This is a genomic window from Flavobacterium pokkalii (assembly GCF_014596575.1).
In the GTDB taxonomy this organism is placed as follows: domain Bacteria; phylum Bacteroidota; class Bacteroidia; order Flavobacteriales; family Flavobacteriaceae; genus Flavobacterium; species Flavobacterium pokkalii.
The window spans coordinates 1-115343 of record NZ_NASZ01000001.1 but is presented as its reverse complement, the minus strand read 5'-3'; the positions used below and the strand labels follow the sequence as shown (position 1 = coordinate 115343).

General features: G+C 34.8%; 100 protein-coding genes, 1 tRNA gene and 1 pseudogene. 49 read left to right on the top strand and 53 right to left on the bottom strand.

The features are described from left to right. Positions 1-96 precede the first annotated feature (96 nt). The 4 genes from B6A10_RS00510 (at position 97) to B6A10_RS00495 (ending at position 2199) form a co-directional block, all read left to right on the top strand. On the top strand, positions 97-1146 hold the full coding sequence (locus B6A10_RS00510) for a ferredoxin--NADP reductase (RefSeq protein WP_188219289.1): 1050 nt from the start codon (positions 97-99) through the stop codon (positions 1144-1146). Between the two features lie 176 nt (positions 1147-1322). Next, the gene (locus tag B6A10_RS00505) at positions 1323-1544 is read left to right on the top strand and encodes a hypothetical protein (RefSeq protein WP_188219288.1); all 222 of its coding nucleotides are present in this window, start codon (positions 1323-1325) and stop codon (positions 1542-1544) included. Between the two features lie 50 nt (positions 1545-1594). Then, positions 1595-1861, top strand: coding sequence for a type II toxin-antitoxin system RelE/ParE family toxin (locus B6A10_RS16330; RefSeq protein ID WP_317171989.1), 267 nt, complete (start codon positions 1595-1597; stop codon positions 1859-1861). A 29-nt stretch (positions 1862-1890) separates the two neighbouring features. Then, a complete protein-coding gene (locus tag B6A10_RS00495) occupies positions 1891-2199 on the top strand; it encodes a hypothetical protein (protein ID WP_188219287.1) in 309 nt (102 codons plus the stop codon). A gap of 4 nt (positions 2200-2203) precedes the next feature. Here the strand turns inward: B6A10_RS00495 and B6A10_RS00490 are convergent, their stop codons facing one another. After that, on the bottom strand, positions 2204-3217 hold the full coding sequence (locus B6A10_RS00490) for a glycosyltransferase family 9 protein (protein WP_188219286.1): 1014 nt from the start codon (positions 3215-3217) through the stop codon (positions 2204-2206). Positions 3218-3337: 120 nt separating this feature from the next. Continuing rightward, the gene (locus tag B6A10_RS00485; protein ID WP_188219285.1) at positions 3338-3943 is read right to left on the bottom strand and encodes a DUF4254 domain-containing protein; all 606 of its coding nucleotides are present in this window, start codon (positions 3941-3943) and stop codon (positions 3338-3340) included. A 97-nt stretch (positions 3944-4040) separates the two neighbouring features. Between B6A10_RS00485 and upp the strand changes: the two genes are divergently transcribed. Further along, entirely contained in the window at positions 4041-4694 is a 654-nt protein-coding gene (gene upp, locus B6A10_RS00480; protein ID WP_188219284.1) for a uracil phosphoribosyltransferase, read from the top strand. Here the strand turns inward: upp and B6A10_RS00475 are convergent. Next, complete coding sequence (locus B6A10_RS00475; RefSeq protein WP_188219283.1) at positions 4689-5618, bottom strand: DUF6427 family protein; 930 nt, start codon at positions 5616-5618, stop codon at positions 4689-4691. The two genes, upp and B6A10_RS00475, sit on opposite strands and share 6 nt — an antisense overlap. Positions 5619-5754: 136 nt before the next feature. Between B6A10_RS00475 and B6A10_RS00470 the strand changes: the two genes are divergently transcribed. Beyond that, positions 5755-5985: a DUF6341 family protein gene (locus B6A10_RS00470; RefSeq protein ID WP_188219282.1), complete on the top strand. Its 231-nt coding sequence runs from the start codon at positions 5755-5757 to the stop codon at positions 5983-5985. A gap of 72 nt (positions 5986-6057) precedes the next feature. On the opposite strand, the gene purD is transcribed toward B6A10_RS00470, so the two are convergent. Then, positions 6058-7332 carry a phosphoribosylamine--glycine ligase gene (purD, locus tag B6A10_RS00465; RefSeq protein WP_188219281.1) on the bottom strand — a complete coding sequence of 425 codons (1275 nt, stop codon included), beginning with the start codon at positions 7330-7332 and terminating at the stop codon, positions 6058-6060. Between the two features lie 150 nt (positions 7333-7482). Between purD and B6A10_RS00460 the strand changes: the two genes are divergently transcribed. From B6A10_RS00460 to B6A10_RS00440, 5 genes are all read left to right on the top strand, one after another. After that, positions 7483-8793, top strand: coding sequence for a phenylacetate--CoA ligase family protein (locus B6A10_RS00460; protein WP_188219280.1), 1311 nt, complete (start codon positions 7483-7485; stop codon positions 8791-8793). Positions 8794-9028: 235 nt separating this feature from the next. Further along, complete coding sequence (locus B6A10_RS00455; RefSeq protein WP_188219279.1) at positions 9029-9262, top strand: hypothetical protein; 234 nt, start codon at positions 9029-9031, stop codon at positions 9260-9262. 11 nt (positions 9263-9273) lie between these two features. Then, complete coding sequence (locus tag B6A10_RS00450) at positions 9274-9561, top strand: hypothetical protein (RefSeq protein WP_188219278.1); 288 nt, start codon at positions 9274-9276, stop codon at positions 9559-9561. An 85-nt stretch (positions 9562-9646) separates the two neighbouring features. Then, positions 9647-10189: a Panacea domain-containing protein gene (locus B6A10_RS00445; protein ID WP_188219277.1), complete on the top strand. Its 543-nt coding sequence runs from the start codon at positions 9647-9649 to the stop codon at positions 10187-10189. Further along, on the top strand, positions 10190-12139 hold the full coding sequence (locus B6A10_RS00440; RefSeq protein ID WP_188219276.1) for a hypothetical protein: 1950 nt from the start codon (positions 10190-10192) through the stop codon (positions 12137-12139). A 244-nt stretch (positions 12140-12383) separates the two neighbouring features. On the opposite strand, the gene B6A10_RS00435 is transcribed toward B6A10_RS00440, so the two are convergent. From B6A10_RS00435 to B6A10_RS00415, 5 genes are read right to left on the bottom strand one after another with little or no spacing between them, the layout of a single operon-like run. Then, positions 12384-13151, bottom strand: a complete 768-nt coding sequence (locus B6A10_RS00435; protein WP_188219275.1) for a glycosyltransferase family 2 protein — start codon at positions 13149-13151, stop codon at positions 12384-12386. Next, on the bottom strand, positions 13152-14135 hold the full coding sequence (locus tag B6A10_RS00430; protein ID WP_188219274.1) for a UDP-glucuronic acid decarboxylase family protein: 984 nt from the start codon (positions 14133-14135) through the stop codon (positions 13152-13154). 57 nt (positions 14136-14192) lie between these two features. Further along, positions 14193-15872 (bottom strand): DUF6909 family protein, encoded by a 1680-nt coding sequence (locus B6A10_RS00425; protein ID WP_055091729.1) that lies wholly within the window; start codon positions 15870-15872, stop codon positions 14193-14195. After that, a complete protein-coding gene (locus tag B6A10_RS00420; protein ID WP_188219273.1) occupies positions 15859-17361 on the bottom strand; it encodes a GH3 auxin-responsive promoter family protein in 1503 nt (500 codons plus the stop codon). Before B6A10_RS00420 ends, B6A10_RS00425 begins: the two co-directional genes overlap by 14 nt. Before the next feature lie 42 nt (positions 17362-17403). After that, positions 17404-17904, bottom strand: coding sequence for a hypothetical protein (locus tag B6A10_RS00415; protein ID WP_055091737.1), 501 nt, complete (start codon positions 17902-17904; stop codon positions 17404-17406). Positions 17905-18115: 211 nt separating this feature from the next. On the opposite strand from B6A10_RS00415, the gene B6A10_RS00410 reads away from it, so the two are divergent. Beyond that, the gene (locus B6A10_RS00410) at positions 18116-18292 is read left to right on the top strand and encodes a Sec-independent protein translocase subunit TatA/TatB (RefSeq protein WP_055091739.1); all 177 of its coding nucleotides are present in this window, start codon (positions 18116-18118) and stop codon (positions 18290-18292) included. Positions 18293-18366: 74 nt separating this feature from the next. Here B6A10_RS00410 and B6A10_RS00405 read toward each other — a convergent pair whose 3' ends face one another. Beyond that, entirely contained in the window at positions 18367-20490 is a 2124-nt protein-coding gene (locus B6A10_RS00405) for a Tex family protein (RefSeq protein WP_188219272.1), read from the bottom strand. A gap of 54 nt (positions 20491-20544) precedes the next feature. On the opposite strand from B6A10_RS00405, the gene B6A10_RS00400 reads away from it, so the two are divergent. Beyond that, positions 20545-20808 carry a DUF1294 domain-containing protein gene (locus B6A10_RS00400; protein ID WP_188219271.1) on the top strand — a complete coding sequence of 88 codons (264 nt, stop codon included), beginning with the start codon at positions 20545-20547 and terminating at the stop codon, positions 20806-20808. 69 nt (positions 20809-20877) lie between these two features. Here B6A10_RS00400 and rpiB read toward each other — a convergent pair whose 3' ends face one another. Continuing rightward, a complete protein-coding gene (gene rpiB, locus B6A10_RS00395) occupies positions 20878-21309 on the bottom strand; it encodes a ribose 5-phosphate isomerase B (protein ID WP_188219270.1) in 432 nt (143 codons plus the stop codon). Positions 21310-21978: 669 nt separating this feature from the next. Further along, the gene (locus B6A10_RS00390) at positions 21979-22218 is read right to left on the bottom strand and encodes a DUF2007 domain-containing protein (RefSeq protein ID WP_188219269.1); all 240 of its coding nucleotides are present in this window, start codon (positions 22216-22218) and stop codon (positions 21979-21981) included. 117 nt (positions 22219-22335) lie between these two features. Here B6A10_RS00390 and rnr point away from each other — a divergent pair, with 117 nt between their 5' ends. From rnr to B6A10_RS00375, 3 genes are read left to right on the top strand one after another with little or no spacing between them, the layout of a single operon-like run. Beyond that, the gene (gene rnr, locus B6A10_RS00385) at positions 22336-24528 is read left to right on the top strand and encodes a ribonuclease R (protein ID WP_188219268.1); all 2193 of its coding nucleotides are present in this window, start codon (positions 22336-22338) and stop codon (positions 24526-24528) included. Positions 24529-24539: 11 nt separating this feature from the next. Beyond that, the gene (locus B6A10_RS00380) at positions 24540-25214 is read left to right on the top strand and encodes a head GIN domain-containing protein (RefSeq protein ID WP_188219267.1); all 675 of its coding nucleotides are present in this window, start codon (positions 24540-24542) and stop codon (positions 25212-25214) included. A 39-nt stretch (positions 25215-25253) separates the two neighbouring features. Further along, positions 25254-25931, top strand: a complete 678-nt coding sequence (locus B6A10_RS00375; protein ID WP_188219266.1) for a LysE family translocator — start codon at positions 25254-25256, stop codon at positions 25929-25931. A 281-nt stretch (positions 25932-26212) separates the two neighbouring features. Here the strand turns inward: B6A10_RS00375 and B6A10_RS00370 are convergent. Both B6A10_RS00370 and folB read right to left on the bottom strand, forming a co-directional pair. Further along, positions 26213-26283, bottom strand: a tRNA-Cys gene (locus B6A10_RS00370). 117 nt (positions 26284-26400) lie between these two features. Continuing rightward, complete coding sequence (gene folB, locus B6A10_RS00365; RefSeq protein WP_188219265.1) at positions 26401-26760, bottom strand: dihydroneopterin aldolase; 360 nt, start codon at positions 26758-26760, stop codon at positions 26401-26403. A 143-nt stretch (positions 26761-26903) separates the two neighbouring features. Between folB and B6A10_RS00360 the strand changes: the two genes are divergently transcribed. The 4 genes from B6A10_RS00360 to B6A10_RS00345 all read left to right on the top strand — a co-directional run bounded on the left by B6A10_RS00360 (position 26904) and on the right by B6A10_RS00345 (position 30394). After that, on the top strand, positions 26904-29021 hold the full coding sequence (locus B6A10_RS00360; protein WP_188219264.1) for a glutamine--tRNA ligase/YqeY domain fusion protein: 2118 nt from the start codon (positions 26904-26906) through the stop codon (positions 29019-29021). Positions 29022-29460: 439 nt separating this feature from the next. After that, the gene (locus B6A10_RS00355; RefSeq protein ID WP_026714703.1) at positions 29461-29760 is read left to right on the top strand and encodes a YtxH domain-containing protein; all 300 of its coding nucleotides are present in this window, start codon (positions 29461-29463) and stop codon (positions 29758-29760) included. 25 nt (positions 29761-29785) lie between these two features. Then, positions 29786-30136, top strand: a complete 351-nt coding sequence (locus tag B6A10_RS00350) for a hypothetical protein (RefSeq protein ID WP_055094715.1) — start codon at positions 29786-29788, stop codon at positions 30134-30136. Between the two features lie 3 nt (positions 30137-30139). Next, the gene (locus B6A10_RS00345; protein ID WP_055094717.1) at positions 30140-30394 is read left to right on the top strand and encodes a DUF6327 family protein; all 255 of its coding nucleotides are present in this window, start codon (positions 30140-30142) and stop codon (positions 30392-30394) included. A 21-nt stretch (positions 30395-30415) separates the two neighbouring features. On the opposite strand, the gene B6A10_RS00340 is transcribed toward B6A10_RS00345, so the two are convergent. Further along, complete coding sequence (locus B6A10_RS00340) at positions 30416-31393, bottom strand: SPFH domain-containing protein (protein WP_055094719.1); 978 nt, start codon at positions 31391-31393, stop codon at positions 30416-30418. A 76-nt stretch (positions 31394-31469) separates the two neighbouring features. Between B6A10_RS00340 and B6A10_RS00335 the strand changes: the two genes are divergently transcribed. Further along, a complete protein-coding gene (locus tag B6A10_RS00335; RefSeq protein ID WP_188219263.1) occupies positions 31470-32111 on the top strand; it encodes a PorT family protein in 642 nt (213 codons plus the stop codon). 35 nt (positions 32112-32146) lie between these two features. Here B6A10_RS00335 and gltX read toward each other — a convergent pair whose 3' ends face one another. Next, entirely contained in the window at positions 32147-33652 is a 1506-nt protein-coding gene (gltX, locus tag B6A10_RS00330; RefSeq protein WP_188219262.1) for a glutamate--tRNA ligase, read from the bottom strand. A 161-nt stretch (positions 33653-33813) separates the two neighbouring features. On the opposite strand from gltX, the gene B6A10_RS00325 reads away from it, so the two are divergent. The 7 genes from B6A10_RS00325 to trhO all read left to right on the top strand — a co-directional run bounded on the left by B6A10_RS00325 (position 33814) and on the right by trhO (position 45352). Continuing rightward, complete coding sequence (locus tag B6A10_RS00325; protein ID WP_238929342.1) at positions 33814-37098, top strand: coiled-coil domain-containing protein; 3285 nt, start codon at positions 33814-33816, stop codon at positions 37096-37098. Next, positions 37095-37514 carry an rRNA maturation RNase YbeY gene (gene ybeY, locus B6A10_RS00320; RefSeq protein WP_188219260.1) on the top strand — a complete coding sequence of 140 codons (420 nt, stop codon included), beginning with the start codon at positions 37095-37097 and terminating at the stop codon, positions 37512-37514. The genes B6A10_RS00325 and ybeY overlap by 4 nt, the downstream gene beginning before the upstream one ends. 151 nt (positions 37515-37665) lie before the next feature. Further along, positions 37666-39537 (top strand): tRNA uridine-5-carboxymethylaminomethyl(34) synthesis enzyme MnmG, encoded by a 1872-nt coding sequence (gene mnmG, locus B6A10_RS00315; RefSeq protein WP_188219259.1) that lies wholly within the window; start codon positions 37666-37668, stop codon positions 39535-39537. A gap of 253 nt (positions 39538-39790) precedes the next feature. Beyond that, complete coding sequence (locus B6A10_RS00310; RefSeq protein WP_188219258.1) at positions 39791-40639, top strand: class I SAM-dependent methyltransferase; 849 nt, start codon at positions 39791-39793, stop codon at positions 40637-40639. A gap of 246 nt (positions 40640-40885) precedes the next feature. Then, entirely contained in the window at positions 40886-41461 is a 576-nt protein-coding gene (locus tag B6A10_RS00305; protein WP_055094730.1) for an OmpH family outer membrane protein, read from the top strand. Between the two features lie 108 nt (positions 41462-41569). Then, positions 41570-43840, top strand: a complete 2271-nt coding sequence (locus tag B6A10_RS00300; RefSeq protein ID WP_188219257.1) for a helix-turn-helix domain-containing protein — start codon at positions 41570-41572, stop codon at positions 43838-43840. A 153-nt stretch (positions 43841-43993) separates the two neighbouring features. Beyond that, positions 43994-45352: an oxygen-dependent tRNA uridine(34) hydroxylase TrhO gene (gene trhO, locus B6A10_RS00295; RefSeq protein ID WP_188219256.1), complete on the top strand. Its 1359-nt coding sequence runs from the start codon at positions 43994-43996 to the stop codon at positions 45350-45352. A 79-nt stretch (positions 45353-45431) separates the two neighbouring features. Here the strand turns inward: trhO and B6A10_RS00290 are convergent, their stop codons facing one another. Next, complete coding sequence (locus B6A10_RS00290) at positions 45432-45812, bottom strand: hypothetical protein (protein WP_188219255.1); 381 nt, start codon at positions 45810-45812, stop codon at positions 45432-45434. Between the two features lie 52 nt (positions 45813-45864). Between B6A10_RS00290 and B6A10_RS00285 the strand changes: the two genes are divergently transcribed. The 8 genes from B6A10_RS00285 (at position 45865) to B6A10_RS00250 (ending at position 54183) form a co-directional block, all read left to right on the top strand. After that, on the top strand, positions 45865-47355 hold the full coding sequence (locus B6A10_RS00285; protein ID WP_188219254.1) for a S41 family peptidase: 1491 nt from the start codon (positions 45865-45867) through the stop codon (positions 47353-47355). Positions 47356-47619: 264 nt separating this feature from the next. Continuing rightward, positions 47620-48933, top strand: coding sequence for a PSP1 domain-containing protein (locus B6A10_RS00280; RefSeq protein WP_188219253.1), 1314 nt, complete (start codon positions 47620-47622; stop codon positions 48931-48933). Continuing rightward, positions 48917-49396 (top strand): gliding motility lipoprotein GldH, encoded by a 480-nt coding sequence (locus B6A10_RS00275; RefSeq protein ID WP_055094742.1) that lies wholly within the window; start codon positions 48917-48919, stop codon positions 49394-49396. Before B6A10_RS00280 ends, B6A10_RS00275 begins: the two co-directional genes overlap by 17 nt. Positions 49397-49403: 7 nt before the next feature. Beyond that, positions 49404-51710 (top strand): penicillin-binding protein 1A, encoded by a 2307-nt coding sequence (locus B6A10_RS00270; protein WP_188219252.1) that lies wholly within the window; start codon positions 49404-49406, stop codon positions 51708-51710. A gap of 28 nt (positions 51711-51738) precedes the next feature. After that, complete coding sequence (locus tag B6A10_RS00265) at positions 51739-52167, top strand: GNAT family N-acetyltransferase (protein WP_188219251.1); 429 nt, start codon at positions 51739-51741, stop codon at positions 52165-52167. A gap of 86 nt (positions 52168-52253) precedes the next feature. Beyond that, complete coding sequence (locus B6A10_RS00260) at positions 52254-52955, top strand: CoA transferase subunit A (protein ID WP_188219250.1); 702 nt, start codon at positions 52254-52256, stop codon at positions 52953-52955. 25 nt (positions 52956-52980) lie between these two features. After that, a complete protein-coding gene (locus B6A10_RS00255) occupies positions 52981-53424 on the top strand; it encodes a hypothetical protein (protein WP_188219249.1) in 444 nt (147 codons plus the stop codon). Positions 53425-53523: 99 nt separating this feature from the next. After that, positions 53524-54183, top strand: a complete 660-nt coding sequence (locus B6A10_RS00250; protein ID WP_188219248.1) for a CoA transferase subunit B — start codon at positions 53524-53526, stop codon at positions 54181-54183. 66 nt (positions 54184-54249) lie between these two features. Here B6A10_RS00250 and B6A10_RS00245 read toward each other — a convergent pair whose 3' ends face one another. The 9 genes from B6A10_RS00245 to B6A10_RS00205 form a co-directional block, all read right to left on the bottom strand. Next, entirely contained in the window at positions 54250-55851 is a 1602-nt protein-coding gene (locus B6A10_RS00245) for a fumarate hydratase (protein WP_188219247.1), read from the bottom strand. Between the two features lie 264 nt (positions 55852-56115). Continuing rightward, a complete protein-coding gene (locus tag B6A10_RS00240) occupies positions 56116-56286 on the bottom strand; it encodes a hypothetical protein (protein ID WP_188219246.1) in 171 nt (56 codons plus the stop codon). Between the two features lie 329 nt (positions 56287-56615). Beyond that, entirely contained in the window at positions 56616-57077 is a 462-nt protein-coding gene (gene tnpA, locus B6A10_RS00235) for an IS200/IS605 family transposase (protein WP_188219245.1), read from the bottom strand. Between the two features lie 146 nt (positions 57078-57223). Continuing rightward, positions 57224-58663, bottom strand: a complete 1440-nt coding sequence (locus tag B6A10_RS00230) for a nucleoside recognition domain-containing protein (protein WP_188219244.1) — start codon at positions 58661-58663, stop codon at positions 57224-57226. Between the two features lie 194 nt (positions 58664-58857). Next, positions 58858-59223 (bottom strand): hypothetical protein, encoded by a 366-nt coding sequence (locus tag B6A10_RS00225; RefSeq protein WP_188219243.1) that lies wholly within the window; start codon positions 59221-59223, stop codon positions 58858-58860. Positions 59224-59257: 34 nt separating this feature from the next. Further along, complete coding sequence (locus B6A10_RS00220) at positions 59258-59971, bottom strand: 3'-5' exonuclease (protein WP_188219242.1); 714 nt, start codon at positions 59969-59971, stop codon at positions 59258-59260. Beyond that, complete coding sequence (locus B6A10_RS00215; protein WP_188219241.1) at positions 59968-61146, bottom strand: serine hydrolase domain-containing protein; 1179 nt, start codon at positions 61144-61146, stop codon at positions 59968-59970. The genes B6A10_RS00220 and B6A10_RS00215 overlap by 4 nt, the downstream gene beginning before the upstream one ends. Before the next feature lie 131 nt (positions 61147-61277). Beyond that, a complete protein-coding gene (locus B6A10_RS00210; RefSeq protein WP_188219240.1) occupies positions 61278-61763 on the bottom strand; it encodes a methylated-DNA--[protein]-cysteine S-methyltransferase in 486 nt (161 codons plus the stop codon). 10 nt (positions 61764-61773) lie between these two features. Continuing rightward, complete coding sequence (locus B6A10_RS00205) at positions 61774-62646, bottom strand: LysR family transcriptional regulator (RefSeq protein ID WP_188219239.1); 873 nt, start codon at positions 62644-62646, stop codon at positions 61774-61776. Positions 62647-62888: 242 nt separating this feature from the next. Here B6A10_RS00205 and B6A10_RS00200 point away from each other — a divergent pair, with 242 nt between their 5' ends. Then, positions 62889-63596 (top strand): class I SAM-dependent methyltransferase, encoded by a 708-nt coding sequence (locus B6A10_RS00200; RefSeq protein ID WP_188219238.1) that lies wholly within the window; start codon positions 62889-62891, stop codon positions 63594-63596. 90 nt (positions 63597-63686) lie between these two features. On the opposite strand, the gene B6A10_RS00195 is transcribed toward B6A10_RS00200, so the two are convergent. The 14 genes from B6A10_RS00195 to B6A10_RS00130 form a co-directional block, all read right to left on the bottom strand. Further along, entirely contained in the window at positions 63687-64094 is a 408-nt protein-coding gene (locus B6A10_RS00195) for a c-type cytochrome (RefSeq protein ID WP_055094769.1), read from the bottom strand. Positions 64095-64158: 64 nt separating this feature from the next. Beyond that, positions 64159-65154 (bottom strand): porphobilinogen synthase, encoded by a 996-nt coding sequence (hemB, locus tag B6A10_RS00190; RefSeq protein ID WP_188219237.1) that lies wholly within the window; start codon positions 65152-65154, stop codon positions 64159-64161. Between the two features lie 85 nt (positions 65155-65239). Continuing rightward, complete coding sequence (gene tnpA, locus B6A10_RS00185; protein WP_188219236.1) at positions 65240-65698, bottom strand: IS200/IS605 family transposase; 459 nt, start codon at positions 65696-65698, stop codon at positions 65240-65242. 66 nt (positions 65699-65764) lie between these two features. Continuing rightward, on the bottom strand, positions 65765-66673 hold the full coding sequence (gene hemF / locus B6A10_RS00180; protein WP_188219235.1) for an oxygen-dependent coproporphyrinogen oxidase: 909 nt from the start codon (positions 66671-66673) through the stop codon (positions 65765-65767). Further along, positions 66663-67046 carry a hypothetical protein gene (locus tag B6A10_RS00175; protein ID WP_188219234.1) on the bottom strand — a complete coding sequence of 128 codons (384 nt, stop codon included), beginning with the start codon at positions 67044-67046 and terminating at the stop codon, positions 66663-66665. Before B6A10_RS00175 ends, hemF begins: the two co-directional genes overlap by 11 nt. 120 nt (positions 67047-67166) lie before the next feature. Next, positions 67167-67718 carry a transposase gene (locus B6A10_RS00170; RefSeq protein ID WP_188219233.1) on the bottom strand — a complete coding sequence of 184 codons (552 nt, stop codon included), beginning with the start codon at positions 67716-67718 and terminating at the stop codon, positions 67167-67169. 49 nt (positions 67719-67767) lie between these two features. Beyond that, complete coding sequence (gene hemE / locus B6A10_RS00165) at positions 67768-68793, bottom strand: uroporphyrinogen decarboxylase (RefSeq protein WP_188219232.1); 1026 nt, start codon at positions 68791-68793, stop codon at positions 67768-67770. 90 nt (positions 68794-68883) lie between these two features. Then, a complete protein-coding gene (locus tag B6A10_RS00160) occupies positions 68884-69552 on the bottom strand; it encodes a uroporphyrinogen-III synthase (RefSeq protein WP_188219231.1) in 669 nt (222 codons plus the stop codon). After that, on the bottom strand, positions 69552-70478 hold the full coding sequence (gene hemC, locus B6A10_RS00155; RefSeq protein ID WP_188219230.1) for a hydroxymethylbilane synthase: 927 nt from the start codon (positions 70476-70478) through the stop codon (positions 69552-69554). The genes B6A10_RS00160 and hemC overlap by 1 nt, the downstream gene beginning before the upstream one ends. Positions 70479-70550: 72 nt before the next feature. Beyond that, complete coding sequence (gene hemA, locus B6A10_RS00150) at positions 70551-71807, bottom strand: glutamyl-tRNA reductase (protein ID WP_055094786.1); 1257 nt, start codon at positions 71805-71807, stop codon at positions 70551-70553. Between the two features lie 372 nt (positions 71808-72179). Further along, on the bottom strand, positions 72180-72761 hold the full coding sequence (locus tag B6A10_RS00145; RefSeq protein ID WP_055094788.1) for a globin family protein: 582 nt from the start codon (positions 72759-72761) through the stop codon (positions 72180-72182). Between the two features lie 18 nt (positions 72762-72779). Further along, complete coding sequence (locus B6A10_RS00140) at positions 72780-73208, bottom strand: hypothetical protein (protein WP_188219229.1); 429 nt, start codon at positions 73206-73208, stop codon at positions 72780-72782. A 127-nt stretch (positions 73209-73335) separates the two neighbouring features. Further along, complete coding sequence (locus tag B6A10_RS00135; RefSeq protein ID WP_188219228.1) at positions 73336-74175, bottom strand: DUF5777 family beta-barrel protein; 840 nt, start codon at positions 74173-74175, stop codon at positions 73336-73338. A gap of 17 nt (positions 74176-74192) precedes the next feature. Continuing rightward, a complete protein-coding gene (locus tag B6A10_RS00130) occupies positions 74193-74585 on the bottom strand; it encodes an OB-fold protein (RefSeq protein ID WP_188219227.1) in 393 nt (130 codons plus the stop codon). A 155-nt stretch (positions 74586-74740) separates the two neighbouring features. On the opposite strand from B6A10_RS00130, the gene B6A10_RS00125 reads away from it, so the two are divergent. The 9 genes from B6A10_RS00125 to B6A10_RS00085 all read left to right on the top strand — a co-directional run bounded on the left by B6A10_RS00125 (position 74741) and on the right by B6A10_RS00085 (position 81997). Further along, complete coding sequence (locus tag B6A10_RS00125; protein ID WP_238929341.1) at positions 74741-75109, top strand: hypothetical protein; 369 nt, start codon at positions 74741-74743, stop codon at positions 75107-75109. A 16-nt stretch (positions 75110-75125) separates the two neighbouring features. Further along, positions 75126-75665 (top strand): YceI family protein, encoded by a 540-nt coding sequence (locus tag B6A10_RS00120; protein ID WP_188219226.1) that lies wholly within the window; start codon positions 75126-75128, stop codon positions 75663-75665. A gap of 103 nt (positions 75666-75768) precedes the next feature. Next, complete coding sequence (locus B6A10_RS00115; RefSeq protein WP_026714744.1) at positions 75769-76635, top strand: helix-turn-helix domain-containing protein; 867 nt, start codon at positions 75769-75771, stop codon at positions 76633-76635. 102 nt (positions 76636-76737) lie between these two features. After that, on the top strand, positions 76738-77751 hold the full coding sequence (gene hemH, locus B6A10_RS00110; RefSeq protein WP_188219225.1) for a ferrochelatase: 1014 nt from the start codon (positions 76738-76740) through the stop codon (positions 77749-77751). A 104-nt stretch (positions 77752-77855) separates the two neighbouring features. Next, positions 77856-78413 carry a CopD family protein gene (locus B6A10_RS00105; RefSeq protein ID WP_055094802.1) on the top strand — a complete coding sequence of 186 codons (558 nt, stop codon included), beginning with the start codon at positions 77856-77858 and terminating at the stop codon, positions 78411-78413. Positions 78414-78522: 109 nt separating this feature from the next. Next, positions 78523-79938 carry an ATP-binding protein gene (locus B6A10_RS00100; protein ID WP_188219224.1) on the top strand — a complete coding sequence of 472 codons (1416 nt, stop codon included), beginning with the start codon at positions 78523-78525 and terminating at the stop codon, positions 79936-79938. Between the two features lie 9 nt (positions 79939-79947). Next, entirely contained in the window at positions 79948-80730 is a 783-nt protein-coding gene (locus tag B6A10_RS00095) for an enoyl-CoA hydratase/isomerase family protein (protein ID WP_188219223.1), read from the top strand. A 62-nt stretch (positions 80731-80792) separates the two neighbouring features. Beyond that, a complete protein-coding gene (locus B6A10_RS00090) occupies positions 80793-81191 on the top strand; it encodes a hypothetical protein (protein WP_188219222.1) in 399 nt (132 codons plus the stop codon). A gap of 65 nt (positions 81192-81256) precedes the next feature. Further along, on the top strand, positions 81257-81997 hold the full coding sequence (locus tag B6A10_RS00085; protein ID WP_188219221.1) for a PA3715 family protein: 741 nt from the start codon (positions 81257-81259) through the stop codon (positions 81995-81997). A gap of 86 nt (positions 81998-82083) precedes the next feature. Here B6A10_RS00085 and B6A10_RS00080 read toward each other — a convergent pair whose 3' ends face one another. From B6A10_RS00080 to B6A10_RS00050, 7 genes are all read right to left on the bottom strand, one after another. Next, positions 82084-83535: a TolC family protein gene (locus tag B6A10_RS00080; protein ID WP_188219220.1), complete on the bottom strand. Its 1452-nt coding sequence runs from the start codon at positions 83533-83535 to the stop codon at positions 82084-82086. After that, positions 83528-86776, bottom strand: a complete 3249-nt coding sequence (locus tag B6A10_RS00075) for an efflux RND transporter permease subunit (protein WP_188219219.1) — start codon at positions 86774-86776, stop codon at positions 83528-83530. The genes B6A10_RS00080 and B6A10_RS00075 overlap by 8 nt, the downstream gene beginning before the upstream one ends. 22 nt (positions 86777-86798) lie before the next feature. Continuing rightward, on the bottom strand, positions 86799-87881 hold the full coding sequence (locus B6A10_RS00070; protein ID WP_188219218.1) for an efflux RND transporter periplasmic adaptor subunit: 1083 nt from the start codon (positions 87879-87881) through the stop codon (positions 86799-86801). Positions 87882-88036: 155 nt separating this feature from the next. Then, positions 88037-88432 (bottom strand): hypothetical protein, encoded by a 396-nt coding sequence (locus tag B6A10_RS00065; RefSeq protein WP_188219217.1) that lies wholly within the window; start codon positions 88430-88432, stop codon positions 88037-88039. Between the two features lie 194 nt (positions 88433-88626). Then, positions 88627-89280: an HD domain-containing protein gene (locus B6A10_RS00060; protein ID WP_188219216.1), complete on the bottom strand. Its 654-nt coding sequence runs from the start codon at positions 89278-89280 to the stop codon at positions 88627-88629. A 123-nt stretch (positions 89281-89403) separates the two neighbouring features. After that, entirely contained in the window at positions 89404-90390 is a 987-nt protein-coding gene (locus B6A10_RS00055) for an acyl-ACP desaturase (protein ID WP_055094823.1), read from the bottom strand. A gap of 10 nt (positions 90391-90400) precedes the next feature. After that, positions 90401-91135, bottom strand: a complete 735-nt coding sequence (locus B6A10_RS00050) for a lysophospholipid acyltransferase family protein (protein ID WP_188219215.1) — start codon at positions 91133-91135, stop codon at positions 90401-90403. 126 nt (positions 91136-91261) lie between these two features. Between B6A10_RS00050 and rnpA the strand changes: the two genes are divergently transcribed. The 3 genes from rnpA to B6A10_RS00035 all read left to right on the top strand — a co-directional run bounded on the left by rnpA (position 91262) and on the right by B6A10_RS00035 (position 94182). Continuing rightward, on the top strand, positions 91262-91642 hold the full coding sequence (gene rnpA / locus B6A10_RS00045; RefSeq protein WP_188219214.1) for a ribonuclease P protein component: 381 nt from the start codon (positions 91262-91264) through the stop codon (positions 91640-91642). A gap of 61 nt (positions 91643-91703) precedes the next feature. Then, positions 91704-92543, top strand: a complete 840-nt coding sequence (locus tag B6A10_RS00040; RefSeq protein WP_188219213.1) for a DUF4349 domain-containing protein — start codon at positions 91704-91706, stop codon at positions 92541-92543. A gap of 1 nt (position 92544) precedes the next feature. Then, a complete protein-coding gene (locus B6A10_RS00035) occupies positions 92545-94182 on the top strand; it encodes a S41 family peptidase (RefSeq protein ID WP_188219212.1) in 1638 nt (545 codons plus the stop codon). 23 nt (positions 94183-94205) lie between these two features. Here B6A10_RS00035 and B6A10_RS00030 read toward each other — a convergent pair whose 3' ends face one another. The 6 genes and pseudogenes from B6A10_RS00030 to B6A10_RS00005 all read right to left on the bottom strand — a co-directional run. Further along, a complete protein-coding gene (locus B6A10_RS00030; RefSeq protein WP_188219211.1) occupies positions 94206-95225 on the bottom strand; it encodes a DUF4837 family protein in 1020 nt (339 codons plus the stop codon). Between the two features lie 193 nt (positions 95226-95418). Next, a complete protein-coding gene (locus tag B6A10_RS00025; RefSeq protein ID WP_188219210.1) occupies positions 95419-97398 on the bottom strand; it encodes a LysM peptidoglycan-binding domain-containing protein in 1980 nt (659 codons plus the stop codon). A 107-nt stretch (positions 97399-97505) separates the two neighbouring features. After that, positions 97506-98693 carry a phosphoglycerate kinase gene (locus B6A10_RS00020; RefSeq protein ID WP_188219209.1) on the bottom strand — a complete coding sequence of 396 codons (1188 nt, stop codon included), beginning with the start codon at positions 98691-98693 and terminating at the stop codon, positions 97506-97508. A gap of 324 nt (positions 98694-99017) precedes the next feature. Further along, positions 99018-99992: a PorP/SprF family type IX secretion system membrane protein gene (locus tag B6A10_RS00015; protein ID WP_188219208.1), complete on the bottom strand. Its 975-nt coding sequence runs from the start codon at positions 99990-99992 to the stop codon at positions 99018-99020. A 43-nt stretch (positions 99993-100035) separates the two neighbouring features. Continuing rightward, a complete protein-coding gene (locus tag B6A10_RS00010; RefSeq protein WP_188219207.1) occupies positions 100036-114024 on the bottom strand; it encodes a T9SS type B sorting domain-containing protein in 13989 nt (4662 codons plus the stop codon). Positions 114025-114142: 118 nt separating this feature from the next. After that, positions 114143-115343: pseudogene (locus B6A10_RS00005) on the bottom strand (PorP/SprF family type IX secretion system membrane protein); the annotation flags it as partial.

The following is a 115343-nucleotide window of genomic DNA, read 5'->3' as shown; positions in this document are numbered from 1 at the left end:
GTTTCTTATACATAACAAATTTAGGTATGTAAATTTCAATCTTTTTGATTTTTAGAACTTATTCCGTTTGTTATCTTTGCTAAAAATTAAAAACACATGCCCAATTTTTTGAAACTCCTTATAAAAGAGGTAAAAAGAGAAACAGCTAATGCGGTTTCCATCCTTTTTAATGTGCCTGACGAATTAAAAGAAAATTATAAATTCATTGCAGGACAATATGTGAATCTTAAATTAACCCTTAATGGTAATGAGATTCGTCGTGCCTATTCTATTTGTTCCTCTCCTGAAAGTGGCGAATTACGCATTGCGGTTAAAGCAGTTAAAGACGGATTGTTTTCTCAATTTGCTAACACGCAACTTAAAGCCGGAGATGTTATCGAAGTAGGCAAACCGGAAGGAAAATTTACGCTTGAACCGGATGCACACCGTCAAAAAAATTATATCGCTTTTGCTTCCGGTAGCGGAATCACACCGGTTTTGTCCATCATTAAATCGGTTTTAAAAAGTGAGCCAAAAAGTTCTTTTGTATTGGTTTACGGAAATAAATCACCGGAAGAAACTATTTTTCATCAGGAATTACACGACTTGCATTTACAATACGTAAACCGATTCATGGTGCAATACGTTTACAGTCAGGTACAAGTTGAAGATGCTTTGTTTGGTCGTATTGACAAATCGGTGGTGAATTTTGTGTTAAACAACAAACACAAAGAAATAGAATTTGAAAAATTCTTTTTATGCGGACCAGAGCAAATGATTGACATGGTTTCGAATGTTTTGAAAGAGAAAAACGTAAAAGATTCGGCTATTAAGTTTGAATTGTTTACAGCATCTGCTTTTGAAAACGAAATTCAGGAATTAAGCGGTCATTCGAAAATTACCGTAATGGTAGATGATGAAGAAACTTCTTTTGAAATGTCGCAAAAAGAAACGATTCTGGAAGCAGCTTTAAAACAGGGAATTGACGCTCCTTATTCCTGTCAGGGCGGAATTTGCAGCAGCTGTCTTTGCCGTGTCACTGAAGGAAGCGCCGAAATGAGAAAAAATTCCATCCTGACCGAAAAAGAAATTGCCGAAGGTTTAATTCTAAGCTGTCAGGCACACCCAACATCAGACACTATTTATGTGGATTTTGATGATGTATAGGTAAACAACATCTTTAAAATATTTTTAAACCATTAAGAAATTAAGAAAATTGAGGTTATGCCTTAATGAAACTTAATCTCTTAATGGTTTATTTTTTCTGAATATTTTTAATACTCATTCCAAAATCAATATCACACGGGAAATATTTTGCATTTTTGTTTAAAACAATAATTATCATGGATTTACAAACTAGAAAAATTGAATTTGTACAAGAATTTCTAAAACTTCAAAGCGAAGAGTTAATTACTCAGTTTGAAAATTTATTGAAAAAAGAAACTCAAATGCGCACAAAATCAATGTCTGTAATTGAGTTAAACTCTAGGATTGACCAATCAGAAGATGATTTTAAAAATGGAAAATTCAAAACGAGTGATGAACAATTATCCAAATACAAATAATGGTTTTTAAAATAATTTGGTCTGATTTTGCAGAAACATAATTAGATTAAATTTTTGAATATTATCTTGAAAAAGCAGGAAATAGAGTTGCTAAACAGATAATTGAAAAAATCATTTTAGAACCCAACAAAATACTTTCACATCCTGAAATTACTCAAGTCGAAGAACTATTATTAGACAGAGAAAAAGAATACCGATATTTAGTTTGTGGCAATTATAAAATCATTTATTCAATAGATACCAAACAAAAATTGATAATGATTGCTGATGTTTTTGATACCAGACAAAATCCAGTAAAAATGAAACGAACAAAATAACAACTACAACTTGTATCTTTTATTATACCATGAAATCCATCAGAGAAATTTTTAAAAACAATCCTTCACTTTTGGACGAACCAGAAGTGCAACTTTTGATAGATTATTGCGAAGAATTGCAGAATGAAATAGTAGAGTTCAAATTTCAAAAAACAGACAATAAAGAACTCGCCATGCTTGATATGCTCAAAGAAGTAATTAAAGGCTGCAACGCAATTGAAAACGAACAAATGGAGCATGAACGATATGGCTATCCCGCACCCGATTTTCAAGAAACAATTTCAAATCTAAAAAAATATATTTATAGAAGATGTAGGGATGAAAAAATATATTTATAAAAATTTAATCTGCCAACTGTCTCTGAATACTAAATACTACCTTTTCCGGTAGAATACTTCGCATCGCATCTTCATAACCTTCCACCTTCTTATTTCCATAAACTGAAGTAGGTAATTTTGGAAACAAATTTCTATCAGCAACCAAGGCGTTTTCCAATGGCTGATTAAACGGCGAAAAACCGGCAAAAGGATGCGTCGCTCCCCAGAGTGTCACCACTTTTACGCCAAGCATAGCTGCAATATGAGCGTTTCCGGAATCCATAGAAAGCATCACATCAAGATTACTAATAAGTTGTAATTCTTGTTGAAACTTGATTTTTCCAGCCATATTGATGACGTTAGCATAAGGTTTCGAAATAGCATCTAAGATTTCAATTTCTTTCTTCCCTCCTCCAAAAAGAAGAATTTTATTAGAATGATTTTGAGCCAATTGAGCAATCACTTCCTGCATTAAATCCAAAGGATAAACCTTAGATTCATACTGCGCAAAAGGAGCAATTCCGATTAATTTTTGATGGTTTTCGCCAATAATAGCCCGAATTTCAGCACTTAAAATCGCTTTTTCAGGAAATTGTGGATTAGATAAATCAACAGCAAAACCTAACTGTTCAAAGACACTTACATGTCTTTCAAACATAGTTGGTAATTGTTTGAAAATCTTATTTTCGGTTCGGGTTAGAGCCTTTTTTTCGGCTCTTCCTTTATCAACTGCAGCCACTTTTTTTCCGCTCAGGGCAAAAAGTGTTCGCACAACCTTAGAACGAAGTACATTATGCAAATCGGCAAAAGCATCGATTTTTAATGGTTTCAAATCGGCAAACAATCGAATCAGACCCGGAAAGCCTTTATGACGTTCTTTTTCATCAAAAGCAAAAAAGGAAACATTAGGTATCGTTTCAAAAAAAGGCTTGAAAAACGGTCGCGAAATAACCGTTATTTTAACATTGGGATACTGTTTTACAAAAGCCCGTAAAACAGGCACCGTCATGGCAACATCTCCCATTGCGGAGAGTCTCATGACGGCGATATGTTGAATTTTTTTAGACAATTACTTAATGTATAAAAACCATTAAGAAATTAAGGCTCATTAAGTTTTACTTAATTTTCTTAATCCCTTAATGGTTGAAAATATGGTTTCTTATTTTTTATTCTGATACAAAACCGGATTCAATTCATCATCGTTGTACATTTTCATCTGTTTGTACACTTTCATGAATTTATCTCCATTTTCGATGTCTTTCAATAAATCGTCAATGGCTGTCGATAAGTCAGTTCTTTGTTCTAAAAGTACGTTTAATTTTTCCTGACATTTATCTCTGTGTTCCTGAGAAGCATCGGCACGGGTAGCTTCTTCCTGCATGTGATAGATTTTTAATGCCAAAATAGACAAACGGTCAAACGCCCAAGCCGGACTTTCTGAGTTGATTTTTGCATTCTCTTTTACAACAACCTTACTGTATTTTTGCAAAAAATAACTATCAATATATTCCACCATATCGGTACGCTCCTGATTAGAAGCATCAATTCTTCTTTTCAAAGTTAAAGCAGCTACCGGGTCAATTTGCGGGTCACGAATAATATCCTCAAAATGCCATTGCACCGTGTCAATCCAGTTTTTCAGATATAATAAATGTTCAAACTGATCCTTTGCATACGGATTGTTTATCGGCTGATCAACATTATCAAACTGATGATAATCTTTGATACTTTGTTCAAAAACGGAATAGGCTAATTTGGAAAACATCTTTATCTTTTTATTTAGACAAAGATACTTTTTATACTTTTATAAAAAAATTAGATTCCAACTTTCTCTAAGTCTTTCTAATCAAATTTCACAGGTTATGCAAATTCACTTTTTATCAGAAAAAAACAGTATTCTCAATCATTTTTTAGCAGAAATAAGAGATGTGAATATTCATAATGATGCCATGCGATTCAGACGAAATATGGAACGCATTGGCGAAATCATGGCTTATGAACTCAGCAAAGAATTAGAATATAAAAATGTCGAAATTCAAACGCCGCTTGGAATCAAAAAAACCACTCAAATTTCTGATTCTATTGTCCTTTGTTCGATTTTAAGAGCGGGATTAACTACGCATTTAGGTTTTTTAAATTATTTTGACAAAGCGGAAAACGGATTTATTTCGGCATACCGATACCATCCGAATAACAATGCTAATTTTGAAATTAAAGTCGAATATCAGGCCATTGCCGATATTACTGATAAATGTTTACTATTGGTTGATCCGATGCTGGCTACCGGACAATCTATTGTAGCTGTTTATAAGCGATTGATGGAACGAGGAACGCCAAAATCCATTCATATTGCCATAACCATTGCCGCTCCCGAAGGCATAGCTTATTTGCAAAAACATTTACCTGAAAATTGCCATTTATGGATTGCTGCTTTAGATAATAAACTCAACGAACACAGTTATATTGTTCCGGGAATTGGTGATGCCGGTGATTTGGCTTACGGAATCAAATTATAATTGGGAGAAAAAAGCAAATAAACTGCACAAAATCAAAACGCCTAAAGCCAATTCCTGATTCAGTTTTAACTGAGGCATTTCGATATGAGCCGTAGTCATCATAGCCAATGGCGCGATAGTAAAAATTAATAAATCATTGCTTTTGTTAGCCGAAATCACATAAATCACTATCGCAATTAAAAAAGCAAAAATTATTTTCTTGAACGAAGCATGCAATTGCAGTGGTCTGGATGACAAAGTCATTAGCATAGAAATAAGAAAAAACAAAGCAATCGTTGCATAAATAGAAAGCGCCGCATTTTGATAATTATTAGTAAAATAATCAATGCTGAAACTCATTTCTATTCCGCGGCTGATGTAATCTATTGCATCAGCATTGAACAGCAAGGAATACATTGCAAAAAGTATGGCTACCGCAAAAAAGGCAATGAAAGGCAAAAGCCAGTTTCTATAATCGCCAATAACATGCGAAATAATAGAAATAAACACCAAAACCAAATACAAAATACACCAAAAATGGAACAACGAAGCCACAAAAATCCATAAGGAAGCATCAAATATTTTTTCTTTGGAAGCTTTTTGCGATTGCAAAGAAACCAATCTTCTAAAGGCTAACAGAATAAAAAAATTAGCCAGAACTAAGTTGATATTTTGAAAAAGACCCGGGAAAAAAAGCAGGAAAATTAAATAAAACAAAATGCTGTAAGCACTGTCTTTGCTGAGTTCATTACGTCTTGAAATAAAACTGTTTATTAATGCCGAAAACAAAATTACCAAGCCAATTCCTATGTTTTTAAAAATTGAAACTACCGAATGAGACCAAGCTAAATCCTGAATTTGATAAATAAAATCAAAAAACAATATCAAAAATACTACTAAAGAAAAATTTAATGGTGTAGATTTTTTAAAAACACTTGTAATCATAAGGATATTTTATACTTTTGTGACTGTAAATATACTACTTGTTCAAATAAGGAAACGAGTTAAGACAAAATTATTATTCGCATGATAATTTTTATGATTTACCCCATAACAATTAATAAAATTTTAAATCTATATCATGAAAGCATTTTTCGAAGGAATACAATCACTTTTTGTTGATTTTCTTTTCAAACCACTAGACTGGTTACGTTCATTAGAATTAATTTCTTGGTTTGGAGCAAATACTCTAAACTGGATTTTTATGATTATTTGCTCGGCTGCAATTGTTTACTGGATTAAACAATTACGTATTTTTGACGATGCAGGAACTGAAAATCAAGATACTACTGCACATTCTTTCTTGAAATAAGAATAGAAAAAAATAAAAAAAACCGTCCTGAATAATAATCAGGACGGTTTTTTTATGCTTAATTGGTTTCGATTAAACTAAATCGAAACCAATATCTTTTCTGAAATACACATTTTCCCAGCTAATCTCTGCAACGTTTTTATACGATTGCGCCAAAGCTTCCTGGAAAGAATCGCCATAAGAAGTAATCGCCATTACACGACCTCCGTTAGTCACTACATTTCCATTGTCTAATTTTGTTCCAGCGTGGAAAACAATTGAATTTTGAACATTTTCCAATCCCGAAATTACTTTTCCTTTTTCAAAATCTTCAGGATATCCCCCTGAAACCATCATAACTGTTGTAGCACTTCTTGGATCAATTTTCAATTCAAATTCGTCTAATTTTTCATTGGCTACAGCCTGAAACAATTCTACTAAATCCGATTGTAATCTTGGAATAACAACCTCTGTTTCCGGATCACCCATTCTCACATTGTATTCAATAACCAAAGGTTCGTTTTTCACATTGATTAATCCAATAAAAACAAATCCTTTGTACGGAATTCCATCTTTTTGCAAACCTGCAATAGTTGGTTTTACAATACGTGTTTCAATTTTTTCCATCAAAACCGCATCTACATAAGGAACCGGAGAAACAGCTCCCATTCCACCTGTATTTAAACCTGTATCACCTTCACCAATACGTTTGTAATCTTTGGCTGTTGGTAAAATTTTATAGCTTTTCCCGTCAGTTAAAACGAAACAACTTAATTCAATTCCGTCTAAAAATTCTTCGATAACCACTTTTGAACTCGCAGCACCGAATTTTTGACCAACTAACATATTTCTTAATTCAGCTTTAGCTTCTTCTAAATCCTGAATAATCAATACTCCTTTTCCTGCTGCTAAACCATCCGCTTTTAAAACGTAAGGAGGTTGTAAAGTTGCTAAGAAATCACATCCTTTTTCAACAGTTTCAGCAGTAAAACTATCGTAAGCTGCTGTTGGGATATTGTGTTTTACCAAAAATTCTTTGGCAAATTCTTTACTTCCTTCTAAGGTTGCTCCAATTTTTGATGGACCAATCACAGGAATATTTTTCAAACTTTCATCGTTTAAGAAAAAGTCATAAATACCTTTTACTAAAGGATCTTCAGGACCTACCACAACCATTTCGATATTTTCTTTGATAACCAAAGCTTTGATTGCATCAAAATCGGTTACAGCAATCGCAACATTAGTAGCAATTTCGGCTGTTCCGGCATTTCCAGGCGCCATAAAAAGAGTGTCACAAAGCGGACTTTGAACCATTTTCCAAGCAAATGCATGCTCTCTTCCTCCTGAACCTAATAGTAATATATTCATGTCTTAAAATTTTAATTGAAAAAACTCATTTTTAGAGTGCTGCAAAAATAATTGCTTTTGAACGTAAAAAATAATTATTTAGTAAAAAGTTGTCGATTCTCCACGTTTAGTTGTTCTTATAATATTATTTTTGAAGAAATAACCACTTTCATGTTTTCTATTTTCGACCTTTCGCTGCAACTAAATGCCTTTCCCATAAAGAAAGCAAAATCCGATTTGGAACAAATAATTGCTTTTTCTGCCGAAGAAAAAAAGCAATTTATTGAAAATCAGAAACAAAATATTGTTGAATTCCACTTAGAAAACAATCCTTTTTATCATAAATTAGTTGGTTCAAAAAACTATAAAAACTGGGAAGAATTGCCCATTTTAAACAAAACTAATCTTCAAATTCCTTTAGAATCCAGACTTTCCAAAGGTTTTTCAACAAAAAACTGTTACATCAATAAAACTTCTGGTTCCAGTGGCGAACCTTTTATTTTTGCCAAAGACAAATACACACACGCCTTAACCTGGGCGTCTAATATATATCGTTTTGGTTGGTTTGGAATCGATTTTAATCGTTCGTTTCAGGCTCGCTTTTACGGAATTCCACTGGATTTTTTTGGCTATTATAAAGAAAGAATCAAAGATTTTTTGGCGCATCGGTATCGATTTCCAGTTTTTGATTTATCGGATGCTGTTTTGGAAAAAATACTTAAAAAATTTCAAACTAAAAAATTTGAATACCTCAACGGTTATACCAGTTCCTTTGTTTTGTTTGCTAAATTTTTACGAAAACGAAAGCTTATTCTAAAAGATATTTGTCCTACTTTGAAAGTCTGTATGGTCACTTCAGAAATGCTTTTTGAAGATGATAAAAACCTTTTGGAAACCCAATTCGGAATCCCAATTATCAACGAATACGGTGCCTCGGAACTGGATTTAATTGCCTTCCAGAATACTCAAGGCGATTGGCAAATCAATTCTGAAACTTTGTTTGTGGAAATTTTGGATGAAAATAATAATCCTGTTCCAAATGGAACTGAAGGTAAAATTGTAATTACATCTCTGTTCAACAAAGCGCATCCATTTATTCGCTACGATATTGGCGATATTGGAATTCTGGATGAAAAAAGCACTTTGGACAAACCAATTCTAAAAAAATTAATTGGTAGAACCAACGATTTTGCATTGTTGCCAAGTGGCAGAAAATCACCTGGATTGACTTTTTATTATGTAACCAAATCCATTATTGAAGACGACGGAAACGTCAAAGAATTTGTCATTAAGCAACTTGAAATAGATCAATTTGAAATCGAATACGTCAGCGAAACCGAATTAGATTTGGCACAAATTCAAAAGATTGAACAAGCTATTGCATTGTATTTGGAACCTAATCTTCATTTTAATTTCATTCGAAAAAACAGCTTAAAAAGAACCTCTAGAGGAAAACTGAAACAGTTTACTTCGTTGTTATGACGTAATATTTCTAGATTTCCTCAATATTTTATGTTTGAACTTTCTAAAGAATAATTTCAAAATTGGAGATCACAAATTGTGATGTCAAGTTTCAATAGGACTTGAATTAGTTTTAATAATATGAATGAAAACAGGGCTTTGTGGATGATTGGTTGTTGTTTGGTAGAAAATAAGTAGAGAAACCCTACTTTTAAACTAGGAAAAATGTCAATTTGGAATTATTTAAATTAAAAAAATGAGTTTTAAAGAAATTGAAAAATATAAAACAATGGATGCCGTGTATTATAATTTATTGTATCGGCTTTTATATAGTGCGAAAGATTTTAAGCCTTTGGAAATATTTAAAGAAGCTGAAAGCCAAAACAAAAAAATACACTTAAAAAGGGATCGATGGAAAGAGTTGTTTGCAAATAATCCAACTATCGATTGGGAGGATATTATTTTGAGAGAAGATTTAGAAATAAAGTAAAAAAACAGTTTATGAGACTAGAAACAATATTTGATTATAACCCAACCGAAAGAGAATTAATCGATATTCGTTTTGATTCACTTTCACTATGCTTAAAATTTGGAATTAATATAAAAGAAAGTATTACACTGGAACTTTATAAAAAACTTGTTTCACAGCAAAACGCTTACTATGATTTAGCAGTTTTATTTGAATTTAGAAATGATCCAGTAAAGGCGAATGAATATTGGGATAAATTACCTAAAGAATACAAAATAAACGGTCTTGGTTATGATGATAAAAAATGTTTTTTAATGTAGCTATTTAACTATATTTTATATATATTAATGAAAATAAACATTATATTTACTTATATTTAATACTTTTGCACTAAAATTAAAATCAATGGCGACAGAAATTTCAAAAATAAAAGCTTTTGAATACCTGACAATAAGACTTATAGAATGGTTTAACGAAAGTGTTGATTCGTCCATTGATAACGATATTAGTACTTTGAAAGCGCTAAAACTACTTTTCTTTGTGTCGTCAGTTGGTACTGTAAAAGATTCAATGGGTACTTTGCTTGATAGCCCGTTTAATAATTTTGTTGCAATGCCATACGGTCATGTTGAGAGCGATATTTATAGTGCTATGAAACAAGGCAAAATAAAAAATATAAAAATTGACAACTCTAAAACAGTAATTGTAAATTTAGGTAGTATTTTAGAATTATCGGATGAAATTAAAAAACAGATCGATAATGCGATTGAAACTTTAAAAGTTGCTAATTACAAATTGATAAATCTTTCCTCATTTGAGTTAGTAGAATTAAGTCATAGGTGGTTTTCTTGGAAAAAAAATTATCAAATAGCACTAAAAAACAATGCTTTTATGAGTGCTATTCAGGTTAATGAAATTAAAAGTGAGGATAAATTTTACCAATTATAAATGGTTTTTAAAATATCAACTTTATTAAATGATACTTTTTTAGATAAGCCTGATTGGTATATTTCTTTTATTGATAAATCTAAGATAGATCAAGATCAACTACGCAAATTCTTTCATTCTAAATTAATAGATATTACGGATCTGTTAGTTGAATCAATATTGATTGGGGAGTATGAAAAAAATCTGAATTTTGAGGATACATTAAATTCAGTGTTAAAAGAAGCGTCATCAGTTTACGGTAATTTGGTAAATGAAATGATCGAAGATTCTGGACTTTTAAATTCTACACAGGATTTTATTAGCGGAATAAATGTTTTATTGTCAGGATATAGTAATTTCAATACGGTACTAACTATTCATAAGTCATCTCCAAATTATGATGTGCTATTTGCTTCTTCACCAAATAGTAATGCTCTTATTGATGATTTGAAATTTCCAGACGAAGTTATTGGCGGTTTTTTGAACTTTTTTAGGACTTTGCAACTTAATCGTTTTGATCATTTTTTCGATGAAGGTATTGAGTTTTTTAAAGACTTGATTGAACTAGAAAATTTGATTAATAAAAGCAAATATCCATTTAAGCATAGTAGCGCACTTCAAATTAAAATATCTTTTTTAAAATATAAGTGGGTTATACGGCAAAATACTACATATCAAAATATTGATGGCCAGTTCTCTGTCAAAACTTATTTTATAGATAATGAATTGTTTTCTGTGTTGGATACTCCGGTTTTAGCGATAGAGAATAGTACCTTAAATGAATGGAAAAATTATTTAAATTTTCACTACGAATACAGTGGTAAAGATTATTATATAAAGAAGTACAATGAGTTAAAATTAAAAAATCTTAATGATTTAAATTTTTATCAATTGCATTTTTTGATAAAATACCATAAAGATATTAAAAAGGATTACGAAAATTTATCCAGCGTAGTAAGTGAAATTGAGGCAAGGGAGAATGAATATTCGTCAAATAAGAGTTTGTATTTTAAAAATTTAAATTACGCATTAAATAATCAATTTTCTTTACTTGTTGAGAAAGACTCTGTGGATGAGATCGTTGTAGTGAATTTACTTGGGAAAATTAGAAATTTGCAAAACAAAACAGGTAGTGATAACTTTTTTTTAGAATATAAATATTTAAAATATTGTGTAAAAAAATTAAGGTTGCTTATTGAAAACAGAGAGGCATTTGATACGGAAATACCAGTTAAAAGATATTTAAGAGAAATTAGAGAGTTAATTTCAGATTGTGAGAAAAAAATTGGTTGGTCGCAAAATCACCATAATTTATTGTACCAGTTGCCTTATGAAGAAAGTTTAGTTAAATATAATTCTGATTCTTTGGAGTCGGTTTATTATGCTTCTTCTTTTTTACTGCCTCTTTCTGTTGAACAAGCTTACAATGACATTCAAAAAATAAAAATTGATTTCAATAACGATTTTAATCATACAGAAGTTTATAATTCACTAGACAAGGAGTTTAACCAAATTAAATCACTTAAGTTAAGTGTAGCTGAAAGTGAAAAGAAGTCTATTGAAACAATTTCTATATATACGGCCATAATCTCATTCATTGTGGGTAGTGTTTCGGGATTTTCTTTTATTGATTCGTTTTATAAAGCCATTGTGTTTTTATTGATTTTTTCAACATCTCTTGTTTCTTTTTTACTTCTAGTCTTTATTTCTACAAAAGGATTTGAAAAAATTTATAAGTTCAAAAAAGTCATTTTGATGGTTTACGCAGGTGTTGCTTTGATAACTGCTGTAGTGTTTTATTTTAAAAAACAGAATGATGTATTTGAACAAGAAAAAAGCAAGCAAACTGTACAGAAAGAGATAAAAAAACAAATTGATTCATTTTCGAAGATTCAAGTTATAAAATATAAAGAGCTTCAAAAGGAGTTAGAAGAAATAAAAGTTTCTAATAAACGAAGTGGTAAAAAGTAATAGTTTTGTTTAGAATAAATATAAATTGTCTATTCTTGTGGATTTATACCAGTTTTCTACCAAAATAATCGTTTATCTCGTAATTTACTGTAGTTTAGTTGATTATGTTGTTTTTTAAAAGTTCAGGTGGAACTAGTAAAAAATAACCCTATATTTTATTTAAAATATCATCTTGATGTTATAGAGTGTTTCGAATTACGAAAAAACTTTACAAACCAAGAACCAAAATTGGTTACAAAAAAGATTAAATTTTCTTGCTATACTTAGGTTTTATAAGCAATTGTGTAAACAAAAAACCAATCATACAAAACACAGAAACCAACCAATTGTAACCATGAAACTGCCTGTAAACAGCAAAATTATATTGAATTAATTTGGTTTTTGAAGTAGAAAGTGAATTATCTCTCAGCCGATAATAAGCCAAACTTTCGGGAACTGGTTTTGCCGTTTTGATTTGCTTTAAAATAGTGAGCCAATGCATCCAATCCTGGCGTTTCCGAATGCTGGAAATACATATTTTTCCAAAAAAATCCACATCGTAAATTCCGGTTAAGTTGCCCACATAATTGCAAAAAAACAATTGACGATAGGTCAAATTTCGTGGCGCTTCTACCCTTTTATGTATAGAATTTCCCTGTTCGTCAATACATTCGTAAAAAGAAAAAGTAAAGGGTAAATTATGGGTTTGCAAAAATTCAATCTGCTTTTCCAATTTTTCGGGCTTCCACAAATCATCAGCATCCAAAAAAGCAATGTATTTTCCTTTGGCTTTCGCCAAAGCAGTATTTCGGGCTATACCTGTACCGGAATTCTTTTCCAACGGATGAAACTGAATTCTATCATCGGTTAGAAAAACCTTTATTGTATCGGGAGTTCCATCTGTTGAGGCATCATCAACCAGAATAATTTCCCAGTTTTGATACGTTTGATTTTGAACAGATTGAATAGTATCCGAAATGTATTTTTCAGCATTGAATGTTGGAATAATAACGGATACTAAAGGTTTTTCCATTTATTTAATATAATCGGTAAAATCCTTGTGTTCTTCTTTAGAAAGTTCTTCCGGAGATAAGGATTTGAAATATTCGTAAGTAATTTTCATTCCTTCTGCACGACCTACTTTAGGTTCCCAACCTAATAACTCTTTGGCTTTTGAAATGTCCGGCTGGCGCTGTAAGGGATCATTTATCGGCAACGGATGATAGACAACCTTTTGGTTGGTTCCTGTCAATTTAATGATTTCCTCAGCAAAATCTTTGATGGTAATTTCGTCGGGATTCCCAATGTTTACTGGAAATACATAATCTGAATGTAGTAAACGGAAAATTCCCTCCACCTGATCATCTACATAACAAAACGAACGGGTTTGCATACCATCTCCAAAAATAGTCAAATCTTCGCCACGAATCGCCTGACCAATAAAAGCAGGAATAACACGACCGTCATTGAGACGCATTCTTGGTCCGTAAGTATTAAAAATTCTAACAATTCTGGTTTCAACCCCATGAAAAGTATGATAAGCCATCGTAATGGATTCCTGGAAACGTTTCGCTTCGTCATAAACTCCTCTCGGACCAATGGTATTTACATTTCCATAATAATCTTCCGTTTGCGGATGCACCAATGGATCTCCGTACACCTCAGAAGTTGAAGCTATCAAAATTCGGGCTTTTTTAACTCTGGCCAAACCTAACAAATTATGTGTTCCCAACGAACCTACTTTCAAGGTTTGAATTGGAATTTTTAAATAATCAATCGGGCTTGCCGGAGAAGCAAAATGCAGAATATAATCTAATTCACCCGGAACATGCACAAATTTGGTCACATCGTGGTGGTAAAACTCAAAATTTTCCAATTTGAATAAATGTTCGATGTTTTTTAAATCGCCTGTAATGAGATTATCCATCCCAACAACATGATAGCCTTCTTTTATAAAACGATCGCACAAATGAGATCCTAAAAATCCCGCAGCACCAGTAATTAGTATTCTTTTCATCTTTATATTTTAACCCTCGCAAGGTATAAAAAGCATTCCAATTGCTTTATTATCCTCTTATTTTATATTGAAAATTTGTTCTAATATTTTAATTGTAATCAGGTAAGTTGGCTTTACTCCGGTAGTTCCTAATCCGCCCGAAGCCAGAGTACTTCCGGTTTCCAAAGGATTATCCGAAGCGTAATAGGCATAACGCACTTTGACATCTTTTGGAATGCTTTTTCTAATTTTCGAAGCCGATTGTATCGCTTTTTGATAATGCGAACCTTCCATTTCCAGACCAATCACACCCCAGGTTGACTCGTGGAAAAATTTGAGTAAATCTCTGTTTTGCAACGAAGTTCCCAAAACGGTAACCATCGCTCCTTCGTAAACGGCAATGCCATTTCCTGTAAACATTTCGGCGGTTAATTCGTTTTCGAAATAATAATTATCCGCCGTTCCTTCATTGATATGCGCATTCGGAATCATAATATCACCTTTTCCGCCTTCGAGAATTCCTGCTTTTCCCATAATTGAAACCGACTGAACATTAAGAAAAATGTTCTTTTTATAGGGTTTTAACAACTCATCCACCGTTTCATAAGCCTGTTCACCAAAAGCATAATCCATCACAATCAGTACTGGTTTTTGTTCGCCAAAATTAGCTTTCGGAAAAGAAGTCGTTGCCCAGTCAATTTTGGCCGTATCAAAAATTTGTACGTCAATATTAGCTCCTGAATTTTCCGGCAGGGAAATCATTCCTTGTTGTAAAGCAACTTCTTCCACCAAAATTCGATTTCCATTGGCGTTAGACTTACTCAATTCTTCAAAAATTTCAAAATCCGATTTGCCTTTTAAAGTCGATTTCAAAGCATTTTTAGCAAAAATAGAATTCATCACCGAGTGCATATTGGCACTAATAATATGAATAGGACGCTCTAAAAGATGATTGGTTTTTAAAACCTCCTTGATATGCGTTGCCCAGATTTCGCCGTGAATATGATGTCCTAAACGTTCTCTGAGAATAGGACTAAAGGTAATCGTTCTTTTGTTATTAGTAACCACTTCTTCCATGGCTAATTTTCCTAACCAAAAAATAATGCATAAAAACCGATCCGGATTTTCTTCGGAACCAAAATCATCATAGATTTCCAATACATCTTCAAAACTACGACCCAAAATATTTGCCGCATGTGAAATGGCAATTTCCTTTTCGACCAAAGTCAAAGCATCGGTTTTTAAAACCGCTTCTTCCAGTTTTAACCAATCGCGGGACACTTCGCCGGCATCATCGATTAAAACTCTGTTTTTTATTTTATGCGATTCGATAAAAATAAAAGTCAGATGTGTCAGAATATCATAAATATCCGAACGCCCACGGGTAATTTCGATATTCATTTGTTCGGCATCAATTCGATAACAATTGCGTCTCCTTTTTGGAGGAACTATCGCTTGAAAATGCGATTTAGAATAACCTTCATCCGAAGTTAAATTGATATAACGGCATTCTTCAATTCCTAACGGCAGTCGCTCAATAACATACAAAAGTCCGTTGAGTTCGACTTTTTCATCTGCTATATTTCCATAAATTTCGGGGCGTAAAGTCATCAATGCTTCCCGCAAAGTATCACCAGAAACTCCCATCGGTTTATAAAAACCTCTATTGAACAAATGGCGCATGGTAATGTACATTTTTTCAATTGCCGCTGAGGATTCCTGAGCACGGGTTCTGGATGTATTCTTAGTTTCTTTCATTGTTGTTTTTAGTTAAAAAATCAGCAATTTTTCGATCGTTAGATAATCTCGGAATTTTATTTTGTCCGCCTAGTTTTCCAATCGATTTCATGTATTCCTGAAATCCATTTTTAGGCACTTTGGTAATGACTACTTTTTGCAAAATATTACCCACAATCAAATCATCATAATAAATATTTTGTTTGCGCATGGCATTGTCTATCGCTTCCGCAAAAGCATTCATGTCCTCCGGTTCTTGTTCAAACTCGATAAACCATTCGTGATAAGGCAATCCTTCAAGCGGATTGATTTGAGGCGCCACCGTAAATTCATTCACCCGAATAGTAGTTCCTTCCATGGCTTCCTGCAAAGCACATTCCACCTCTTTACCAATCACATGTTCACCAAATGCCGAAATATAATGTTTGATTCTTCCTGAAACAATCACCCGATATGGTGCTAAAGATGTAAACTGAACCGTATCACCAATGTTATAACGCCAAAGTCCGGCATTGGTAGAAATAATCATCACATAATTCACGCCCAATTCTACCTCACCAATGGTATAAGAACGCGGGTTTTCATTATAAAATTCCTCTGATTTGATAAATTCATAGAATATTCCCGAATTCAACAATAACAGCATTCCCTTTTCTTTTTGAGAATCCTGATAAGCAAAAAATCCTTCCGAAGCCGGAAACAATTCGATACTATCTACTTTTCTTCCAATCAGATTTTCAAACTTCGCGCGATAAGGTTCGTAATTCACACCGCCATAAATGAACAAACTGAAATTCTTGAAAATCTCACCAACTGGCTTTTGACCTTTTTGCTGCAAACGCTCAAAATACATTTGCACCCAGGATGGAATTCCCGAAATCACCGTCATATTTTCGGCAAAAGTTTCCTCCACAATGGCATCTATCTTGGCTTCCCAATCATCCATACAATTGGTTTCCCAAGAAGGCATGCGGTTTTTTTGCAAATATTTCGGTACAAAATGCGCTACAATTCCGGAAAGTCGGCCAAACTGGATTCCATTTTTTTGTTCCAAAATTGGGCTTCCCTGCAGAAAAATCATTTTGCCATCTACAAAATCAGCTTTGCCCGTTTCATGGATATAACTCAAGATGGCATTTCGAGCCGCTTCAATATGATACGGCATTGATTCCTTGGTTAACGGAATGTATTTTGCTCCCGAGGTCGTTCCCGAAGTTTTAGCAAAATATAGGGGTTTACCTTTCCACAAAACATTTTCTTCCCCTTTGACTACTTTTTCCACATAAGGTTTTAAATCTTCATAATCACGAATGGGAACTTTTTTAGTAAAATCTTCAGTAGTTTTTATATGGACAAAATCATGGTCTTTCCCAAACTGTGTTTGTTGCGCTTCCTGTATTAAATTTTCAAAAACCGCTAGTTGAGTTGCAACTGGATTTTTGGCCCAAGTCTGCGTTTTTTTGTGAATATGTTGAGCAAATAATTTTGCCGCTATTGCTTTTATTGACATTTTGTACTTACTGATTTAATTTGAAGAAAAATAGAATAAATACTATTTCTTCTTTTTTACAGGAGTTTGTTGTGCTTTTTTATCTTCTTTTTCTACTTCCGCTCTTAATTCTAATTCGGCTTCAGAGGCGGATAAATCTTTTTTTGGAACCGTATCAGTCGGAGCAGCCAAGATAGAATCTTTATTAAATTTAGCATAGTCTAATTCTCCCGTCAATACTTTTTGAATCGAAGAAATATACGCCTGATTTTTCTTTAAAATAGCGGTTAAGGAATCGGATTTTAAAGCTAATTCGGTGGCATCTTTTTTTAATTGGGTAGAAGAATAACCGGGGATAAATTCGCGTAAGGGTGTAAAAGCAATGATAAAAGTAGTGACTGCAATCAGGAAAATTGCCCCTAATGACGCAACTACAAAGACATTCATCAAAGTTAATCTTAAAGAAAAAGTTTCTTCAAAAGTATCCTCATTCAAAATAACCAAACGGTTTTTGGTGAAGAGTTTTTTGTGCAGTTTTTTTCTTTTTATCCTTTTTTCCGACATGCTTTTGCTTTTTCACAAATATACTAATTAATGTCAATCCTTGTGCTTTGACAGCATTTGCTTATCAATATAAACTCCCTAAAAAAATTAGACAATTTTTAACTTAATAAAAATTAAATAATTGCGTAAAAATGAATCCCCGTTAATATATTCTATATATCTTTGTAGCTAGTTTTAATTACAAATTTGCTTCGGCATAAATTTTACAATCATGGGAAGATTAGGTTTACCGGAAATCCTTGTTATAATAGCAGTTGTTTTATTACTTTTTGGAGGTAAAAAAATTCCGGAATTAATGAAAGGTCTTGGTAGTGGAATTAAAGAATTCAAAAACGCCGCAAAAGACGATCAACAACCGGCTGATAAAAAAGAAGAAGAAACGAAATAAAAAATGCTATTTTTTTATTCAAAAACCTGATTCAAATTGTATTAATTTGAATCAGGTTTTTTTTTTATGCTTGTTTACAAAATCATCGTCAACTGAATGCGTTTTCTGTCCTCATCCACTTCTGTTACTTTTACTTGAACTTGTTGGTGTAATTTCACTACTTCGTTGACATCACTCACAAATCCGGCTTTCAATTGAGAAATATGCACCAAACCGCTTTCCTTAATTCCTAAATCTACAAAACAACCAAAATTGGTAATATTATTAACAATTCCCGGTAAAACCATTCCGGTTTTGAGGTCTTTAATCGTTTTTACATTCGGATCAAATTCAAAGATTTTGGCCGCTTTTCGAGGATCTAATCCCGGTTTTTCCAATTCCTTAATAATGTCCTTAATCCCCAAAATCCCAATGGTTTCATTGGTATAATTTTCAGCTTTAATCAGCGCTGTTTTTTCTTTATTACCAATTAAATCATTAACCGAAATTTTTAAATCCTTTGCCATTTTTTCGACAATTTCATAAGCTTCCGGATGTACCGCCGAGTTGTCCAAAGGATTTTTTCCTTCTTTAATCCGAATAAAAGCGGCACCTTGTTGAAAGGCTTTTTCACCCAAACGAGGTACTTTTTTCAATTGTTTTCTATCTTGAAATGCACCGTTTTCAGAACGGTATTGCACAATATTTTCGGCCAATTTCTCCCCTATTCCACTTACATAACTTAGCAAATGTTTACTCGCCGTATTAATGTTAATTCCCACCGAATTCACGCAACGAATCACCGTATTATCCAATTCTTCTTTTAACTTGCTTTGATCCACATCATGCTGGTATTGGCCTACGCCAATAGCTTTAGGATCAATTTTTACCAATTCGGCCAAAGGATCGCTCAAACGACGTCCGATTGATACTGAACCACGTACCGTTACATCATAATTAGGAAATTCTTCGCGGGCAATTTTAGATGCCGAATACACCGAAGCACCGGCTTCCGAAACTACAAAAACCTGAATTGGTTTATCAAAAGCTATTTTTTTAATAAAAAATTCGGTTTCGCGGGAAGCAGTTCCGTTGCCAATAGAAATCGCTTCGATATTATAAGCATTCACCATCGAACGGATCTTTTTCATCGCCATTGCTGTTTCATTTTGTGGCGCATGCGGATAAATGGTTTCATTGTATAACAGATCGCCTTTTTCGTCCAGACAGACAACTTTACAACCACTTCTAAAACCGGGATCTATAGCCAAAATTCGTTTTTCTCCCAAAGGTGGCGCCAGCAACAACTGACTTAAATTGGAAGCAAAAACCTGAATCGAATTCGCATCTGCCTTAGCTTTGGCTTCCTGCAAAGTTTCATTTGCAATAGCGGGTTGCAACAAACGTTTGTAACTATCTTCAATGGCTAATTGCACATGAGGCGTGGCTGGACTTTGTGCTTTCAAAACTAATTCGTCAATAATATCATAAACCTCGTCCAAATCAGCTTCGATCTTAAACTTGATAAAACCTTCATTTTCGGCACGCAACATGGCCAATAAACGGTGTGAAGGCGCTTTTGAAATGGGTTCCGACCAATCAAAATACTGATTAAATTTTTGAGCTCCCTCCTCCTCTTTTTTAGATTTCACCACTTTGGTAGTGATTGTCGCTTTTCGTTGGTACAATCGTCTTAATTGTTTGCGAACAAAGATGTTTTCGTTAATCCATTCGGCTATAATATCTCTTGCACCCTGTAAAGCAGCGTCTTCATTGATTACATTTTCATTCAAATATTTAGTGGCCAAAAAATCAACATCATCATTGTTTTGCGCCATGATAATATTTGCCAAAGGTTCCAATCCGTTTTCACGAGCTACATCTGCCTTTGTTTTTTTCTTCTTTTTGAAAGGCAAATAAAAATCTTCCAATTCCTGCAAATCAAAACTTTGAACGATTTTTTTCTCTAAATCGGGCGTTAAAGCTTTTTGTTCTTCTATGGATTTAAGAATGGCTTCTTTTCGTTTTACGATAGTTTCGTATTCCTTATTTAATTTGGCTATTTGCTCAATCTGAGTTTCATCCAAATTACCTGTTTTGTCTTTTCGATAACGGGAAATAAACGGAATGGTGCAATCTTCTTCTAATAGTTGAACCGTATTCTGAATGTTTATGGCTGCTGTTGGAACAGTTTTGGCGATGAATTGTATATTGGTCATTGTAATTTTTTTCAGAAAGCTAAAATAATATCTTTGAAGCTTAATTAAAGCTTCATGACTATTTTATTCTACTATTTTTGGATTGTTAACATTTTTGGATTTTTCCAAATTGCTTATGACAAAAGACAGGCTATAAAGGGAAAAAGAAGAATTCCGGAGCGAAGATTATTAGGAATTGTTTTCTTTGGCGGAACTGTTGGAAGTGGATTGGCTATGTTGATTTTCAGACATAAAACAACTAAAACTTCTTATTTATTACAATTTTTTGGAATTGTAGTACTCCAAATGTTAATCACATATTACTTCTACAACCAATAAAAAAAGCCCGGTGAATAACCGAGCTTTGTGCTATATTTTAGTGCGTAGCACCACTAATTTTTTTTTGACTTATTGACAAGCAATTTTATTTACTCTGTTTTGATGTCTTCCACCTTCAAAAGCAGTTTCTAAGAAAGTCTCAACAATTTCAACTGCCTGTTGAATAGAAGTATAACGCGCCGGAATACTCAATACATTAGCATCATTGTGTAAACGTGTTAAATAAGCAATTTCTTTAGTCCAACACAATCCTGCTCTTACTCCTGCATGTTTATTAACAGTCATGGCAATTCCATTTCCGCTTCCGCAAATTACAATTCCAAAATCGGCTTTCCCTTCTTCAACATCTGTTGCAACCGGATGACCAAAATCAGGATAATCCACAGATGCTTCTGTATCGGTTCCATAATTAGTTACTTCATATCCTTTAGCTTCTAACCATTTAACGATAGCTTTTTTATATTCAGGACCTGCGTGATCGTTTCCAATTGAAATTTTCATTGTATATCTATTTAATTTTGCTGCAAATTTACCAAAACTAATTGTATTTCATTCTTTTTTAAAAAAGGAAAAACTATTGTTTTTTAATTTGATATATAATTATCTTAAAATGAATGGTATAAGTGGTTTATCAACATTTTTAATAATTGATAAAATGCTGTAAATCAATTAGTATCCTATAATTAATTTGTTAAAATTTTACGTTGTTAATAGCAATTCATAATTAGCTGATTTTCAAATAACTTTAATTTAACATAAAATGTTAATAAGTATAGAAAGAAAATTAGAAGTTTTTTTTGCTTGAAAAGAAAAAATTTATAATCAAAAACTGAACTTAATTTTCCAAGTAAAGTTTCGGGAATTTTTAGAATAGTTATTCATATTCGAAATTGAGGTTATCAACAATTATTAATAATGAACTTATTTACATTTTAAAATGATTTTAGTTTATCAACGGTTGTTAATTATATTTCAAAAAGACTTTAAAATTAAATATTTAACCTAAAATAACTATGTTAATAACTCTTGATAACAAGGAAAAACTTCATTTAAAAACAATTTCTAAAAAAATTATTCCAACTATTAACAAACAATAATAACAATAAATATTTTTTAAAATTTTAAAATTTCTTTTTTATTATAATAGTATGTGTTGACAACTTTGAAAGCTTAAACAATTTTTAGATTGTTATTGTATTTCAATTCCTGAAGAATGCTTTTAACGGTTTCAAAATCGTTAGGATGAATTTTCAATTTGATTCCGCCAAGAGCTGTTGAATACATGGGAGCAATGGAAGACATGATTTCGTTTTCAAAATAGTATTGTAATCCTTCCTGATCTAAACGGTGTTTCAGGATTTCTATTTCATGGATGTAATCAAAAGTAGCGATAGTGATAAAAGCTTCCATATTAAATTGTTTTACAAAGTTGGAACTATTGTATTAGGTTATATTTTATTTAAAACTGACTCTTTTCTTTAGAACTGGCTAACTATTTCGTAATTTTCGACTTTTAAGAAAAGACGTATGGGAAAAAGATTAAGAAAGCCTGCCAAGAAAGAGAAAAATTTCTCTGATAAAATTATAAAAATATTGTCTAAAAGTGCTAATAAAGCTTTTAATTATAAGCAGATAGCGGCTATTTTGGACAAAGATGATACCCAAAGCAGAAATCAGATTATAAAAGATTTAAAATTATTGGCTGCTGCCAAAAAAATCACTGAAACCGAACCGGGAAAATATTTAATCAAAGCGATTAGTCAGGATTATTACGAAGGAACTATAGATATGACCAGTCGTAAAACGGCTTATTTTATTTGTGAGGATTTTGAAGAAGATATTTTTATTCCAACGAATAATTTGAATCGTGCTTTAGATAAAGACAGAGTTAAGGTTTATATTTATAACAGAAGGAAAGGAAAACGTCCTGAAGGTGAAGTAGTTGAAATTATTGAAAGAGCTAAAACTGATTTTGTTGGAGTTATTGACATCCAAAAAAACTTTGCTTTTGTTTCGACTGCCAATCCGAAAATGTACACGGATATTTTTATTCCAAAAGATAAAATAGAAGATGCTCAAAACGGAGATGTGGTTTTGGTTCATATCGAAGATTGGCCCAAAAGAGCAGATAGTCCTTTTGGTAAAGTAGTCAAAGTTTTAGGAAGACCAGGCGAACACGATACGGAGATTCACGCCATTTTGGCCGAATATGGTTTACCAGCTGAATTTCCAATTGAAGTGGAAACTTATGCTCAAAAAATTGATACTTCAATTAGTGATGAAGAAATTGCCAAGCGTCGCGATATGCGAGATACTTTGACTTTTACCATCGATCCAAAAGATGCAAAAGATTTTGATGATGCACTTTCGTTTAAAAAATTAGAAAATGGTCATTACGAAATCGGAATTCATATTGCTGATGTTTCGCATTATTTAGAAGAAGGAACGATTCTGGATGATGAAGCGTATCAAAGAGCAACTTCGGTTTATTTAGTGGATAGAGTAGTGCCTATGTTGCCTGAAGTTTTGTCAAATTTTGCCTGTTCGTTAAGACCTCAGGAAGAAAAATATACTTTTTCGGCAGTTTTTGAAATCAATGAAAAAAGTCAGGTTATCAATCAATGGTTTGGACGAACAGTAATTTATTCGGATCAACGATTTGCCTACGAAGAAGCCCAATATATCATTGAGACCAAAAACGATGTAATTCCGGCTGAAATTTCATTAACGGGTAGCGAATATCAAGTTCCTGCAGATATTGTCTCAGCAACGCTAAAATTGGATGAATTAGCTAAAATTTTACGTAGAAAGAGAATGAACGAAGGTGCTATTTCTTTTGATAAAGTAGAAGTGAAATTTAACTTGGATGCCGATGGAGAACCAGAAGGTGTATATTTTAAAATATCTAAAGATGCCAATCATTTAATTGAAGAATTTATGTTATTAGCCAATAGGAGAGTAGCTGAATTTATTGGAAAACAAAAGAAAACTTTTGTGTATCGTATTCACGACGAACCTAATGAAGACAAGCTGATTGCAATGCAAAATGTGATTGCTAAGTTTGGTTATAAAATTGATTTCCGTAATCCGGGTGATATTTCGAAATCATTGAACAAGTTGATGGAAGATGTAGCGGGTAAAAAAGAACAAAATTTGATTGATACCTTGGCTATTCGAAGTATGAGTAAGGCTAAATATTCAACGGAAAATATTGGTCATTACGGTTTAGCATTCGATTATTATTCGCATTTTACTTCGCCTATTCGTCGTTATCCAGACGTTATGGTACATCGTTTGTTACAATATTATCTAGATGGTGGAAAATCGGCTGATGAAGAATTGTTTGAAGAAAAGTGTTTGCATTGCTCTACTATGGAAGGTTTGGCTACCAATGCCGAAAGAGATTCTATCAAATACATGCAGGTAAAATACATGCAAGATCATCAGGATCAGGAGTTTTTGGGTGTGATTTCTGGTGTGACTGAATGGGGAATTTATGTGGAAATTATTGAAAATAAATGCGAAGGAATGGTTAGAATCAGAGATATAAAAGAAGATTATTACACCTTTGATGAAAAACAATATGCCTTGGTAGGAGCGACTTCCAACAGATTATTACAATTAGGAGACGAAATTTACGTTAAGGTAAAAAATGCCGATTTGGTTAAAAAACAATTGGATTTTAATTATTTAAGAAGATCAGAAGAAACAGAAAATTAAGGATGATGAATATGAAATTAAAAAATGTATTATTAGTAGCTATTGCCGTTATTTCGCAAACCACTTTTGCACAGGTTACCAAAGTTTTAGGTGATTTTAGTAGTGTAAAAGTATATGATAAATTGAGTGTAAAATTGATTGCTTCCAATGAAAATAAAGTATTTATAAGCGGAGAAAGAGAAAAAGAAGTTGAAGTGGTTAACAACAACGGAGAACTAAAATTAAGAATGCCTTTCCCAAAATTATTATCCGGAGATGCTATTTCGATAAAATTATATTATAAAAATGTGGATGATGTAATGGCGAGCGAAGGTTCTTCAGTAAGTAGTGAAGCTATTTTTAAACAAACTATTTTTAATTTGAATGCCAAAGAAGGCGCTACTATTAATCTGAAAGTGGATGCTCAAAAAGTAAATGTAAAAGCAGTTACCGGAGGTGTTATAGAATTAAGTGGAGCTGCTGCTAATCAGGATGTAGTAATTATGTCCGGAGGAGTTTTGAAATCTAAAAATTTACATACTTCACAAACAACTGTAACTGTTTCGGCAGGAGGTAATGCCGAGGTGAATGCCAGCACTTTAGTAGATGCTAAAGTAAAAGCCGGAGGTACAATTTCTATCTATGGAAAACCGAAACAAATTAATCAACAAACGATTTTAGGAGGAAAAATAGAAGAAAAAGAATAAAAAAAATGTATTTTTATTCGGTAAAAAATTCTAAAATTGATGATTAACGATATTTTATCGGGTATTCCTTGGGGAGTTTTCCTGAGTTTTATGATTGGTCCCGTTTTTTTTATTCTGCTTGAAACCAGTATTATAAAAGGATTTAGAGCTGCTTTGGCGTTTGATTTAGGAGTAGTTTCAGGCGACATTATTTTTATTGCAATTGCGTATTTAGGGAGTTTCAGACTAATTCAAAGTTTGAAAGACAAGCCGGCACTTTTTATATTTGGAGGTATTGTAATGCTGGCTTACGGAATTATTTCCTACATCAGTTTACACAAAGAAAAGAAGATTAATACTAAGAAAATTGATAATGAAATTATCAGAAAGGATTACTTTGGATTGTTTATAAAAGGTCTTTTTTTAAATGTTATCAACATTGGAGTTTTAGGTTTTTGGTTAGCTGTTATTATTTCTGTAGGTCCTAAACTAGACATGCAAACTTCCAGAATGATGACTTTTTTTAGTACTGTTATCATTACTTATTTATTAGTAGATTGTGTTAAAATTCTTTTAGCCAAACAATTACAATCTAAAATGACTCCCGGAAATATTCTTAGAATTAAAAAAGGAATCAGTGTGGTTTTAATGGTTTTTGGAATAGTTTTAATAACCCAGGGCTGGTTTCCAAAAGAAAAAGAAATGGTAAAACAGGCTTTTGAGAAAATGGAAAAGTAAAATATAAACCGTTCGTTATGAGCGGTTTTTTTTTACTCAGATGTGTCATTGCGAGCGTAGCGAAGCAATCTTATAACGAGAGAAAATAAATGAGATTGCTTCGCTACGCTCGCAATGATAAGACAATATTGTGGTACAATTAGCAAAAAAAACTCTAAATTACTTTAGAGGTTCTTGAGGCATCTCCCGATAGCTATCGGGACGGATTCGAACCTAACTTTACTTAATTTTTCTTAAAAATTAGATATAAAAAAAGAGACACATTTCTGTATCTCTTTTTGAGGCATCGTCCGGATTCGAACCGGAGTAGGAGCTTTTGCAGAGCCCAGCCTAGCCGCTCGGCCACGACGCCATTGTTTTTATGGACTGCAAAGGTAAAATAAATAATCTAAATTCCAAACGTGAAATTCCAAATAAAAAAACTTAATTCTATTATCTTGGAATTTGGAATTTTTTAATAGTTGGTATTTTAACTTCTATTTTCTTCTAAAATAATGGTAACTGATTCAACATCACCACCAATAGGAGGATTAATTTTAGAAACTTCTACTATACTTTTCATTACCATTGGAATTTCATTAAAAATTCTGGTATTGATTCTTTTAGCCACATGTTCTAATAATTGCGAACGAATAGCCATTTCTTCCACCACAATTTTATTTAAATGTACATAATCAACCGTATCCGCCAGATTATCCGATTCGGTTGATTGTTTTAAATCGGCTTTTATAGTCAAATCAACAGCATAATCAGAACCTATTTTTCCTTCTTCGATAAGGCATCCGTGAAATGAAAAAGTTCGGATATTTTTTAATTTAATCGTGTCCATAGTGATGTTGTTAATTTATTGATTTGAATTGGGCGCAAAAGTACAAAATATTTGATTTTTTTAACTTTAATATGAATATGCAATTACTCAAATTCATGGTTTAATGAACTATTTTGATAACTTTGTCTTTTTAATATTACGACATGTCAACTGAAGAAAAATCACTGCATTTTATAGAACAAATTATCGAAGAAAACTTAGCCAAAGGTTTTCCACAAAATAAATTAAGATTTCGTTTTCCCCCAGAACCTAATGGGTATTTGCATATCGGACATGCTAAATCTATTTGTTTAAATTTTGGTTTAGGATTAAAATACAATGCACCAGTAAACTTACGTTTTGATGATACAAATCCGGCCAAAGAAGAGCAGGAGTATGTAGATGCTATTAAGGAAGATTTGCAATGGTTAGGGTTTCAATGGGATAAGGAATTATATGCTTCTGATTATTTCCAGCAGTTGCATGATTGGGCTATTTTGTTGATTAAAAAAGGAAAAGCTTACATAGACAGTCAGTCCTCTGAAGCGATGGCAGAGCAAAAAGGAACGCCTAGTCAGCCTGGAGTTGATAGTCCGTTTAGAAATCGTTCTGTAGAAGAGAATTTAGCTCTTTTTGAAGGAATGAAAAACGGTGATTTTGTAGAGGGAACGCATGTTTTACGTGCTAAAATTGATATGACTTCTTCCAATATGTTGATGCGTGATCCAATTATGTACCGTATTTTACATAAAGAACATCATAGAACGGGAGATGATTGGTGCATTTATCCAATGTATGATTATACGCATGGAGAAAGTGATTATTTAGAGCAAATTTCGCATTCTATTTGTACTTTGGAATTTGTTATGCACCGGGAATTATACGATTGGTTTTTAGATCAGATTTATGATGAAAATTTGGTAAGACCACATCAATATGAATTTGCTCGTTTGAACCTGAATTATACAGTTATGAGCAAGCGAAAACTGTTACAATTGGTTCAGGAAAACTTTGTTTCTGGATGGGATGATCCTCGAATGCCTACTATTTCCGGTTTAAGAAGAAGAGGTTATACAGCGGCTTCTATTCGTAAATTCTGTGAAAATATTGGAGTTGCTAAACGTGAAAACATTATCGATTATTCTTTATTAGAATTTTGTTTACGTGATGATTTAAACAAAAAGGCTCCTCGTGTAATGGCAGTTTTAGATCCTGTAAAAGTAGTTATTAGCAATTATCCTGAAGGAAAAGAAGAGTGGTTGGAGGCCGAAAACAATCAGGAAGATGAAAGTGCCGGTTTTAGAAAAGTACCTTTTTCTAAAGAATTTTATATAGAAAGAGAAGACTTTTTAGAAGTTGCTCCGGCTAAGTTTTTCCGCTTAAGTATTGGTAATGAAGTACGTCTAAAAAATGCGTATATTATTAAAGGTGAAAGTGTTGTAAAAGATGCAGCAGGAAATATTACTGAAATTCATGTGACTTATGATGAAGATAGCCGTAGTGGAAGTGGTACAGAAGCTTCTAAACGTAAAGTTGCCGGAACATTGCATTGGGTGTCAGTAAAACATGCTGTTGAAGCCGAAGTTCGTTTGTATGATCGTTTGTTTATTGATGAAGCTCCGGACAGTCATAAAGAGAAAAGTTTCCTTGATTTTATCAATCCTAATTCGTTATTAACTGTAAAAGGATATGTAGAACCAAGTTTACAAACTGCAGTTTCGGGAGATAAATTCCAATTTCAACGTTTAGGATATTTTAATGTTGATAAAGATTCAACTACTTCAAAATTAGTATTTAACAAAACAGTTGGACTAAAAGATGCCTGGGAAGAAAAAGGAAAAAAAGACAGTAACAGTATTAATAATGCTTTAAAAGATATTAATAAATATTTCAAAGTAAATACGCGTGAAGAGCGTATTGCAATTAGAACTGCGATAGGAGAGACCCTTGCCGGAATTTCAAATTATAGTTTGTTGCAAAATTCTTTCAAGAAAAATATCAATAACAACAAAAGTTCATTGTTGTTTGCTAATTTAATTTTGAAATATGCACCTTTGAAAGTTTCGGATTATGACAAAGAAGAATTACAAAAGTTATTGAACATGTCTTTGAGAAGTGAATCCACTTTTGTTCGTTCGAGAGCTGTTTTAAATTTAACGCATTTAGAATTTGATTTGGATTTCAAAAATTCGTTCAGGGAGGAAATTTTAAAATTAGAAGCTAATCCTCCGAAGAATGCTTCTGAAAGAGAAAAAGAATTTATAGAATATTTTTTAAAATAAATTATAACTATCAAAAAGCGCTTTATCAGCGCTTTTTTTTATAATAATAAAAAACTATTTTATTTTTATAAATAATAATTTTTATTAATTAAAAACAGCTTTTATATTTTAGTTTTAAGCGATTTTTTAAAAATATTTGATAAAAGATTCATCTTTTAAATTTTCGTTTAACAGTAAGCTTTATTTTAATTTTTAGTCTTTTTTTGATGCATTATTAATGCAAAAAATACTGTTTTACTATTTTGCTGTTTGAAATATGGAAATCATAGCTTCAAAAATTGTTTTACGTGAAAAATTTGAAAAATCACTATTGAAATTTTTTTTGTTTTTCTCAATTTTCTTTCAGAAATAAAGTTTTAATCTTTTTTTAAATATATTCGATAAATATTATGTTTAAATTTATTAGTATCTTTATAAGAAACTTAAAAAATAACATATTATGGCAAGTAGTACAGGAAAAACTTTAATAGCTCTTGCAAGTGGTGCTGCAATAGGAGCTGTGTTAGGAATTTTGTTTGCTCCGGATAAGGGAGAAAAAACCAGACAAAAAATCAAAGATGGTTATAAAGATCTTGAAAAAGATATGAAATCAAAATTAGCCAATGCAAAAGTAGATTTGGAAGAAAGTTATGAAAATATGCTTTCAAGTATGAGTTATAAAACTGAAGATGCAATTACTTTTTTAGAAAAAAAACTGGCTGATTTAAAGGAAAAGAATGCCAAACTTCATAAAAATTAATTTCTTTATACAGCAATAGAACATTATGGCTTTTGATGATTTAAAAGAACATACCGAAAATATTCAGGAACAAACCAAAGATTATATAGAAAAGAATCTTTCTTATTATAAATTGTTGGCATTTAAAATGGCAATGAAATCAACTACGATGATTTTCAAGTTCACTTTAATTTTGCTGTGTATTTGTATGGTTTTATTGTTTTTATCCATTGCTTTAGCCTTTATTATTGGAAGTTATTTAGGAAGTTATGCTTTGGGTTTTTTAAGTGTTGGTTTGCTTTATCTTGTTTGTACCGGTTTACTGTTTTTAGTTAAAGATAAAATTGTAGAAGGACCAATCTTAGAGAAATTTTCAGAAATCTTTTTTAACGAATAAATTATGCAATCAAAGAAATATTCCTCTTATGCTCAAATTGACAGTGAATTAGAAATTCTGAAAGTTGAAAAAGAAATTAGTTATCAAAAGTTAATTTTAAGCATTGAAAAGACTAAAGAAAGTTTGTCTTTTGTAAATGTTGCCGCAAATGTTGCCGAGAGGGTTAAAAGTACTTTTTTTAGCTCCTACGGAACGATATTACGATTGTTGATACCAATAATAATAAAATGGTTTAGAAATAAAAAAAGAGGCGAATAAGCCTCTTTTTTGTTTGTTTAATTATACTTCTGAATCATCAGATGGTTTTTCGGGTTCCTGAGATTTCTTTTTATTGGTTTTTGTAATTGTTTTTAAATCTTTTTTCATTGATTCACCTACTAAATTACTGGCGGTAAAACTGGCTACCATGTTGTTTAACATATCACTTCCGGCTTGTGGAGAATTGGGTAACAAAATCAAATTAGAATTGGTATCTGAACCAATAGCCTGTAAAGTATCATAATGTTGCGTGACCACAATTAGGGCAGAGGCTTCCTGAGAATTAATACCCACACCGTTTAAAACATCTACACTTTCTACCAATCCACGTGCAATTTCTCTTCTTTGATCAGCAATACCTTGTCCTTGCAGTCTCTTACTTTCAGCTTCAGCTTTAGCTTTAGCAACAATTCTGATTCTGGATGCTTCGGCTTCAAATTCGGCTACAGTTTTTTCCCTGTCGGCTGCATTGATACGGTTCATGGCATTTTTTACCTGAATATCCGGATCAATATCAGTTACCAAAGTGTTGATAATCGTATATCCATAAGTGGTCATGGCTTCGTTTAATTCTCTTTTTACAGCAATGGCAATATCGTCTTTTCGTTCAAAAACATCGTCTAATTTTAATTTTGGAACTTCGGCACGAACCACATCAAATACATACGAAGTTATTTGATCATGCGGATATTCCAGTTTGTAAAAAGCATCATAAACAGTTTCTTTAACCACCATAAATTGGACAGAAACTTTTAATTTAACAAATACATTGTCTTTAGTTTTCGTTTCAATAATAACATCTAATTGTTGAATTTTCAGATTGACACGTCCGGCAATTCGATCAATTAAAGGAATTTTTAATTGAAGTCCGGAATGTCTGATGCTTTGAAATTTACCAAAACGTTCAATAATAACAGCGGTTTGTTGTTTTACTGTAAAGAAAGAAGACAGAAAAATAAATAATACAACGAATAACAAAAAAATAAAGGAAGTACTCATAGTTTATAATTTAGTTAGAAAATCTCTGTTAAATTACAAAAAAACTTTAGGTTTGTGTTAGTTTAAATTCCTAATTATGAAAAAGCTGGTTTTTACCTTTGGTTTTGTTTTAACAACTGTTTTAAGTTTTGCTCAATACCGTTATCGCGATTCTAACCGAATTGGTATTTATGGTGGAATTAATCAGTTTACTTTAAATACCGATAATTTTGAAACCAAAGCAGGAAACGGCTGGAATGCCGGTTTATCCATGCGTGGTAATTTTTACAACAATTGGGATATGGTGTATGCGATTCAATTTTCTGAGAATAATTTTTCGGTGGTTACTGACCAATTGGTTTTTGGAAAAGAAGATGTGAATTATAAATTGCCTTCGGCTCAAATTTCGTTACAATTAAGTTATTCCTTAATTGATAATCATTTATCATTTGAATTTGGTCCTTTGGTTCAGGTAAACGGAAAATTCAAAGTGGAGTCAGGCAAAGAAAATAATGTGATTTCAGGAACTACTTTATTTGCCAAAGATATTACCGATATTGGAAAGTTTAATTTTTATCCCACTGTGGGAATCACAGCAGGAGCCAAACATTTTAGAGTGAATGTTTCGTACCAATACGGAATTTCAAATATGTTGGGTAATTTGAATTCTAAAAATCTAGGATATAAGTTCAAAGGAAATCCTGGAATTCTAAACGGAAATATTATTATTTATTTATAAAAAAAGTCCCGACAATTAATCGGGACTTTTTAGTTTTATATGTTTTCAATTGCTTTTTGAAGTCTTGCAATTGTTTCTTCTTTTCCAATGATTTCAACAATGTCGAATAGGTGAGGACCTTTCAGAGCACCAACCAAACTCAATCGGAAAGGTTGCATTACTTTACCCATTCCAATTTCGTTTTTTGTCAACCAGTCTTTGACAATAGTTTCAATATTAGCAGAAGTAAAATCGGTGATTTCTTCTAGAACTGAAATCAATTCCTGTAGTAAAGCCGGAGTATCTTCTTTCCAGTTTTTCTTTGCTTTTTCATCATAAAAAGTTGGAGCCACAAAAAAGAAATCGCTTAAATCCCAAAATTCAGAAACAAAATTAGCGCGTTCTTTTATTAACGAAACAATTTTTGTGGTTAATTCCAAAGTAGGGGAGAAACCTTTTTCTTTTAAAATAACCGCAAAATCTTCTGCTAATTTTTCATCTTTTGCCTGAATCAAATATTGGTGGTTGAACCATTTATTTTTTTCCGGATCAAATTTGGCTCCTGCTTTATGTACTCTGTCTAAATCAAAAGCTGCAACTAATTCTTCTAAAGAGAATAACTCTTTATCGGTTCCGTCATTCCAGCCTAATAAAGCTAAGAAATTAACAACTGCTTCCGGGAAAAATCCTTTTTCTCTGTAACCGGACGAAATTGCTTCCTCAGTTTTCCATTCTAATGGAAATACCGGAAAACCTAATTTATCACCATCACGTTTGGATAATTTTCCATTTCCAACTGGTTTTAATATCAAAGGTAAATGTGCAAATTCCGGCGATGCCCATCCAAATGCGTGATATAATAAAACATGCAATGGCATTGAAGGCAACCATTCTTCACCACGAATTACATGGGTAGTTTCCATCAAATGATCATCGACAATGTTCGCCAAATGATAGGTTGGCATACCGTCACTTTTAAACAAAACTTTATCGTCTAAAAGATTAGTTTCAAATTTTACATGACCACGAATGATATCTTTTAGATGTAAAATTTCATCCACCGGAGTTTTAAAACGAATAACATAATGTTCTCCATTTGCAATTCTTTGAGCTGTTTCTTCAGCCGAAAGTTTTAAAGAAGTATCTAACTTTTCTCTATTGGTATGATTGTAAATAAATGTTTTTCCCTTTTCTTCTTCTGATTTTCGGTAAGTATCTAAAGCTTCCGGAGTATCAAAAGCATAATACGCCCAACCGGAATTGATTAATTGGTCGGCATATTGTTTATATAAATCTTTTCTTTCACTTTGACGATAAGGCCCAAATTTTTCATTTTTTCCAATAGTTTCATCAGGAGGAATTCCTAACCATTCTAAGGCTTCCATGATATATTCTTCGGCACCCGGAACAAAGCGATTTTGATCGGTATCTTCAATTCTAAGGAAGAAAGTTCCACCGTTTTTTTTGGCAAACAAATAATTAAAGAGGGCAGTTCTAACACCACCAATGTGTAAAGGTCCTGTTGGACTTGGTGCAAAACGCACACGAACTGGTTTTGACATTTTAAATAGATTTTCTACAAAGATAATTAGAAGTCAGAAGTTAGAAGTCAGAAGTTAGAAGTTTTTCAATATTTCGTTTTTGTTTTGATATTGAAATTGTTTTTTGACATTGATATTGATTCTATTATAATTATTACTTTTATAGGTTATTATAAAGCATAATGATTTTGAATAATTCCAATTTTATATATCAAAAATTAGAGGCTTTCATTCGAAAGTATTATTTAAACGAACTGATTAGAGGAATGTTTTTCTTTATTGGTTTAGGTTTATTGTATTTTCTTTTTACGCTTTTTATTGAATATTTTCTTTGGTTAAAGCCATTTGGAAGAACCATTTTGTTTTGGACTTTTGTTGGAGTAGAAGCCTTTCTTCTTTTTCGTTTTATATTGTTTCCCATTTTTAAATTATTAAAATTCAAAAAAGGAATTGATTACAATGAAGCTTCTGCTATTATTGGAAATCATTTTGTGGAAGTAAAAGATAAATTGCTCAACTTTATTCAATTGTCAGATTCTGATATGCATCAGAATAAATCGGAATTGCTTTTGGCTTCTATTGAACAAAAAGCGAATGCTTTGCAACCGATTCCTTTTTCAAATGCTGTGAATTTTAATGCCAATAAGAAATATTTACCTCTGGCTTTAATTCCTCTTTTGGTATTTTCTACTTTTTATTTTTCTGGAAATAGTACGATTATTAGCCAAAGTTTGAATAGAATTGTTCATTTTAATGCTCGTTTTTCACCTCCGGCTCCTTTTGAATTTGTGCTTTTAAATCAAAATTTACAAACGCAGCAAAACAAAGATTTCATTGTAAAAGTTCATACCAAAGGAAAAGTTGTTCCTGAAAATGTCATGATTTTTATTAATGATGAAACTTATTTTATGGAGAATGTCAAACCCGGAGAATTTCAATTCAAAATTGAGAAAGCGGTTTCGGACGTTAGCTTTCATTTAGAAGCTAATAAGGTTTCTTCTCCCGAATATCTTTTGAAAGTTGTTAATGTTCCTTCTATTTTAAACTTTGAAATGCAATTGCATTTTCCATCTCATTTACATAGAAAACCCGAAATTATTAAAGGGTCAGGTAACGCCATTATTCCTGAAGGAACTAAAATTACCTGGAAAATTAATACGTTGGCCACGCAGAAATTAGTTTTTTCTAATGGAAAATCTATTTCAGAATTCATTAAAAAAGATAATGATTTTAGTTTGTCAAAAAATATCAATGACAATACAAATTACCAAATTATTAGTTCCAATAATGCGATTGTTAATTATGAAAAACTAAATTATCAATTGGTGGTTATCAAAGATCAGTTCCCATCGATTACTGTCAATACAGCTCCGGATAGTTTAAAATTAGCTACGAATTATCTTTTGGGAAAAGTTAGCGATGACTATGGTTTGAGCAAATTGCAAATTGTGTATTATGAATCTAATAAACATAAAACTGCTAAACGTGGAACAATAGCTATTAAGCAAAATACTTATGACCAATTCATCTTTGCTTTTCCTGCTAATCTTCCGGTACAGGAAGGAGTGACTTACGATTATTATTTTGAGGTTTTTGATAATGATGTATTGCATCATTTTAAGAGTTCTAAATCGGCTGTTTTTTCTAACCGAATTAAAACGAAACAGGAAAAACAGGATTTGCTTTTACAACAACAATCTGATAATATTCAGGGTTTGCAAAAATCATTGAAGAATCAGGATAAGCAATTTTCACAGTTAGAAAAGATTCAAAAATCCGGTAAGGAAAAAGAAAATTTTGAATTTAATGACCAACAAAAAATTAATGATTTTATTCAGCAGCAAAAGAAGCAGGATGAGATGATGCGCAATTTTATGGATAAAATGAAAAATAATTTAGATGAATCTAAATATAAACCAGAGGATGACTTTAAAGAAGAACTAGAAAAACGTGTTGAAAAAAATAACGAAGAATTAGAAAAGAATAAGAAACTTTTAGAGGAATTAAAGTCTTTAAACGATAAGCTTAAGAATGAAGATTTACTTGAAAAATTAGATCAGTTTAAGCAAAAGAGTAAAAATCAGGTAAAGAATTTACAGCAGTTAGTGGAGCTTACTAAGAAATATTATGTAGAAAAGAAAGCAGAACAAATCGCTGATAAATTAGATAAATTATCGGAGAAACAAGATAAACTTTCTGAAAAGCTAAACGAAAATACAATTTCAAAGCAACAGGAAATTAATAAAGTATTTGATAAAATACAGAATGAATTAGATGATTTGGAAAAAGAAAATATGGAGTTAAAAGCTCCTTTAGATATTCCTAATGACGAAAATTTAGAGAAAAGTATTGAGGAGGATTTGAAGAATGCTTCTGAGGAATTGAGTAAAAATAACAATCAAAAAGCAAAGCCAAAACAAAAGAATGCTTCTAAAAAAATGAAGCAAATGTCTTTGAAAATGGATCAGGGGATGGAAGGAGCTGCGATGGAACAGTTGGAAGAAGATGTCAAAATGCTGCGTCAGGTTTTGGATAATCTTTTAGCTTTTTCGCTTTCTGAGGAATCAGTAATGTTAAGTTTTAAATCTCTAAATCCCACTTCAGCTGCTTTTAATAAGAATATAAAACTTCAGCAGGATTTACGTTTACAGTTTAAGCATGTTGATGATAGTTTGTTTGCAATGTCATTACGCAATCCTAAGTTTACTGAAGATATTACTAAAGAAGTTGGAAATGTACAGTACAATATAGATAAAGCATTAGAGAATTTGACTGATTCTAATATTTCAAAAGGTGTTTCTCATCAGCAATATGCGGTAGCTTCGGCTAATAAACTAGGTGATTTTTTAAGTGAATTATTAAATGCTATGCAGATGTCTTTATCTTCAATGGGACAGGGTAAGCCTCAATCAGGTAAAGGAGAAGGAATGCAGTTGCCGGATATTATTTCCAAACAACAAAAGTTAGGAGATAAAATGAAACAGGGTATGAAGCCTGGAGAATCTGGTGAAGGTAGCGAGGGTAATAAAAAAGAAGGTGAAAATGGACAAGACGGAGAAGGTGATGCGCGCAGTATAATGGAAATTTTTAAAGAGCAAAAAGCATTACGAGAAGCTTTAGAGAACGAATTGAGCAAGCAAGGTTTAGGTAATTCAGGTCAAAGTGCTTTGAATAAAATGAAAGATTTAGAGAAGCAATTATTGAATAAAGGTTTTAAGAATGAAACCCTTCAAAAAGTAAATACTATTAAACAGGAATTATTAAAATTAAACAATGCTATTCGTGAGCAGGGAGAAGATAATAAGCGTCAGTCCGAAACCAATTCTAAGGAATTTTCAAATAGTTCAAAAGCCCTACCTGAGAGCTTGTTAGAATATTTGCGTAGTATAGAAATATTAAACAGACAATCACTACCTTTGCGCTCGAATTTTGACCGTAAGGTTCAGAAATATTTTAAAACACAATGATAGATTTTAATTACGAATGTGATTTTAGCTTGGACAACGAAGAGGTAATTGCTTCGTGGTTATCGGCTGTGATAGTCTCAGAAAATAAAAAAGAAGGAGAAATAAATTATATTTTTTGTGATGATGAATACCTTCATAAAATAAATATGGAGTATTTAAATCACGATACTTTAACAGATATAATTAGTTTTGATTATACCGTAGGTAACGAATTAAATGGCGATATTTTTATATCGGTTGAACGTGTTCAGGATAACGCCAATGATTTTAATGTTTCTTTTGAGGATGAACTTAAACGGGTTTTAGTTCATGGTGTCTTGCATTATTGTGGTTATAAGGATAAAGATGAAGAAAGTGAACAATTGATGCGTGTAAAAGAAGATGAAAAAATAGCCATGTTCCACGTGAAACAATAATGATTTAATTTTCTTTTTTGTGTTTAATGTTCCACGTGGAACATCGGGAAAAAATAAAATACAAATGCTTCCGAAGGAAGCGAAATTTTAAATTTGCTTTTGAGATTTTTTATTTCAGAAGCTTCCCTGAAAAGGGTAAATGATAAAAAGAATGTTTTTAGAAGAGTATGATGTAATTGTTGTGGGTGCCGGTCATGCAGGTTCAGAAGCTGCTGCCGCTGCTGCAAATTTGGGTTCGAAAACTTTATTGGTTACAATGAGTTTGCAAAACATAGCCCAGATGTCTTGTAATCCTGCGATGGGTGGAATTGCAAAAGGTCAAATTGTACGTGAGATTGATGCTTTGGGAGGTTATTCAGGAATTGTTTCTGACAGAACTGCAATTCAATTTAAGATGTTGAATAAGTCCAAAGGTCCGGCTATGTGGTCTCCTCGTGTGCAAAGTGACCGTATGCGTTTTGCTGAAGAATGGAGAATGATGTTAGAAGGAACTCCTAATCTTGATTTTTACCAGGAAATGGTAAAAGGCTTGATTATTGAAAACGGAAAAATAAAAGGTATTCGAACTTCTTTGGGAGTTGAAATTCGTTCCAAATCGGTGGTGTTGACCAATGGAACTTTTTTGAACGGATTAATTCATATTGGAGAAAAACAATTCGGAGGTGGTAGAGCAGGTGAGAGCGCTGCACACGGAATTACCGAAGATTTGATTGAAGCCGGTTTTGAAGCCGGAAGAATGAAAACCGGAACACCGCCACGAGTGGATGGTCGTTCTTTGGATTATTCGAAAATGAATGAAGAAAAAGGAGATGCAAAGCCATCTAAATTCTCTTATTCGGATTTGACTTCTCCGTTAACGCATCAACGTTCTTGTTATATGACTTACACTTCTCCGGAAGTGCATAATATTTTAAGAGAAGGTTTTGATCGTTCGCCAATGTTTAATGGTCGTATTAAAAGTTTGGGACCGCGTTATTGTCCATCGATTGAAGATAAAATTAATCGTTTTGCTGATAAAGAACGTCACCAACTTTTTGTTGAACCGGAAGGATGGAATACTTGTGAGTTTTATGTGAATGGTTTTTCTACTTCCTTACCGGAGGATATTCAATTTAAAGCGTTGCGTACTGTAGCCGGTTTTGAGAATGTAAAATTCTTCAGACCGGGTTATGCAATCGAGTATGATTATTTTCCGCCAACGCAATTAAAACACACTTTGGAAACTAAATTGGTGGAAGGATTATATTTTGCCGGACAAATTAATGGAACCACCGGATATGAAGAAGCAGCTTCTCAAGGATTGATGGCGGGAATTAATGCGCATTTAAAAGTGCACGAAAAAGCGCCTTTGATTTTAAAAAGAGATGAAGCTTATATTGGAGTTTTAATTGACGACTTAATTACGAAAGGAACTGAAGAACCTTATCGTATGTTTACTTCCAGAGCGGAGTACCGCACTTTATTACGTCAGGATAATGCCGATTTCAGATTAACGCCAATGTCGTATGAAATTGGTTTGGCTTCTGAAGCCCGTTTACGTCGTATGGAACGTAAATTGAATGAGTCTGAAAAAATGGTGGCTTTTTTCAAAGAAACTTCGGTTACGATAGGAGAGACCAATCCAATTTTGGAAGCTAAAGAATCGGCGCCAATCTCTCAGGGTGATAAAATGTTTAAAATTTTCTCGCGTCCGCAAATTGATTTGGAAGACATGATGAAATTTGAAAAAGTTCAAGCTTATGTTGCCGAAAATGATTTAGACGAAGAAATTTTGGAACAAGCCGAAGTTCAGGTGAAATATTCCGGTTATATCGAAAAAGAAAGAAATAATGCGGATAAGCTTTCCAGATTAGAAGATGTAAAAATTCCGGAAGATTTCGATTATAACAAAATCAAATCGATGTCTATTGAGGCTAAACAAAAATTGAATAAAATTCGCCCGGTAACCATTTCACAGGCATCTCGTATTAGTGGAGTTTCTCCAAGCGATATTTCGGTATTGTTGATTTATATGGGAAGATAAAAAAGTATTCAGTGTTCAGTTATACAGACTGCAGCTAAACTGTTTACTAAAAACTGACCACTGAATGCTGATTTGTTCCACGTGAAACTACGGCCGTAAGCCTTGTTATTACTAGGAAGTAGCGATTTAAAAGAATAAAAAGGAGTAATAGATATTTTGATTTATTACTCCTTTTAAAAATTAGAATAAATTTTAATGTATAATATTTTCTTCATTATTAAGTGAAGATTTACCAGACCACCAACCACAAAAAATGGATATTTCAAATAAAACACATTTTCTTACTGTAAAAGATCATTCGGTTTCTAAAGAAACTTTTGATTTGTATTATGATGAAACTTTGGATATGTTAATTACACATCCGCAACCGAGTTTAGAAAATTTAGGGAAATATTACGAAAGTGAAGATTATATTTCGCATACGGATAACAGAAGATCTTTATTTGAAAAAGCCTATCATTTTGTAAAAGGAATTGCTTTAAAAAATAAATTGAATTTGATTAATTCCCAACAAGCGGCTAAAGGACGAATTTTGGATATCGGTGCCGGAACCGGCGATTTTTTATCGGTGGCTAAAAATGATGGCTGGCAAACGATGGGGATAGAACCAAGCGACAGAGCAAAGGAAATTGCTATCGGTAAAGGAATTTCTTTTGTTGAAAATACAACCGAACTAGAAAATCATTCTTTTGATGTCATTACGATGTGGCATGTTTTGGAACATGTACCAGATTTGGATTTTCAAATTAAAGAATTAAAGCGTTTGTTAAAACCAGAAGGAACTTTAATTGTGGCTGTTCCTAATTTTAAATCTTTCGATGCTAAACATTACGGAACTTATTGGGCTGCTTTTGATGTACCCATTCATTTTTGGCATTTTTCTAAAAAAGCGATTCAAATGCTTTTTGAAAAAGAGAATATGAAATTAGAGAAAGTGCTTCCTATGAAATTTGATTCCTTTTATGTTAGTCTGCTTTCTGAAAAATATAAAAATGGGAAAATGAATTTTATTAAAGCATTTTTGATCGGTTTACAATCGAATTGGAAAGCCAAGCGTAATTTGGAGTATTCTTCACTAATTTATGTCTTAAAAAATAACTAAAACGCATTTTAAGCGTTTTAAGCGTAGTTTTTCAGTAAAAACAACTGATAAGTCGTCTAAGTTTAGTTTTTACTTTATTTAAAAGCTATTTAATTTGATTTTAATAAATTCAAATTATAGCTTTTTAATTTTTTATAGTCAAATCTAATAATTTAAAAATTTCCCATTTTTCCGTACTTTTTTAGGTTACTATCTATTTTTTTATATTTTTGCCCATACACACATTTAATTACAATTTTAATCAAGATGAAGAAAGTTTTATTAATTATCGCAATTTCTATTTCAGTTGTTGCTTGTAACAAAACCGCAGAAGTTAAAGAAGTAAAAACTGCTTATATAGATACTTCGGAATTAATGAAAGAATATACTGAGGCGAAAGATTTAGAAGCAAAATACAAAGCACAGTCGGAAGAAAAAGGAAGACAGTTGGATGCTGAAATCAAACGTTTCAAACAAGATGCTGCTAATTTTCAATCTCAGGCTCAGGCTAACGGACAGGAATGGGCTCAAAAACGCGCTGCTGAATTGCAAAAAAGAGAGCAACAATTAGGTTATGCGCAACAGGCTTTAGCGCAACAATTGCAACAGGAAAGTGGAGCTGAAATGGATAGTTTAATCAGCGGAGTTAAAAAATTCATCAAAGATTACGGAAAGAAAAACGGCTATGCTTATATCTATGGTACCGGTGACGCTGCGTCTGTACTTTATGCAGAAGATAAATATGATATCACTAAAGAAATCATTAAAGCATTGAATGACAAGTATAAAACGACTGCTAAATCTGAGGATAAAGCGGATGAAAAAACCGAAGAGAAGAAATAATTTCACTTTTTTTCAATTAAAAAGCCTTCATTTCTATTTTGAAATTGAAGGCTTTTTTGCTTATTTTGAATAATAATTTACTTTAAAGAAAAATCTTATTTTAATTTTATGCAAATCGTTTCCGAAGCCGCAAAATACACTCTACAATTCATCAATCAAACCCAACGTTCGGTTTTTTTGACGGGTAAGGCGGGTACAGGTAAAACGACTTTGCTGCGTGAAATTATTGAAACCACTCATAAAAATACGGTGGTCGTAGCACCTACCGGAATTGCGGCGCTAAATGCCGGTGGTGTAACTATTCATTCGATGTTTCAGTTGCCTTTTAGCGGATTTATTCCTTCGCATACGGCTGATTTTCAATTTTCCGAAACTTTAAAATTTGAAACTAAAGAAAGTTTGCGTCGGCATTTTAAAATGAACGGACAAAAAAAAGCCGTGATTCGTAATATGGAATTGCTGGTGATTGACGAAGTGAGTATGCTGCGTGCCGATTTGCTCGATGCCATGGATTACATGATGCAAACGGTGCGGAAAAAAGCAGCCCCTTTTGGTGGGGTTCAGGTCTTATTTATTGGCGATTTATTGCAATTGCCGCCGGTAATTAGAGATGAAGAATGGCGTACCTTACGCAATTATTATAAGGGAAAATTTTTTTTCCATTCGCATGTCATTCAACAAAATCCACCTTTGTATATTGAATTATCTAAAATTTTCAGACAAACCGATTCGAATTTTATTTCGGTTTTGAATAATTTGAGAAATAATAAAATTACTCCCGATGATGTTCAGGTTTTAAACCAATATGTACGACCGGATTTTGATTTAAAAGCGAATAAAGGTTACATTACTTTGACAACGCATAATGCCAAGGCCGACACCATGAATGCGCAGGCTTTGGCCGATTTGAAAGGAGAATTAATCACTTATACGCCTGAAATTACAGGCGATTTTCCGGAGAAAATTTATCCTATCGAATACAATCTCCAGCTAAAAGTGGGGGCTCAGATTATGTTTGTCAAAAATGATCTGAACTTTGAAAAGAATTATTTCAATGGAAAAATGGGGATCATCAAATCACTTTCGAATAAAGAAATTTTGGTCCATTTTCCGGAAGAAAATAAAACAATCGAAGTAGAACGCTACGAATGGCAAAACATTCGTTACAAAGTCAATCAGTTAACAAAGGAAGTAGAAGAGGAGGTTTTGGGGACTTTTGTTCATTATCCTATCAAATTAGCTTGGGCAATTACCATTCATAAAAGCCAGGGACTAACATTTGACAAAGCAGCGCTTGACGTATCACAGGTTTTTATGCCCGGGCAGGCCTATGTGGCTTTATCGCGTTTACGTTCGTTAGAAGGCTTAATTTTGCTTTCTCCGTTGCGAATGAATGGTATTTCAAACGATCAGGACGTGATGGATTATGCTCAAAACAAAGCTTCAGATGAAATTTTAAAGCAATCTTTGCATTTTGAAACCAAGAATTTCATTCATCAATATTTGGTGAATTGTTTCGATTGGACCAATTTAGCTCAGGAATGGCGCAATCATAAATTCAGTTATTCTGATAAATCGGAAAGTTCCATAAAATCTAAAAATGCACTGTGGGCAGCCAAACAATTACAACAGATGGAAACGCTTTTGGATCCTTCCAAAAAATTCATGCTCCAATTGCATAAAATTTTTGCCAATGAAACGGTTGATTTAATTCATGTTTCTGAAAGAATTCAGGCAGCTTTTGGCTATTTTTTCAAACCCATGGACGATTTGGTATTTGAAATTTTATGGAAAATTGAAGAAGTAAAACGGGCAAAAAAAGCCAAAGCCTATTTTGAAGAATTATCGGAACTGGAAGAATTGCAAACCAAAGCCGTTTTGCAATTAATGAAAGCCAAATTATTACTCGAAACATTGCGTTCCGGTGAGGCTATTTCGAAAGAAAAACTCACTTCTGACGAAATCAAAAAATACCTTTCCAGAAAGAAAGAAGCAATTCAAAAACAATTCAAAGAAACGCATGTGAATTTGTTGGAAGACGATGTCGATTTGGATCGTTATTCTTCCAAGAAAAAAGGACCAAAAGAGCCCAAAAAATCAACTGTTGAGGAAACTTTTGAGCTTTGGATTGCTAAGAATTCTATTCAGGATATTGCCAATATTCGAAAATTAACCGTGCAAACTATCGAAGGTCATTTGGTCAAATTAATTCAGGGGAAAAGAATTTCTATTAGCGAAATCCTGCCACAGGATACCATTGATGAATTGGCGGAAGCCTTTAAATTTTATCAGGAAGAATCACTTACCCCAATGAAAGAACAATTTGGAGAAAAATATTCCTGGGAAGAATTGCGAATGTTCAAAGCGAGTTTGAACTAAAAAGTCATTGCGAGGAACGAAGCAATCTCATTATCTATCAAATTACAGAATGAGATTCCTCCTTCGTCGGAATGACATATTAAGCTTGTTTTGTAGTCTTTAGAGTTTTTTATACTTTTGCAAAAAATTTTCTAAACTTAAACTGTTTATAGCATGCAACTGTACAACACCTTAAGCGCAGAAGAAAGATCTGAATTGATTGATCAAGCAGGTCAACAACGTCTGACGTTGTCTTTCTATGCGTATGCCAAAATTGAAGATCCCAAAAAATTTCGTGATGATTTATTCGTAGCCTGGAATGCCTTAGATGCACTGGGACGAATTTATGTTGCTCAGGAAGGAATTAATGCTCAAATGAGTGTTCCTGCCGAAAATTTTGAAGCTTTCAGAGAAACTTTGGAAGTGTACGACTTCATGAAAGGCATTCGTTTGAATGTGGCCGTGGAGCAGGACGATCATTCGTTTTTAAAATTGACTATCAAAGTGCGTCACAAAATTGTAGCTGACGGATTGAACGACGATACTTTTGATGTAACCAACAAAGGGGTGCATTTAAGAGCAAAAGAATTCAACGAAATTCTGGAAGACCCAAATACCATTGTAGTAGATTTTAGAAATCACTACGAAAGTGAAGTAGGGCATTTTAAAGGAGCCATTACTCCAGATGTAGAAACTTTTAGAGAAAGTTTACCAATTATCAACGAACAATTACAAGATTTTAAAGAAGATAAAAATCTGGTAATGTATTGTACCGGAGGAATTCGTTGCGAAAAAGCCAGTGCGTATTTCAAGCATCAGGGATTCAAAAATGTTTTTCAGTTAGAAGGCGGAATTATTAACTATGCCAAACAAATTGAAGAAGAAGGTTTGGAAAGCAAATTCATCGGGAAAAACTTCGTTTTTGATAATCGTTTAGGCGAAAGAATTACCGATGATATTATTTCGCAATGTCATCAATGTGGAAAACCTTGTGACAATCATACCAATTGTGCTAATGACGGCTGTCATTTATTGTTTATCCAATGCGACGATTGTAAGGCTGCCATGGAAAATTGTTGTTCTACAGCATGTCAGGAAATCACACATTTACCGTATGAAGAGCAGGTGAAATTAAGAAGCGGGAAACAAGTAGGAAACAAAGTGTTTCGAAAAGGAAAATCAGAAAGTTTAAAATTCAAACATTCCGGAGATTTGCCAAATGCTGCTTTGGGAACTGCTTCAAAAACGAATGATATTCGTCAAAAAATTAAGGTAAAAAAGACCTTAGTAGGTAAAGCCGAGCATTATTATGTGAAAGCGGGAATTGGTCTTTTTACAATGGAAAACCAAGAATTGAATTTGGGAGATAAAATCCTTATTTCGGGTCCAACAACCGGAAATCAGGAATTGGTTTTAGAAAAGATGTTTGTTAACGGATACGAAGGAAATCAGGCGGTAACAGGTGATAAATTGACTTTTGCAGTGCCTTTCCGAATTCGTTTATCGGATAAATTATATAAGATTTTAGACTAAAATAGCAGTCATAAATTATTTTAAAGCCTGTTTCTGTTTTTCGGAAACAGGCTTTTGTGCATTTCAGAGTAGCGAAAAATTAATCCTTAATTAATTTGAATTTCACCGGTTGAAAAAATAGTTGCGAGTCTTTCTCAAAATAAATTCCGTTTTCTTTTTCCTCTAATTTTACTTGGTAGTTATGAATTAAAGTGGTTTGAGCAATCACATTTACCTGGTAATTATTACCCATTTTGTTTTCAATTGAGATATTTTGAACAATTCCGTTAATCACAATCGATTTTGGAATTATGGCGGTGTTATTCAGTTCAAAACTAACGATATATCCTTTTTCACTGTTCCTGTTATAGCTTTTATAAGTTTGGTTTTTAATGTCTAAAAGCTGCTTGGAACAAGATAAGAGAAAGAAACATCCGAATGAAAGTAAAATATAGATGGCTTTTGATGTAATATTTTTCATAATTTTAGAGTTTTTTAATAGCTACAAATCTAATTTAAACAATTGAATTATAATGAAATTAAAATATGTCCTTTTAACATTGCTTGTGGGATTGGTTTTTACTTCTTGCAGTAAGGATTCTGATTCGGATGCAACCAAAAATGCTGAACCCGACGAAATTAATGACTTTGTTTGGAAAGCAATGAATTCCTGGTATTATTGGCAACCCAAAGTTGCTAATTTATCCGATAGCAAAATAGCTTCTACCAATAACTATGCTAATTTTATTAACGGTAAGACTCCCGATGTGTTGTTTTATTCGCTCCTTTATCAAAGAGGAACTGTGGATAGATTTTCCTGGATAGAAAACAGTAATGAAGTGGTGTATGCCTCAAAAATAGCAGAAGTTAAAAAAAATGGCGGTTTTAATTATGGTCTTTACCCTAAAGATTTGAATAATGTAAATTTTGTGGCCCTGATAAATTATGTTGTACCAGATTCACCTGCGGCCTTAGCAGGATTGAAAAGAGGTGACGTTATTACAAAAATAAATGGTAAACAACTTACGGCAAGCAATTATGATCAGTTAGAGGATACACAAGTGACCCTTACTTTGGCTGCAAGTGTTGGGTTTGTAAGTACAGGTTTGGTAACTACTGACAAAGCAGGAACTGTAAATGTAACCCAAGCCGATATTGATGAAAACCCGGTTGCTTATTACGAAAAGAAAGTCTATGGCAGTAAAAACATTGGTTATTTGGTGTATAATAGTTTTAAATCAGATTATAATGATGAATTGAATGCAGCTTTCGCTAAAATGCAATCGGATGGAATTAACGAATTGGTTTTAGATTTAAGATACAATGGTGGCGGATCATTAGAAACGGCTATTGCTTTGGCACAAATGATTAACGGAAGTAATACCAGTAAACCTTATATTTATTTAGATTTCAATGATAAACACAATAGCGAAGATGGTTTTGAATACCTTACAGATAAAGTTAATGTTTACAACTTAGTTGATAACGAACCCACTTTTGAGAGAGAAGAAAGTATAAATAGTCTTTCTTTGCCCAAAATATATGTCTTAGTTAGTTTTGAAACGGCTTCTGCCAGCGAACTCACTATTCAATGTTTAAAAAAATACATTGACGTGGTTACGATAGGCGATGAAACAGTAGGTAAATTTGTAGGATCTATTACTCTATACGATAGTCCTGAATATGATTATGCCTCATACGCTAACAGAAGTACCAAACATAAATGGCAATTGCAACCCATTACTTTTGCTTATTACAACAAAGACAAAGACGTAAATCCAACTAAAATTACACCGAATCATGATATTAATCCATATTTAGTTTTTAATAATCTGGTTGAATTTGGAAACGTAAAAGACCCTTGTTTAAAAAAGGCTCTTGAACTAATTACCGGGCAAACTTTGTCCTCTAAAACTCAAAGCGCTGAAAGAATATCTTTTAGAAATAATAATCTTGCTTCGTTCAACTCTACAAATGCTGCCAAAGGATTGTATATTGAAGATTTTAAAAATTTAAAAAAATAAGAATTAGTATAACTAAGACTGAAGTTTAGAATTGGCTGCTAAAGCCTGTCCAGTAAAAATAATCTCGGTCAAAGAAATCTAAAATATTGGTTTATAAAACTTTAAAAGCCTGTTTCAAAATATTTGAAACAGGCTTTTTTTATAAAAAAATTAAGCTTTTGCAAAACGCTTAATTTTGCAACTTACGATTAAAAAATACTATCTTTACCGATTAAACGTTTTAAGAACTTAAGTTGTGCTGGTCACAACACTACATATAAAATTATGGCATGTGCAAGTTGTTCAACCGCTGATGGTAGCGCACCTAAGGGTTGTAAAAATAACGGGACTTGCGGCACCGATAGCTGCAACAAATTAACGGTTTTCGACTGGCTTTCTAATATGAGTCTGCCTAATGGCGAAGCGCCATTTAACTGTGTTGAAGTCCGTTTTAAAAATGGAAGAAAAGAGTTTTACCGCAATACCGAAAAACTAACTTTAAGTATCGGAGATATTGTGGCTACGGTAGCTTCACCGGGTCATGACATCGGAATTGTTACGCTTACCGGTGAACTGGTTCGTATCCAAATGAAGAAAAAAGGCATCAATCCGGATGCTACTGATATTCCAAAAATTTACCGAAAAGCTTCTCAAAAAGACATCGATATCTGGACGGCTTCCCGAAATAAGGAAGAACCAATGAAAGTGCGTGCGCGTGAATTGGCAATTATTCAAAAACTGGAAATGAAAATTTCTGATATTGAATTTCAGGGCGATGGATCGAAAGCAACGTTCTATTATACGGCTAATGATCGTGTGGATTTCCGTCAGTTAATCAAAGATTTTGCAAAAGAATTCAGTACCCGAATCGAGATGAAACAGGTAGGTTTTCGTCAGGAAGCGGCCCGTTTGGGAGGAATTGGTTCCTGCGGAAGAGAGTTGTGTTGTTCAACCTGGTTAACCGATTTTAGAAGTGTGAATACTTCAGCGGCGCGTTACCAACAATTGTCGTTGAATCCGCAGAAATTAGCGGGACAATGCGGAAAATTGAAATGCTGTCTGAATTATGAATTAGACACTTACATGGACGCTTTGAAAGGTTTTCCGGAGTTTGAAACCAAATTAATCACCGAAAAAGGGGATGCGGTTTGTCAAAAACAAGATATTTTTAAAGGCTTAATGTGGTTTGCTTATACCAATAATTTTGCTAACTGGCACGTTCTAAAAGTAGATAAGGTTAAAGAAATCATTGCCGAAAACAAGTTAAAAAAGAAAGTAGCTTCTTTAGAGGATTTTGCTATGGAAGTGACTCAGGAAGTTGAAAAAGACTTTAATAATACAGTAGGTCAGGAAAGTTTAACCCGTTTTGACCAACCTAAAAGGAACAAAAGAAACCATAAAAAGGCTAAAAAACCTGCGGAAAACGCCGCTGCTGCAGCTCCAAATACCAATGCTAAAAAAGGAGCGAATAATAAATCCGGAAACAAAGGAAATCAGGCACCTCAGGCTACAGCCGGACAACCAAAACCAGCCGGAGAAAAAAAGTTTAAAGGACCTAGAAAACCGTCAACGAATAAAAAAAATGAGGCTAAAAAATAGCATTTTAATACTTTTAGTAAGTGTGCTCTTTTTTTCTTGTGATAAAAAAAGGGTTTTTGATGAATATAAATCGGTGGGCAGTGCCTGGCACAAAGACAGCGTAGTTTCTTTCAATTTACCTGAATTGGATTCGACCAAAAAATACGATCTTTTTATAAACATCAGGGACAATAACAATTATCCGTTTAACAATCTTTTCTTGATTGTAACGTTAGAAAAACCTAATGGTTACACTAAAGTAGATACTTTAGAATACCAAATGGCAGCTCCCGATGGAACTTTGTTGGGGAATGGATTTACCGATATCAAAGAGAGTAAATTGTATTTCAAAGAGAATGTAAAGTTTAGAGGAAAATACAAACTCAATATCAAACAGGCTGTTAGAGAAAGCGGAAAAGTTCCCGGTGTAACAGCCCTTGAAGGCATTACAGAAGTAGGTTTAAGAATTGAAAAAAAAGAATAAATAGTTTATGGCAACTAACAAAAAGACAAATAATACCGATCACGATTTTAAGTATTATACTAACAAATTTTGGAAGCTTTTCTTTTATGGAATGGGAGCAATTATGTTGTTTTTTCTCTTTGCTTCCTGGGGACTTTTTGGTTCCATGCCTTCATTTGAAGATTTAGAAAATCCGGATTCTAACTTAGCTACCGAAATTATCTCTTCTGACGGAGTAGTTATTGGAAAATATTTTCAGGTAAACCGTTCACAATTAAAGTATTCCGACTTGCCAAAAAATTTAGTGGATGCTTTGGTAGCAACCGAAGATGAGCGTTTTTACGAGCATTCAGGAATTGACGGTCGCGGAACTTTAAGAGCTGTTTTGAGTTTAGGAACTAACGGAGGAGCGAGTACGTTGACCCAACAATTGGCGAAACAATTGTTTCATGGTGAAGGCTCTAAATTTTTGCCCTTTCGTATCGTTCAAAAAGTGAAAGAATGGATTATCGCTATCCGATTAGAAAGACAATACACTAAAAATGAGATTCTTGCGATGTATTGCAATGTTTACGATTTTGGAAATTATGCTGTAGGTGTTAGCTCTGCTGCACATACTTATTTTTCTAAATCTCCAAAAGAATTAACGGTGGATGAATCGGCAATTTTAGTGGGAATGTTTAAAAATTCCGGATTGTATAACCCGGTTAGAAATCCTGTGGGAGTAAAAAACCGCAGAAATGTAGTGCTTGCGCAAATGGAAAAAGCGCACATGATTACCAAGGCTGAAAAAGAAAAATTACAGGCTTTGCCTATTACGCTGCACTTTAAATTAGAAAGTCACCGCGAAGGAATGGCTACTTATTTCAGAGAATATTTGAGAGAATACATGAAAAAATGGGCCGAAACCAATAAAAAACCGGATGGTTCAGATTACGATATTTACAAAGACGGTTTAAAAATTTATACTACAATCGACTCCAGAATGCAGGCGCATGCCGAAGAAGCTGTTTCGGCACACATGGCTAATTTGCAGGAAGAATTTTTTATTCAGCAAAAGACCAATAAAAATGCTCCATTTGTTAATATTACTGAGAAAGAGACCAACCGAATTTTGAAATTAGCAATGAAAAATTCAAACCGTTGGTATGTGATGAAATCCATGGATAAATCCGAAGACGAGATTATTGAATCTTTCAATAAGAAAACAAAGATGACTGTGTTTACCTGGAAAGGAGAACGCGATACCATTATGACACCTTTGGATTCTATTCGTTATTACAAACACTTTTTACAGGCAGGTTTAATGGCAATGGATCCTCAAACCGGAAATATCAAAGCCTGGGTGGGGGGAATCAACTATAAATATTTTCAATACGATCACGTAGCTCAGGGAGCCAGACAGGTAGGTTCTACTTTTAAACCTTTTGTGTATGCCACGGCTATTGAGCAATTAAATATGTCGCCTTGTGATTCAATTATCGATGCGCCGTTTACTATTCCGGTAGGACGTCATCACGTTACGGAAACCTGGACACCACGAAACTCTAATAACCGATACATGGGAATGGTTACTTTGAAAAAAGCTTTGGCTAATTCGATAAATACCGTTTCGGCTAAATTAATTGACAAAGTAGGTCCTGAAGCAGTTATTAAATTAACACACAAATTAGGGGTAAAAACTCAAATTCCGGCGCAACCGTCTATTGCTCTTGGAGCCGTTGATATTACGGTGGAAGAAATGGTAGCGGCTTACAGTACTTTTGCTAATCAGGGAGTTTATAATAAACCGCAATTTTTATCCCGAATTGAAGATAAAAGCGGAGTAGTGATTTACGAACCAATTCCGGAATCACATGATGTTTTGAATAAAGATATTGCCTTTGCAGTAGTTAAATTATTGGAAGGTGTTGTTGAAGGAGGTTCTGGTAATAGGTTAAGATCTACCTACGGAGGAAACGGAGATAACCGCTGGACAGGTTATCCATATGCTTTTACCAATCCAATTGCAGGTAAAACCGGAACAACACAAAATCAATCTGACGGATGGTTTATGGGAATGGTTCCTAACTTAGTTACCGGAGTTTGGGTAGGTTGCGAAGACCGTTCGGCACGTTTTAAAAGTTTAACTTACGGACAGGGAGCTACGTCAGCCTTGCCGGTTTGGGGTTATTTTATGAAATTGTGTTATAATGATCCAAACCTAAAAGTTTCCAAAGAACCATTTGAGCGTCCGGCTAATCTTTCTATCAGAGTAGATTGTTACCAACCTAGAAAAGTTAATGATTCTATCGCTAAAGATTCTATTCAGTCTACGGATGAATTTGAATTTTAATAAACCTCGTTGATTTTATTTGTTGATTATGACTGAAATTAAAATTGCAATTACAGATAATGAAATAGCTTCCTGCTGGGAAGCTATTTCTGTATTACGACCAATGTTAAAAAGAGAAAATTTTGTTTCTCAAATTCAGGATTTACAAAAAGAAGGCTATCATTTGCTTTATATTCAGGAAAAGGATAAAAAAACGGTTGCAATTGCCGGTTATCGTATCTATACGATGTTGTATTGTGGTAAAATGCTTTATCTGGATGATCTTTCAACATTGGAAGAATACCGAGGTAAGGGTTATGCAAGCCAGCTTTTAAATCACCTGAAAGCAATTGCTTTGGAAAATAACTGTGTTTCTATTCAGTTAGATTCCGGTCCGACAAGAACTACTGCGCACAAACTCTATTTCAAAGAGGATTTTACGATAAGTGCTTATCATTTTCATAAAAAAATAGAGTAAAAATTATAATTAAGGACGAATTGAAATATTGTTTTTTCTTTTGGAAATAAAGCCTTATTTTTAATATCAAAAGAAATCAATTCGATATGATTAATAAAACAGTAAAATCCGTTCAGGAAGCGCTTCAGGGAATTGAAGACGGTATGACTTTGATTCTGGGAGGTTTTGGTTTGTGTGGCATTCCGGAGAATTCTATTGCCGAATTGGTTCGAAAAGGAACAAAACAACTCACTTGTATTTCGAATAATGCCGGAGTGGACGATTTTGGTTTAGGTTTGCTTTTGCAAAAGAAACAAATTAAAAAAATGATTTCTTCCTATGTGGGTGAGAATGCCGAGTTTGAACGCCAGATGCTTTCGGGAGAACTGGAAGTCGAATTGATTCCGCAAGGGACTTTGGCCGAACGCTGTCGTGTCGCTCAGGCAGGAATTCCGGCTTTTTATACTCCGGCGGGATATGGAACCGAAGTTGCGATTGGTAAAGAAACCCGGGAATTCAACGGAAAAATGTATGTGATGGAACAGGCATTCAAAGCCGATTTTGCCATTGTAAAAGCCTGGAAAGGCGACACGGCCGGAAATCTAATCTTCAAAGGTACAGCCCGAAATTTTAATCCTGTAATGGCAGGCGCCGGAAATATAACCATTGCCGAAGTCGAAGAACTGGTTGAAGCCGGAACTTTAGACCCTAATCAAATTCACATTCCGGGAATTTTTGTACAACGTATTTTTCAGGGTGAGAAATATGAAAAACGGATTGAGAAGAGAACGGTCAGAGAAAAGAAATAATATAGCCTAAATCATAGAAAATATTATGAAGAAAACAATTCAGATAGTAATATTATCGATTTTAATATTTACATCATGTCAAAATAAAAACAATGATATATTGAATGGGAAAAGTTTTAGTGGATTTGAAGAAGATGTATATTTTGATTCTCCAAAAGAAATATTTCAAACTACATTAACTTTCAAAAATGACAGTGTATTAGTCCTGAAAAAATTGGTTCGTATAATTGACAAAGATACTTTAAATTTTAAATTGAAGGGGTCAAATTATCAATATAAAGGATTAGTTAAAAGAGAGAAAACTAGAATAGAATTTGTAGCATATCCTTATAAATGCAAAGGTTGTCAGCATTCAATTGTGATGAGTAAAAAAGATTTATGGAAAAAAGATTTAGATAACAAAACCTATAGAGGTTTTGTTACTAAAAATGGATTAAATTTAAATGGGATTAATTTTAAACCAGAATAAAACCAAAACTTAAATAACCTTGGATTTCTTACATGGTTCAAAAATGTTCTATTTGAATAGAAAACTTATATTACTTATATGTTTTAAAAAAATAAAATTATGCTTTTAACAAAAGAAGATATTGCCAAAAGAATTGCCCGGGAACTCAAAGACGGCTATTTTGTGAATTTAGGGATAGGAATTCCTACTCTGGTGGCTAATTATATACCTGAAGGAATAAACGTTGAAATACAAAGCGAAAATGGTGTTCTGGGCATGGGGCCGTTTCCTTTTGAGGGCGAAGAAGACGCTGATTTGATAAACGCGGGTAAACAAACCATTACCACGCTTCCCGGAGCGGTGTTTTTTGACTCCGCCATGAGTTTCGGGATGATTCGCGGCAAACATGTTGATTTAACTGTTTTAGGTGCTATGGAAGTTGCTGAGAATGGGGATATTGCCAATTGGAAAATTCCCGGAAAAATGGTCAAAGGTATGGGAGGCGCGATGGATTTGGTGGCTTCAGCCGAAAATATTATCGTAGCGATGATGCATGTCAATAAAGCCGGAGAGTCAAAAATTCTAAAAAAATGTACATTGCCGTTAACGGGCGTTGGCTGCGTTAAAAAAATCGTAACCGAATTAGCTGTAATGGAAATTACTCCAAAAGGAATTAAATTGCTCGAAAGAGCGCCGGGTGTTTCCGTAGATTATATCGTTTCGGCCACCGAAGCCAATTTGATTATCGAAGGCGAGATTCCGGAGATGCAAATAAATTAAAAAAGAAACCGCAAATTCACAGATTTAATTTGCGAATTTGCGGTTAGAAATATTTAAAAACTTTGGTTATAAATTCTCAAAGAAATCATTTCCTTTATCATCTGTAATGATGAAAGCAGGGAAATCTTTGATGGTGATTTTTCTAACGGCTTCCATTCCTAATTCCTCAAAGTCAACCACTTCAACCGAAAGGATATTTTCTTTAGCCAAAATAGCTGCCGGTCCTCCGATAGAACCCAAATAGAATCCGCCGTAAGTTTTACAGGCATTCATCACATCTTTGGTACGATTTCCTTTAGCAAGCATCACCATACTTCCACCATTTTTCTGGAATTCTTCTACATACACGTCCATACGTCCTGCGGTTGTTGGGCCAAAACTTCCCGACGGCATGCCGTCCGGAGTTTTAGCAGGTCCAGCGTAATATACCGGGTGGTTTTTAAAGTAGTCCGGCATTGGTTTTCCGGCATCCAGTAATTCTTTAATTTTTGCGTGCGCAATATCACGGGCTACAATCAAAGTTCCGTTTAGTTTCAAACGCGTTTTGATAGGATATTTAGTCAATTCAGCCAAAATAGATTCCATTGGCTGATTCAAATCAATTTCTACGGCTTCTTCCAAGTGTGGAGGAGTAGCAGGCAAGAAACGTTGTGGATTCGCTTCTAATTGCTCTACAAAAATTCCGTCTTTGGTAATCTTTCCTTTAATATTTCTGTCGGCAGAACAGGAAACTCCCAATCCAACCGGGCAAGAAGCAGCGTGACGCGGCAAACGAATCACACGAACATCATGCGTGAAATATTTTCCTCCAAATTGTGCTCCAATGGCACTTTCCTGGCAAATTTGCTGTACTCTTTTTTCCCATTCCAAATCACGGAAAGCCTGACCAGCCATGTTTCCGCTGGTTGGTAAATTATCATAATAACCTGCAGATGCTTTTTTAACTGCGGCTAAATTCGCTTCGGCAGAAGTTCCTCCAATCACTAAAGCCAGGTGATAGGGTGGACAGGCAGAAGTTCCTAAATCCATAATTTTAGCACGAATAAAAGCGTCTAATGATTTTTCATTCAACAAAGACTTGGTTTGTTGGTACAAATAAGTTTTGTTGGCTGAACCACCACCTTTGGCCAAAAACAAAAATTCATAAGAATCTCCTTTTTTTGCATAAATATCAATTTGAGCCGGAAGATTAGAACCTGAGTTCTTTTCTTCAAACATGCTGATAGGTACAATTTGAGAATAACGCAGGTTTCTTTCGATATAAGTATTAAAAATACCTTTAGAAAGCCATTCGGCATCATCAACGCCTGTATATACATTTTCTCCTTTTTTGGCCATTACAATCGCTGTTCCGGTGTCCTGACAGGAAGGTAATTCACCGTCAATGGCTACTACCGCATTTTGCAATAAATTATAAGCCACAAATCGGTCGTTGTCGGTTGCTTCCGGATCGTCAAGAATAGCTCTTAATTTCTCTAAATGCGAAGTTCGCAACATAAAAGAAACATCTTTCATGGCTTCCTGCGAAAGTAATTCCAAAGCTTTTGGGTCAACGGTTAGAATTTCGCGGTCTCCTAGTTTTTCTACTTTTACGTAGTCAGAAGTTATTTTACGGTATTGGGTATCGTCTTTTAAAATTGGATAAGGATCCTGATAAATAAAGTCCATTGGTGTTTTATTTTTTTTGACAAATATAAAATTATTTAGCGTAGCCACAGTCTTTTAACAGCTGTGATTCTTTCGTAAAATCAAACTTTTTGTTATAAATTCAAACAAAAAGAGACGATATTTATGCAATACCATCTCTTTGTTTTTCCGATTAATGTTTTAAAAACTAGCTTATTAAGCTGGTAACTAAAAATAGAATGATTAACCCTATCGCGATGTACTTAGTGTATTTTGACATTTTTTTATTGGTTTAAGTTATTAGAATTATTTATTATGGCCTGGTGCATAGTATTTGGCACTTTTACTTCCTGTCATTTTTTTAGCCTGTCCCGGAGGTATTTTTCCGGAAGGTGTTGTGGTTACCGGATGAATTCGGCAACTCATTAAACTACTAAGTAAAAATAGCAAAGCTATGTGTTTTGAATATTTTTTCATTTTATACGATTTGGGGAAAATATAAAATTTATTGTTTTATCGATTCAAAAGAATGAAAAATAGATTAGAAATCCTAGAATTATTGTTATAGTAATGATTAAAATTTTCCAATATGTTCCGTTCCTACGGAATTCCATTTATTTTTATTTCATATTTACCAACGGATTAAAATCCGTTGCTACATAATGTTTCGAGCCGATGGCTCTATGAAATGTTTTAAATTTGAAAGTGAAAGTTCCGTAGGAACGACAAATATTGTAGCAACGGATTTTAATCCGTTGTAAACAATCATTTACCATCAAGAAAGAGCCGTAGGCTCGGGACATATTTCATATTAAATTTTCAAAAAGATATTTTTCATCAAATGGAACTTGGAATTTATCTAAAAATTCTAAATATTCTTCTTTGAAAGTTTTCTTCTTGTGATGCTCCTCTTGATTAGCAATATATTTATAAACTACATCAATTTGGGAATGTCCATAAGAAAACGCACCATAGCCTTCCTGCCATTCAAACCTTGATTTGGTTAAATTGTGGTCATTAATGTATTTTGATGATTTAGCTTTTACCGTTTTCATTAATTCTGAAATGGAAACAGTAGGTTTTAATCCTAGAAAACAATGAACATGGTCTTCGACTCCATTAACAATGATAGTTTTGCAACCAGTTTCATTAATCAAATTACCAATCACACCAAATAATGTTGATTTCCATTCGTTAGCAACAACTGCTTCACGGTATTTTACCGCAAATACAAATTGTACATATATTTGGCGATAGGTGTTTGCCATATTCTTTTATGCATCGTTCCTACGGAACTTTTTTTATTTATATTTTCTAGGGATTTAAATTGAACCAATAGTGATATTTGTTTTAAGATATTTCGTTGCTATGTAACTTTTAGTTATAAATGAGCCTTAGGCTCAGTCTATTTATTTTAAAAAAACCAACTTGCCACGAAAATCGCGGTAATCACACAAATCACATCTACCAAAAGCATGGTTGGCAAAGCATAGCGGGTATTTTTAATATTAACAGAACCAAAATAAACCGCGATGACATAAAACGTACTTTCGGCACTGCATTGAAAAATACTACTCAAACGTCCTGTTAAAGAATCCGCTCCAAAAGTATTCATCGAATCAATCAAAAACCCTCTCGATCCAGCCGAGCTAAAAGGTCTTAACAAAGCCACTGGTAAAGCATCTACAATTTCTTTATTGACACCCATATTAGAGAATACAAATCCAAGGCCGTTACTGATAATTTCAAATAGTCCGCTGTTTCTAAATAAGGAAATAGCGACTAACATTCCCAAAACATAAGGGAAAATAGTCACTCCGGTTTTTACTCCGTTGTTAGCCCCGGAAACAAAAGCATCAAAAACGGTGGTTTTGGCTTCGGTAAATTTCTTTTCTTTCATAAAGGAAAAAACCAAGGTAATGATGATAATTCCCAATAAAATTAAAGCGGAAAGATTCGTTGTGAAATAGTTTTTACCAATTAAATCCAAATGATTTACGTACATCAATAGCCCAATAATCGCTGCAATCAAAGCCATCAAAGCAGCCACAAGGGAAACACTTTTGAAATTAATTTTTTGTTTGGCACCAACAATTAAAAATGCGGCAATCGTACCGATAAAAGAGGTAATGATACAAGGCAGCATCACATCGGCTGGATTGGCTGCATTGGCCGCTGCACGATAACCAATGATAGAAGTGGCAATAAGTGTCAATCCCGAAGCATGCAAGCACATAAACATAATTTGGGCATCGCTGGCTTTGTCTTTTTCGGGGTTGAGTTCCTGCAAACTTTCCATGGCTTTTAATCCAAAAGGTGTGGCAGCCGAATCCAACCCTAAGAAATTAGCAGCAAAATTAAGCGTCATATACGAAATGGACGGATGGTTTTTAGGAATACTCGGAAACACTTTTACAAATACCGGACTCAATACTACAGCCAGTTTTCCGGATGCTCCCGAAATGATTAACAATTCCATCAAACCACAAAAGAAAGCCAGATAAGCAATCAACGGCAGAATCAAATCCACCAAAGTGCTTTTACAAGTTGGCAATAGTCCATCCGATTTTTGAACACCGCTGAATATTTTAACAGTCTTGTTTTTATAAACATAAGTAGTATCCGCATTAAGCGTATCCCGATTGATAATCATGGTTTGCTCCGGCGCAATTTTAATACTGTCTTTGATAAAAGCAGGTAGTTCTTCGGCGTATTTTTCGGCTATTAAAATGGGGTCGTCTTTTTTTCCATTCAATACACTGTCAATTGTATAAGTGTCTGATGTGAATAAACTCACCACAATAAAGGCAATAGACGAAATAAATATTGCCAGCCAAAATCTGCTTAATACCATAATTTATAATTTTTGTAAATGTAAATATTTAACCGCAAAGTTCACAAAGGGTTTTCGCAAAGAGCACTAAGAAATAATTTACCGCAAATTCGCAGATTATTTTGTTAAAAATGAATTATCTTTTCTTAATATATTGAAAATTATTTTAGTAACAATAATGTTTTTTCTTTCGTAATAAATTACGATTACATTTTTTATATTCCAATAAAGTAATTAAAATAACTATCTCCTGGATTTAAACTTTTACCTTTTCCAATTTCAACATACTCATCTTGAGAATTTTTCCTCATAACAGTTATCTCATTTTCTTTTTTTCTTAAAACATCTCCTTTTAATAATTTAATTCCTTGATAATCTTCTAAGTAAAAATAGTTTTCAGTACCGAATTCTTTATAATGAATTTTTGTACCTCGACCTTCTTCAATTTCTATTATTTCTGCGTTTAAACTTTTGATATTGAATTCAATACTCTTTTCGTAATATTCAGTTTTTGAATTGTAAACTACAAAGGCAAAAACTAAAATTATTATTAAAAGAATTCCTTTTTTAATTAGGTTCATTATAAATCTTTTTAAATCTTATTGCCATTGCTATTTACACATGAATAATTTCATCCTCAATTAATAATTCCTCCCGTCTTAATCGAAGAAATATCTGGGCAACAGCAATGGTGTCCTTTTCACAATAAGTCACAATGCGGTCAATGTCTTTTTCAACATAAAAAACATGCCCCACCTGACTGCCGTCGATATCGCCTTTGGGAGAAGGTATTCCCAGTACTTTACACATCAGTTTCAAGGAAGTGAAATGCTTGTAATCGCCAAATTTCCATAGTTCTAAGGTGTCTAAGTGTGCAATTTCCCAGGGTTTTTTGCCAAAAAGATTCAGCTTGTCCGGAATAGCAATACCGTTGATAATCATTCGGCGCGCCAAAAACGGAATGTCAAATTCTTTAGCATTGTGTCCGCATAAAAGATGTTGTGGTCCATTGAAATGATTGTTCAGCAAATTGTTAAAATCCTTCAAAAGTTTAGCTTCATCACCAAAAAAAGAAGTGACTCTAAAGTTGCGAACATCGCCTTTAATGACAAAAAAACCAACAGATATACAGACAATTTTCCCAAATTCGGCCCAAATTCCGGCACGGTCATAAAACTCCTCGGCTGAGAAATCATCCTTGCGCTGGTATTGGGTTTTTTGTTCGTACAAAGCCTGCATGTCACTGTCCAATTCGTTAAAATTGGCTGTTTCCGGAACCGTTTCAATGTCCAGAAAGAGAATATTATTGAGATTTATTTTTTCTATCATAACGATGGATTTTGGTATGAATTGTTTTTCTGAGCCAGCATTTTATAGGTTTCTTCCAAATAAATGTAAAAATCATTATTGTGCGGATTGCCGCTTGAACTCTTAATTTCCCGATGTCCTAGTCGGACAACAATTAAATGATCTTCCGGAATTACGATTACATATTGTCCTAAATGACCACGCATGTAGTACACTTTTTTGTTTTTAAACTGACATAGCCACCAGCCGTAACCGTATTGAGGAGAATCTTTAAAGCGTGGTCGCACTGATTTTGCCACAAAATTGCTGTCTAAAATCGTTTTTCCGTTCCATTTTCCATGTTGTAAATAGAGTTTACCAAAACGCGCAAAATCTCTGGCATTACTGGCAATACAACAAAAAGCTTTGACCAACCCTTTTTTATCGGTTTGCCAAAAAGCATCACTTTCGGCTCCCATAGGTTTCCAAAAAGATTCCGAAACATAATCAGCCAATGGTTTTCCGGTGGCTTTTTCGATACACATGGCCAGAAGTTGGGTGTTGCCACTCAGATATTTATACTTTTTTCCGGGTGTTTCAACATTTTTTAAATTCAAAATTACCGGTTTTAAATCTTCATCAAAATAGGCTTGAGTTGTCACCGAAAAGGGGTCGTAGTAGGCTTCGTCCCAATTCAATCCCGAAGCCATCGAAGCCAGATCTCCTACGGTCATTTGTGCCGATTTTCCTTTAGAAAATTCCGGAAAAAAGTCGGCTACTTTTTGATCCAAATTTTTGATTTTTCCATCCATGATGGCTTTTCCCAAAGCTGAAGTCACGATGCTTTTGGCCATCGAAAAAGAATTGGATTTGGAGTCTTTATTGTAATTATCATAATAGTTTTCGTTCCAGATACTATCATTTTTGATAATTAAAAAAGCTACGGTTCCCGTTTGTTGATGTGTTTTTTCAAGTCTTTCCGTTGGTTTTACTAGATTGTAATCTTTGGCAATAGACCAGGGTTGCGGTTGGTTGCTTTTTTGAATAATAGAATTATCAAAATATTGATAATCATCTAAAAAAGCAGTGGAATGTCCATTGAAATACGTAATTCTGACGGCTCGTAATAAATAATCTTTTTTGAAAATATAGAGGGAAAGAATCAAAACTGCTATAAATACTAGTAATCTAAACAGAAATTTTTTGACTTTTTTCATGGATCTGGAGTTTATTCAGTACGAATTTACATAAAAATTGATTGGGGAAATTATTAAATTGCTTCTCGATACAATTTTTCTCCATTCTATTACGAAAAATCACTCGAAGTGACGTTGTATATCTTTTGTTTTCAGAACAAAAGTTCTTGTCTTCGAGCCGGATTTTCATGTTCCAATAACCACTTTTTGCGCCACAATCCGCCGGCGTAACCCGTGAGCGAACCATCGCTTCCGATAACTCGATGGCAGGGAACCACAATCCACAACGGATTTTTACCATTGGCAGAAGCCACCGCCCGAATGGCTTTGACATCGCCTAATTTTTTGGATAAATCCAAATAACTGGTGGTTTTTCCAAAGGGAATTTCGATTAAAGCTTTCCAAACTTTTTGTTGAAAATCAGTTCCGGAAGGATTCAGTTTAAAATTAAAATCAGTTCTTTTTCCTTCGAAATAATCATTCAATTGGGAAACGGCTTGCCGTAAAACTTCAGGGATATTTTCAGAAATGCTGCCTTCATCAGCAATTGAAATAACCGAAATGCCATTTTCATCACCAATGATTTTAGCAATACCAAGTGGTGTTTTAATATAAACAGTTGATTTTTCTTCAGACATTTTTCAAATTTTATGAGGTTAAAAATGCTATGGCTTCCTGAGCAATTTCCGAAGGATTTCCTTTTGGTGTAGCCAACAATATATCCGTAAAAAGAGCCGTTTTTTTGAGTTCTACGAATTCTAATTCCGGAAAATTATGTGTTTTTTGGATGGTTGTGGGAACGATAGAAACGCCCAGTCCGTTTTTAACCAACTGAATTATCGACGATATATTGTTAGACTCGTGGACGACTTTGGGATTAAATCCGTATTGCGCGCAAATTTGTAACAAGGCATCGTAAAACTGTGGCGCATAATCTTTGTTGAAAAATACAAAAGTTTCCTTTTTCAATCGGGTAAAATCTGCTTCGGAATGAATGTCGTATCGATTTCGATTGAAAACTAGTGAAAAACTGTCTTTGAACCATAATTTTGACTCGATTTTTGGCGAATGCAAAGGCGCGCGAATAATTCCTAAATCGATTTTACCGCTTTCTAAAGCCGCAATTTGTTTGACCGTCGGGACTTCGTACAATCGGAAATTGACGTATGGATATTTATTCGATAAAAATTGAATCAGCTTGGATATATCACCTGAAAAAGTCGAACTCACATAGGCAATCCGGAATTCACCGCTTTGATTTTCGCTGATTTTTTTAGTCGTTTGGTTGATTCGTTCCAAATTCTGCAACAATTCCTGAATTTCCTTTTGATAATATTTTCCGGCATCGGTAAGGATGACACGTTTGTTATTTCGTTCGAAAAGCGTGGCACCCAGTTCATTTTCCAGTTCCTTAATCTGCCTACTCAACGGCGGTTGGGAAATGAATAATTTATCGGCAGCGCGAACAAAGCTCAATTCTTCGGCTAATTTGAGAAAATATTTTAAATGCCGTAATTCCATAAATACTTATTAGGTATTATTTATTGACAAAATAAGCATTTTTATGTCATATATGAAAATTATAGGTTTGTGAAATGAAAATTCACTACCGTTTTTTTGCCACGAATTCACAAATTATTTTTTTTGATTATGCTAATATAATTGGGTTAAATATAATTTGTGAAATTTAAAAAAATGAATTTTTCTATTAATTAGTGAATTCGTGGCTAAAAGCTATTATGGATAATTTAAAATTAAAAGCTATGAAAAAATCAACAGTTACAGAAATCAGAGAACGTTTTGATAACGAGGTGGAACGATTCTCTAATTTGGAAACAGGGCAGGTGGCAACGATGGATGCTAAAATGGTTTTAGAATTGATTACTTGTACGGCCAGAGCTGTAAAACCGCAGGCTAAAACGATTTTGGACGTAGGTTGTGGTGCCGGGAATTATACTTTGAAAATGCTTTCTAAAGTGTCGGATTTAGATTGTACTTTGATTGATTTGAGCCAAAATATGTTGGATAAAGCTCAGGAACGGGTTTCGGCAGCAACAAGTGGAAAAGTGCAAACGATTCAGGGTGATATTCGCGAAATTGAATTGCCACAGAATCATTTTGATATTATTTTGGCGGGAGCCGTTTTACATCATTTAAGAACTGATGCCGAATGGGAATTGGTTTTCAAAAAGTTGTTCGACAGTTTAACGCCGGGGGGCTGTTTGTTAATTTCTGATTTATTGATTCAGGATCATCCGGAAGTCAATAAATTAGTTTGGAAAATGTATGCGAATTATTTGCAACAGCATGGTGGAGCGGAATATCAACAAAAAGTTTTTGATTATATCGAAAAAGAAGATACACCAAGATCCATGACTTTTCAATTGGAATTGATGAAGAAAGTTGGTTTTTCCAGTACCGAAATTTTGCATAAAAATGCCTGTTTTGGTGCTTTTGGAGGGATAAAGTAATTTAATCGCAAAGCTCGCTAAGAGGTTTGTTAAAAAAGCAAAACCATCTCTGAGTTGAGATGGTTTTAGTGTTTTTTATAGAATAAAAGATTATTTCAAATTCGAATTGATATAAGCTTCCAGTCCTTGTAATTCTTTATCTGAGAAGGTTTTGGTCAAAGCTAAATTGGCCTGCATTACAGCAAATTGGGAAGGATCTACAATAGCTTCGCTTTCTCCTTTTAAGAAAGTAACCATATTACCATTTTTTTCTTTGTATATTTTCGCTATTTCGACTAAGCTGGGACCAATTAGTTTCTCATCTGTTTTGTGGCAGGAAATACAGTTTCCTTTGCTTTCAAAGATTACTTTTCCCAGCTCTTCAGGAGCTAATTCTTTATCTTCTGCAGCAACGGCCGTTTGTTCTTCTGTTGGTTCCTGTTTTCCAAAAGATTCCTGACTTTCTTTTTTACAGGAAAATGCAATAAGAGTCAAACTAAGGAGTATTATTTTTTTCATCTTTTTATAATTTTATTCCCAAATGTATATTTTCTTTTAAAGATAACAAATGACAAATATCAGTTTACTGATTCAAAAGTATAGCGGCTTCTTTAGCAAAATAAGTCGAAATCAGGCTCGCTCCGGCACGTTTGATACACATTAGCTGCTCCATCATGATTTTGTCATTGTCCAGCCAGCCTTTTTCGGCAGCGGCTTTAATCATTGCGTATTCGCCCGAAACATGATAAACGGTTACCGGAACATTCACTGCGTCTTTTACTTCGCGTACGATATCTAAATAAGCGATTCCAGGCTTAACCATGACCATGTCGGCACCTTCTTCAGCGTCCCAAAGGGCTTCTTTTACGGCTTCAATACGATTGGCATAGTCCATTTGGTAGGTTTTCTTGTCTTTTGGTACAACCACATCGGCTTCTTTAGGAGCAGAGTCCAAAGCGTCACGAAACGGTCCGTAAAATGCCGAAGCATATTTAGCCGAATAACTCATGATTCCCACATTGTGGAAACCCGCAGCGTCCAATCCCTGACGCAAACGCAATACACGACCGTCCATCATATCGGATGGTGCTACAAAATCGGCTCCGGCTTCAGCGTGTGAAACAGCCATTTTTACTAGAGCATCGTTAGTCGCATCGTTTTCTACATCACCGTTGGTAATGATTCCGTCATGACCATAAATCGAGTAGGGGTCAAGCGCTACATCCGGCATGACAATCATTTCCGGACAAGCGGTTTTAATGGCGCGGATAGTCTGTTGCATCAATCCGTTTGGATTCCAGGCTTCCGTTCCGGCATTGTCTTTTAAATCTTCACTAACTTTTACATAGATATTCACCGCGCGAATACCTAAAGCGAATAATTCTTTGACTTCTTCTATCGTTAAATCTATCGAACGACGGAAAATCCCTGGCATCGATGGGATTTCTACTTTTACATTTTCGCCTTCGGCAATAAACATCGGAAACATAAAATCACTTGGACTTAATGTAGTTTCACGAACTAAACTTCTAATCGATTCGTTAACGCGTAATCTTCTGCCTCTTTGTAATGGGAACATATATTTTAGTTTTTCAAGCTCCGTAGGAGCGTAATATTTATAGATTGTTTTCAGTTCTGTTTTTTAGCTCCAGAGGAGCGGCATTTTATATATCTTCGAATAAATATTCATTTTTAAAATCAATATCAAACAATTTAAAAAATTCTATATATTCTTCTTTAAATGTTTTTGTTTTATGGTGTTCTTCCTGATTTTGAATATAATTAATAACACTCGTCAATTGTGAATAACTATAAGTGAATGCTCCAAATCCGGTTTGCCATTCGAATTTACCATTTATCCATCTTTTTTCATTGATAAATCGCGAAGAATTGGCTTTTATGTCTCTTACCAAATCGGACAATGCTTTATTGGGCTTTAATCCAACTAAAATATGGATATGGTCTGGCATTCCGTTGATAGCAATTAATTTCTGACCTTCATTTGTAACAATTCCGGTTATATATTTATACGATTCGTCTTTCCATTTACTGGAAATCAGATTTTGTCTTCCTTTCACTGCAAAAACAATTTGAATATATAATTGAGAATAGGTATTTGCCATTATAATATAACGCTCCTCCGGAGCTCAAATGAACACAATGAATAATTTTCTATAAATATATCGCTCTTACAGAGCTATCCAATCAACAGGTTTTTCTAATACTTTCAACAATTTTTCTTCTTCACTTCCCGCTTCAGGCTGATGGTCGTAAACCCATTGTACATGTGGTGGTAAAGACATCAAAATAGATTCTATTCGACCATTGGTTTTTAAACCAAATAAGGTGCCTTTGTCGTGAACCAAATTGAATTCCACATAACGACCACGACGAATTTCCTGCCAGGTTTTTTGTTCAGCAGAATAAGGTAATTCTTTTCTTCGTTCTACAATTGGTAAATAAGCCTCAAGGAAACTATTACCAACTTCAGTCACAAAATTATACCAATTTTCCATTGACATTTCAGGAGTGGCTTTGCAATAATCAAAAAACAAACCACCTAAGCCTCTGGCTTCATGACGGTGCGCATTCCAAAAATACTCGTCACATTTCTTTTTATAGTTGGGATAGAATTCGGGATTATGCTTGTCACAAGCCGTTTTACAAGTTTGGTGAAAATGACGCGCATCTTCTTCAAACAAATAATAAGGCGTTAAATCCTGTCCGCCGCCAAACCATTGCTGGATTACGTTTCCATTATCATCATACATTTCAAAATAACGCCAGTTGGCATGAACCGTTGGTACCATTGGGTTTTTTGGATGAATGACTAAACTAAGTCCGCAGGCAAAAAAATCAGCTTCACCTACATTGAATAATTTCTGCATTGAATCCGGTAATTTGCCATGAACTGCCGAGATATTTACTCCGCCTTTTTCGAAAACTGAGCCGTTTTCAATTACGCGGGTTCTTCCGCCACCGCCTTCTGGTCTGTCCCATAAATCCTGACGGAATTGGGCAACACCATCTATTTTTTCTAAGCCGGCGCAGATTTGATCCTGAAGGTTTTGTATGTATTGGTAAAATTTATTTTTCATTTAATTTTGCTTTTGTAGCCGCTATTTTATTAAAAATCCCAAACGAAAAAGTCTTGCTTTCTGTTTGGATGTAATTGTAAATGCTAATGGCTTTTTCTTTGAAATTAAACTGATTTTCTTTTGAAAAATTAATCAAAAAATCAGCAAATTGTTCTAATTGATCCCAGTCTAAATGCAATCTTTCCAAAAGTACAATTAAATCGTTTGTTGAGATTGAAACCAGACTTTCTATATTCAGTCCGAAATCTTTCAGCGCTTCTTCAATTTGGTCTTGGTCAAAAGCTTTTTCAGGTACAAAAACCAAGGAATGTAATGTTTTGAGTACATTGTCAATTCGGATTTTTTCCTGATCTCTTAAGCCTTTGTTTAACATTTTTTCTTCGTTTTGAACCTGCAAGGTTTTTAAAACCTTGTAGGTGTTTATCTTTTGATCTGACTTCTGATACCCACAAGGTCAAAAAAGAACTTGCAGGAGGTCTTACTTCTTAAAAATCTACTCAAAAGTATGCTTTTCTGTCAAAATTTCATTTTTCTGATTATGACAAAAAATGAAATTTTCTATTCCTCCAAATAAATCTAAAACTTCTTCTCTCTTAATTCTTGTTTCTTTATTTGAAATAAAAGCTTGATAGGAAGAGAATTTATATTCTTTAAAATTCGCATCTAAATGATGTTTTGGGTTTAAATGAACATATAGTATTAATTGTTTTAAATAATTTTCGTCTTGTAATTTTATTCTTTTGAAATGTTTTTCAAAAAGACTTCCTGTTCTGTCATTTTCCTTGTTAACAGCTTTTACATAAGAATTAAAAAAATTAGAAAAAGCCTGTGTAACTTCCTTTTCTTCTTTATTCAGACGAATAATTAAATGAAAATGATTATCCATCAAACAATAAGCAAAGATTGAAATTTTATTAGTTAAATATTTATTTAACTGTCTTAGAAAGAAACTTTTATTTTCTTCATTAAAAAAAATTAAGGTGCTATTTATTCCTCTATTGTAAATGTGATAATAACTTTCTCTTTCTAAGATTTCTATTTTCATTTTGCTGCAAATTTAGACCTACAAGGTTTTAGAAACCTTGCAGGATTGCCTACTGATTATATTCTTTCACCGCATCAATAAACGCCTTAGCGTGGTCTACAGGAATATTTGGTAAAATTCCGTGACCTAAATTCACCACATATTTGTCTTTACCGAATTCGTCAATCATTTCGTGTACCATTTTCTTGATGGTTGGAATTGGCGACAATAATCGTGACGGGTCAAAGTTTCCTTGTAAAGTAACATTTCCACCTGATAAGTAACGTGCATTTCTGGCCGAACAAGTCCAGTCAACACCTAATGCAGAAGCTTTACTTTTTCCCATTTCGTTCAAAGCAAACCAGCATCCTTTTCCGAAAACAATTACCGGAGTGATTTCTGCCAATGCTTCTACAATCTGGTTGATGTATTTCCATGAAAATTCGTTATAATCTGTAGGAGACAACATTCCACCCCAGGAATCAAAAATTTGAACGGCATTAACACCTGTTTTTACTTTTTCTTTTAGGTATAAAATGGTTGTGTCGGTGATTTTTTGCAATAAAGTATGGGCTGCAACCGGATTTGAGAAACAGAAACCTTTGGCAGTATCAAAACTTTTCGAACCTTTTCCTTCCACAGCATAACAGAAAATAGTCCAAGGCGAACCTGCGAAACCAATTAAAGGTACTTCGTTATTCAGCATTTCTTTAGTCAGTTTTACAGCATCAAAAACGTAACCTAAAGTTTCATTTACATCCGGAACATATACCTGATTTACCTGTTCCATGGTACGGATAGGATTTGGGATAATCGGACCTAAATTGTCTTTTAATTCTACATGAATTCCCATTGCTCTTGGCACCACCAAAATATCCGAAAACAAAATTGCAGCATCCGGAGCAATACGACGAATAGGCTGAACGGTGATTTCGGCAGCTAATTCAGGAGTTTCACAACGGGTGAAAAAATCATATTTATCACGTAAAGCTCTGAATTCAGGCAAATATCTTCCTGCCTGACGCATCATCCAAACCGGTGGACGTTGTACTGTTTCTCCTTTTAGTGCTTTTAAAAATAGGTCGTTTTTTAACATTTTTCTGTTGCTTTAGGCTTTAAGCTTTAGGCTTTAAGCGTTCTTGTTTGTCTTTAATTCCTGCTTATGGCTTATTGTTTAAAGCATATTTTATTTATATTCTTCTAATACGGCTTCAATCACATCTTCAATAGTCGGTTCGGCGGCAATGACGATGTTTTTAGTTTTATTTTCTAATGCTGCTGCGGTTGTTTCGCCTATGCAAAAGCAAATTTCTTTAGTGATTTTATTATTCGTAAGATAACTTTCTACCCCAGAAGGACTAAAAAACAGAATTCCATCAAAATTTTCCTCTTTGGAAATTTTAAATGGCGCTAATTTAGTTTGGTAAACCTCAATTTCATTGAAAGTGATACCGGCATTTTTCAGTGCTTTTGGTAAGGTCTCTTTGCGTAGATTTCCGCTGAAAAAAGTATAGCTTTCTTTGTTGTAAATCAGGGTAATTATTTCTGCTAATTCTGAGGCATAATCCATGTTGGCTTCTACTTTAAAACCATTGGTTTCCAGTAAATCTTTGGTTTTTTCACCAACACAAAAAACACTTTTGGATTTAAGTTTTTCCCAGTCCTTTTGTTCCAATAAACTTAAAACAGCATTTTGACTGCTGAAAATTAAATTAGTATTGATATCTTTTAATTCAAAATCGATGTTTTTGATTTCGATAAAATCCTGTTCCAAAAGGTCAAAATCGGCATCAAGAAATGCTTGGCGTTGTGCTACAGATAAAGTTTTGGTCGAAAGAATACTTGTTTGGCTCATTACTTTTTCAATGTTGCTTTGATTGTTGCCATTAATTCGTTTCCACCATTATCCAGGATTTCTTTTGCCGAATGAAATCCTAATTTTTTCCATTCGGAAATATCAACCACTTTGTTGATTTCAATCTTTTGTTTTCCGTCTAATGAAAATAAGACGCCGTCAAAATGAATGGTGTCTTCGATTTCATTGTATTTTGCCAAAGCACCAATAGGAGCGGTACAACCACCTTCTAAAGTTCTTAAAAATTGGCGTTCGATATAAGTACAAACTTCTGTTTCGATATCATTTAATTGCGAAACAGCATCGAGAGTATAATCATTATTTGCCATAGCAACAACCAGCATTGCACCCTGAGCAGGCGCCGGAATCATCCAGTCTAAGTCTATATAATCGCCCGGTTTTAAATTGATTCTTTCCAATCCCGCTGCTGCAAAAACAGCTCCGTTCCAGTCGTTGTCCTGTAGTTTTTGCATTCGGGTATTTACGTTTCCGCGTAAATCCACTACGGTATGATTAGGGTATTTGTTGAGCCATTGTGCCTGACGACGCAAACTTCCGGTTGCAATTGTTCCGTTGCTTTCCAGAAAATCAAGATTTCCTTTGTGAACTAATATATCCAGTGTATTCGCTCTTTTTAAAACAGCTCCCTGAACAATTCCTGTAGGCAGAGCAGTAGGAACATCTTTCATGGAATGAACGGCAATATCCACATCGCCGTTAATCATCGCAATATCCAGTGTTTTGGTGAAAATTCCGGTGATTCCCAATTCGTATAAGGGTTTGTCAAGAATGATATCGCCTTGCGATTTTACGGCAACAATTTCGGTTTTATAACCTAAATCGTTTAGTTGTTTTTGAACAGTATGTGCCTGCCATAAAGCGAGTTCGCTATCTCTTGTTCCTATACGTATTGTTTTTTCTGCCATTTTGTTTTACATCATAACTTAAATTATGACTTAGTTAAATTTGTGAAAATTGGTGTAATTTGTGTTGAAAAATTATTTCACTACAGCTTCAATTTTAAAGACTTTTTCAATCCATTCAATGCTTTCATCTACCATGGTGTTTTCATCTTTGAGATGATTGGCAAAATGAGTCGTGATTTTTTGAATGATTCTGTTGCTGATGATTTCGGCTTGTTCTTCGTTGAAATCGGCAATTTTTTTACTTTGAAAATCCAATTCTGAATTTTTAATTTCGTTCAATTTCGCTTTCAACGCATTAATGGTTGGAGCAAATTTTCGACCTTTTGTCCAAATTTTGAATTCGTCTTTTATTTCTTCGATGATGGCTTCGGCAGCAGGAATGTGTTTTTTTCTGTTCTCCAAAGTTTCATCGGTTATTTGTGATAAGTGATCCATGTGAATCAATGTTACTCCTTCAATTTCGGTAACATTTTCATTGACATTTTTAGGAATCGATAAATCTAAAATCAGTAAAGGTTTTTTCAGATTTAAAATTGCTTTGTCCACGGTTGGATTTTGAGCGCCGGTAGCTACAACTAAAACATCTGCTTTTTGTAATTCTAATTGTAAATCGGCATAATCTTTTACTACCAAATCCAGTTTTTCAGCCAGTTTTTCGGCCTTATCTTTAGTTCTGTTGATTAAGGTAATTTGTTCGTGTTTGGTATGTTTTACCAAATTTTCACAGGTGTTTCTTCCAATTTTTCCTGTTCCGAAAAGCAGGATGTTTTTATTGGCAATATCCTCAACATTTTTGATGATATACTGAACCGATGCAAAAGAAACAGAGGTTGCTCCGGAAGAAATTTCAGTGTCGGTTTTGATTTTTTTGCTTGCCTGAATCACCGAGTTGACTAAACGTTCCATGAAAGCGTTTACTAAACCATAGGATTTACTTTGAATAAAGGCATTTTTGATTTGGCTGATGATTTCAAAATCACCTAAAATCTGACTGTCTAATCCGGTTCCTACGCGAAACATGTGGTTGACCGCTTCCTGATTTTTATAGATGTAGGCTACTTCCTGAAATTCCTGAACCGAACCATTACTGTTTTCACAAAGCAGTTTGATAAGCTCATAAGGATGATTGGCAAAACCATAGATTTCGGTTCTGTTACAGGTTGAAGTTACAATTAAAGCTTCAATTCCTTCGGCTTCAGCCTGGGTTAACAGAATAGATTGAGCTTTGGCATCTAAGCTAAATTTTCCTCTAATCGTTGCATCTGCTTTCTTATAACTTAGTCCTAAAGCGTAAAAAGTGGTATTTCTGGACATATTAAAACTTTCCATAATTATACTTTCCTTAAAAAGTTCTACAAAAGTATTATTAACTATTTTATAAAAACAACGCTGTAAGTTCTTTTTGTGTCGCTAAGAGACACTTTGGTCTTAAATGGTCATTATAAAATCGATTCTATTCGAAAAATCAGTAAAAACAGTTGTTTTTAGAATATTTGTGTAGATTTATTCTAAATAACTAATTGCAATTAACTATTTTTATATAAGCAAAAAATATCGCTGAGGGTTCTGGTAAATTGTTATTAAATGACAGTGAGAAGTGTATATTGTAAAATTATATAACAATTTATGCTGAGGTATTTTTCTATTGCATTTAAATAAAAACGCTACCCTTTACGGGAGCGTTTTTATTTTCAAAAAGAATTATTTTTGAACTATTGGAGTTCTTAATGACTCTAATACAGCAACAATATCGGTGTAAAGTTCTGTATTGGAAGCCACGCCATTTTTGTTAGCAGCTGCACCTACATAACCTACAAATTTGGTGTAATCCGCATTAGAAGATTTTGTTCCCATACGCGGATTTTTAGCCGGGTCATGAGCATCGGCCATACTTAAACCCGAATACATATTTACGGAATTTGTACCACCTGTATTGTAGGAGAAGAAGTCGGTTAAGTTATCTACTAATATGGCTAGATTAGTAGTGTTTCCTGCACCAACTTCAGTTAAAAGTGGCGCAAAATGAGCTCCTAGATTTCCGGATGCATTCGCCTCGACATCTGCTACAATAAGCCCTACAGTAGAATTTATTACTTTACGGTAAGATAAGCGTCCTTGTTCAATCATTTGACCGGAATTATCAGGATCAGCAACCATGGTAGTTCCCCCCAATCGGGCATAAATCGAAGCTTTTACTTCCGGATCATCATCGTCATTACATGAGGTTAATGCAGCCGATGCAATTAACAATACACTAAGCGTAAGTTTTGAAAAATTTTTCATAATAATGGGATTTAAAGGTTAATTAAAAAAATGATTTACGGTTTTAAATAATTTGTAACTAAAGCTGTTTTGATCCATTGGACAAACCGCTTTGTTAGCCAGTTTAGCATCAACAATAAAGCGTTTGGCTTTATAATCTCTTTTGTGCATCAATTCGTTGAATACTTTTTCTGAATTGGTCATTTTGTTATTGTGGAAATACACCACAACGTTTCTTTTTACAATAATCGAATCAGAAGTCAGGCCTTTGATGCTTCTTAAATCGGTACAAATTTGTTTCGCCTGCGCGGCATCGATGTTGTTTTCAAAGTCAATGCGACTCACCTGGATGTTTGCATTTTCATATTCGGCAGGTTTCACCGTTATCACGTGATACAACAAAATTGCAACGCATAAAAGCAAAATACCTCCGATGATTAAAAGTCCTTTTTTAATTATGGGTTTCATTTTTAAAAGTTTTTAGGTTTTAAAAATCATTTACGAGTTATAGTTTGCTCTGGTTTTAATTTTTATGCGAAAAAGATTAATTTAGAATTGTTTTAAATACCGAATCGGGTTTTGATTCAGATAAATTCTAAAAAACTCTCAGCAGATTGAATCCAAAAAACACATCGCCTCTTGTCCAATCTCCCGTAGTTTGCCCCAGAAAAGCGGCTTCTTGAATGCCTTGTGAACTGGTAAAATGCATTTGGAAAACGTGTCCTCCGGTTTCTAAATCAAAACCTATTGACAATGGATTTTTATAAATAGAGTTTGAAGCTCTGTTCAAATGAGCTGCATAATCTATATTGAGTGACCAGCGTTTCGATAATTTGTAGCGTCCGCCAAATCCAATAGCATATTGTGTATTATCCTGTTGCGGATTGTCAACAAAATTTTCATGGAAAAGAGTTGGGGCAATTTCGAAAGATAATTTTTCAGAAAATTTTCTGGAAACCAATAATTGTTGCACATAAGTCAATCGATTGTCGAAAGTTAGTTTTGGATACAAGCTTTCTTTTAGTGTATTGTTAATGGCTAAACTTGAAAATCCTACAATGCTTAGTGGGAAACCATTTTTAATTTGATGTGCCAAAGCATATTTTGACGAAAAATCATAAGCCAGTTCGCTTCTGGCGGCGCTGAGGGTTACATTTTCCGTTAGTCCGTAAACAAATTTCAGTTGGGTGTTTGCATTGTCTAATCCGAAGAAACCTTCAAAACCATCTTTTACCGAACCAAACCGATGGGCTACAATAAAATACAAATCGCCTTTGGCGGCCAGTTTGGTCGATTCTAAATTGACAATTTTCAAAGCTTTAAAGGCAGCAGTGACTCTTTCTTTTGAAGAAATAGAATCGATTCCGTTTAGTAAATCATTTTGGGAAAATGCTGTTAAAGGAATCAGCAATAACAGGGAGATAAGCTTTTTCATAAATGTTTTTTTATTGGTTAATCAGCAAATGAACATTGGTCCATTTTAAATTCGTCAACTAATTCATCGTAGCCCAAAAACCGACCTTTGACGGTAACTTTTTGATTGATTTTAATGTTTTTAGGAATGCTGTCGGTAAAAATGGCTAAGAGTTTATGATTCAAAACCATTAAGTTGTTTTGGTGATCTAAGGCCGTTATAGTAGCCATTATTCGTATCGTTTGATCCAGAAATTTTGCCAGTGCCAAACTATCATTGGCAGTAAATTCTTTTTCTAATTCCGGAACACTCATCGAGTAAGCGGCTTTTTCCTGACTAATATTTCTATGGTTTTGATAGACATAGCAATAAAGAATTACAGCCAATGTTACTGCGGAAATCAAGATTCCATATTGTAATTTTTTCTTCATGATGCTGCATTTTAGAAACCTATTGATATGTACGTGGGAATTCTGAATTTGGTTTTGACAAAAATTATAAGTTTCAAAAACCGCTAAGATTTTTTTGTCGTATATCATTTATCGAGCTGACTTTGTTTTGTTTAATTCTCAAAAAACCAATCGTTATGAAAACAAAAAATCTTTTTATGTTGCTGTTATCTGCCTGTTTTTTTATGGCTTGTTCCAATGATAATCCGGAAACTTTAATGGATAATCCGCCCATTGAAGGCGTTGTTACTTATAAACAAAATGTAAAACCGATTATGGATAATAATTGCATTCGTTGTCACGGAGCAACACCAACGAATGGCGCTCCAATGTCATTAGCGACTTATGCTCAGGTGAAAAATGCTATTGAAAGTCGGGGATTGATTGATCGAATTTCACTTAACAACGGCAATAGTTTGTTGATGCCGCAAGGCGGGCCAAGATTACCGCAAGCTACGATTGATATTGTAGTGCAATGGAAAAATGACGGATTTGTCGAAGAGTAATTTAAAAACAGAAAACATGAAAAAAATTATTTTAATAAGCGTTTTGTTGTTAGCCAATTTGACTTTTGCTCAGGAGAAAATGATTTGTAAAACGGCGACCGTCGTTTTTGAAGCTTCGGTGCCTTCATTTGAAGAAGTAAAAGCAGCAAATAATACGGTAACTTTAGTTCTAAACCCGAAAACGGGCGAAATTGCCAGTTTGGCTTTAATGAAAGGATTTCGGTTTAAAGTGGCGTTGATGGAAGAGCATTTTAATGAAAATTATATAGAGAGTGACCGATATCCAAAAGCGATTTTTAGAGGTAATATTGAAAATTTTGACCTTCAAAATTTGACTTCGATACCTAAGGATTATCGGGTTAGCGGAAAATTAGAATTGCACGGAAAAACCCAAGCCATTCAGGCGGTTCTTAAAATAAGTCAATCCAATTCAGGAATTAAAATAGTCTCCAATTTTTCAGTAAAAGCCAGTGATTTTGCCATTGATATTCCCGCAATAGTAAAAAATAAAGTTTCCAATGCCGTCCACATTCAGCTGAATGGAATTTTGAAATAGGAGACGAAAAGAACAAAGATTTTTTTATTTTAGAATAAACCATCAAAAAGATTTAATTTTGAAAGACCAAAAAAACAAAAGTGGAACAAAGTAAATAGGAAAAATGGAGGAAGAAATAAAAATTGACGATGATTTTATTTTAATTCGTTTTCAAAATAATACCGATGCCGTTTTAACCTTTCAGCGTCCGGTTCAGTTGGGTTTAATTCAATTTCATTTCGGATTAAAAGGTAGTGCCAACTATATTTTTAATCAGGGCAATTACGTGCTTAATCTCAAGGAAGAAAAAGCATTGTTATTTTATAATACCGAAAAAGAACTGCCTCTGAATGTTCAGATTGCACCTAAATCCTGGTTGATTTCCATTTTTGTTTCTATTAAAAAGTTTCACGGATTGTTTACTTCTGATGCCGAACACATTCCGTTTTTGAGCAAAGAAAATCAGGATAAAAAGTATTATAACGAAAGCGATATCAGTCCGTCGATGGCGATTGTTTTGAATCAGATGTTCCATTATAATTTGAATCCTTCGATAAAAAATTTGTATTACAAAGGCAAAGGTTACGAATTATTGAGCTTGTTTTTCAACCGAAATGAAGATCCTGATGCCGAACAATGTCCGTTTTTGGTTGACGAAGAGAACGTTTTGAAAATTAAAAAAGCCAAAGAAATTATCATTGCTAATATGGCTGAGCCGCCGGGATTACCGGAACTGGCTGACCAGGTTGGACTCAATTTGAAAAAACTCAAAATGGGTTTCAAGCAAATTTATGGCGATACGGTTTATGGCTTTTTGTTTGATTACAAAATGGATTTTGCCCGAAAACTGCTTGATAGTGGATCCTATAATGTAAACGAAGTGGGTTTAAAAATAGGTTACAGCACCGGAAGTCATTTTATTGCAGCTTTCAAAAAGAAATTTGGAACTACACCCAAAAAATATTTGATGTCTATCAATCCGAATGCTTAGTTGGAGATTGATTTTTTAGATTCAACAATAAATAAAAAATAGTTAATAGTAATTTATACCAACACAGATTTGGTTTACTTTTGCGACAACAAAAACAATAAAATGAAAGGTACATTATTGATCAATTTAGGTTCGCCTGAAAGCCCAACTCCCAAAGATGTAAAACCGTATTTAGATGAATTTTTGATGGATAAATACGTGATTGACGTTCCGTTTTTATTAAGAGCGTTATTGGTTCGCGGTATTATTTTAAGAAAACGTCCGGAAGATTCAGCCGAAGCCTATAGTAAAATTTGGTGGGAAGAAGGTTCTCCTTTGATTGTGCTTTCAAAAAGAATGTTTGAAAAAGTAAAACCACAATTAGGTATTCCAGCTGCTTTATCGATGCGTTATGGAAATCCGGATATTTATTCCGGTTTAAAAGAACTAGCCGATAAAGGAGTGACTGAAGTATTGCTGTTTCCATTGTACCCGCATCATGCGATGTCCTCAACGGTTACGGTTTTAGAAAAAGCCGAAGAAGTGCGCAAAAAGCATTTCCCAAACATGAAATTTTCATCCGTTCCTGCTTTTTACAACAAACCCGATTATATTCAGAACCTTGCCGATTCGATTAAAAGTTCATTGACAGCATACGATTACGACCATTTGTTGTTTTCGTATCATGGATTGCCGGAGCGTCACATTCGCAAAACAGATATTACCAAATCGCATTGTAAGATAGACGGTTCTTGTTGTAATACTCCTTCGCCGGCTCATGCATTTTGTTACCGTCACCAATGTTATGAAACGACTAAATTAGTAACAGAAGCTTTAGGAATTCCAAAAGAAAAATACAGCGTTACTTTTCAGTCTCGTTTAGCAGGTGATAAATGGTTAGAGCCTTATACTGATGTTGAAATCAACAAAATGCCTGCAAAAGGGATTAAGAAACTGGCGGTAGTAACACCGGCTTTTGTGGCGGATTGTTTAGAAACTTTGGAAGAAATTGCCATGCGTGCTAAAGAAGAATTTGAAGAACACGGGGGAGAAGAATTCCTCGCTGTTCCTTGCTTGAACGATGGTGACGACTGGTGCAAAACCGTAAGTAACTGGATTAACGACTGGGCGAAATAGATTTAAGATTGATGAATATTGATTAACGATTTTAGATTTAATGCTACGTCTTTAGAATGGAACAATCAAAAATTAAAAATCGTTAATCTAAAATCTAAATTCAAATGGATTATTACAACTATTTAAAATCTTTGCACCTCATATTTGTCATTACCTGGTTTGCGGGTTTGTTTTATATTGTGCGTTTGTTTGTTTACCAAATTGAAGCAGCCGATAAACCTTCTCCTGAAAAGGAAATTTTGCAAAAGCAATTCAAAATTATGAGTTATCGCCTGTGGTATATTATCACCTGGCCATCGGCGGTTTTAGCCAGTATTTTTGCCTTTTGGATGCTGTTGTTTACACCTACGGGAAATGCCTGGTTGCAAATGCCGTGGATGCACGTAAAACTTGGCTTTGTTTTTGTGTTGTATTTGTATCATTTAAAATGCCATCAGATATACAAACAATTACAAAAAGATGAGGTAAACTATTCCACCAATTTTATGCGTTTGTGGAATGAAGGAGCAACGATTATTCTTTTTGCGGTTGTTTTTTTAGTAGTTTTAAAAAATGCCGTAAATTGGATTTATGGTGTCATCGGGATTATTTTGTTCTCGATTCTTATCATGCTGGGTTTTAGATTTTACAAAAAAATAAGAGAGAAAAACAGTCAGCAGTAGCAGTATGCAGTTTTAAACTGCCACTGATCACTGCTACTGAATACTGCAAACTATGTTTAAGAGCTTCAAATTATCAATGCTATCCTTGCGAATTCGAATCTTTCTTTCGATGATCGTAGTGATAATTGTAGCTTCGGTTTTACTGGCTTCTATTTCAATTATTCAGTTTAAAAGTGAAGCCAAAGAATACCATCAGGAACGTTTGGAACGCAAGGAAAATGCGGTTCGTGAACACATCAATTACATTCTTTCTACGACTACTTATCCTTTGACAACCGAAAATCTGGATTTGATTTTTAAGGATAAAATTCATGAATTGGCTCACATTCATAATATCGAAATCAATATTTATGATTTGGACGGAAACTTACTAAAATCCTCCAAAGAGACCTTTTCGGTGGACAAAGTAGCGCCGCCCATTCCTAAATACATTCTGAAACTGGTTCGTTCTTCGATTGAAAAACGTTATGTGGATATTACGACCATTAACGGCATTAAAAATCGATCTTCGTTTACCCAAATTAAAGATGATAAATTCAAACCGCTGGGGGTTTTAAACATTCCATATCAGGAAGATGACGGATTTTATGACAAAGAATTACATGGTTTTCTCATCCGGTTGAGTCAGGTGTATTCTTTCATGCTGATTGTCGCTTTTGCCTTAGCTTATTTCCTTTCTTCCTATATTACCAAATCACTGAAAACCATTTCGGATAAATTAAACGAAACGCGTTTGAACAAAAAAAACGAAAAGATTTTAATTACTGCCAACAGCAAAGAAATCAATTTGTTGATAGCCGGTTATAACCAAATGGTGGACGAATTGGAAAAAAGTGCCATTAAATTAGCGCAAAGCGAAAGGGAAGAAGCCTGGCGCGAAATGGCCAAACAGGTGGCGCATGAAATTAAAAATCCGCTGACACCAATGCGATTGACAGTGCAAAGCTTCCAACGTCGTTTTAATCCGGATGATCCGAATATTTTGCAAAAAATGAAAGATTACTCCGAAACCTTAATTCAGCAAATTGATACGATGAATTCGGTGGCTTCGGCATTTTCTAATTTTGCCTCGATGCCGGCACAACAAAATGAAACGCTGAATGTGGTTGAGGTAGTCGAATTGGCCTTAGATATTTTCACCGAAAATCAAATTGTTTTTGAAAGTGAAGCACCGGAGATAATTTCGAAGATCGATCGTACCCAATTAATCCGAATAATTACTAACTTAGTAAAAAATGCCATACAATCGATTCCTGAGCAACAAGAGGACAAGAGGGTAGCTGTTTCGGTCAAAAAAGAAGATAATAATGTGCTAATTGTTGTAGAAGATAACGGAATCGGAATTAAAACGGAGGATATATATCGTATTTTCGAACCTAAGTTTACCACCAAAAGCAGTGGAATGGGACTGGGATTAGGAATTATAAAGAATATTATCGAAAACTATAAAGGCAGCATCGACTTTGAAACCGAATACGGCAAAGGAACACGTTTTACAGTTTCGCTACCCATTATTAACTCTTAAATCAACACAATGAGCTACCAAAACATTTTGATTGCAAAAGAGCATAATATTGCAACCATTACCATCAATCGACCTGAAAAATTAAATGCTTTAAATAAAGTAACTATTGCCGAATTGCACCATGCTTTTTCAACTTTGGAAATGCTTCAGGATGTTCGCGCCATTATTTTAACCGGAAGCGGCGAAAAAGCCTTTGTGGCCGGAGCAGATATTGCCGAATTTGCCGAATTTTCAGTAGAAGAAGGTATTCAGTTATCGGCTCAGGGACAGGAAACCTTGTTTAATTTTGTCGAAAACCTTCGGGTGCCGGTTATTGCAGCCATCAACGGATTTGCACTGGGAGGAGGCTTAGAATTGGCGATGTCCTGTCATATTCGTGTGGCTGCTGAAAATGCTAAAATGGGACTTCCGGAAGTTTCTCTGGGCGTGATTCCCGGTTACGGAGGAACACAGCGTTTGCCGCAGCTAATCGGTAAAGGACGTGCCTTAGAAATGATTTTAACGGCCGGAATGATTTCGGCTGAGGAAGCCTACCGAATGGGATTGGTAAATCATATTTGTAAACAGGCTGAGCTTTTGAATTTTTGTAATGAATTGGCCCAGAAAATGATTAAAAATTCTCCGGCAGCCATCGCTATGGCGATTCATGCAGTAAATGCTAATTACAGAGAAGGGGAGAATGGCTATGAGACCGAGATTAAATCCTTCGGAAAATGTTTTGGAACGGTGGATTTTAAAGAAGGAACCAAAGCCTTTTTGGAAAAAAGAAAAGCGGTTTTTACAGGAGAGTAGTTTAGTGTTCAGTCCCGAAGTCTCGGGATTAGATTTCAGAATTAAATAATTAAAAAAATAAAATGTCATACGAGCCTATTTTTGCGCTTTTTTGGGAAAGAGTAAAACAGAGTATAGAAGATAAAACTTTTGCCAAATTAACGCTGGCAAAAACCATTGGAGATACCGAAATCAAGAATGTTTACATTCGTCCGGTTTTGTTGGAGAATGATGTGATGCAAATGTCGGTTATAAGCCGTTTTAAAACCGAGGAGACCGAAAGTTTTTATTCTTTGGAGGAAACTTATCCTATTTTATTTTCGTTGATGAATAAGCCTTTTTTAAGTGCTTTGTTATTTACCAGCGAACAAGATGTGGTTTTTAAACTCAATAAAAAACGAGTCGGAAGCATCACCGAACAAGCACCGACTTTCCTGAATCCTTCGGACGTAATTTTGGAAATGAAAGCAAAGGGAATTTGATTTCAGATTGAAGATTTGTTAATGCTGAATTTTGATTTAAAAAAATAAATAAAACATTTTAGTGCATGAAAAATTTATTGGTAATTGCTTTTATTCTTTTTAAAAGTTCAATTATTGGTCAGGAATTGTCAGATAAAGAAATTATTAATAAAGCTGTTGTGTTCTTAAAAGTTAATGAAAAGGATCTTTTGGCTGATAAAATTTGCTTGAAAGCACTTCCGAATCAAAATGAAAAAGTAATTGTTGTTTTGCCGGTAATTAGCAATCGTGATGCGGAATGTGATTATTGTTTTGACATTGACAACAACCTATTGGTTTATAATAAAAATACCAAATCTTTTGAATCCAAATACACTAAAAAAGCGGAATGGACTTCGGATGCTTTGAAATTTGATGAAATAAAGATTGATACTGGACTTTATTATTTGAACAAAAATACCAGAGCTTTTGGCATTAGATATAGTTATAGCGGAAGTTCAAGTGTAAATCCATTTAGTTCAAATTCAATTAATCTTTATTGTTTTAAAAACAACCAAATTGTTGAAGTATTGCATGATTTTGAACTTGAAAAATCGAATGGTGAAAATGGTGGTGGTTGTGAAAATGCTTCATTTGAAACCTCAAAAAGTGTTTTTGTTATCAATACTAATTTAGCAGATAAGTTTAATGATATTATTGTCAAAACGAAGTTCAAAGACTATTCACTTGATGCCAATTGCGATAAAGAAATCATCAAAAAACAGAGTTCAAAGCAAAGCGTATTAAGATTTGATGAAAAACAGAAAAAATACGTTTTAGTGAAATAGTATATAAACAACAAAGCCACTCTGAGAATAGTGGCTTTGTCTTTCATTAAGGGTGTTTTTTAAAGACTATCAAACTTTAGACGAAATTAATTCCATCCACCGCCTAATGATTTGTACATGTTAACTTTAGCAGCTAACTGTTCTTTTTTGGTTTCCACCAATTGTAATTTGGATTCTAAAGCATCACGTTGCGTTAATAAAACTTCCATATAATCGGCTCTTGCCGCGCTGAAAAGTTTGTTAGTAATTTCGATAGAATTGGTCAAAGCCTCCACCTGATGTTCTTTTTGCTCGTAGCTTTTCTTCAGGTTATCAATTTTAGACAAACCGTTTAATACTTCGATATGGGCATTTAAAATGGTTTTTTCGTAATCAAAAACAGCTTGCAATTGTTTGTCATTCGCATTGTAATAAGCGGCCTTAATAGCTTTTCTGTTGATTAACGGAGCAACCATATCACCAGCTAAACCATACAATACGGATTCCGGCATCGTGGTAAGATATTTGGTCTTGAACGATTCTAAACCTACACCAGCTCTTAACGTAAATGAAGGATAAAAATTAGCACGAGCCACCTTTGTATCCAGTTTGGCGGCCTGCAATTCATATTCTGCTCGTCGGATATCCGGACGATTGGTTAAGAGCTGTGAAGGAATACCAGCATAAATAGTATCTACTTTTTGTTCTATAAAATTATCTGAATTTCGGTCAATATGTTGCGGTGAACGACCGATTAAGAAATTCAGTCTGTTTTCGGTTTCTACAATTTCCTGCTTTACATTGTACAGTTCGCTGGTGTTTTTATACACTTCGGCTTCCAGTCTTTGCACACCAAGAGCGGTAGCTTTGGCAGCCTGCATTTGCAAACGAATAATTGTCAAACCGTTGTTTTGCAATTCTAAGTTTTTAGTCAAAATTGCCAGTTTGTTGTCTAAAGCCTGTAATTCATAATACGAATCAGCAATTTCCGCAATTAAGCTGGTAACCATGAAATTTTTACCTTCCATTGTAGAAAGGTATTCCATTACGGCAGCTTTTTTAGCATTGCGCAGTTTTTTCCAAACGTCCAGTTCCCAGGTTGCAAAAGCGCCCACTTTGTAATTTTGTAAGGGTTCAGGGAATTCTTCTCCCGGTTTGATGTCCGTATTCGCATCATTAGCTCCCTGACTGGTATAACGACCTACTTTTTCTACTTCGGCTGCTGCCTGAATACCTACAAATGGTAAATATTCTCCTTTTCGGGCCTGAATTTCATTTTTGGCCATATCCACCTGTTGCAACATGATATTCAACTCCTGATTGTTGGTCAGAGCCGTTTCAATAAGTGCATTCAGATTAGAATCATCAAAAAATTGTTTCCATTTTATCTGAGCCGAATTAGTAGTATCATTCGAAGTAACATTCTGAAATTGTTCCGGTAAATCCTTTTTTTCATCGCGCACGGTTCTTGTTGGTACACAACTTTGAAAAACAAGGGTAGATAAGGTCAGTCCTAACACTGACCTTATGTTTATAAATTTGAAAATTGAATTATTCATTGTCTTCCTCTCTTTTCATTAATTTTTTCAATTGTTTGTTCATTTCTTTCAGCCTTAATTGAAGTTTACTTTGGCCCTCACTAGCTCTCATGAACTCTTCAGAAGCCGGTTCGTTATGTTCATCCTGAATTAAAGTACGACCGTCGCTCATTTTGGCAAATATGTAATACAAACCTGGAATTACAAAGACTCCGAATAAAGTACCGATAATCATTCCTCCCATAGCCGAACCTCCAATGGTTCGGTTACCAATGGCTCCTGCTCCGGTTGCAATTACTAACGGAATTAATCCCGCGATAAAGGCAAATGAAGTCATCAAAATAGGGCGGAAACGCAATTTGGCTCCTTCCATAGCCGCATCGACAATACTCATGCCCTGAGCCCGCTTCTGGACGGCAACCTCTACAATCAGTACGGCATTCTTACCGAGTAATCCAATAAGCATGATGACCCCAATTTGAGCATAAACGTCATTAGACAATCCCATTAATTGTAATAAAGCAAATGATCCAAAGAATCCAACAGGTAATGATAATAATACAGCCAATGGTAATAAGAAACTTTCATACTGTGCGGCTAACACTAAGTAAACGAAAATCAATACTACCCCGAATACATACAAAGCATCGTTTCCTCGGTTTGCCTCGTCATAAGATAATCCTTCCCAAGCAATATCATATCCTCTTGGCAATTTCAATTTAGCAACTTCTTTAATGGCATTAATGGCATCGGCACTGGTGTATCCTTTAGCCGGTAATCCACGAATAGCAGCCGAGTTGTACAAGTTGTAACGGGTAATCTCGTTAGGACCTAAATGTTTGGTTACTTTCATAAAAGAAGAGTAAGGAACCATTTCGCCAGCCTCATTTTTCACGAATAAATTTTCCAAATCCGAAGGAATTCTTCGGTATTCCGGACCTGCCTGCGTATAAACTTTGAAAAATTGACCAAATTTGATAAAACCTTGTTCGTAAGTACTACCAATAAGGATGTTTAAATTGTCCATTGCTTTTTTGATCGTTACGCCTTTTTGCATAGCCGCTTTATTGTCAATGTCTAATTTTAACTGCGGATAATTCGCCGAATAGAAAGTAAATACTCCTGTAAGTTCTTTGCGTTTTTCTAATTCCGCAAGGAAATCGTTGTTTACTCTTTGGAATTCCTGATAATCGGTTCCATTGGTTTTATCCAATAAACGCAAAGAGAAACCTCCCGAGGAACCAAATCCTGGTACAGCCGGTGGTTCAAAGTATTCAATGATTGCACCCAGATTTTTAGATTTACCTTCCAATTCTTCCATGATTTCATGTACCGAATGAGAACGTTCTTCCCAAGGTTTTAGGTTGATCAAACAGGTACCTGCGTTTGAACCACGGCCTTCGGTCATAATTTCATAACCCGCTAAGGATGATACAGAAGATACACCGTCAATTTCTTCACAAATTTTCTGTAATTTTCTTGCAACATCATTGGTACGCTCTAAGGTTGTTCCAGGAGGGGTTTGGATAATCGCATAAATCATTCCCTGATCCTCACTTGGAATAAATCCGGCAGGAAGCGCTTCATTGGTGAAATAAGTCGCAACACTAAATCCAATTAGAATTCCAAAAGTAATTACTCTTCGGTTTACAATGTGTTTCAAAATACCTACATAGTGACCGGTTAATTTTTCGAATCCTTTGTTGAACCAATCGATGAAACGATCAATAGGTGATTTTTTCTTGGTATGACCATGATTGTGTTTCAACAACATGGCACAAAGTACCGGTGTCAATGTCAAGGCAACAACGGCCGAGATGATAATTGATCCCGCCATAGTAATGGAGAACTGACGGTAGAATACCCCAACAGGTCCTGTCATGAACGAAATAGGAATAAATACGGAAACCATTACCAAGGTAATCGCAATAATAGCTCCACCAATTTCGCCTAATACCGCTTTGGAAGCTTTAAATGGCGTGAGATGTTCTTCTTCCATTTTTACATGGACGGCTTCTACAACCACAATCGCATCATCGACCACAATACCAATGGCTAATACTAAGGCAAATAAGGTTATCAGGTTGATGGATAAACCAAACATTTGCATAACAAAGAAGGCTCCAATTAAGGATACCGGTACTGCAATAACCGGAATTAAGGTCGAACGCCAGTCTCCTAAAAACAGGAATACTACGATGGATACTAAAACAAAGGCGTCTCTAAGCGTGTCTATTACCTGTTCAATAGAAGCATTTAAGAAGCTGGATACGTCATAACTGATTTTGTAACCCACTCCCGGAGGAAGATCTTTTTCCAGTTCTTTTAATTTGGCTTTTACAGCCTTAATTACATCACTACCATTGGTTCCAAGGGTTTGTTTTAAAACGATTGATGCAGATGGTTTTCCGTCTAAGTTGTCGTAGATGTCGTAGAACTCACTTCCTAATTCTACATTAGCAATATCACCTAATTTGATTGCTTCACCATTTGCATTGGCACGAATGATGACATCTTTGTATTCCTCCGGAGTAGAATAACGGTCTCGGTAGGTTAATACATATTCGAGCGATTGTGATTTTATACCGGAACTTTGTCCAATTCTTCCGGGTCTTGCCAGGATACTTTGTTCCTGCATGGCTTCCATTACTTCTTCTGCCGAGATATTGTAAGCACGCATACGGTCTGGTTTTAACCAAATACGCATGGCATATTTACGGCTACCCAGAATTTGCGCACTGGCAATACCGTTAATACGTTGTATTTCACGAAGCATGTTGGTGTAGGCATAATTGTAAAGGAATTTTTCATCCATTCCATGGCCTTTTTTGCTGTATAAATCCACATACATCAACATACTTGGCTGAACCGGAGTAATGATAACCCCTTCACGTTGTACTAAGTCCGGTAACAAGGGCATTACCTGGTCGACCCTTGTTTTTACCCTGATAACGGCGACATTGGGGTCGGTTCCAGGTTCGAAAATGACACGAATAGTTCCTTCTCCCGCACTGGTAGCATCGGAAGCAATATAACGCATTCCCGGCACCCCATTGATGGCAGTTTCCAGCGGAATCAAGGTTGATTTTACCAATACATCCGAGCTTGAACCCGGATAGGCAATAAATATATTTACAGTGGTAGGTGCAATTTCAGGAAATTGCGAGATGGGTAATTGTTTGATGGCAAGCAACCCCATAAATACAATGATGACCGAAATTACAATCGCTAAGACCGGTCTTTGAATAAACTTTTTAAACATTTTATTGTTTTTTTAAGGGTTGTTACTCGGCATAAACATCAAGATGTTTCATTACATATTGTGCATTTTCAACTTTGAATTTTACTTTTTCATTGTTTTTAACCAATCGTAATCCGTCTAATAAAATGCGATCGTTTACGTCTAATCCTTTTTTTACTGTAAAAAGATTTTCTAAAGTAGCTCCAATGGTAATTTCTCTTTGTCTGACTACTCCGTTTTTATCAATAACAAAAACATAGCGCTTGTCTAATACTTCAAAAGTTGTTTTTTGAGGAATGATTAATACGTTTTTCAAAGGAACGGTCATTAATATTGTTCCGGTTTCTCCGTGTCTTAAAATTCCTTTTGGGTTAGGGAAAGTAGCTCTGAAGGCAATATTTCCGGTTTCGTTGTTGAATTCTCCTTCAATAGTTTCCACAATACCGGTGTGATCAAATACCTGATTATTAGCCATCAAAAGCTGAACTTTTTGTTTCTTACCTTGGTTAGCACTTTCCATGTAATTTAAATATTCGGCTTCCGGAACATTGAAATACACCCACATTTTGCTGTTGTCAGAAAGTGAAGTTAGTAATTCACCTTCTTCAAGCATACTTCCTTCTCTGGCTAATAAATGATCCATTACGCCGTCAAAAGGAGCTCTGATAGTGGTAAATCCTAGATGTGTTGCTGCTAATTGGATTTCGGCATTGGCTTTATCGTATTTTGCTTTAGAAAGCGCTAATTCGTTTGGAGAAACTACTTTGCTGTCAGCCAAAAGTTTAGTGTTTTTGTATTCAATGGCCGCAACATTTCCTTCGGCTTTTGCTTTTTGTAAGTCGGCCTGATACACATTAGGCATGATTTGGAACATTAATTGTCCTTTTTTAACCTTTTGTCCTTCGTCTACATTTATTTTTTGAAGGTATCCTTTCTCCATTGATCGCAATTCAATGTGACGGATAGAGTGAATTTGGCAAACGTATTCTTTAACTATTGAGGTGTCCATTGCTACCGGATTAGTAACCTGGAATGTCCTCTCTTCTTTTTTTTCTTCTTTGTGTGAATTGCAACCAATAGTGCATAGAATGGCCATAAGACCAATGAAAATTGAGGTTTTTTTCATGATAATTATTTGTTTTTAGACGGTATGGTATGATGCGTTTTGAGCTGAGGTTGACAAACGACAGCTGTGCCTTATCTTTTGCTTGTTGTTAAAAACAACTACAAAGGATATGGTGAAATGAGTTTTTTATAAAAACTGAAAAAGAGGAAAGGGGATCAAATTCGAAAGACCTCGAATAAGATGTAGCGTGGATTATTTGTATATAAATGACAAAATTCTTCGCGTAAAGCAAAAGAATTATTGATTTTATACGTAGGAATGATACCCGAAGGCTGTTGCTTAAAATAAATGCTATAGCAACTTAATTTTTCTGTCTTTTTTTCAGGAGAGGCGTTTTCAACGTCTTCTTCTTCATTATCAGTAGTGATTTCTCTTCTTTTGAATAAATCGTTTTCAGGAAAAGATGAAGTAATGTGAAAACTAAGGAAGTAGTTTATGAATTCCGTGTTTGCTGATTTGCCTGAATTTGTGTGATGACTGGAAGTAATAGCCTGTAAACTAGCTGAATGGAAATGAGCCATTAATTGTCCATTGCCAAATAGTAGCAGCATACATAAAAGAGTAATATGTTTTATTGCTTTTTTCATCAATGCTGCAAATCTATATCGACAAAACTATTTTAGCAAGTATTCGTTAATAAATATTTGTTAATAATGATAAAAGCATCAAAAAATCTGTTAAAAGGTAGTTTTTGTTGTTATAAAATCAGAGTTTGTGTTAAAAAACACAAGAAAAATCGCTCTGATTATTTTTCTCCTTCCCACTCGGCATAAAATTGTGAAAGGAAATTTTGCATGAACTGATGTCTTTGCTGCGCAATTTGTTTTCCGGTTTGCGTATTCATTTTGTCTTTTAACAACAATAATTTTTCGTAAAAATGATTAATTGTTGGCGCCTGACTGCGTTTGTATTCTTCGACGCTCATATTGGTATTTGGTGCTATTTCAGGGTCATAGAGCGCCCGGTTTTTAAATCCGCCGTAATTAAAAGCACGGGCAATACCAATGGCTCCAATGGCGTCCAATCGGTCAGCATCCTGAACAATATCAAGTTCGACAGAATGGAAGTTTTTGTCAAAATTTCCGCCTTTAAACGAAATGTTTTCGATGATATTAATTATATGACTGATGGTTTCCGGAGCAATATTTTTTGATTCCAAAAAGTTTCGGGCTGTTTCTGGTCCGATTGTTTCGTCACCGTTGTGAAATTTGCTGTCGGCAATATCATGGAGTAGGGCAGCGAGCTGAACAATTTGCAAATCACATTTTTCTTCACGGGCAATTAACAAAGCGTTTTTATAGACTCTTTCAATGTGAAACCAGTCGTGACCGCCTTCGGCATTTGCTAATTGTTGTTTTACAAAAGTGATTGTTTTGCTGATGATGTCAGTGTTGGTCATATTAGTGTTTTAAAAAAAATGTTGATTTTCAAAGTTTTTGTACTTCAAAAATCAACATTTTAATTTATTTAATTCAATTTTAAAAATCGTAAAATCTAAATTCTGTTTTCTAAAATTTGAAATCTACAATCTAGCCGGTTCTACCCATTTAAAGATGTGAGATTCTTTGGGAATGACTAATCTTTCGGAAATTCTAGCCATTCGGGCAGGTAATTTCATTAAGTAATCACGGGCTTTTTCGGCTTCGTCAGTCAAACCAGCGATTTTGTCAATTTCCCATTTGTCAATTAATTTTTGCATGATATCCACGTAGTCATTGGCGGTATAAACCCCAATACGTTGCGCTGAATCTGAAAATAATTCGAATGCAGAACTGATTTTTTGTCCTGATTCTCTCAGGAAATGAGCCGGCATAACGATTTTTTGTTTCATCATGTATTGGAAAGCCAACATCATTTCGCTTGGATCTACTTTGAAAATTTCGCTTACAAAATGGCTGTAAGCATGGTGGTGGCGCATTTCATCTCCGGCAATCATTTTACACATTTTAGACAATTTCTTGTCGCCATAGCTTTTGGCTAATTGTGAAACTCTGTTGTGTGAAACATAAGTCGCTAATTCCTGGAAACTGGTGTAAACAAAGTTTTTATACGGATCTCTTCCGGTACCAATATCAAATCCGTCGTTGATTAGATGTTGGGTAGTCATTTCGATTTCGCGCATGTTTACACGACCTGATAAATACAGGTATTTGTTCAATAAATCACCATGACGGTTTTCTTCTCCGGTCCATTCACGTACCCAGGCTGACCAGCCGTTTCGGCCTTCATTGTCAACTCCTTCTACTTCCATTAGCCAGTTTTCGTAGGTAGGAAGCGCCTCTTCGGTAATCATATCACCTACCATAGCTACCCAGAAATCATAAGGTAAATCCTTAGAGATTTCGCGTAATTCTTTTACTTCTTCTAAGAAGTTATCTCCTTCAGAATTTGGTAAAAAGTCCGATGGCTGCCATATTTGTTCCACTGGAATCAAATATTGTTCCATGTAGCTGGCCACGTTTTTTTCCAAAAACTGCATAACTTCTAATCGAATGTTTTTTATAGACATTTTGTATATTTTAAAATTTTATTCCTTTTACTACTGCACTTTCTGTCTTTTCCATTAATTCAGGAAAACTATAATCACTCACTTTTAAAGGAGTGTGAATGGCAAAGGTAAGATGATTTCCTAAACCTACCGGGAAAAACCCATATTTTACCATTTTCCACGAATTATTAATACTCACAGGAACAATATAGGCTGAAGGTGCATTTTTGCACAATATTTTCACACCGGTTTGGGCAAATTCTTTTGGTTTTCCTGTTTTGCTTCGGGTGCCTTCCGGGAAAATTACTGCCGAGCGTTTGTTGTGTTCGATATATTCAGCTAATCTTTTTATCTCAGGAATGGCTTGTTTAGGATCTTTTCTGTCAATTAATGCGGCTCCGCCATGTCTTAAATTGAAAGAAACACTTGGAATTCCTTTGCCTAACTCTTTCTTACTTACAAATTTACAATGAAAACGACGTAAGTACCAAATCATTGCTATAATATCGTACATACTTTGATGATTGGCTACAAAAATCAAAGGAACTCCCTGAGGAATTACTTCCCGGTTTTCTATGGTGTAAGTCGTTCCTACTAAGTTAGTGCATTTTAGCAAAAAAAAGTTCAAATAATCGACACTTTTTTTGTGCGCCTGATAACCAAAAAGATTCAGGCAAATCCATTGAATAGGATGAAAAATGACTAACGTGAGTCCGAAACACAAATAGTAAATTACCGATATGGGATACGAAACAAGTTTTTGCATTTTTAAAAAAAATTAGCTGCAAAAGTAGTAAATAATTTTTTAGTGCTATTTAATTCCTAAATAATAATAGGTTTGGGGTTAAATTGTAACTTTGTAGTCTTAAAAATTTGACCTTATACCATAAAAATGAGCTTTAATTATCCAAAAAACGAAAAACTTAAAAGTAAAATCAGCATTGGATTGTTATTCTCTGAAGGCAAATCGGTTTCTAAATATCCATTGCGTTTAGTGTATCATTCCGGTTCTTTGAATGAAAATGAAAAAATCAAAATGGGTGTTTCGGTTTCTAAAAAATACTTCAAAAAAGCCGTTGACCGTAATCGTTTTAAGCGTATTCTTCGCGAAACTTATCGCCTGAACAAACATATTTTGTTGGATAATCTGGACAAACCTTATGCGTTTATGTTTTTTTATCAAACCAAAGAGCGTTTGACTTACGAAGAAATCAATACCAAAACCATTCAATTGTTTGAGAAATTTGTGAATCAAAATTTAAAAGCAGAATAGATTTGTTTTTTTATGCGAATATTCATTATTTTTAATTGATGATATTTAAAATTAATTATTTATGAAAAATATATTCTTGCTTTTGCTATTGTTGGTCTTTTTTTTTAGTTGTAAAAAATCGGATAGGTTAAATGAACAAAATTTTAAAAATGATGATGTTGAAGCCGTTGCTATAGCTACACCGCCACCACCGGTGGATCAGGTGAAATTCGTCAAGCCTGTAATTGCAAAATCTGAGGAAATTATTGAACAAAAAATAATTAAGACTGGAGACATCAGGTTTGAAAGTAATGATTTAGAAGAAACCTATAATCAGGTGGTTGTAGCTGTAAAAAAGTATCATGCAATTATTCAGAACGATACGGAAGGAAAAGATTATGGATCTATTTTTAGAAAAATTGTTGTTCGTATTCCAAGTGCAAAGTTTGATTTGTTTTTAAGTGACATTTCCAAAGGAGTTACTTATTTTGATAATAAAGAGATTTCTTCACAAGATGTTACCGAAGAATACATAGATATTGACGCCAGATTAAAAGCCAAAAAAGTACTTGAAGCCCGCTATTTGGAACTTTTAAAAAAAGCAAATAAAGTTTCAGAAATGCTGGAAATTGAAGCTCAACTTTCTGCTATTCGCGAAGAAATTGAAGCTAAAGAAGGACAATTGCGATTTATGCAAAGTCAAATTTCGATGAGTACTATTACTCTTGAGTTTTATAAAACGGTTGCTAATGAAGGAGGTGCAACGATTTCATACGGTTCAAAAATTTGGAATGCTTTGAAATCAGGGTTTAATAGTTTCTCAGGCTTTCTTGTTGGTTTAATTAGTATTTGGCCGTTTCTGATATTTTTTGGAGCTATTGGCTATTTTATTAGAAAGAGATTTAAGAAAAAAGTAGTTTAAAATGATGTGTTTTATCAAAAAGAGATATATTCTTCCCGTAGTCGCTTCGGCGTTTTTATTTATTGGTTCCAGTTTCAAGGATGATTTCTTTGAAATAGCTAAGCAAATTGAAATTTTCACGACATTATTCAAAGAGTTGAATATGAATTATGTGGATGAAACTAATCCGGGAGAACTGATGGACACAGCCATCAAAGGCATGTTGGCGAGTTTGGATCCTTATACGGTGTACTTTAACGAGCAGGATGTGTTGAAATTCAAAATCAATAATACCGGCGAATATACCGGAATAGGTGCTCTAATCACGCAAAAATCAGGAAAATTAATCTTGCGGGAAGTTTACAAAGATTTTCCTGCTGATAAAGCCGGTTTTAAAGCCGGTGACGAAATTGTACAAATAGGAGATGTGGCTATTGCTGATTTTAAGGATGATGCTTCTCAACTTTTAAAAGGTGCAAAGAATACCAAAATTGCGATTAAATTCCTGCGTCAGGGAAAGATGAATACAACCGAGATAATTTTGGATGAAGTAGAAATTAAATCGGTTCCTTTTTATGCTAAAATTGATGACAAAACCGGTTATATCGTTCTGAGTCGTTTTAATAGAAAAGCATCTAATGAAACCAAAGAAGCGTTGTTGGAACTCAAAAAACAAGGTGCCAGCCAAATTATTCTGGATTTGAGAAATAATCCCGGTGGATTGTTGAACGAGGCAATTAATATCTGTAATTTATTCGTGCCCAAAAATGAAGTAATTGTTACCACCAAATCTATTAACGAAAAGCACAACAATACTTATAAAACCTCTTTTGATCCGGTAGATTTAGAAATTCCGTTGGTGATTATTGTGAATGATAAAAGTGCTTCGGCTTCGGAAATTGTATCAGGTGCTTTGCAGGATTTGGATCGCGCGGTGATTGTGGGTAGCCGAAGTTTTGGAAAAGGATTGGTTCAAAAACCTATCGATTTGACTTATAATACACAGCTTAAAGTAACTATTTCCAGATATTTTACGCCTTCCGGAAGATGTATTCAGGCTTTGGATTATGCGCACAAAGACAAAAATGGTTTGGCAGTTCGAACTCAGGAAGCCAATTATAATTCGTTTAAAACCCGAAAAGGACGAACCGTTTATGACGGTGGCGGAATTTTGCCTGATGTGCCAATGCCGGAGTCAAAAACCAGTGTGATTGCAAATGCTTTACTTAAAAATGACGGGATTTTTAATTATGCCACAAAGTATTATTATAAAAATCCCAATTTAGGCAATCAGATTCCAAACTTTAATAGTGCTGATTTTCAGGATTTCAAACAGTTTTTAAAGGCTCAAAAAATCTCTTTTGATACGGAAACCGAAGAATCGTTGAAGAGTACTTTGGCTATTGCTCAAAAAGAAGGAATTGATGGTGCAATTATTAATGAATACAAGCAAATGCTGGCGGCAGTTCAAAAAAGTGAAGAGAGTCAATTGGATAATAATCAGGAAGAAATTAAGAATTTAATTTTGGAAGAAATTATCAAACGCTACCAATATCAGGAAGGATTTTATAGTTATTACATGAAATCCAATTCGGAAATTAAAAAAGCGGTAAGTATTTTGGATGATACCGCTACATACAGCAAAATTTTAAAACTTTAAATTTTCGGTTTACTTATCAAAAATTAATTGTTAAACAGCGCCAAAAGTTTCGGTTTTGATTTTTGGGCTGTTTTTTTGTTGATTTCCACCGATTTTATAATTGCTTCGAGTTCGAGCATTAAATCTCTTTTTTCTTTTGAAGGAGCGTAACAAAAACCCTCTAAAACCAATAAGCGGTCATTGTCCTTGTCTACGATAGCGTAATTGATAAAAGGTCCCGACATAAAATCGTTTTTTAATTCCCAGGTTCCTTTCGTTTCGTAAGCTCTTTTGTGATTGAGAACAATATTTGAAAAATAGGGCGAATAGGCTTCTTCGGTAATCATATCGGTGTTGGCTTCTTTGCCGTGAATGTAAAGTTTTCCTATGGAATCTCTCATTCGGATGATATCGGTTACTTTATTCGTTTTGTTTTTAATGGTGTTTAAAGGGACTTCGTAGATTAAAATACTGGTGTTGCCGCTAATGATTTCTTTTTTGAACCATAGAAAATTCTTTTTTTGAACCATTAATTGATAATTGGCAGGCATTTCAAGTTTGATGTTGAAACTGTCTTTAAAGAATTTAGGATCTAAAAGTGATTTTCTGTTTAGATATTGACATTCCTGGATTTCTGTCTGATGGATAGTTTGAATAATTTGCGGCGCATTTTTTTGAATCAGACAAAGAATATCATTGGCTCCTTTAGCGGAAATTTGAAAGATGTTTTGCGGATTGGCAAACTGATTTTTGGTGATTTTAAAGTCTTCTTTAGCGTCTTTTTTAATGATGATAATGTTTCTGCTTTCGGTCATAAAACCTTCCATGAGTTTTACCGGAAACTGATTAATGGTAAAAAGAGGTTCTTCCTGAGGCAGTCCATAAACGGGAGAGGCAAATTTGTTACGGATGCTGTCGCCAATTTCGCCATTCCATAATAAATCGTCTATAATCACCGAGATGTTATTGATTTTTCCATTGACTCTTTCCGGTGTGCTCATTTCCTGTTTGCAGGAAAAGAAAAGAATGGAAATAAAAAGCAATATAAAATGGGTTTTATTCATTTTGTATCGGTTGTAACTGCAATTCAAATTTTAAGGTTGAATTGTTTTGTATTCGTTTTTGGTTTGTTTAAAAAAAAGTATAGCGAATATCGTTCCAATTTTTTTAAAAACAGCAAAAAATTAGCATAAATAATAAAAAAAGGCTTTATTCTATCGTTGAATAAAGCCTTTCGTTGTGATTTGTTAAAGTATATTAACTTTTGATTTTTAATTTCATTCCCGGTTTGATGTCTTCATTACTAATGTCGTTCCATTTTTTGATGTCTGAAACAGTAACACCAGGGTATTTTTTGGCAATACTAAATAAGGAATCTCCTTTTTTTACAAAGTAATCGTGTTGTAAAGCAGCCTCTGTTTTGGTTTTCTTAAAAGAAGCGGCAGTAGCTTTTGAGGTGTTGATGGCAACTTCGTTTTTAGCTACGATTAATGTTTTTCCTAATCCAATATTGTTGTCTGTTAGATGATTCCATTCTTTCAAATCGGCAACAGGAGTTCCGAATTTCTTAGAAATATTTCCCAGATTATCTCCTTTTTGAACCGTATATTCAATGTTTTTTAATTCGGCAGCAGGAGTTGCTACAGCTACTTCAGCTTCGGCTTCTTTCTCTGAAACTTGCAGACTCATACCTGCCTGAATGGTGTTGCTGTTAAGTTTGTTCCATTCTTTAATTTGGGCAACCGTAACATCGTTAGCTTCGGCAATGTTGCTTAAATTATCACCATTTTGAACAATATAAATGCTGTTGTTTTTAGAAGCTAAAGAATCGTTTTTAACTTCTTTTTTAGGTCTTTCTTTGATGTCGGCAGATGCAATTGCGGTTTTGGTTTCAGGAACAAAAAGTGTTAAAACCTTTCCGTAAGCAATTGAATTTCCGTTTAGTTTATTCCATTTTTTTAAATCCTCTAACTCAACATTGTATTTGCTGGCAATAGTGCTTAAGTTGTCGCCTTGTTTTACTTTGTAATACTGTGTGGTACTTCCGGCAGGAAAACTAGGTTTTTCAACAGTTGCAACGGCAGTTGTTGTCGTAGTATTTTTAAACGGATTGTTGTTTTTTAAATCGGCTTCGTGCTGAATATAAGCGTAAATTTTTTCTTCATTTGAAACAAAGACACCAATCTTATCTTTTGGCAAACGCAAATAATGATTCTCATCATGGTAATAAGGAATTACGTTAAGCTTGTAAGAAGGGTTTAAATGTTGTAATTGTGAAACAGGAACGTCTAACAAATCGGCTATTTGTTTAAAAGACATCTGTTTTTTAATCATTACCGTATCGGTGGTAAAGCGTTGAATTAAGGTTTTATTAGGCTTGATTCCGTGTTCTTTGCGGTATTCATACAAATACATCGTTGCTAAGAATGCCGGAACATAACCCTGAGTTTCCCTTGGCAAATTATTCTTAATACTCCAGAAATTTTGCTGACCTCCGGAGCGTCTTATTGCTTTTGCTACATTTCCGGGACCTGAATTATAAGAGGCTAAAACCAATTCCCAGTCGCCAAAAATCGAAAACATATTCGACATATATTGCGCTGCGGCAGCGGTTGCTTTCAATGGATCGCTACGTTCGTCGATGTAAGAATCTATTTTTAAATTGTATTGTTTTCCGGTTTGATACATAAATTGCCAAAGTCCCGTAGCACCCACTCTGGAAACCGCTTTTGGATTTAAAGCCGATTCTACAATGGCTAAATATTTGATTTCTAATGGAATGTTGTTTTTGGCAAAAACGTCTTCGAACATTGGAAAATAATATTCCGAAATGGACATCAGGCGTTCAAAAGACTTTTTTCGATTTTTTAAGAACGATTTGATGATATTTTCTAAGCCCTGATTGTACTGAATGTTAAACGGAGATTTAGCATTCATGGCTTCAAGTCTTGATTTTAAAAGCTCGGTTGGCAATTCGTAATCTACTTTTTCATCGGTATTTATCGTTTCGATATCTTTTGTGATGTCGTTGTATAAATCCAAGCTGGTCAATTCTTTAGTCCACAAACTATCTACACAACTGGCCATTTCGTCGTGTACAAAACTTTGTTTGATAGAATCCAAATAAGAAAGCTTAGTTTCTATTGCAGCAATTCCCTTGCTTTCAGCAATTTCTTGCGAAAACAGGGGAATTGATACTAATAGAAATAATGATAAAGTGATCTTTTTTATAGTCATATTTTTGTTGTCAACTTGCTTAATTTTAAGCGATTAAGAAATCGTTTGTGCAAACTTAAGATGTTGCAGCTAAATAAATCAATAAAAAATGTTAAAATTGTTATATTTTAGTCTAGTATAGCTGCAATACCAGGTAAAGTTTTTCCTTCCAACATTTCTAACATAGCACCACCACCAGTTGAAACGTAGCTCATTTTATCTTCGAAACCAAATTGTTTTACCGCTGCAACTGAATCACCACCACCTACAAGGGAGAATGTTCCGTTAGCTGTAGCTGCTGCAATATAGTTTCCTAATGCGATAGTTCCTTTGGCAAATGTTTCCATTTCAAACACTCCAAGAGGTCCGTTCCAAAGAATTGTTTTCGAATCCATAATTACTTTTTCGAAAGCTGCTAATGATTTTGGTCCGGCATCCATTCCTTCCCATCCGTCAGGAATATTGGTTACATCAACCACCTGAGTATTTGCGTTGTTAGAGAAATCATCTCCGGCAACTACATCAACAGGAATGTGAACCTGAACCCCTTTTTCTTTAGCTAATCTTAAAATTTCCAGCGCTAATTCCTGTTTGTCATCTTCGCAGATAGAATTTCCAATTTTTCCTCCTTGCGCTTTCACAAAAGTAAAAGTCATTCCACCACCAATAATCATGTGATCTACTTTGTCAAGGATGTTTTCGATAACTGTAATTTTAGAAGAAACTTTTGAACCTCCAAGAATTGCCGTTACTGGTTTTTCGCTGTCTTTTAATACTTTGTTGATGCTGTCGATTTCTTTAGCTAATAAAGTTCCGAAGCATTTGTGCTCTGGGAAAAACTGAGCAATAATGGTAGTCGATGCATGTGCTCTGTGAGCTGTTCCAAAAGCATCGTTTACATAAATATCTCCTAATGAAGCTAATTCTTTTGCAAAAGCAACATCTCCTGCTTCTTCTTCAGCGTGGAAACGTAAATTTTCTAGTAATAAAACTTCTCCGGCTTGTAATTCAGCTGCGGCTTGTTGCGCTACTTCACCCACACAGTTTGAAGCAAATTTTACATTTACACCAAGAATTTCGCTGGCTGTTTTTAAGATATGTTTTAATGAATATTTATCTTCAGCTCCTTTTGGACGACCTAAGTGTGACATCAAGATAACACTTCCGCCATCGGCAAGAATTTTAGTAATAGTAGGTTTTGCCGCTTCGATACGGGTAACATCTGTTACATTAAAGTTTTCGTCCAAAGGCACGTTGAAATCTACGCGGATAATTGCTTTTTTATTTTTAAAATCAAAATCGTTTAAAGTCTTCATTAGTTTAATTTTAGATTGTTTTTTTGAAAGTGAAACAAATATAGATATTTTCCGCTAGTATTAAATTTCTAAATCTCAAAAAAAATCAATTTTTTGCAACGAAAACGATGTAATCCATCTGAGGATTGCTGTATATTTCTTATTTTAAAAAAATGGCTGTTAAAAGTTAAATTTTCATTCTTTAACATAGCAAACAAAAGTTTAGATTATATCGGAATTATGAAGGTTTTGAATTTATTAGTTTTTTGTGCGTTTTAGCAAGTAAAAAATGAATTGTAACTTGTTAGATAAAATTATAGTTTAAAATAATTGCTTTAGGAGTAATTAATCATGAACCGGACTTTGGGTACAAGGGCAATTACTTATTCCGGCAAAGAAATCCAATCCAATAGTAATCATGTGCGTCCCGGAATTATAAGACATCAACGGATTAAGGGTAACCTGATAAGAATAGGCAAAATAGAAATTAGACTTTTTAAAACCTGCCATTGGTCCTAAATTCAGTGGTTTAAAAACCTGATCATTCAGGAAACGATAGGAAATTCCGGCCCAATAGTAATCTTCATACTTGTTGTATTTTCGGTATTTTATGTTGATGTCGGTACTGGAACGTTTGTCACTGGCAAATAACTGATAATAAACCGAAGGTTCGTATTCCACTCGGCTGTTTGCAGGTCCTTTAATTACATAACCGGAATAGATTTGATAATTTAAAAGTAAATTAGGTTCAGCACCAAAGTATTTGTCAATATTTTTGGCTAAGATATTATTAGCATTTAGGCTTAAGTAAAAATTATCATAGCGGTACAAAGCACCAATATCGAAGTTGTTGTTCGAATTAAAACGGTTGTCTGTTACACTTGGGTCTAAAACCGGAATTTCATAAGTAGTGTTGAAATTTTCAATATCAATTTTAAAATTATTGATGTTGTAGGATATTCCCAGAGACAGATATTGTTTGGTATAATAATCCAAAATAAGATGTTGGGCAAAAGAGAATTTAGCACCGTTTTGACGGGTATTTCCATTTTTATCATTATAAAAAGAAACTCCGATTCCGGAACGGTCGGCGATTCTAAAATCGGCATAAACGGATGCATTTCTGGGCGCATCTTTAATCCCAATCCATTGTGCGAGTCCGTTGGCTCTGATTTTAAGGTTATCACCAATTCCGGCAAATGTTGGCGAAATCACAAAGTGGTTATCTGCCAAATATTGAGTGTGAACCGGCAAATTCATTTCCTGACAATAACTTTGGCTTATTGTCAGGAGAAGAAAGTATATCATTAATTTTTTCATTCTACTATTTTTAATTTGGGGCAATAGCTTTTTTCTTTTTTGACTATCTGTAAAGTGTAAAATGACCTACAAAATCCCGATTGTCTTTTGGATCGTTTAGTTTTAAAACAAACCAATAATCTCCTGAAGGCAGTTCCTGTCCGTTGTATTTTCCATCCCAGGTTTGCCCTAAGTGATAAGTAGCAATTTTTCGACCATACCGGTCAAAAATGTCAAATGTTAAATCTTTATAATTTATGGTGCAACCCGGAGCCCAGCCGTCGCTTATTCCGTCTCCGTTTGGAGTGAAGTAATTTGGAATACACACATCAATATATTCAAAATAGCGGGTTGCTGTTGCGGTACAACCATTAGCATCTGTTACCTGAACGGTATAATCTCCTGATTTGTAAATGATGTAAGTGTTTTTAGTACCATTGTCCTCACCGTTGAAAGTATATTGATAACCTCCGCCACCGCCGGTTGCAGTTGCCACAATTTCGTTCAATCCGCCATCACTTAGAGTCAAGGTCAATGGATCTACCTGAAGAATGTCAAAAGCAGGAGTACGCTTGATACAGCCGTTAGTATGTCTTACATCAATATAATGTGCAGTACCCGGAGTAATATTTGTAAAAATATTACTTGACTGATAATTTCCTCCATCTAATGAATAATCTAAATCGGCAGGATTCGTAATACTAGGATCAACTGTTACTGTCACCGAATTAGCAGCCGCATTATTTACACAACTGTAATCTACTAAGGCAACCGGATTAATTTTAACCGATTCTTCCAAAGGAACTTCTAATTCGTACGAACAACTATTGGCATCAATAATATATACAATGTGCGTTCCTCCTGTTATTCCTGTAAAATCAAAACGTGTCTGAGTAGGAGCTCCGGTAGTAAAAGTACCGTTAGGGTCATCTAAAATAACACTATACGGCAATACACCACCTGCTATATCAATACTAAATGCAGCATCATTGTCACCGTAGCAAACTTCAGGAACTATTGAAGTTGGATCAACTGTTGCACTGATTGGTGCTGGTTCAGTCATGTCAAAATCTAATCGGACATAACATCCTAATTGATCCTGAACAATAACATCATAATGACCCGGTGCCAGATTTTCAAAAATACTAGAATCAAAAAACTGATTTAAATTTGGTGAAATGGCATATTTGATAATACCTGTCCCACCAGAAGCTGTTACTGTATAAATACCATTATTGGCTCCGTTACAACTTACCGGTGTAATAGTTCCTGTGGCAGTTAATGGTACCAAAGGTTGTGTAATTGTAATAACAGCTGAAGTAGTGTTGCAATCACCACTATCCACTTTTATCTGATAATCGCCGGCAAATAGTCCGGTAAAATTACTAGAAGCACTTGGTCCTTGAACTGTAGCACCCGAACCATCCAGTAAGGTATAGCTGTAATTTCCTAATCCGCCTTGTGCTGTTGCTACGATTACTCCGGTATTATCTCCGGCACAATTGATAACCGCATTAGTTCTGTCAATGTCTATTGTCAGAGGAGGTAGCGGATCTATTTTAATTTGGTTCGAAATAACCGAAGTACAACCATTACTATCTCTAACATAATAGGCATAAGTTCCCGGAGCTACCGGGAATGTTACAGAAGACGCAAATGAACCTAAAACAGTTGTAAAGTTAGCATCGCTACTGTAACTATAAGTTCCTGTTCCACCTGTAGCACTTAATGTTAGCGTAGTTTGATTGTTACAAGTTTGCGTGCTGGCAACAACTAAACTGGCAATTACTTTTGATGGTTCGGTAATTACAATAGGAGTAGATGTAGCGGTACAGCTGTAACCATCTGTTACACTTACTGTATAAGTTCCGGCTCCTAAACCTGAGAATATCGGAGAAGCCTGCGGACCACTTGAAGTAGGAGGTGTTAAAGAAGTTGTATTCAAAGTATACATGTAATTAGAACCCTGACCACCTGAGGTAGTGTTTACAGTAATGCTTGCACTTTTATCTCCAAAACAATTTACCATAGCTGTGTCAGCACTTGCTGTAATAGTAATTGGTGTTGGAATTACTAAAGTCAAATTTGCGGAATCGATACAACCTTTACTATCTCTTACGTTAACAGTGTAATTTCCGGCTGTCAGATTTGTAAAAGTACTTTGAGAAGAATAAGCCACATTCACCGGTCCAACTAATTCGTACTGATAACCACCAGGCCATCCGCCAGTTGCCGTAGCTGAGATACTTCCATCATTGTTTCTTGATATACAGGTGATTTCGGTATGTGTTTCAGCAATTGTTAAAGCTGCTGAAGGTTGGGCAATTGTGAAGTTTTTAGTAACGGAACAATATGGACTATTGGTTAAAGTTGCTGTTATGGTATAAGTTCCCGCGGCCAAATTAGATATCGTAAATGGTCCTGCTGTAGGACTTACTCCTGAAGTAACCGGACTTCCTAAGGCATCAACAATGTTGTAGCTGAATGCACCTGCTTCGTCAGTAGGAGTTGGTACACGATCAATAAAAGTAATAGCGACACTGCCGTTAGATCCTCCATAACAACTTACATCAATAGTATTGCTAGTATTTATGTCAAAAGTATTTGGTTCATTTACATAATAAACGTCTTGAATACTACAGCCCGTTGTTGGATTTATTACTGTTATGATGTATTCTCCAACTGTTAATCCTGTAAAAATTCCAGAAGTATTCGTTTGAGAATAAACGCCTCCAAGAGTTCCTGCTAAATTATCTTCAACAGTATATTGTAAACTTGCCGGAGTTCCACCAATACTGCTCACAGAGACTGTGATGTCTTCTAAATTAGCACAAGTAATAGCATTGTTAACGGTTACGTTTATTTTATCCAAAGCGATATACGAGTCAATGGTAACGGCAGCTGGAGCAGCGCCTGGACAACCTTTGTCATCATGAACATTTACGGTGTAGTTTCCTCCTAACAAATCGGCTTCGGTATATACATTGTTGGTTCCAAATTGGACTCTTGTTCCGTTTTTGATGAATTCATAGTTGTACACTCCTGAACCTCCTGTTGCTCCATTTACAGTAATGGTTGCAAAATTATTGGCATTCGAATTAGGATTACATCCAAATTGAATAACATCGAGAGCAGGAACCACAATGAGTGCAGGTTCATTTATATCAATTGTTTCAGTATCTGTACAACCTCTGGCTGAAGTAACAGTAACCGTATAACTTCCTGCTGCTAATCCATTGAAAATATTAGATTGTTGAGGTGCTCTTGTTGCATCACCCGAAAGACTGTATAGATACACCGGATTATCATTCACACCCGGAGCAGGAGTAGCCATAGTAGCTGTAATGACTCCATCACTGCCTCCGTTACAAGTCACATCTGTTTTTGAAAGGGCAAAACCAGTTACCGGAGTTGCCGCTTCTAAAGTTACCGTGATAGAGTAGGTACAGCTCGTCGTTAGATCACTCACCGTAGCCGTATGTGAACCGGCAGTTAAGTTGGTAAAGTCCGCTGAAGCTTGATAAGTTCCACCATCTAAACTGTATTGATAATTGCCTGAACCTCCACTGGCTGTTAATATTAATGTTCCATCACCATCGGCACAACTTGGTAAGGCAGTAATGTTTGCTGTTAGTTGTAAGGCCGGTAAAATGTTCACCAAACCAGATACAGTAGTGGTACATCCGTTAGCGTCTCTAACCGTTACATCGTAAGAGCCCGAAGCATTTACTGTAAATGTATCGTTGCTTTGGAATCCTGAGCCAATACTATATTCAAATGGTGCGATACCTGTTGCTGAAAGCGTAAAGGTATATTCTCCGGTTGGCGATGGACATTGACTAAACGAATTTACAGTTACCGTTGGTAACGGATCAGTAGCAATTGTTATAGCTAAAGGATTTGAAATCACACAGCCATTGGCATCTCTTACCCAAACATCCCAAGCAGTTGAAATAGCAGGGTCTAAAACAGCTGAAGCAGAGTTGGTATAAGCTCCTGCACCATTTCCGCTTGGTACAAATGAATAACTATAAGGAGCAATTCCTCCTGTAGCGGTTACCGATACTTGAGTCCCAAAATTACAATTAGCATTGATGTTAGTTGTTTCTGTTAAAGCTAATGGTGTAGGTTCTGAAACTGTAACGGAAGTTGTAGCCTCACAACCTGTAGTTTCATCTGTAATTGTAATGAGGTACGTTCCTTCGGCCAAATTGTTTTTAGTAATTGTTGTCGAATTTTGTCCAATTTCTGGTGTTTCCCCATTAAATACATAACTGTATGTTCCCGCAAAATTAGCAACGGTAAATTCAATCACACCATTGGAACTTCCATTACAGGTCACATCACTAATTAACTGTCCGGAAACGGTTATGTTGGTTACCGGATCTACTGTATAGGCTTCCTGATAGCTACAACCATTGGCATCGGTTACCTGGAATAGGTAAGTGTCCGGTGCTAATCCTGTGAAGATTCCAGTTGAAGCACCAGTAGTATTAGTTGTTGCAGATGTAGGGAATAAAATGGCATAGCTTAATGATGGTACACCACCAGTAACACCGGTAATTTCTACTGTTCCGTCAGCTAAACAAGTAACTGGGGAAGTGGTATCAAAAGTCATGTCTGTTGGACGATCTAATGCCGGAACAGGAACATCAACAGTTGCAGTGCTGATACAACCATTACTATCTCTTACGAAAGCTGAAACCGTTCCTGCGGTATAGGTTGTAAAAGTGTTTGTACTGCTGAATGATGCTCCTCCGTTGAAACTATATTGATAAGTTCCAGTACCTCCTGAACCTGTTATGGTTACAATTGCCGGTTGAGTAGCATTACCTGCGCCACAAGTTAGCTCTTGGGTTAAATCGCCAGTTCCGCTAACAGCAGTTGGTTCTCCTATTGTTGCTGGTTGAGGAGCAGAGTCACAAGATTTACTATCTTTCACGATAATGTTGTAAGTACCAGCGGCATTCAATCCTGTAAATACATTTGATGCATAGAAATTTGCACCATTATCAATACTGTAAGTAAATGGTCCCACTCCGGCAGTTGGTGTTATGGTAATCGTACCATCGCTTGAATCAATACAGCTCTCATCTGTTTGAGTAAAAGTGAAATCAGGAACAATTTTAGGTTCAATGGTAGCTTCTGAGATAAATTGACAACCATTAGTATCCGTTACTCTGAAAGTGTAGGTTACGGCTGTTGCTGCTGAATAAATTGTGGTATTTGTTCCTGAAAATGGAGTTGAAGAACCGTAAGTTCCTCCTCCATCAGTGGAAACTTCATAAGTAAACGGAGCGAGGCCGTCCGTTACATTTAAAGTAATTTCGGCATTCGGTGAAGTTGTACAATCTAATTCTTTGGTTACGATTGGATTTACGGAAAGCTTTCTGTAAAGGGTTATTGTTTCGATATCGGTACAGCCATTCAAATCTCTTAGAGTGATTGTATAAGATCCTGAATTTAGATTACTTAAAACATATGGTAAACCAGTGATATTTTGGAATGCACTTCCATTAACGCTGATAGCATAAGGAGAAATACCAGCTGTTGTCAAGCTAACTGTGATTTCATAGTTTCCTTCATCAACACAATTATTGGTAGGTGTCAAAGCAATTTCAGGACTTGGGTCTAATGGTACCGTTTGAATCGTAGATGATTTTATACAACCGTAGGCGTCTTTAACATAGACATAATAGTCGGCTGCCGGCACACTAAAAGTACTGGAAGAAACCCATCCCGAATCAGTTGCCAAAGGTGGTGTTGCCGAAGTTGAAATCATAAACTGGTAAGGAGCCGTTCCGTCTTTGGCTTGGGCACTTACAATTCCGTTAGCATTACAGTTGGCATTTTGTACTACAGCAGCTGTTATACTTAAATCTTTGGCTGATTCGGTAATATTAAAGCTGTCAGATGCGATAGAACAACCAGCGTTTTCTGCACCAATTTCTTCTTTTACTACAATAATATAATTACCAAAAGGTAAATTTCCGGCGTCTGTAATAGTTAAAGTTCCATTAGCAGGAATTGTTCCAGAGCCCGTAACTCCGGTCGTAATTAATGATAAGGAATCAAATATTTCATAAGTAATATTTGTAGAGGTCAAATAGTTGCTGATAATATCAAAGCTCACTTTTCCATCAGCTGCACCTTTACAAGTGATGTTTTTAGGAATCAGGTTACTGATTACTAAGTCCGAATTAGTAGGAATTGCTGTGTCGGAAGTTTCATAGTAATAACATCCGGTTGTAATATCGTGAACTATAAAAGTATAAGTAACTCCCGGAATTAAATTAGGAATAGTTGTATGCTTACTTCCCGGTGAGTCTTCAAGATACCATGCCGGATCACCTGGAGTATAAGTCATTGTTGAACCTGTATAAACAGCAAAAGCAAACGGACCGCTACCTATTGTAGCTCCGGTAACAGATATTTGAGCTGTTCCACCTGTACAATCGGCTATTGAGTCAATATTGATATCTAAATCATCCGGTGGAGATGCTACTAATACATTCTGAATTAATACTGAACATCCATTGGCATCCACCACATTGATTTGGTACAAACCAAAATCTACGATGTCAAAAGTGGTTGATGTATCTCCTAAATTGTTTAATTCGGAAGCATTGTAGCCATTTGTTCCGGTAACAAAATAATTATAAGCTGGATTTCCACCCGAAACGGCATCAATAATAATCGAACCTTTAGAAACCCCGCCTGCACCACAGCTAATATCAACAACGTGATAAGTTACGTTAATTGGAGTTGGTTGATTAATTGTAATATTATCAGTATCTGTACAACCTTTGGAATCTTTTAAGGTTACAGTATAGGTTCCTGCTGCTAGACCAGTAAAAACATTAGAAGATTGGAAATTTGTACCGTCAATACTATAGGTAAAAGGAGCAATACCCTTAGATGTGTCAATGTTTACGGTAATGGCTGCTGTAGTATCGTCACTACAAAATATTTGTTGGGTTTGTGTTAGAGTATTAATTACAGGATCAACAATTGGGTTAATAGTTACAATATTTGATAGTCTGGTACATCCGTTTGCATCCGTGATTTCAAATTGGTATGTTCCTGCAGAAGAAACCGTATAGGTGTTTCCGGCTGCTAAACTTATTGTATTGTACGCACCACCATTGATTGATACCTTGTAGAAATAAGGACCGTTTCCACCATTTGTATTTAGTGTGATTGTTGCATCAGTAGGGCCATCACAAGTTAAATCTTTTGTTAATACAGCGGTTGAGGTTAAAAACGGATAAACAGTAACCGTTGTTGTTCCGATACATAGATTAGCGTCTCTAACTGTAACAGTATAATCTCCTGGAGTTGTCACAGAAAAATTAGGACTTGATTGAAATCCTGAACCAATGCTATAACTTAATGTTCCAACACCTCCGCTGCCTACAGCAGTAATGGTGTAAGAACTTCCATTAGAAGTACATTGATTTGGTACCGAAGCGGTAACAGTTGGAGTAGGATCTTTAGCAATTATTATGTCTAATTTTTTTATACAACCATTCGCATCTTTTACATACACATCCCAGTTCAAATTTACTGTTGGATCTAAGTTGGCTGTGTTAGAAGCCGTGTAGCTTCCTGCAGGCGCATTATTTTGAACAAATGAGTACGTGTAGTTTGGAGTTCCTCCATTTGCAGTTACTGTTACTTTTGAAGTAGGTATAATACAATTCGCATTAACATTTGAAGTTAAAATTAAATCCAGAGGATTAGTTGGTTGAGTAATAGTAATAGTTGCATCATCCTTACAGCCGGTAGCTGTATCTGTTACTTCCACAGTATAAGTGCCCGTTGCTACATTCGATAAAGTAATTGTATTTCCTGATTGAATTAAAGTACCAGTTCCTAATGTGCCAGCGGTCAATACAAAAGTATAAGCACCTACAGTGTTATTTCCGGAAACGGTAAATAATCCGCTTCCTGAACTATCACCAAAACACAACACATTGCTGGTTACATTAGCAGCAAGGGCAATTGGAGTCACCGGCAATACATTATGAGATTGGGTGTAATAACAGCCATTAGTATCGGTTACTTTAAAAATATAAGTCCCCGGTAATAATCCCGTAAACACTCCTGTAGTATTGGATGGAGCAGTGGATGCCGGAGAAACAATTTCATAGGTTAATGTTCCTACACCTGTTCCTGCTGTAGGAGTCACGGTAACTGTACTTGTGCTTGTGTTACAGGTGATAGGCGTTGTTCCAATGGATCCCGCAACCGGAGGATTTAGTTTGTTTAGAGTAACACTTTCAGGAAAAGTACAACCATTGGAATCTCTAACAGAATAATTAATAGTTTGATCGCTACCAGTATCGTTTACAGTTAAAACATTTGAACTGCTGTAAGCACTTCCGTTAAAGCTATAGGTGTATGGCGCTGTTCCTGTTGTAGGTTCTTCGATAGTAATTGTTGCTGATTGTTTGGTATTGGTTGGACTACAGCTAAACGGAACGACTGTTGCGGTAGTTGTTAAAGCCGTTGGTTCAGATAAAGTGACTGTTCCTGTGAAAGAACAATTTTTACTATCAAGAACTTCATAGTTATAAGCAATATTGGCCCTTAATCCGCTGTAAAGACTAGTGGTTGTAAATGCGCTTCCATCAAAACTATAGGTGTAAGGTCCCACTCCTCCTGATGGAATAATCTGAACCGAACCATTGTCATCGCCATTACATAATGGATTTATGGTGTTTAATGTAGCATTTACAGGAACTAAAGGATTGATCGTTGCCGATGTTGTGGTCGTACAACCTTGATCATCCTGAATTTGAAATTGATATGTACCTGCAACTGCCGTGGTGTAAGTAAAAGTAGTTGCGTTTGGCTGTGCAATAGTTCCAGATCCCGTACCTGAAATAAGCGTAACGGTGTATGGTGCATAACCACCGGAAATTGTTCCATTAATAATCGCATTCGGAGTAGCAGTACAATCTAATTCTTTTACACTTGGGATAGTTGCCGTTAATTGCGGAGCAATAATGATATTGGCAATAGTTGCTATACAATTAAAACTATCCGTTACTACTATTTGATGAGTTCCCGGGCTTACATTGTTAAAAGTGTTAGAGTTTTGGGCAGGAGCACCATCCAGACTGTAAACGAATGGAGCTGTTCCGCCGGAAGTAGTTACTACTAATGTTGCCTGATTGAGACTATCATAACAAAAATCCGAACTTGGATCTAAACTAGCTGATAAAGATGGTGGAGTAACTACTGTAATCACTGGGCTGTCATCGGTACAGTTATTAGCGTCGTATCCGCGAACAATATAGCTTCCCGGAGCAACATTAGTAAATGTATTGGAAGTTTGTGAACTTACAATGTTAGTGGTTGCTGTAGCATCCCATAATTCGTAACGAAAAGCTGGCGTTCCTCCTGTTGCAGCAGCTGTAATTGTAGCGCCACCCGAACAGCTAGCCGGACTTGTAACGCTTGCTGTAATAACTAATGGAGCAGGGGCCGTAATTGTAGCAGTAAATGATTGCTCACAAGTATTGCCTGCAGTAGCACCATAACGAATTTTTAAATTATAAGTGCCTGGAGCCAATCCGGTAATGGTGTATGGAGAAGCTGTTTGTGTGTTCCATGTCGCTCCATTGTCAAGAGAATATTGATAGCCATTTGTAGTATCAAAATTAGTTGCTGCAATGGTGATTTCACCGTCATTGGGTTCCGAACAGTTTAGATTTTTAACATTTACTAATGATGCTGTAAAGGCTTCATCGGTTGGGATAATTACAGTAAAATCTTTGGTTGTAATACAGGTTTTTGGTAATTGGTAAACTTCGATATCGTCAACCGCAAAATCGATTCCATTAACCTGAGCTATTTCTAAACGTAATACAAAGTCTAATGTGGTGTTGTCTCCTGGGTTAATGGTTTTGTTGTATTCGATCCAACCATTCGTTTTTGGTATTCCTCCGGTAGATTCTGAGGATAAGGCAACTCCGGATGCATTTTGTAATTCAACAGTCAGTGAAGCATTAGGTTGGGTATTGCCTACTTTCAATAAATTGGTAGCAAAGAAACGTACCTGAATAGGTTGGTTTGGAATAATGTCCTGGATGGTTTTTCGGTACACAACAGCGTTATTCGGTATAGCGCTTCCGGCGTCAACCGCTAAATATCTTCCGATGGCACTACCGGCAGTATGATCAACGGGATTGTGCCATCCGCTGTATATTCCGTTTTTAATGGTATTGGTAACGGTATATTCTCCGTTGTTTAGGGTTCCGTTTCTATCACAGGTGATGAAGTTTTGTTTTTCAAAACAAAAGGACGGATTAATTCCCGGGGAAGCCACTTCAGAACCAGATCCAAAATCTTCTTTTAATAAATTGCTGTAAGTTGGCGCAGTCAATAATTGGTACGAAACGCTCACGGTATGCGTTCCGGAAGAGACATTGGTGAACACATTAGGCGGAACATTAGTATTTGGAATTCCGTCAATAAGGTATTCGTAGCTATAATTTGCGCCTCCATTATTGGTTACCGTTACCGTAGCAGTAGCGGTACCGTCGCAATTAAAAGCAGGGTTTTCTACATTAATTGTAGGTTCAACCGGTACCGGATCTATCACAATATTAGGCATTGGATAAATACAGCCATTGGCATCCCTAACGTATACGGTGTAAGTTCCCGGCGCCAGATAAGCCTCATTAGTTGTTGTCCATGTAGTTTGATTGTCAAAACTATATTCGTATGGTGCGGTACCTCCCTGAGGATTCGTAATTCTGATTTTTCCTTCTCCTGATGTTCCGCAACCGGCTAATTCTGAAACTCCTGCCGAAGCAGTTACTGCGGTATCGGGTTGGGTAATAGTGATGGTTTGCGCGGTGCTAAAACAATCGGTTCCAGCCAATGAATATTTTACAATAGCGTTGTAGGTTCCGGCGCCAAGATTAGAAAAAGTAGGGTTCGAAATATAAGTAGCACCATTATCAATACTATAGGTCAAAGTATAACCATTGGCATTAGTAACAGTAAAATTGATGACTCCGGTCGTATCATTATAACACAAAATATTTGTTTGACTGATAGTAAATTCAGGAGCCGGTACAGCAACTACAGTAATGGAAGTGGTGGTACTGCAATCCTGACTATCTACTACCTGAATAGAATAGGTTCCCGCGGCGCTAACTGTAATTTGTGGTGTTGTTTGTGAAGAAGTTGAGCCATTTACGTAATAGTTATAAGGCGGAGTTCCTCCAACAGGATAAACGGTTATTTCGCCATCTTCGCAGGTTAAGGCTTTAGTTAATGCCGATGTTGCTGATAACAACGGAGGTTCGGTTATAGTAATAGCGGTAGATGAATCACAGCCGTCATCAGTCCATACTCTTACGGTATAAGTGCCCGGATTTAATCCGGCAAATTCATAGTCGCTGGCTGTAACAGGACCAACACTATTAACTAAAGTTCCTCCTTGCGAAATGCTGTAATAGTATTGAGGATAAGCATCAGCAGCGCCAATTTTTATAGAACCTTTGTCGCCGTAACATAAAGGCTGGCTGACAATAGTTGAGGTGCTAAAGTTTCTTTGACGTACCAGAATGTTTTGTACCGTAAAAATACAGGGATTAGTAGTTACACCCACCTGTCTGATGTAAACGGTGTAAGCACCCGCTGTAGCAATCGGAAAAATATTAGAAGGCTGGTAATCGGTACCATTTAAACTGTATTCGTACCCTGATGGAACTCCCCCGATAGTAATTTGACCGATTGTTGTACAAATGATGTCTCTGCTGGTAGCCGTCGGGTTCAATAAGTTTTGGTAAACATTAAAATAAAATCGGCTAAAACAACCTCCCGAATATAGTAAAGTTACTCTAAATTGTCCGGAAGTATTCGCCAGAAAATTTGGTCCTGTGCCTACAACATTCCATTGGCAGGCCGTGTTTTCATTGGCACAATTTGTAATGGTTTGAGCGGGACAACTGCTTTCGTCAAGTTTTTCCCATTGAATAGTAGAAGCGTCTGAAATATTGGTTTGAATATAGCGGCTCGAATTGGCTCCACAAAGGAAAATATTAGGCAGTTCTTTTCCGTTATTTTGACAAATTACTACTTCGTCAGCATAAGGAATCACAGGATTAGTTATGGTGTTACCAAAAGGAATAACGGTTATCACTTCGGTAATGGTTGCACAATCAGACGTGGAGGTTACATAATACGTTCCGGTATCTGTTGCGGTATAAGTTTGATTAGTACCTATTACCGGAGTTCCCGTTGAACTGCTTGACCAGGAGTAGGAATCATAGCCGTCAGCAGCGGATAGCTGTACACTGGCGCCACATAAAACTTCATTTCTGGAAAAAGTTTGCCCGTTAATATTAACCAAAAAATTGGTGGATTGTGGAGTTCCAAAATTACAAGTTGTTGAGGAGTAACTTCCTTCATCTACAATTTGTTTGGTGTTGATAACTCCCTGATATGAGGCCAGAGCTTGGTTTTTTATTACGTTGTCACAGGCATCGGTTATTTGGTTGTAATCGCTTACCAATTGTACATGCAATCGGATGGTTTGGCTTAGGGAATTAACTTCAACTAAGGTATTTGGAATGGAAAATTCTAATGTTCTTGTGGTAGAGTTATAGGTGTGAGTTACGCCTGTTGGTAAAGAAATAATATCAGATGGGTAATTAAATATTACATTTTTAGGAAGAACATCTTTTAACGTAAAATTCTTGACATTGTCATTCCCGATGTTTTGAAATCCTATTTCATAATATAAATTATCACCCAAAGTGACATTTGTATTTCCAATGTCATTTCCATTGATGTCTTCGACAATTTTAGTGAGTTTAATTTCAGGGGCAATAACATCTACGGCAAACGCATTGAAAAAAGAAAATATTGGATTGGCCTGACCCTTTGCTACCTGAACGGTAATTGTTGCAGAAGTTGCATTGTAATTAATTACCGATTTTTCAGCTGAGAGGACTGTTTCTATACCGGTATCATAACCTAAAGAATTACTGTTGTTAGGGATTCTGTCTGTAAAATAACCATTCCCATCTGTAATAATACTATTGAAAAATCTATTAGATGCTCTTTGAGAATTGGTGATTGCTTTACCATTGATTTCAGTTTTACTACCAACTTCTCCTTTATCTCCTTCCAAACTTGCAAAAGCATATAATATGTTTATAGTTCCGGAAGGAGGTGTTATAAAACCTGATATAGGGATAGATAAAGTTTTATCATCATAAATGCTGCTGAAACCATCAAATGAAGTAATTGATTTTTTTGTAGCTGCATCATTTTCATAAACTATAAAAAGTGTCCATCCGGCCGATAAACCTGTTGTAGAATTAAATCCTAAACTTGATGTTACATTTGCGACAGTATAGGTTCCCTGAGGATCAGCTAAACCAGATATTAAAGTGGTTAAGTCAGCATAGCAGGCATAAGGCGTATTTGTAGGTTCGTTTGTTCCTGCGGCTATGGGATCTACTACAGCATCATAAATAAGTTCACCTGTCACATCAGTATAAGTAGTATTTCCGGGTAATTTTAATTTAATTTTATTGATTTCTGATCTGTTTTGCGGCACTTGGAGTATAGCTCCCCAATATAAACCCGCATATGCAATTTTGGAGCAGCCGGAAGTGCTAGGCATTTTGAGGTTGGCACTACTTGAACTAAAAGTGGAAGCATCACTATCAATATCTATATATTGCATATTTGTATTCTGGTTGACACTGTTATCACTAAGATTGTTGTTGTCTTTGCCCAGAATATTGTTACCAATTAGTAACATATTTCCTTTGATTTCATTATTATACCTAATAGAAAAAGGCTTGTAATTTTGACCAAATGAAACAAAAGTCATTAACAAGAGTGCAAGAGTGAAATGTAGTTTTATCCTGTTTTTAGAAAAAACACAGAATAAATCTTTTAGTTTAGAAGTTTCACTATTAGAATCGAATATCAATTCTAATTGATTTCTAAAGGCTTTATAAAAAGAAGAATGCTTTGCATTGAGCAAAGTGAATATTAGTAGGTAGTTTTTTTTCATTCGGGAAAATTTATAGTTCCGTTGGTATATCTTTAAATACCATAATCCAACGGCAACTTCAGGGGCGTAAAGTTGGGTTGGATTATCGTATTGCTTTATGTTAAATCTATTTCATGTTCTAATTGTTTTCAATTCGTACTATGAATAATTTGCCGTTGTAAGGCTTACTTCCTTTTGCTTTTAACGCTCTTTTAGCTGCTTCCAAATCATCGAATTTTTCATAATAAATAAAATATTTACTTGTGTTTACATCGTAAAAGAAATCAATATTAGACTGACCTGCGGCGACTGTTTTTGTTAAAAATTGGTTTCTTTTACTTATGTCACTATGAGCCGCAAGAATTAAATAATAACCATTTTCAGCATGATTTACATTCTTTAGAATCTGCAAATTTGACTGTTCTTCACCAAAGTCAAAATCTTCGGCTTTTAGAGGTACAGCGCTAAACGGTGTTTTCTCTTTTATTTCATTTAAAACAGCTCTGTCTTTATCATATTTTGCCTGATCATTTTCAAATGAGGCTCGTTTGATTCTTCTTTTTTTCTCAATTTCAGTTTCGGTATTAATTTTCTCTAAGGAAGCAATCAAATTCAGATTGGTTTGTACTGCGTTTGATTGTTCTGTTTTTAATTGGCTGATCGTGCTTTGATACATACGGTTGAAAGCGTCGTTTTTAGTAGATGCTTTTTTGTTTCTCTCAGCTGATAAAGCTTCTAATTCCTTAATCTTTTGGTTTTGTTTCTGATTGATATCGGCAATTTGTTGGCGTAAGGATTCAATAGTTCTGTTTTCAGCAGAAGCACTTTTAAATGGTTTTGGCGCTCTGAAAATTCCTTTTTCGCTTAAATCATTTTCTTCTTTTAAGTCTTTAAGGTCTTTTTCTTTAATGGCAACCATGTCATTAAATTTTTTCAATAATTCCTGTTGGCTGCGTTTTAGCTCTTCAATGGATTTTGCTAAATCTTCCATTTCTTTAGCATTAGTATCATTTGGTGTCGCAGCGGTTTGAGCGGCGAGTGCATCGGCTTTCGCTTTGTTTTCTGCGTCCAGTTTGGCTTTCGCCAAAGCGTCTGCTTTTGCTTTTTCCTCAGCAGCTTTTTGAGCGGCAAGAGCATCGGCTTTCGCTTTGTTTTCAGCGTCCAGTTTGGCTTTCGCCAAAGCGTCTGCTTTTGCTTTTTCTTCAGCAGCTTTTTGAGCGACAAGAGCTTCGGCTTTCGCTTTGTTTTCAGCGTCCAGTTTGGCTTTCGCCAAAGCGTCTGCTTTTGCTTTTTCCTCAGCAGCTTTCTGAGCGGCAAGAGCTTCGGCTTTCGCCTTGTTT

What these genes read in the sequence shown, in the direction of transcription:
- B6A10_RS00510 (WP_188219289.1), top strand. Translation starts at nt 97, where the DNA reads ATGCCCAATTTTTTGAAACTCCTTATAAAAGAGGTAAAAAGAGAAACA.
- B6A10_RS00505 (WP_188219288.1), top strand. Translation starts at nt 1,323, where the DNA reads ATGGATTTACAAACTAGAAAAATTGAATTTGTACAAGAATTTCTAAAA.
- B6A10_RS00495 (WP_188219287.1), top strand. Translation starts at nt 1,891, where the DNA reads ATGAAATCCATCAGAGAAATTTTTAAAAACAATCCTTCACTTTTGGAC.
- B6A10_RS00490 (WP_188219286.1), bottom strand. Translation starts at nt 3,217, where the DNA reads ATGAGACTCTCCGCAATGGGAGATGTTGCCATGACGGTGCCTGTTTTA.
- B6A10_RS00485 (WP_188219285.1), bottom strand. Translation starts at nt 3,943, where the DNA reads ATGTTTTCCAAATTAGCCTATTCCGTTTTTGAACAAAGTATCAAAGAT.
- upp (WP_188219284.1), top strand. Translation starts at nt 4,041, where the DNA reads ATGCAAATTCACTTTTTATCAGAAAAAAACAGTATTCTCAATCATTTT.
- B6A10_RS00475 (WP_188219283.1), bottom strand. Translation starts at nt 5,618, where the DNA reads ATGATTACAAGTGTTTTTAAAAAATCTACACCATTAAATTTTTCTTTA.
- B6A10_RS00470 (WP_188219282.1), top strand. Translation starts at nt 5,755, where the DNA reads ATGAAAGCATTTTTCGAAGGAATACAATCACTTTTTGTTGATTTTCTT.
- purD (WP_188219281.1), bottom strand. Translation starts at nt 7,332, where the DNA reads ATGAATATATTACTATTAGGTTCAGGAGGAAGAGAGCATGCATTTGCT.
- B6A10_RS00460 (WP_188219280.1), top strand. Translation starts at nt 7,483, where the DNA reads ATGTTTTCTATTTTCGACCTTTCGCTGCAACTAAATGCCTTTCCCATA.
- B6A10_RS00455 (WP_188219279.1), top strand. Translation starts at nt 9,029, where the DNA reads ATGAGTTTTAAAGAAATTGAAAAATATAAAACAATGGATGCCGTGTAT.
- B6A10_RS00450 (WP_188219278.1), top strand. Translation starts at nt 9,274, where the DNA reads ATGAGACTAGAAACAATATTTGATTATAACCCAACCGAAAGAGAATTA.
- B6A10_RS00445 (WP_188219277.1), top strand. Translation starts at nt 9,647, where the DNA reads ATGGCGACAGAAATTTCAAAAATAAAAGCTTTTGAATACCTGACAATA.
- B6A10_RS00440 (WP_188219276.1), top strand. Translation starts at nt 10,190, where the DNA reads ATGGTTTTTAAAATATCAACTTTATTAAATGATACTTTTTTAGATAAG.
- B6A10_RS00435 (WP_188219275.1), bottom strand. Translation starts at nt 13,151, where the DNA reads ATGGAAAAACCTTTAGTATCCGTTATTATTCCAACATTCAATGCTGAA.
- B6A10_RS00430 (WP_188219274.1), bottom strand. Translation starts at nt 14,135, where the DNA reads ATGAAAAGAATACTAATTACTGGTGCTGCGGGATTTTTAGGATCTCAT.
- B6A10_RS00425 (WP_055091729.1), bottom strand. Translation starts at nt 15,872, where the DNA reads ATGAAAGAAACTAAGAATACATCCAGAACCCGTGCTCAGGAATCCTCA.
- B6A10_RS00420 (WP_188219273.1), bottom strand. Translation starts at nt 17,361, where the DNA reads ATGTCAATAAAAGCAATAGCGGCAAAATTATTTGCTCAACATATTCAC.
- B6A10_RS00415 (WP_055091737.1), bottom strand. Translation starts at nt 17,904, where the DNA reads ATGTCGGAAAAAAGGATAAAAAGAAAAAAACTGCACAAAAAACTCTTC.
- B6A10_RS00410 (WP_055091739.1), top strand. Translation starts at nt 18,116, where the DNA reads ATGGGAAGATTAGGTTTACCGGAAATCCTTGTTATAATAGCAGTTGTT.
- B6A10_RS00405 (WP_188219272.1), bottom strand. Translation starts at nt 20,490, where the DNA reads ATGACCAATATACAATTCATCGCCAAAACTGTTCCAACAGCAGCCATA.
- B6A10_RS00400 (WP_188219271.1), top strand. Translation starts at nt 20,545, where the DNA reads ATGACTATTTTATTCTACTATTTTTGGATTGTTAACATTTTTGGATTT.
- rpiB (WP_188219270.1), bottom strand. Translation starts at nt 21,309, where the DNA reads ATGAAAATTTCAATTGGAAACGATCACGCAGGTCCTGAATATAAAAAA.
- B6A10_RS00390 (WP_188219269.1), bottom strand. Translation starts at nt 22,218, where the DNA reads ATGGAAGCTTTTATCACTATCGCTACTTTTGATTACATCCATGAAATA.
- rnr (WP_188219268.1), top strand. Translation starts at nt 22,336, where the DNA reads ATGGGAAAAAGATTAAGAAAGCCTGCCAAGAAAGAGAAAAATTTCTCT.
- B6A10_RS00380 (WP_188219267.1), top strand. Translation starts at nt 24,540, where the DNA reads ATGAAATTAAAAAATGTATTATTAGTAGCTATTGCCGTTATTTCGCAA.
- B6A10_RS00375 (WP_188219266.1), top strand. Translation starts at nt 25,254, where the DNA reads ATGATTAACGATATTTTATCGGGTATTCCTTGGGGAGTTTTCCTGAGT.
- folB (WP_188219265.1), bottom strand. Translation starts at nt 26,760, where the DNA reads ATGGACACGATTAAATTAAAAAATATCCGAACTTTTTCATTTCACGGA.
- B6A10_RS00360 (WP_188219264.1), top strand. Translation starts at nt 26,904, where the DNA reads ATGTCAACTGAAGAAAAATCACTGCATTTTATAGAACAAATTATCGAA.
- B6A10_RS00355 (WP_026714703.1), top strand. Translation starts at nt 29,461, where the DNA reads ATGGCAAGTAGTACAGGAAAAACTTTAATAGCTCTTGCAAGTGGTGCT.
- B6A10_RS00350 (WP_055094715.1), top strand. Translation starts at nt 29,786, where the DNA reads ATGGCTTTTGATGATTTAAAAGAACATACCGAAAATATTCAGGAACAA.
- B6A10_RS00345 (WP_055094717.1), top strand. Translation starts at nt 30,140, where the DNA reads ATGCAATCAAAGAAATATTCCTCTTATGCTCAAATTGACAGTGAATTA.
- B6A10_RS00340 (WP_055094719.1), bottom strand. Translation starts at nt 31,393, where the DNA reads ATGAGTACTTCCTTTATTTTTTTGTTATTCGTTGTATTATTTATTTTT.
- B6A10_RS00335 (WP_188219263.1), top strand. Translation starts at nt 31,470, where the DNA reads ATGAAAAAGCTGGTTTTTACCTTTGGTTTTGTTTTAACAACTGTTTTA.
- gltX (WP_188219262.1), bottom strand. Translation starts at nt 33,652, where the DNA reads ATGTCAAAACCAGTTCGTGTGCGTTTTGCACCAAGTCCAACAGGACCT.
- B6A10_RS00325 (WP_238929342.1), top strand. Translation starts at nt 33,814, where the DNA reads ATGATTTTGAATAATTCCAATTTTATATATCAAAAATTAGAGGCTTTC.
- ybeY (WP_188219260.1), top strand. Translation starts at nt 37,095, where the DNA reads ATGATAGATTTTAATTACGAATGTGATTTTAGCTTGGACAACGAAGAG.
- mnmG (WP_188219259.1), top strand. Translation starts at nt 37,666, where the DNA reads ATGTTTTTAGAAGAGTATGATGTAATTGTTGTGGGTGCCGGTCATGCA.
- B6A10_RS00310 (WP_188219258.1), top strand. Translation starts at nt 39,791, where the DNA reads ATGGATATTTCAAATAAAACACATTTTCTTACTGTAAAAGATCATTCG.
- B6A10_RS00305 (WP_055094730.1), top strand. Translation starts at nt 40,886, where the DNA reads ATGAAGAAAGTTTTATTAATTATCGCAATTTCTATTTCAGTTGTTGCT.
- B6A10_RS00300 (WP_188219257.1), top strand. Translation starts at nt 41,570, where the DNA reads ATGCAAATCGTTTCCGAAGCCGCAAAATACACTCTACAATTCATCAAT.
- trhO (WP_188219256.1), top strand. Translation starts at nt 43,994, where the DNA reads ATGCAACTGTACAACACCTTAAGCGCAGAAGAAAGATCTGAATTGATT.
- B6A10_RS00290 (WP_188219255.1), bottom strand. Translation starts at nt 45,812, where the DNA reads ATGAAAAATATTACATCAAAAGCCATCTATATTTTACTTTCATTCGGA.
- B6A10_RS00285 (WP_188219254.1), top strand. Translation starts at nt 45,865, where the DNA reads ATGAAATTAAAATATGTCCTTTTAACATTGCTTGTGGGATTGGTTTTT.
- B6A10_RS00280 (WP_188219253.1), top strand. Translation starts at nt 47,620, where the DNA reads ATGGCATGTGCAAGTTGTTCAACCGCTGATGGTAGCGCACCTAAGGGT.
- B6A10_RS00275 (WP_055094742.1), top strand. Translation starts at nt 48,917, where the DNA reads ATGAGGCTAAAAAATAGCATTTTAATACTTTTAGTAAGTGTGCTCTTT.
- B6A10_RS00270 (WP_188219252.1), top strand. Translation starts at nt 49,404, where the DNA reads ATGGCAACTAACAAAAAGACAAATAATACCGATCACGATTTTAAGTAT.
- B6A10_RS00265 (WP_188219251.1), top strand. Translation starts at nt 51,739, where the DNA reads ATGACTGAAATTAAAATTGCAATTACAGATAATGAAATAGCTTCCTGC.
- B6A10_RS00260 (WP_188219250.1), top strand. Translation starts at nt 52,254, where the DNA reads ATGATTAATAAAACAGTAAAATCCGTTCAGGAAGCGCTTCAGGGAATT.
- B6A10_RS00255 (WP_188219249.1), top strand. Translation starts at nt 52,981, where the DNA reads ATGAAGAAAACAATTCAGATAGTAATATTATCGATTTTAATATTTACA.
- B6A10_RS00250 (WP_188219248.1), top strand. Translation starts at nt 53,524, where the DNA reads ATGCTTTTAACAAAAGAAGATATTGCCAAAAGAATTGCCCGGGAACTC.
- B6A10_RS00245 (WP_188219247.1), bottom strand. Translation starts at nt 55,851, where the DNA reads ATGGACTTTATTTATCAGGATCCTTATCCAATTTTAAAAGACGATACC.
- B6A10_RS00240 (WP_188219246.1), bottom strand. Translation starts at nt 56,286, where the DNA reads ATGAAAAAATATTCAAAACACATAGCTTTGCTATTTTTACTTAGTAGT.
- tnpA (WP_188219245.1), bottom strand. Translation starts at nt 57,077, where the DNA reads ATGGCAAACACCTATCGCCAAATATATGTACAATTTGTATTTGCGGTA.
- B6A10_RS00230 (WP_188219244.1), bottom strand. Translation starts at nt 58,663, where the DNA reads ATGGTATTAAGCAGATTTTGGCTGGCAATATTTATTTCGTCTATTGCC.
- B6A10_RS00225 (WP_188219243.1), bottom strand. Translation starts at nt 59,223, where the DNA reads ATGAACCTAATTAAAAAAGGAATTCTTTTAATAATAATTTTAGTTTTT.
- B6A10_RS00220 (WP_188219242.1), bottom strand. Translation starts at nt 59,971, where the DNA reads ATGATAGAAAAAATAAATCTCAATAATATTCTCTTTCTGGACATTGAA.
- B6A10_RS00215 (WP_188219241.1), bottom strand. Translation starts at nt 61,146, where the DNA reads ATGAAAAAAGTCAAAAAATTTCTGTTTAGATTACTAGTATTTATAGCA.
- B6A10_RS00210 (WP_188219240.1), bottom strand. Translation starts at nt 61,763, where the DNA reads ATGTCTGAAGAAAAATCAACTGTTTATATTAAAACACCACTTGGTATT.
- B6A10_RS00205 (WP_188219239.1), bottom strand. Translation starts at nt 62,646, where the DNA reads ATGGAATTACGGCATTTAAAATATTTTCTCAAATTAGCCGAAGAATTG.
- B6A10_RS00200 (WP_188219238.1), top strand. Translation starts at nt 62,889, where the DNA reads ATGAAAAAATCAACAGTTACAGAAATCAGAGAACGTTTTGATAACGAG.
- B6A10_RS00195 (WP_055094769.1), bottom strand. Translation starts at nt 64,094, where the DNA reads ATGAAAAAAATAATACTCCTTAGTTTGACTCTTATTGCATTTTCCTGT.
- hemB (WP_188219237.1), bottom strand. Translation starts at nt 65,154, where the DNA reads ATGTTCCCATTACAAAGAGGCAGAAGATTACGCGTTAACGAATCGATT.
- tnpA (WP_188219236.1), bottom strand. Translation starts at nt 65,698, where the DNA reads ATGGCAAATACCTATTCTCAATTATATATTCAAATTGTTTTTGCAGTG.
- hemF (WP_188219235.1), bottom strand. Translation starts at nt 66,673, where the DNA reads ATGAAAAATAAATTTTACCAATACATACAAAACCTTCAGGATCAAATC.
- B6A10_RS00175 (WP_188219234.1), bottom strand. Translation starts at nt 67,046, where the DNA reads ATGTTAAACAAAGGCTTAAGAGATCAGGAAAAAATCCGAATTGACAAT.
- B6A10_RS00170 (WP_188219233.1), bottom strand. Translation starts at nt 67,718, where the DNA reads ATGAAAATAGAAATCTTAGAAAGAGAAAGTTATTATCACATTTACAAT.
- hemE (WP_188219232.1), bottom strand. Translation starts at nt 68,793, where the DNA reads ATGTTAAAAAACGACCTATTTTTAAAAGCACTAAAAGGAGAAACAGTA.
- B6A10_RS00160 (WP_188219231.1), bottom strand. Translation starts at nt 69,552, where the DNA reads ATGAGCCAAACAAGTATTCTTTCGACCAAAACTTTATCTGTAGCACAA.
- hemC (WP_188219230.1), bottom strand. Translation starts at nt 70,478, where the DNA reads ATGGCAGAAAAAACAATACGTATAGGAACAAGAGATAGCGAACTCGCT.
- hemA (WP_055094786.1), bottom strand. Translation starts at nt 71,807, where the DNA reads ATGGAAAGTTTTAATATGTCCAGAAATACCACTTTTTACGCTTTAGGA.
- B6A10_RS00145 (WP_055094788.1), bottom strand. Translation starts at nt 72,761, where the DNA reads ATGAAAAATTTTTCAAAACTTACGCTTAGTGTATTGTTAATTGCATCG.
- B6A10_RS00140 (WP_188219229.1), bottom strand. Translation starts at nt 73,208, where the DNA reads ATGAAACCCATAATTAAAAAAGGACTTTTAATCATCGGAGGTATTTTG.
- B6A10_RS00135 (WP_188219228.1), bottom strand. Translation starts at nt 74,175, where the DNA reads ATGAAAAAGCTTATCTCCCTGTTATTGCTGATTCCTTTAACAGCATTT.
- B6A10_RS00130 (WP_188219227.1), bottom strand. Translation starts at nt 74,585, where the DNA reads ATGAAGAAAAAATTACAATATGGAATCTTGATTTCCGCAGTAACATTG.
- B6A10_RS00125 (WP_238929341.1), top strand. Translation starts at nt 74,741, where the DNA reads ATGAAAACAAAAAATCTTTTTATGTTGCTGTTATCTGCCTGTTTTTTT.
- B6A10_RS00120 (WP_188219226.1), top strand. Translation starts at nt 75,126, where the DNA reads ATGAAAAAAATTATTTTAATAAGCGTTTTGTTGTTAGCCAATTTGACT.
- B6A10_RS00115 (WP_026714744.1), top strand. Translation starts at nt 75,769, where the DNA reads ATGGAGGAAGAAATAAAAATTGACGATGATTTTATTTTAATTCGTTTT.
- hemH (WP_188219225.1), top strand. Translation starts at nt 76,738, where the DNA reads ATGAAAGGTACATTATTGATCAATTTAGGTTCGCCTGAAAGCCCAACT.
- B6A10_RS00105 (WP_055094802.1), top strand. Translation starts at nt 77,856, where the DNA reads ATGGATTATTACAACTATTTAAAATCTTTGCACCTCATATTTGTCATT.
- B6A10_RS00100 (WP_188219224.1), top strand. Translation starts at nt 78,523, where the DNA reads ATGATCGTAGTGATAATTGTAGCTTCGGTTTTACTGGCTTCTATTTCA.
- B6A10_RS00095 (WP_188219223.1), top strand. Translation starts at nt 79,948, where the DNA reads ATGAGCTACCAAAACATTTTGATTGCAAAAGAGCATAATATTGCAACC.
- B6A10_RS00090 (WP_188219222.1), top strand. Translation starts at nt 80,793, where the DNA reads ATGTCATACGAGCCTATTTTTGCGCTTTTTTGGGAAAGAGTAAAACAG.
- B6A10_RS00085 (WP_188219221.1), top strand. Translation starts at nt 81,257, where the DNA reads ATGAAAAATTTATTGGTAATTGCTTTTATTCTTTTTAAAAGTTCAATT.
- B6A10_RS00080 (WP_188219220.1), bottom strand. Translation starts at nt 83,535, where the DNA reads ATGAATAATTCAATTTTCAAATTTATAAACATAAGGTCAGTGTTAGGA.
- B6A10_RS00075 (WP_188219219.1), bottom strand. Translation starts at nt 86,776, where the DNA reads ATGTTTAAAAAGTTTATTCAAAGACCGGTCTTAGCGATTGTAATTTCG.
- B6A10_RS00070 (WP_188219218.1), bottom strand. Translation starts at nt 87,881, where the DNA reads ATGAAAAAAACCTCAATTTTCATTGGTCTTATGGCCATTCTATGCACT.
- B6A10_RS00065 (WP_188219217.1), bottom strand. Translation starts at nt 88,432, where the DNA reads ATGCTGCTACTATTTGGCAATGGACAATTAATGGCTCATTTCCATTCA.
- B6A10_RS00060 (WP_188219216.1), bottom strand. Translation starts at nt 89,280, where the DNA reads ATGACCAACACTGACATCATCAGCAAAACAATCACTTTTGTAAAACAA.
- B6A10_RS00055 (WP_055094823.1), bottom strand. Translation starts at nt 90,390, where the DNA reads ATGTCTATAAAAAACATTCGATTAGAAGTTATGCAGTTTTTGGAAAAA.
- B6A10_RS00050 (WP_188219215.1), bottom strand. Translation starts at nt 91,135, where the DNA reads ATGCAAAAACTTGTTTCGTATCCCATATCGGTAATTTACTATTTGTGT.
- rnpA (WP_188219214.1), top strand. Translation starts at nt 91,262, where the DNA reads ATGAGCTTTAATTATCCAAAAAACGAAAAACTTAAAAGTAAAATCAGC.
- B6A10_RS00040 (WP_188219213.1), top strand. Translation starts at nt 91,704, where the DNA reads ATGAAAAATATATTCTTGCTTTTGCTATTGTTGGTCTTTTTTTTTAGT.
- B6A10_RS00035 (WP_188219212.1), top strand. Translation starts at nt 92,545, where the DNA reads ATGATGTGTTTTATCAAAAAGAGATATATTCTTCCCGTAGTCGCTTCG.
- B6A10_RS00030 (WP_188219211.1), bottom strand. Translation starts at nt 95,225, where the DNA reads ATGAATAAAACCCATTTTATATTGCTTTTTATTTCCATTCTTTTCTTT.
- B6A10_RS00025 (WP_188219210.1), bottom strand. Translation starts at nt 97,398, where the DNA reads ATGACTATAAAAAAGATCACTTTATCATTATTTCTATTAGTATCAATT.
- B6A10_RS00020 (WP_188219209.1), bottom strand. Translation starts at nt 98,693, where the DNA reads ATGAAGACTTTAAACGATTTTGATTTTAAAAATAAAAAAGCAATTATC.
- B6A10_RS00015 (WP_188219208.1), bottom strand. Translation starts at nt 99,992, where the DNA reads ATGAAAAAATTAATGATATACTTTCTTCTCCTGACAATAAGCCAAAGT.
- B6A10_RS00010 (WP_188219207.1), bottom strand. Translation starts at nt 114,024, where the DNA reads ATGAAAAAAAACTACCTACTAATATTCACTTTGCTCAATGCAAAGCAT.